The following is a 113,395-nucleotide window of genomic DNA, read 5'->3' as shown; positions in this document are numbered from 1 at the left end:
GCCAGCAGGGAGGAGAAGCCGATGACTTCGACATTGGGCAGGTGCTTGGTGACCTCGCGGGCCAGTTCGACCCGCTGTTCCAGGGGGAACAGCGGGTTTTTCTTCGGGCTGGCCGCCACGGCGATGATCACATGGTCGAACAGGCGCGAGGCGCGCTCGACCAGGTCTCCATGGCCTTTGGTAATGGGGTCGAAAGTACCCGGGTACAACACTCGGTTCATCGCGTCATCCTGGCTGGAGTGCGTTGGGGAGTCGGATGGTAGCGCAGCGATTGCGCCCGGCCAAGTCGTGAGGCCGGCTGATGGCACTATAGACAGCGTGGCTATTGGCTGTCATGCGCCACGTGCCAGGCGGCCGATCAGCGCATCGCTGAGCAGGGCCGTCAGGGCGTACACCGACAGCTGCGGGTTGGCGCCAATGCTGGTGGGGAACAGCGAACCGTCGTGGATCGACAGGTTTTCCAGCTGGTGATGCCGGCCCAGGCTGTCGCACACGGCCTGGCGCGGATCCTCGCCCAGGGCGCAGCCGCCCATGACGTGGGCGCTGCCCAGGCGCATGCGCAGCAGTTCCAGGGGCAGGCCGTCGATCAGCGCCTGGGCTTGTGCCGGGTCGCTGACATAGCGAGCATCGCCATGCACCGGCATCACCTGGCGGGCACCGGCGGCGAACTGGATCTGCGCCATGCTGTGCCAGGCCCGGCGCAGGCCGTCGCGCAGATAGTCGGTGACGGGGTAGTCCAGCACAGGCGAGCCATCGCCGCGCAGCTCTACCTGGCCGCCGGGGCTGTCGGGGTGGAAGCCGTCGCGCAACAGCGCCAGCATCACATGGGTGTGGGGCAGTTCGGCCATGCGCTGGGCATTGTCCTGGCCATGGCCGCCGAGCAGGGTGCTGGCCAGGGCCGGGTGCAACGGTGGTACTTCGAGTTTGTAGCCCACCGGGCCGGTGACAGCGTCCTGCCACTGGAACTGGTCGCTGTAGATCGATTGCGGCGCCCCGTAGTACGGGTCGATCTTCGCTTCGAACTGTGCGGCGCTGAAGTTGACCAGGTGCAGGAAGGTGCGCTTGCCCAGGCGCTGGTGCGGGTCAGGCGCGTCTGAGCGCAGCAGCAGTGCCGGGCTGTTGATACCGCCGCCGGCAAGTACATAGTGGCGGGCGCGTACGCGAACCTGGCGGCCTGTGGGCTGGATACCCCGGGCGTCCAGGGCCTGGCATTGCAAGTGGTCGATGCGCTGGCCGTCATGATTGAACCGCTCGGCACGGGCCAGGTAGAGCAGCTCGCCGCCGTGCTCCAGGGTAGCCGGGATGCTGGTGACCAGCATCGACTGCTTGGCGTTGACCGGGCAGCCCATGCCGCAGTAACCCAGGTTCCAGCAGCCGCGCACGTTGCGCGGAATCACCGCCCAGCGGTGACCAAGCGCCTCGCAGCCGCGACGCAACACGTCGTTGTTGGCATTGGGCGGCATCGCCCAGGGGCTGATGCCCAGATGCTGCTCCATGCGCTCGAACCACGGCTTCAGGGTGTCGTTGTCCAGGCCCTTGACCCCATGCTCGCGAGCCCAGTGTTCCAGGGTCTGTGGCGGTGTGCGAAAGCTCGATGTCCAATTGACCAGGGTAGTGCCGCCCACCGCCCGGCCCTGCAGAATGGTAATGGCGCCGTCTTTGCTCAGACGGCCCAGGCCCTCCTGGTAGAGGTCGGCGTAGGCTTCGTGCTCGAGCAGGTGGAAGTCGCTGCTGGTCTTCAGCGGCCCTTCCTCGATCAGCAGCACCTTCAAGCCAGCGGCGCTGAGCCCTTCGGCGGTGGTGGCGCCGCCTGCGCCGCTGCCGATGACGGCGACGTCGGCAGTGAGGCTCAGGTCCTGTTCCAGGCGTGAGCCATCGTGGGTGATCCAGCCTCTTTCGAGGCCTAGGCGGAATGGGTCGGGGGCGGGCATTTGGCGGTGCTCTTGTCTGGTGTTCAGATCTTGGGTGGGCCGGGGTAGCCGCACGCCGCCCAGGCTTCGGGGCGTTCGTACCAGGCCATCAGCAGCAGTTGCAGCAACGAGGCGTGACCCTGGCGCAGCAGGTTCAACGAGCTGTCGCGCCAGCGTTCGAGGAAGCGTTCAACCTCGGCACCGGTGGCATCGGCCCAGCCGCCCCAGACCCCGGTCAGTGGTCCGCGAGTGAGGGACAGGGTGAGCACGTCGAACAATTGTCGGGTCAGCTTGAGCATGGCGGGCGACAGCGCCGCCAGCTTGTGGTCGAGGCTTTGCAGCACAGACGCCGTGGGCGCCTGGGTACCGGCCAGCACGACGGGAATCAGTGCCTGCAACAGCGGCAGGTCGTCGTCGCGCAGCGCCTGGTAACCCGCCGACGGCCTCTGCTGGCTGCAGCCGATCAGGCTGGTCGCCCCCAGAAACAGGCTGGCGCCCAGGCCGAAGCGCAGCAGGTCGCGGCGCTGCATCAGCGGATGAACAGCTTGTAGACCAGCCGTTGCAAGGCCTTGCCATAGGGCGGGTAGATCACCTTGGCGGCATTGATGCGTTGCTTGGCCAGCACGGCCTTGGCCTTGCTGAAGGTCAGGAAACCTTCGTGACCGTGGTAGTGGCCCATACCGGACGGGCCGATGCCGCCAAATGGCAGGTCATCCTGGGCCACATGCAGCAGGGTGTCGTTGAGGCAGACACCGCCGGAGTGGGTGTCGCGCAGTACCCGGGCCTGCTCGCCACGGTCATAGCCGAAGTAGTAGAGCGCCAGGGGCCGAGGTCGCTGGTTGATGTAGGCCAGGGCGTCGCCCAGGCGCTCGTAGGGCACCACGGGTAGCAGGGGGCCGAAAATCTCGTCCTGCATCACCTGCATGCTGTCGTTTACGTCCAGCAGCAGGTGAGGGGGCAGCCGGCGACCCTGGCGCGGCTCGTCGGGATAGAGGTCGATCACCTGGGCACCCTGCTCGCGGGCATCGTCCAGCAACCGGTTCAGGCGGCCAAGCTGGCGCTCGTTGATGATCGCGCTGTAGTCGGGGTTGCCGGTCAGGCGCGGATAGAGGCGGCGCACAGCGCGCTGGTAGGCGTCGGCGAAGGCGCCCAGGCGCTCGCGGGGCACCAGCACGTAATCGGGGGCGACGCAGGTCTGGCCGGCGTTGAGGGTCTTGCCGAAGGCGATGCGTTCGGCGGCGGTGTCCAACGGCACGTCGGCCGAGACGATAGCCGGCGACTTGCCGCCCAGCTCAAGGGTCACTGGCGTGAGGTTTTGCGCGGCGGCCAGCATCACATGGCGGCCGACGCTGGTGGCGCCGGTGAACAGCAGGTGGTCGAAGGGCAGGCGGGCAAAAACCTGGCCGACTTCCACCTCGCCCAGCACCACGCTCACCAGATCATTGGGGAACACGCGCTCGAGCAGGTTCTTGAGGGCCTGACCACTGGACGGGGTCGACTCGCTGAGCTTGAGCATCACCCGGTTGCCGGCGGCCAGGGCGCCGGTCAGTGGGCCGATGGCGAGAAACAGCGGGTAGTTCCACGGCACGATGATCCCCACCACGCCCAGTGGCTGGTATTGCACCCGGGCGCTGGCGGGATGGAAGGCCAGGCCGACCTTGCGCCGTGATGGACGCATCCAGCGGCCCAGCTGTTTCTCCGCGTCGCGCAGGCCCATGACCGACGGCATCAGTTCGGCGAGCAGGGTTTCGTCACGGCTGCGGCCACTGAAGTCGGCATCGATAGCTGTAATCAGGCGCTCCTGGTCCGCCAGCAGCGCCTCGCGCAGGCTTTTCAACCACTGCCGGCGTTGCGTGGCCGGGGGCATCGAGTTGCCGGAGAACGCCTGTCGTTGAGCGTCGAACGTCGCTTGCAGGTCGAGGTCGGATTGTACGGGGGGAAGTACGGCAGGCGAGGTCATGGCGGCTCCGGGGCTGACGAGTGAATAGAGCATATACTCTAATTGGTACCATCGTGCACCTTTTTCACTTGATCGGCGGTGCACCCGACGGGCTGGAAGCCGTAAGATGGGCCCGATCCTTACACGCTGGAGACTGGAGCTGAGCATGGCCCCGCGCATGAAGACCCGAGAGCGCATCGTGCAGAGCAGCCTGGAGCTGTTCAACCAGCAGGGCGAGCGTTGCGTCAGCACCAACCACATTGCCGCGCACATGGAAATCTCGCCCGGCAACCTGTACTACCACTTCCCCAACAAGCAGGCGATCATCGCCGTGCTGTTCAATCAGTACGAAGCGCTGGTCGACAGCTTCCTGCGCCCGCCCCAGGGCCGCACCGCCACCGTCGAAGACAAGCGCTTCTACCTCAAGGCGCTGCTGGCGGCGATGTGGAACTACCGCTTCCTGCACCGCGACCTCGAGCACCTGCTCGACAGCGACCCGGAACTGGCGGCCCGCTATCGGCGCTTCTCGCAGCGCTGTCTGCAGCAGGGGCAGGCCATTTACCGCGGCTTTGTCGAGGCCGGCATCCTGAACATGGACGCCGCGCAGGTGGAGTCGCTGACCATCAACGCCTGGATCGTGCTGACTTCCTGGGTGCGTTTTCTCAGCACCACCCGCGAGCATTCCGCGCACCTGGGTGAAGAAGCGTTCAAGCGCGGCGTCTATCAGGTGGTGGTGCTGGAGCTGGGGTATGTCACCCCGACCGCGCGTGCCGCGGTACAGGCGCTGTGTGCTGAGTTCCATGTCCCGTTCAACCAGGCCCTGGAGCATTGATCCGGGGTTTCGAGCCATTCATCAGGAGATTGTCATGCCCCTCGCGCAATTGATCACCCCGCAACAGCTGGCCGAACGCCTGGACGCGCCCGGCCTGGTGATCCTCGACTGCCGCTTTGCCTTGGAAGATGTCGACTATGGCCAACGCAGCTACGCCGAAGGGCATATTGCCGGGGCGCACTGCGCCGACCTCGAACGCGACCTGAGCGGGCCGGTGCTCAAGGGCAGCACAGGCCGCCACCCGCTGCCCGACCCGCAGCGGCTGGTGGAGCGCCTTCGCGAGTGGGGCGTGGACAACGACAGCCAGGTGGTGCTCTACGACGACGGCCCCGGCGCCTTTGCCGCCCGTGCCTGGTGGCTGCTGGCCTGGCTGGGCAAGCGCGACGCGGTGTTCATCCTCGATGGCGGCCTGAAGGCCTGGCACGCCGCCCACCTGCCGCTGAGCCTCGACCCGCCGGTACGGCGCGAAGGCAATTTCAGCGGTGAGCCGGACATGGCGCTGCTGATCGATGCCGCCCACCTGGCCAAGCGCCTGGACGACCCCGCGATGACCTTGATCGACGCGCGCGGCCTGCCGCGCTTCCGTGGCGAGGTCGAGCCGATCGACCCGGTGGCCGGGCATATCCCTGGCGCCCGATGCGCGGCATTCACCGACAACCTTGGCGCGGACGGGCGGTTCCTGCCGGCCGCCCAGCTGAAACAGCGGTTTGCCGAAAAACTGGGCGATCGGTCGCCGGAGGACCTGGTGGCTTATTGCGGCTCTGGCGTGACGGCTTGCCACAACCTGTTTGCCCTGTCGCTGGCGGGTTATCCGCTGGGGCGGTTGTATGCCGGGTCGTGGAGTGAGTGGATCAATGATCCGAGGCGCGGCGTAGCCACTGGCGAGTGAGTCCTGATGTGGGATCGGCGCACCGCCGCGCCCACAAAGCCTTCCTTCACCTGATGATCCTGGATGGGGCCTATCGCCCTTCCATCAGCCACTGCGGAATCCGCCGTTCCAGGTAGTACTCCGGATTGCGCAGGCTGCCCTCGACGAACCCCACATGCCCACCCCGGCTGTGCAGTTCGAACTGCGTCTGCGCCGCCAGCTCACTGGCATCGGGCAAGCTGTGGCCAAACACGAACGGATCATCGTTGGCGTGGATGATCAGCGTCGGTGTGCGGTTCTCGCCCAGGTAGTAGCGGCTGGAGGCGCGCCGGTAGTAGTCATGGGCATCGCTGAAGCCATTGAGGGGCGCGGTCACCTTGCCATCGAAGTCCCAGAACGTGCGCAGGTTGCGCAGCGGGCCCAGGCGTTCGAGGGTGGCCAGCCCTTCATGGTGGCCCTTGTCGCGGAAGTGCTGTTGCTTGTCCTGCACGTAGGCCAGCATCTGGCGCATGAAATGCGCCTGGTAGACCTTCGAGAAACCCAGGCCGATACGGTCGGCGCACTGGTCCAGGCGAAACGGCACCGACACCGCTACCGCTGCCTCCAGCTGGCTGGCCGCGCCGCTTTCACCCAGGTACTTGAGCAGCACATTGCCGCCCAGCGAATAGCCCACGGCATACAGCGGCGCCAGCGGCCGCTGCGCCCGCAGGTGACGGATGGTTTCGGCCAGGTCTTCGCTGGCCCCGGAATGGTAGCTGCGCGCCAATAGGTTGGGTTCGCCCGAGCAGCCGCGCCAGTTCACCGCGACACTGGCCCAGCTGCGTGCCTGCAGGGCCAGTTGCAGGCCTTTGACATACGGCGAATTGGACGACCCGGTCAGGCCGTGGAGTACCAGCACCAAGGGCGCATCGGCCTGGTGCGGGCCGTGCCAGTCGAGGTCGAGAAAATCGCCGTCCGCCAGCCATAGACGCTCGCGATTGCGCGGCAGGTCCGGGAGCTTGCGCCAGAGTGGCCCCCACAATGTCTGCAAGTGGGGGTTGGACAGGCCGGCGGCCGGGCGGAAGGTGGCGGTGAGGCTGGGCATGCTGAGCGGCTCGTGATGTGCCTGCCTAGAGTGCCATGAAACACCGCCCTCGCGCCTGTGCTATTGGTCGCCAGCCGCGCGCCGCCACAGGGCGTAATGCACCTGGCCGGTCTTCTTCTCGCGGTGCAGGCGCCAGTTGCCTGGCATTGGCAGCGAAGAGGGCACGGCTTCGCTTTCGGTATAGATCCACGCCTGCTCGCGCAGCCACTGGCCCTGCTCCAGCAGGTGGCAGGTATTGGCCAGCAGGTCCTGGTGGAACGGCGGATCGAGAAACACCACGTCGAACTGCTGCTTGGCCGAGCCTTGCAGGTAGCGCAGGGCGTCGGTCTGCAGGATCTGCCCGCGTGGGCAGCGCAACACTTCGAGGTTGTCCTTGAGGTTGGTGGTGGCCGCAGGGTTGCTGTCCAGCGCCACGGCATCCTTCGCGCCACGGGACAGCGCTTCGAGCACCAGGGCGCCGCTGCCGGTGAAGGCATCGAGCACCAGGGCGCCCTCGATGTAGGGCGCCAGCCAGTTGAACAGGGTTTCGCGCACGCGGTCTGGGGTCGGGCGCAGGCCTTCGCCTTCCGGCACGGCCAGGCGACGGCTGCGCCATTCGCCGGCGATGATGCGCAACTGGCCGGGGCCCTTGCTGGCGCCCGGGGCCGGGCGCGCGGGAGTGTTGGGTCTTGCCATTAGTGCTCCGGTACGCCGAGCGGCTGCTCGGCGGGTTTGTCAGTGGGGGCCGGCAGCGGTTGCTGCGCCACCTTCGGGCCGACGGTGACGATCACCAGCTTGTCCGCCGCGAGATGCTTGTTCATGGCGGCCTTGACCTGCTCGACGCTCAGCGCCTGGGACTGTTGCATGAAGTCCTCCAGCCAGCTCAGCGGCAGGTTGTAGAAGCCGATCGCGCCCAGCTGCCCGACAATGCTGGCGTTGCTGGCATTGGACAGCGGGAAGCTGCCGGCCAGCTCGCGCTTGGCATCGTCCAGTTCCTGCTGGGTCGGACCGTTCTTCAGGTAGTCGGCCAGGATATCCTGGACCAGCTTGAGCGTGCCCTCGCTGAGTTCGGCGCGGGTTTGCAGGTTGATCATGAACGGGCCGCGCACCTGCATCGGGCTGAAGACCGAGTACACGCCGTAGGTCAGGCCGCGCTTTTCACGCACTTCGCTCATCAGGCGGGTGCCGAAGGCACCGCCGCCGAGGATCTGGTTACCCAGCGACAGCGCCGGCCAGTCCGCATCGTTACGGTCGATGCCCAGCTCGGCAAGCATCAGGTGGGTCTGCTTGGACGGGAAGTCGATATGCGTGGCCCCTGGCTTGGGCTCGACAGGTTGCTCCGGCTTGGCCAGTGCAGCGCCCTTGGGCAGGCCGGCGGAGACCTGCGCGGCGATGGCCTCGGCTTCGCCGCGGCTGAGGTCGCCGACCAGGGCGATCACCGCGTTGCCGGCGGCGTAAGCCTTGCCGTGGAAAGTGCGCAGCTGGGCCAGGGTGATGCCTGGAATGGACTCGGCGGTACCGTCGCTGGGGCTGGCATAGGGGTGCTGGCCATAGAGATTGGCGAACAGCGTCTTGCCGGCAATCTTGCCCGGGTTCTGCTTCTCGTACTCGAAGCCCGCCAGCAACTGGTTCTTGATGCGCTTGAGGGCGTCCTCGGGGAAGGTCGGCTGGCCCACCACCTCGGTGAACAGTTTCAACGCCGGCTCGCGTTTTTCCGTGGCGCTGAGGCTGCGCAGCGAGGCCACGGCCATGTCGCGGTAGGAACCGTTGCCGAAGTCGGCGCCCAGGCCTTCGAAGCCTTCGGCAATGGCGGTGACGTCCTTGCCGGCCACGCCCTCGTTGAGCATGGCGTTGGTCAGAGTGGCCAGGCCTGGGGTGCCGCCGTCCTGGCTGCTGCCGGCGGCGAAGGTCACGCGCAGGTCGAACATCGGCAACTCGCGGGCCTCGACGAACAGCACCCGGGCGCCTTCGGCAGTGGTCCAGTGCTGGATGTTCAACTGGCGTCGGCTGGGGGCCTTGCCGTCCAGTTCGGCCAGCGATTGCAGGGTGTTGGCCGGGCGGGCCGCGGCGTCGGCCTGGCTTTGGCTGTCGGACTGGGCAGGGCGCGCCAGCAGCGCGGCGATGGCCACCACCAGCACGATGATCGCCAGGCCGAACAGGGTGTAACGGGGTGCGCTGCGATCACTCATGAGCGGACTCCTCGGGCAGTACATGGGCAACGCTCAGGCGTTCGCGGGTGAAATAGGTGCGGGCGGCGGCCTGGATGTCCTCCGGGGTCACGCGCTTGAGGTCGTCGAGTTCGCTGTCGATCAGCTTCCAGGACAGGCCGACCGTTTCCAGTTGCCCGATGGTGGTGGCCTGGCTGCTGATCGAGTCGCGGTCGTAGACCAGGCCGGCGATCACCTGGGCGCGTACGCGCTCGAGCTCTTCGGCGGTCGGTGGCGTGGTCTTGAGCTCGTCGAGCAACTGCCAGATGCCTTTCTCTACTTCGGCCAGGGTCTTGTGTTTCTGCACGTTGGGCGTGGCCGAGATCATGAACAGGCTGTCGCCGCGGGTGAAGGCGTTGTAGCTGGAGGAGGCACCGGCCACCAATTCCTGGCCGCGCTCCAGGCGTGCCGGCATGCGGGCGCTGTAGCCGCCGTCGAGCAGGGCCGAGATCAGCCGCAGGGCGTTGACGCTGCGCGGGTCCTTGGCGGTGGCCAGGGCCGGGACATTGAAGCCGTAGATCAGGCTGGGCAGTTGCGTGCGCAGGTGCAGGGTGAGCAGGCGCTGGCCCGGCTCGGCCAGTTCCAGCGGCAGTTTGCTCGGCGGCACGGCGCGTTTGGGGATGGGGCCGAAGTACTTCTGCGCCAAGGCCCTGACCTCGTCCGGCTTGACGTCGCCGACCACCACCAGGGTGGCGTTGTTCGGGGCGTACCAGGACTCGTACCAGTGACGCAGTTCCTCGACCTTCATGCGCTCGAGGTCGGCCATCCAGCCGATGGTCGGCGTGTGGTAGCCGCTGGCCGGGTAGGCCATGGCGCGGAACAGCTCGAAGGCCTTGGCATTGGGCTGGTCGTCGGTGCGCAGGCGGCGCTCTTCCTTGATCACCTCGATCTCGCGGCTGAATTCGTCGGCTGGCAGGCGCAGGCTGGCCAGGCGGTCGGCTTCGAGCTCCAGGGCCACCGGCAGGCGATCGCGGGCCAGCACCTGGTAGTAAGCGGTGTAGTCGTCGCTGGTGAAGGCGTTTTCCTCGGCGCCGAGATCGCGCAGGATGCGCGAGGCCTCGCCGGGGCCGATCTTGGCGCTGCCCTTGAACATCATGTGTTCCAGGGCATGGGACAGGCCGGTCTGGCCCGGTGTCTCGTAGCTGGAACCGACCTTGTACCAGATCTGCGAAACCACCACCGGCGCCCGGTGGTCCTCGCGCACGACCACTTTCAGGCCGTTATCTAGGATGAATTCGTGGGTGGGTTGCACATCGGCGGCGAAAGCCGCCAGCGGCAGGCACAGCGTGCCGAGCAACAGGCCAGCGGCGCGGCGGGCTAGAGCATTCATACGGTGTTCAACCTGTTCGGCGGCCCGCTTGGGTTTAGCGTCGGCGGGCCAGGAGGTGCTAGGATACTGATCCGGTTGCCTGGCGACCATGCCTGTCGCCGTTCTGGCCTGCAGGCCCTTACGACAAAACGTTGCGCATGAACCCGCTGGCTTCACAGTAGTCTGTTCTGCGTGAGTTAAGAATTCCCGATGCGCCGCTGCTGGCCCATCGCTACCCTGAGATAGCCGTCTTCCATGTTTGGTTCCAACGACGACAAAAAAGCGCCGGCCGCGGCTGGCGAGAAGAAAGGCCTGTTCAGCTGGTTCCGCAAGAAGCCGGAACAAACTGCCGCCGAACAGCCGCAAGCCCCTGCACCGCAAGCGCCCGTCGAGCAGACCGCACCGGCTGCCGAGCCGTCGCAGGCACCTGTTCCTGAACCAGTGGTTGCCACGCCGCAGCCGGAGCCCGTGCCAGAGCCGGTGGTTGTAGCGCCGCAGCCGGAGCCTGTGCCAGAGCCGGTGGTTGTAGCGCCGCAGCCGGAGCCCGTGCCAGAGCCGGTGGTTGTAGCGCCGCAGCCGGAGCCCGTGCCAGAGCCGGTGGTTGCTGCACCGCAGCCGGAGCTCGCGCCAGAGCCGGTGGTTGCAATGCTGCAACCGGTCGAGGTCGAAGTGACCGCGGCCCCGGTCAGCAACCTGGTCTTGCCTGTCGCTGAAGAGCCGGTGGCATTGGTCGAGGACCTGGAACCCAAGGCGCCGCCCGTCATCCCCGCCCGGCCGTCCGTCGAAACGGTAGCCGCTGCCATTGTCGCTCCAGCACCGGTTGTCGAAACCGCGCCGGTCGTTGCGTCGGCTCCAGTCGACCCAGAGCCTGTCGTCGTGGCGGCCGCCGAGCCGGCCAAACCTGGTTTCTTCGCCCGCCTCAAGCAGGGCCTGTCGAAGACCAGCGCCAGCATCGGCGAAGGCATGGCCAGCCTGTTCCTCGGCAAGAAGGTCATCGACGACGACCTGCTCGATGAAATCGAGACCCGGTTGCTGACCGCCGACGTCGGCGTCGAGGCCACCTCGACCATCGTCCAGAACCTGACCCAGAAAGTTGCCCGCAAGCAGTTGGCAGACGCCGATGCGCTTTACAAGTCGCTGCAGGAAGAACTGGCCGCGCTGCTGCGCCCGGTCGAGCAGCCGCTGAAGATCGAGGCGCAGAAAAAGCCCTACGTGATCCTTGTGGTTGGCGTGAACGGGGCTGGCAAGACCACCACCATCGGCAAGCTGGCGAAGAAGCTGCAGCTTGAGGGCAAGAAAGTCATGCTCGCGGCCGGCGACACCTTCCGCGCCGCCGCGGTAGAGCAGTTGCAGGTGTGGGGCGAGCGTAACCAGATCCCGGTGATTGCCCAGCACACCGGTGCCGACTCGGCTTCGGTGATCTTCGATGCGGTGCAGGCCGCCAAGGCCCGTAACGTCGATGTGCTGATCGCCGATACCGCTGGTCGTCTGCACACCAAGGACAACCTGATGGAAGAGCTGAAGAAGGTCCGTCGGGTCATGGGCAAGCTTGATGTCGAGGCGCCGCACGAGGTGCTGCTGGTGCTCGATGCCGGTACCGGGCAGAACGCCATCAGCCAGGCCAAGTACTTCAACCAGAGCGTCGAGCTGACGGGCCTGGCCCTGACCAAGCTGGATGGTACCGCCAAGGGCGGCGTGATCTTCGCCCTGGCCAAGCAGTTCAACATCCCGATCCGCTTCATCGGTGTGGGCGAGGGTATCGACGACCTGCGCACCTTCGAAGCCGAACCTTTCGTCAAGGCGCTGTTCGCCGAGCGTGAACCTTCATGATCCGATTCGAACAGGTAGCCAAGCGCTATCCCAACGGCCATGTCGGCCTGCACGAACTGAGCTTCCGGGCGCGTCGTGGCGAGTTCCTGTTCGTCACCGGCCACTCCGGCGCCGGCAAGAGCACCCTGTTGCGGCTGCTGCTGGCCATGGAGCGTCCGACCAGCGGCAAGCTGCTGCTGGCCGGGCAGGACCTGGGCCAGATCAGCAACGCGCAGATTCCGTTCCTGCGCCGGCAGATCGGCGTGGTGTTCCAGAACCACCAGTTGCTGTTTGACCGCACGGTGTTCAACAACATCGCCCTGCCGTTGCAGATTCTCGGGCTGTCCAAGGCCGAGATCGCCAAACGCGTCGACTCGGCGCTGGAGCGTGTGTCGCTGAGCGACAAGGGCGAACTGTTCCCGGCCGACCTGTCCACCGGCCAGCAACAGCGGGTCGGCATTGCCCGGGCCATCGTGCATCAGCCGGCCCTGCTGCTGGCGGATGAACCCACCGGTAACCTCGACCCGCGCCTGGCCGCCGAGATCATGGGCGTGTTCGAGGACATCAACCGCCTGGGCACTACGGTACTGATCGCCAGTCACGACCTGGCGCTGATCGCGCGCATGCGCCACCGCATGCTGACGCTGCAACGCGGCCGCTTGATCGGCGATGGGGAGGCCGGGCAATGAGCACCACACGTACACCAAAGGTTTCCGAGCGGGTCGCGCCGAAAGCCGCTGATCCGCAGCCATCGAAGAAAAAGCGTGGCGATCATGATGACGATGGTCCGGATTTGCGCAGCCTCCTGCACGCCTGGCTGGAAAGCCACCGTGCCAGCCTGGCCGACAGTTTGCGCCGCCTGGGCAAGCAGCCGATTGGCAGTTTCTTCACCTGCCTGGTGATGGCCGTGGCGCTGAGCATGCCCATGGGCCTGTCGTTGTTGCTCAAGAATGTCGAGAAACTCGGCGGCTCCTGGCAGCGCGCGGCGCAGATCTCGCTGTACCTCAAGCTCGATGCCAGCAGCCGCGATGGCGAGGCCCTGCGTGACGAGATCAAGGGCATGCCCGGCGTCGCCGAGGCGCAGTACGTCAGCCGCGAGCAGGCGCTGGAAGAGTTCCAGCAACAGTCGGGCCTGGGCGAGGCGCTGCGTGAACTGCCGGACAACCCACTGCCCGGCGTGGTGGTGGTGACCCCGACCGAGGTCGACAAGCCAGCCCTGGAAGCCTTGCGTCAGCGCCTCTCCGAGCTACCTCGCGTGGAAACGGCGCAGCTGGACCTGGTATGGGTCGAGCGCCTGGCGGCGATTCTCAAGCTGGGTGACCGGTTCGTCTTCGGCCTGGCGGTGATGCTGATTTCCGCGCTGCTGTTAGTAATCGGTAACACAATTCGTCTACATATCGAAAACCGCCGGGTCGAGATCGAAGTGATCAAGCTCGTCGGTGGCACCGACAGCTACGTACGGCGCCCTTTCCTGTACATGGGTGCCCTGTATGGACTGGGTGCGGGCGTGCTGGCCTGGGGCATCCTGGCGTTCGGCCTGAACTGGCTGAACGACGCGGTGGTCGGGCTTTCCGGCCTGTATGGCAGTGATTTCGCCCTGGGTGGCGTACCAGCCTCGGATGGACTTTCACTCTTGATCGGGGCGGTACTGTTGGGGTATATCGGTGCATGGATCGCAGTCGCTCGTCACCTGAACGAGCTTGCACCGCGATAAATGTTTCATGGCCAGTATTGACAAATTTTTCATTCTGGAACTTGTACAACGGTTCCTTGTCTATGCTGGCAGTGCCCAAAAGGCATGAGTCTGTAAGCCGGAGGTACTTGAATGACCAATTCGTTGCAACCTGCCTATGCCCTGGTTCCCGGTGCAAACCTGGAAGCCTATGTGCACACGGTCAACAGCATCCCCTTGCTGACGCCGGAGCAGGAGCGTGAACTGGCCGAGCGTCTCTATTACGAGCAGGATCTCGAGGCCGCTCGGCAAATGGTGATGGCCCACCTGCGTTTCGTCGTACACATCGCGCGTAGCTATGCGGGCTACGGGCTGGCCCAGGCCGACCTGATCCAAGAAGGCAACGTTGGCCTGATGAAGGCGGTAAAGCGCTTCAACCCGGAAATGGGCGTGCGTCTGGTGTCCTTCGCCGTGCACTGGATCAAGGCCGAGATCCACGAGTTCATCCTGCGCAACTGGCGCATCGTCAAGGTGGCCACCACCAAGGCCCAGCGCAAGCTGTTCTTCAACCTGCGCAGCCAGAAGAAACGCCTGGCCTGGTTGAACAATGACGAAGTCCATCGCGTGGCCGAGAGCCTGGGTGTCGAGCCGCGTGAAGTGCGTGAGATGGAAAGCCGTTTGAGCGGCCAGGACATGGCCTTCGACCCGGCGGCGGAAGCCGACGATGACAGCGCCTTCCAGTCGCCTGCGCATTACCTGGAAGACCACCGCTACAACCCCGCCGTGCAACTAGAGGACGCTGACTGGAGCGACAACTCCACCAGCAACCTGCATGAAGCGCTGCAGGGCCTGGATGATCGCAGCCGCGACATCCTCTACCAGCGTTGGCTGGCCGAAGAGAAGGCCACGCTGCATGAGCTGGCAGAAAAGTACAGCGTGTCGGCCGAGCGTATTCGCCAGCTGGAGAAGAACGCGATGAACAAGGTCAAGGCATTGATCACGATCTGATCGGCGCCCTGGCTGGATTGAAAAGCCGCTGCTCTCGGAAGAGGCAGCGGCTTTTTTGTGTGTTGAAGCTGACTGGGGCGTGGGAGCGGGCTTTAACGCCTGCGCGAAGCATCCAGCTGCATCAGGTAGCTCGGCCCGCCCAACTGGCTCATCTGCCGGCGGATCCACCCCGCACGGCTTGCCACATAGGCGCTGGGGCGGCTGGCACTCCACTTGATCGGGCTTGGCAGCACGGCCGCGAGCTGTGCGGCCTGTTGTCGCGTCAGGCGGCTGGCATCCACGCCGAAGTGATAACGCGCCGCCGCCTGGGCACCGAACACGCCCTTGCCCCATTCGGCACTGTTCAGATACACCTCGAGTATCCGTTCCTTCGACCAGAACAACTCGATAAGGGCGGTGAACCAGGCTTCCAGCCCCTTGCGCAGCCAACTGCGCCCGGACCACAGGAACAGGTTCTTGGCCACCTGCTGGGTCAGCGTGCTGGCGCCACGCACTTTGCCGCCACGCTCGTTGTAAGCCAGCGCCGCCTGGATCGCAGGGATATCGAAGCCCCAGTGGCTGGCGAACTTCTGGTCTTCGCCGGCGATGACCGCCACCTTGAGCTCGTCGGAGATTTCCTCCCACGGCGTCCAGTCACGTTGCAGGTCGATCGGCTCGCCGCTGGCCCATGACTGCACCTTGCGCTCGACCATCAGCGCGGTGCCGGGCGGCGGCACCCAGCGCAACACCAGGACCACGGCGATGCTGCCAGCAGCGAACCAGAGCAGGACGCGGGAAAGGCGGCGAAGAAGGGATGACAGCATGGTGATGGCTTGGCCGGACCGTTGGAACGGGCCATTATACAGACCCCTCCCGAGGAGTCGTCCCATGCTTCGCAGCTTCCTGATGCTCGCCGCGTTCTTCGGCTTTACCGGCGTCGCCCTCGGCGCTTTCGCCGCCCATGGCTTGAAAAACCGTCTCAGCGCCGACTACCTGGCGATCTTCCATACCGGTGTCACCTACCAACTGGTGCATGCCCTGGCGATACTGGGCGTGGCGGTGCTGTCGGCGCACTTGCCCGGGCGCCTGGTTGGCTGGGCAGGTGGCTTGTTCGCCGTGGGTATCCTGCTGTTCTCCGGTAGCCTCTACGCCCTCACGCTCAGCGGCCTGGGCAAGCTCGGCATGATCACCCCGCTGGGCGGCCTGTGCTTCCTTGCTGGCTGGCTTTGCCTGGGGTTGGCCGCCTGGCGGCTGGGCTGACCGGTCGGTCCACAATCGCGACTAATGGCGTGTGTCGCCCTTGGGTTGCAGGGCGGATCGGGGCTAGAATGCGGGCCCCAAAGAACAATGGTGGCCGTGCGCATGCGCATTCAATTGAACGGTGAACCTTACGAACTGCCCGCGGGCGAGAGCGTCGCGGCGCTGCTGGGCCGGCTGGAGCTGGCCGGCCGCCGGGTGGCGGTGGAACTGAACCTGGACATCGTGCCGCGTAGCCAGCATGAGAGCACGCAGCTCAAGGACGGCGACCAGGTCGAGGTGGTCCACGCCATCGGTGGCGGCTAACCGCCCCTGAAACCTCGCCAGCAAAGTCCCGCAATCTTTCCTGAGGAACAACGATGAGCAACGTTCGCAGCGACAAGCCCTTCATCCTGGCCGGGCGCACTTTCCAGTCGCGCCTGCTGGTCGGCACCGGCAAGTACCGTGACATGGAAGAAACCCGCCTGGCCACCGAGGCCTCGGGTGCCGAGATCGTCACCGTCGCCGTGCGCCGTACCAACCTGGGCCAGAACGCGGGTGAGCCGAACCTGCTCGACGTGCTGTCGCCAGACAAGTACACCATCCTGCCGAACACCGCCGGTTGCTTCGATGCGACGGAAGCGGTGCGCACCTGCCGCCTGGCCCGTGAACTGCTCGATGGCCGCAAGTCCCATGAGTCCAGGACGCTGGTGAAGCTGGAAGTGCTGGCCGACCAGAAAACCCTGTTCCCCAATGTGATCGAAACCCTCAAGGCCGCCGAAGTGCTGGTCAAGGAAGGTTTCGATGTGATGGTCTACACCAGCGATGACCCGATCATCGCCCGTCAGCTGGCCGAAGCCGGCTGTATCGCCGTCATGCCGCTGGCCGGCCTGATCGGCACCGGCCTTGGCATCTGCAACCCGTACAACCTGCAGATCATCCTGGAGGAATCCAAGGTGCCGGTGCTGGTCGATGCCGGCGTGGGTACAGCCTCCGATGCGACCATCGCCATGGAAATGGGTTGCGAAGCGGTGCTGATGAACTCGGCCATCGCCCATGCCCAGCAGCCGGTACTGATGGCCGAAGCCATGAAACACGCCATCGTTGCCGGTCGCATGGCCTATCTGGCCGGTCGCATGCCGAAAAAACTCTATGCCAGCGCCTCTTCGCCGCTGGATGGTCTGATCAAGTAAGAGCTCCTGATGACTGAATCGCAAGAAACGCCGATCTCCGAAGACGGCGAAACCCGCCCGCACCGCCGTATCAAGAGCTTCGTGATGCGCGCTGGGCGCATGACCGAAGGCCAGCAGCGCGGCCTGGACCAGGGCGGCCCGCAGTTCATCCTGCCGCTGGCCGACAGCCCGGTGGACTATGACCAGGTGTTCGGCCGTTCGGCGCCGCGCACCCTGGAGATCGGCTTCGGCATGGGTCACTCGCTGCTGGAAATGGCTGCCGCATCGCCTGAGCTGGACTTCATTGGTGTCGAAGTGCACCGCCCGGGTGTCGGCGCGCTGCTCAATGGCGTGCTGACACAGGGGCTGAAGAACCTGCGGGTGTACGACTGCGATGCCATCGAAGTGCTCAACCGCTGCGTGGCGGACAACAGCCTTGACCGTCTGATGCTGTTCTTCCCCGATCCTTGGCACAAGGCGCGTCACCACAAGCGCCGGATCGTTCAGCCGGAGTTCGCCGAGCTGGTGCGCAGCAAGCTGAAAGTCGGCGGTGTGTTCCATATGGCCACCGACTGGGAGCCCTATGCCGAGCACATGCTTGAAGTAATGAAAGTGGCGCCAGGCTATCGCAACCAGGCGGCTGATGGCGCCTACGTGCCGCGTCCGGAAGAGCGGCCGATCACCAAGTTCGAGCGTCGCGGTGAGCGCCTTGGGCATGGGGTGTGGGATCTGAAGTTCGAGAAGGTGAGCTGAGCCGGGTTCGTTCGGTGCTGCCCTTCAAACCTGCGAAATTGCAGGTACAAAAAAACCGCCTTGGCAAGGGCGGTTTTTTTATGCGGGCTTTGGGTTACGAATCCTTGGCCTGCGTACTTTGGTTTCACTGGAGACAACCCACGGGTGAAATATTAGGGCAGCCTCAAAACAGCGTCAATCATGGAAATATTCGGCATTATCTGTGACTGAGCTGGTAACAGTCTTGAACTTTCGATTGTCGTAAGATCGCTGCGCTCTCATGTGAGGATATCCAGTGGCGGGCCGGGAAACCAATGACTTTGCTGTCTCGGCCCCTTCGACGCGGCCTACGAACCGCGCCGGTGTGATTTTCGAAGGGCCATCCACCTGGCCACTTCACTGGCGATAACCCACATGATCACCGAAGGCGTCGAAGTGCCGGTCAGACGCTGGAAGATTGGCCCAGCCAGCACGGAGGCCAAGGCATATGAAGCGTTTGCTGAATACGCTGAGCCGCGTCTGGAAGCTCATTCGGATCCTGATCATTTTCAGGACCGTCAGGGACTTCCTGCGTGATCACTTCGACGATGCCCGTTAAGGGGTTGGTCGGGTGAGAAGCCGCCCTGGCCTGCCAGGGCGGCTTTTAGCGGACGCTCACCCCCGCCGATCAGCGACCACGCCGATCAAAACCAGTACCACCAGTAGCACCGGCGCCAGCGCATAGTTGTTGAACTGACCCAGCCCCTTGACGATCCACGGCGTCGCATAGATCAGCGCGGCACCGCTGCCGATCATCACCAGCAGTGCCATGAATGGCACGCGCAGGGCGCCGGCCAGGCCGCCCAGGCGCCCCTCGACCCAGCCTTTGATATCGGTGCCGAACAGCACCAGCAGGCAGCCCACCAGGGCCAGCGAAATCTCTGAGAGGTTGCTGCGGCTCCAGCGGGAAACGGTCGAGAGCAGGTCAAGTACCAGGTCCATGGGTCATCCTTAATTCAAGAAGTACTGCAGCAGGTCGTTGAGGAACAGTTGGCCACGCGGCGTGGCGGCCAGACGATCCGGTTCGACCCGCAAAAGGCCTTTTTGTTCGGCTTCACGGCGGGCTTCGGCCAGTTGTGCAAGAGGCAGGCCGGTACGCAGGTTGAACAGCTCGGCCTCAACTCCGTCGGTGAGGCGCAGCGCGTTCATCAGGAACTCGAAGGGTAGCTCATCGGCCGGCAACAGCTTCTCGCCGGCCTTGAACGGCTTGGACGGGTTCAGGTAGTCCTTGGGCAGGCGGGTCTTCCAGGTGCGTAGGATGCGCCCGTCCGGGAACGACAGCTTGCCGTGGGCGCCGGCACCGATGCCGATGAAGTCGCCGAAGCGCCAGTAGTTCAGGTTGTGCCGCGCAGCACTACCGGCTTGGGCGTAGGCCGAGACTTCATACTGGCGGTAACCGTGGTCCGCCATCAGCGCCTGGCCGGCTTCCTGGATATCCCAGAGGATGTCGTCCTCGGGCAGCTCAGGCGGCTGGTTCCAGAACACCGTGTTGGGTTCCACCGTCAGCTGGTACCAGGACAGGTGCGTCGGCGCCAGCTCGATGGCCTGGCGCAGGTCGCCCAAGGCGTCGTCGAGCGACTGGTCTGGCAAGCCGTGCATCAGGTCCATGTTGAAGTTGTCGAAGCCCGCGGCGCGGGCCATATCGGCGGCTCGCACCGCTTCGGCGCCATTGTGGATGCGCCCGAGTCGTTCGAGCTTGGCGGGCTGGAAACTCTGCACGCCGATGGACAGCCGATTGATGCCGGTCTGGCGGTAGGCCTTGAACTTCTCCTGCTCGAAGGTACCCGGGTTGGCCTCGAGGGTGATCTCGATGTCCGGGGCGAACGGGATGCGTTGCTCGATACCGCGCAGCAGGCGCCCAAGCGCGTCGGCGCTGAACAGGCTCGGGGTGCCGCCGCCGAAGAAGATCGTGCTGATCGGACGGCTCTGCACGGCATGCATTTCCTGGTCGAGGTCGGCGAGCAGGGCGTCGATGTACTCAGCTTCCGGCAGGGTCGGGCCGGCCTGGTGCGAGTTGAAGTCGCAGTACGGGCATTTGCGCACGCACCAGGGAATATGGATATAGAGCGACAGCGGCGGGAGTTCGGGAAGGATCAGGCCCGCCGGCTGTACCAACAGCTTTTCGCTCATGCCAGGCCCAGACGCTGACGCAGCAGGGCCATGGCGCGGGCGCGGTGGCTGAGTTGGTTCTTGTCGACAGGGGCCAGGTCGGCGCTGGAGCATTTGCGTTCCGGCACCCAGAACAGCGGGTCGTAGCCGAAGCCATGTTCGCCGCTGGCTTCGAACAGGATGCTGCCGTGCCACAGACCTTCGCAGAGGATCGGCAGCGGGTCGTCGGCGTGCCGCACCAGGGCCAGAACGCAGACGAATTGAGCGCCGCGCTGGTCTTCAGGCACATCCTTGAGCGCATCGAGCAGCTTGGCGTTGTTCGCCGCGTCGCCCTTGCCGTCGGCATAGCGTGCCGAGTAGATACCCGGCGCGCCGCCGAGGAAGTCCACCGCCAGGCCCGAGTCGTCGGCCAGTGCCGGCAGGCCGGAAATGCGCGCGGCGTTGCGCGCCTTGAGGATGGCGTTCTCGACGAACGACAGGCCGGTCTCCTCCGGCTCAACCTGGCTGAATTCACCAATCGAGCGCAGGTTCACGGACTCGCCGAGCATGGCCTGCAGTTCCTTGAGTTTGCCGGCGTTATGGCTGGCCAATACGAGTTGCTGGAAATTCATCATTCGCCTGGGAACACTTCCTGGTTGAAGCTGAGTTTATTGCTGACGCCGCCGCTCTCGACGTTGAGGTCGAAGGTGACGGTCTCGGCCTGGTCGATCTTGAACTGTGCGATGTAGTACACCGCACCCTGATCGGTAATCTGTTTGAAAGACAACGGACTGCTGCGCCCGGTGAGATCTTTCACTGTGCCGCTGACTACCGCCATCGCGGGCTTGCCGGCCTTGAGCACGGCGATGTTGAGCACGCCCTGGTTCTTGCTGCGGGTCAGGCCCGTGGCGGCAGCGATGTCGGGTTGCAGCATGCTTGAGGTGAAGGCGCTGTAGTGGACCGTCACATCACCGAACACTTCCTTGCGCTCGGGCCTGGCGGCATCGGCAGCCAGTACCGGCAAGGCCAGGCACAGGCTGATCAGAAACAGTGCTAGTCGACGCATGATGCCATTCCTCCGTTGAGGGTCAGACCGCGAGCTGATGCTCCTGCAGGCCCGGGCTGCTGACCCGATAGATACCGATCTCACCTAGAAGATTAGGCCAAAGCCGGCCGCCCAACCCGTTACGGTGCAGGTGGTCGACGGCAAGGCGGTCGAGGACCTTGGCCTTGCGCTCATGGCACAGGTTCTCGAAGTCCTCGAAGGTGCAGAAGTGGATGTTCGGCGTGTTGTACCAGGTATACGGCATGAAGTCCGAGACTGGCATGCGACCCTTGGTCGCCAGGTACCAGCGGCAGCGCCAGTGACCAAAGTTGGGGAAGGTGATGATGCACTGGCGGCCCACCCGCAGCATTTCGTCGAGGATCCGGTCGGGGTACTCCACGGCCTGCAGGGCCTGGGTCATGACCACCACGTCGAAGCTGTTGCTGGCGAAGTTGCCCAGGCCCTTGTCCAGGTCCTGCTCGATCACGTTGACGCCCTTGGCCACGCAGGCGGCGATGTTGTCGGCGTCGATCTCCAGGCCGTAGCCGGTGACGTTCTTGCGTTCACGCAGCGAGGCCAGCAGTTCGCCGTTGCCGCAGCCCAGGTCGAGTACCCGGCTGCCGGCGGGGATCCAGTCTTGGATGATTTCCAGGTCGGCTCTCATGGGGTCCTCAAACGGCGATGCGGTTCATGTAGTTGGCGAAACCCTGCATGTAGCGGGGGGTCGGGATGAGGAAGGCGTCGTGGCCGTAAGGCGAGTCGATGTCCAGGTAGCAGACGTTCTTGCGCGCGGCCATCAGGGCGTCGACGATCTCCCGCGAACGGGCCGGCGAGAAGCGCCAGTCGGTGGTGAACGACATGATGCAGTAGTCCGCCGTGACGTGGGCCAGGGTTGCCGCCAGGTCGCCGCCATGGGCGGCGGCCGGGTCGTAGTAGTCCAGGGCCTTGGTCATCAACAGGTAGGTGTTGGCGTCGAAGCGGCCGGAGAATTCCTCACCCTGGTAGCGCAGGTAGCTTTCGACCTGGAATTCGACGCTGTGGAAGTCGTAGTTGAGCTTGTCGCTCTTGAGCTCTCGGCCGAACTTCTCGCCCATCGAGTCGTCGGACAGGTAGGTGATGTGGCCGACCATGCGCGCCAGCATCAGGCCGCGCTTGGGGATCACGCCCTGGTCCTGGAACGAGCCGCCGTGGAACTCGGGGTCGGTGAGGATGGCCTGGCGCGCCACTTCGTTGAAGGCGATGTTCTGCGCCGACAGCTTGGGCGCCGAGGCGATGTCCACGCAATGGCGCACCCGATCCGGGTAGGTGATGGTCCATTGCAGCGCCTGCATGCCACCCAGGCTGCCGCCGACGATGGCGGCCCAGGTATGGATCCCCAGGCGATCGGCCAGGCGCGCCTGGCTGTGCACCCAGTCTTCCACGGTCAGCACCGGGAAATCGGCACCGTAGGGCTTGCCGGTGGCCGGGTTGAGGCTGCTGGGGCCGGTGCTGCCATTGCAACCGCCGAGGTTGTTCAGGCTGACCACGAAGAAGCGGTTGGTGTCGATCGGCTTGCCGGGGCCGATGCAGCTGTCCCACCAGCCCGGCTTGCGGTCGGTGGCGGCATGGTAGCCAGCGGCATGATGGTGGCCGGACAGCGCATGGCAGATCAGCACGGCATTGCTGGCGCTGCTGTTGAGGGTGCCATAGGTTTCGTAGATCAGCTCGTACGAGGCCAGGGCGCGGCCACAGGCCAGGGCCAGCGGTTCATCGAACCGGGCGATCTGCGGTGTTACCAGACCGACGGAATCTTCGGGAAGGACAGTGGACATCGACCCTGCTCACGCTTGACGGAGGCGTAAGTCTAAAGAGCGCTACCCCCAGCGGCAAGCAAAGGCTTGCCGCTGGATGCAGGGTGGGTCAGATCATCCGCCACAGCTCTTGCGGCATGCCGGCGTAGGCTGCCAGCTGGGGCATGAGGAACGACTGGATCACCTGGATGGCGATGAAGGCGAAGATCGGCGAAATGTCCATGCCGCCGAGGTTCGGCACCAGGCGGCGGAACGGCGCCAGCACCGGTTCGCTGATCTGGTAGGCCAGTTCTGCAGCAGGGTTATGGCTGTTCGGGGCTACCCAGGAGACGATCACCATGACGATCATCGCCACCCAGAAGATCTTCAGGAACAGCGAGGTGATGCCCAGGATCGACCACATCAGCAGGTGCAGGACGTCGCCGAAGGTGCCGTAGGTGACCATCAGCACGAAGGCCATCAGCAGCGCCTGGATGATGATCGACAGCAGCAGCGAGGAGGTATCCAGGCCAGCGATGCTGGGGACCACGCGGCGCAGCGGCTTGAGCAGTGGCTGGGTGGCGCGCACGGCGAACTGGCTCAGCGGGTTGTAGAAGTCGGCCTTGACCAGCTGCAGCACGAAGCGCAGCAGGACGATCACCAGGTACAGGCTGACCAGGGTTTGCACCACGAAGATCGCGGCGCCGGACAGTGCATTCATCAAAAGCTCCTTATTTGCCCAGTTTCTCGGCCAGCTCGGCCGAGCGTTTCGCCGCGGCTTGCAGGGCCTGTTCGACGATGCCCTCGAAGCCGTTGGCCTGGAACGATTTGATCGCCGCTTCCGTGGTGCCGGCCGGCGAGGTCACGCGGCGACGCAGCTCGGCGGCGTCGACGTCGCTGGAAACTGCCATGCGGGCGGCGCCCAGTGCGGTCTGCAGGGTCAGTTGCGAGGCGGTCTCGCGCGGCAGGCCGAGTTTTTCGCCGGCAGTGGTCATGGCTTCGATCAGCAGGAAGAAATACGCCGGGCCACTACCGGAGACGGCTGTGACGGCGTCCAGTTGCTGTTCGTGCTCCAGCCACAGGGCGGTGCCCACGGCTGACAGCAGCTGTTCGGCCTGGCGGCGTTGTTCCATGGAAACTTCCCGGGTTGCGTACAAGCCGCTGACACCCTGACGCAGCAGCGCCGGGGTGTTCGGCATGCAGCGTACCAGGGGGATCGCGCCCAGCCAGGCCTGCAGGCTGGCGCAGGTGATGCCGGCGGCAATGGAAACCACCAGCTGGCCCGGTTTCAGGTTCGGCTTCAGTGTTTCGCAGACCGCTTTCATGACTTGCGGTTTGACTGCCAGGACGATCACGTCCACGCCATCGATAGCCTTGGCGTTGTCTTCGAAGGCTTCGATGCCGTGCTCGGCAGTGATGCGTGCGCGGGTTTCGGCACCTGGGTCGCTGGCGCGAATCAGTGCGGTGTCCAGGCCCTGGGCGCGCAGGCCGCCGATCAGGCTGGCGGCCATGTTGCCGGCGCCGATAAAGGCAATACGAGTCTTGCTCATGTCGGGTCCTTGTAGGGGAAGAGTGAGTTAAGCATGGAATCAGGCCTGGCCGTAGTCGCGGGCGCCGAACAAGGCGGTACCGATGCGGACCCAGGTCGCGCCTTGGGCGATGGCGGCTTCCAGGTCATGGCTCATGCCCATGGACAGGGTGTCCAGGCCGAGGCCGAGCTGGGCCTGCAGTTCACGCAGCGTGGCGAAAGCGGCCTCTTGCTCGGCGCGGTCCTCGGTAGGTTCCGGGATCGCCATCAACCCGCGCAGGCGAAGGCCGGGCAGGACGTTCACGGCCTGGGCCAGGGCTGGCAGTTCGGCGGGCGAGCAACCGGACTTGCTGGCCTCGCCGCTGACATTCACCTGCAGGCAGATGTTCAGCGGTGGCAGCTCGGCGGGGCGCTGCTCCGAGAGGCGTTGGGCAATCTTCAGGCGGTCCACGGAATGTACCCAGTCGAAGTGCTCGGCGATGGCCTTGGTCTTGTTCGACTGAATGGGGCCGATGAAGTGCCAGATCAAGGGCAGGTCGGAAAGCGCCTGTTGTTTTGTCAGGGCTTCCTGAAGGTAGTTCTCACCCATGTGGCACAGGCCAGCGGCATGAGCCTCGCGGATGGCGCTGGCGGGCTTGGTCTTGCTCACCGCCAGCAGCTGCACGCTGGCCGGGTCACGCCCGGCGGCCCGGGCCGCGCTGTCGATGCGGCGGGCAATGACGGAAATATTGTCTGCTAGGGTGGACATGGTTCGTCGCCGACGGCTTTGGGGTCTGCGGCATTCTACCTGCTTGATCGCCGTTGGGGAGTCTCATGGATGTGACCGACCTGCTGGGCCGGGCCGTGGCCGCGGGCGCCAGCGATCTGCACCTGGCCGTGGGCGAGCCGCCGTTGCTGCGCCTGGATGGCGAGCTGCAGCGCCTGGCGGTGCCGGTGCTGACCTGCGCAGCTCTGGAGCAGGGAATGGCCGGCCTGCTCGATGACCGGCAGCGGCGGCAATGGCTAAGCGGTGATGAACTGGACCTGGCGCTGAGCTTGCCCGGCGTGGGGCGGCTGCGCTTGAACCTGTTCCGCCAGCGCAATGGGCTGGGCGCAAGCGTGCGGCTGATCCCGGCGCGGGTCCCGAGCCTCGATGAACTTGATCTGAACGATGTGTATCAAGCCGTTGCGCAGTGCCGGGATGGCCTGGTGCTGGTGGGCGGGCCGACGGGTAGCGGCAAGTCCAGCACCCTGGCGGCGCTGCTCGATCAGATCAATCGCGAACGCGCGTTACAGGTCATCACCCTTGAAGACCCTATCGAATTTATCCACAGCGGCCAGGCTTGCCTGGTCAATCAGCGGGAGATCGGCGTGCACAGCCGTGACTTCGCCCAAGGGCTGCGCAGTGCCCTGCGCCAGGACCCGGATGTGATCATGGTGGGTGAGTTGCGTGATCTGGAGAGTATCCGTCTGGCGTTGCGCGCGGCAGAAACCGGGCACCTGGTGCTGGCAACGGTGCACACCCGCTCGGCGGTGAGCAGCATCGACCGGCTGGTGGAGGTGTTCGCGGCCGAGGAGAAGCCGCTGGTGCGCATGATGCTGGCCGAATCACTGCGCCTGGTGGTGGCTCAGGTGCTGGTCAGACGGGTGGGCGGCGGCAGGGTCGCGGCACGGGAGGTGCTGATAGCGACGCCGGCGGTGCGCAACCTGATTCGCGAGGGGGGCATGGCACAGCTGCAGTCGGTGATGCAGGCGGGTGCGGCGCTGGGAATGCGGACGATGGAAGGGGCGATGCAGGCGCTCAGGCAGAAAGGGCTGGTTGATTAGCACTGCTGCATGCTGGGGCGCAATCGCGGAGCAAGTCCGCGATTGACGGTCTAGCGCTTGGCCAGGGCCAGCGTCTGCTGGTTTTTGGGCAGGACGCGCTTGGCGACCACGTAGTGCTTTTGCCAATAGGGTTTTTCCAGGCTGTCGATACTCACCCGCTTGCCAGTGCGTGGCGCGTGGATGAAGCGATCGTTGCCCAGGTAGATGGCTACGTGATTGACCCGGCGACTCTTGATGTTGAAGAAGATCAGGTCGCCCGGCTTGAGATCGCTCTTGGCCACCTTGACGCCCTGGCCCTGAGCCATCGCGTTGGAGGTGCGCGGCAGGTCGACATCGGCCACATCGTTGAACGCGTACTTGACCAGGCCGCTGCAATCGAAGCCCTTCTTCGGGCTGCTGCCGCCCCAGCGATAGGGCGTACCCAGTACGTTCACGGCGCGGCTGAGCACTTCGCTGCTCTGTTTGGGTGACATGGCCACGGCCTGCATGCCCACAGCTTGTTGCTGCTTGGCGGCGTTGGCCGGGCGAGCGCGCACGGAACTGCTGCGATACTGGATCGGGGTGCGTTTCACCGTGGCATCGGCGTTGGTCGTATAGCCGGTGAATCCGCTGGGAAGTCGTTGCTCACGGTTGGTGGCGTGGGCGGCCAGGGGTAACAAAAGGCAGAGGGTCAGCCATGTCTTGATAAAAGGTGGCATAGATGAAGCTCTTATAAGTGTTGGCGCGCAACTTTATAACAGCTTTTTGATCAGATTCTGATCCGTTGGTCGCTCAAGCACGTACCATATGTCGGGTCAAAACGAAAAAGTCACATTTTTCCTTAGAAAATTTTCGGCTATCCCACGAGGGCTTCGAATGAATGGTTATCAACAGGGTACCCCCTCGCACGACACCCATAGCAAAGTTCTCGGCTACCTGCTGTGGATCTTCGGCTTCACCGGCTCGCACCGCTTCTACTACGGCAAGCCGATCACCGGAACCCTCTGGTTCTTCACCCTGGGCCTGCTGGGCATCGGCTGGCTGATCGACCTGTTCCTGATCCCGTCGATGGACCGTGAGGCCGACATGCGTTTCGAGTCGGGCGGCGTGGACTACAACCTGGCGTGGATACTCCTGACCTTCCTCGGCATCTTCGGCGTGCATCGGCTGTATCAGGGTAAGTGGATCAGCGCGCTGATCTACCTGTTCACCGGCGGGTTGTTCCTGTTGGGCGTGCTGTATGACTTCTGGACGCTCAACAGCCAGATTTCCCAGGTCAACGCCGAGCGTCGCCGGGTATGAAAAAAGGCCTTGTCGCTACGAGCGGCAAGGCCTTTTTCATTACTGACGCCGCTGTTGCAGCAGCAGGTTGCTGAAACCTGCCCCGGCCAGTTGTTTCTGCGCCACGGTCAACTGTTCGCGGTTGCTGAACGGGCCGACCATCACGCGGTACCAGGTCTCTTCCTTCACCGTGCCTGACTCAACCTTGACCGCCTGGCCAAGCAGGATGATCTGCGCACGGACCTTGTCGGCATCGGCCTGCTTGCGGAACGATCCGGCCTGCAGGAAGAACTGGGTCGTGGCCGCTGGCTTGATCACCGGTGGTGCCGGTGGCGGTGTCTGGCCCAGCAGGGCGGCCTGGGCGCGGGCGGTATCGATCTTCGCCGCTTCCGCAGGGGTGACCGGCGTGCTTGGCACGGGCGGTTGTGCCGGCACCGGCGGGGTTTTCTCCGGCACGGCCTCGGGCGGCACGATCACTTCCGACTCCGGCAGCAGGGTGTAGAAGTCATACTTCGGCTTCACTGGTTGCTGGGGCGTCGGTGTGGTGGTCTTGCTCGCTTCGGCGACCTTCTCCTGCTTATGTTGCTCGGGCTTGGTGCGCTTGATATCAGCGCCACCGGGCTCGAGTTTCATCAGGAAGACGATGAACGCCCCCACGGTCAGGCCGACCGCCAGCCACACCCAGCCGGGGATCGGCTGCTTGGCGGGTGGCTGGTGGCGGCTGGCGCCGCGCTTGGGCGCGGGCTTTTTCTTTGCAGCCAACTTACATGCGCTCCAGGGTTTCCAGGCCAAGCAGCTCCAGGCCCTGTTTGAGGGTGCGACCGGTCAGGGCAGCCAGGCGCAGGCGGCTTTGCTGTTGTTCGGCGGTTTCGGCAGAAAGGATCGGGCAGTTCTCGTAGAAGCTGGAGAACAGGCCGGCGAGGTCGTACAGGTAGGTACACAGCACGTGAGGCGTGCCTTTTTCGGCGACGTTATTGAGGATTTCGCCGAACTGCGCCAGGCGCGCGGCCAGGTCCTGCTCGTGCGCTGCCTGCAGGACGATGCTGCCATCGACTTCGTCGAAGCCCTTGCCGAGCTTGCGGAACACGCCGGCCACGCGGGTGTAGGCGTACAGCAGGTACGGCGCGGTGTTGCCCTCGAAGTTCAACATCAGTTCGAAGTTGAAGCTGTAGTCGCTGGTGCGGTGCTTCGACAGGTCGGCGTACTTGACCGCGCCGATGCCGACCACTTCACCGATGTGGCGCAGCTCGTCCTCGGCCAGCGACGGGTTCTTCTCCTTGACCAGCGCATAGGCGCGGTCCTTGGCCTCGGTGAGCAGGTCGATCAGCTTGACGGTACCGCCATCGCGGGTCTTGAACGGGCGGCCATCGGCGCCGTTCATGGTGCCGAAGCCCATGTGTTCCATCTTCATCGGGTGGCCGACAAAGCCTGCGCGGCGGGCCACTTCGAACACCTGGTTGAAGTGCAGGGCCTGGCGCTGGTCGACGAAGTACAGGGCGCGGTCGGCCTGCAGCTTGTTGCTGCGGTAGCGCACGGCGGCCAGGTCGGTGGTGGCGTACAGATAGCCGCCATCGGCCTTCTGCACGATCACCGGCAGTGGCTCGCCTTCGGCATTCTTGAACTCTTCGAGGAACACGCATTGGGCGCCTTGGTCCTCGACCAGCAGACCCTTGGCCTTGAGGTCGGCGACCACGTTGGCCAGGTCGTCGTTGTAGGCGCTCTCACCCATCACGTCGGCCATGGTCAGCTTGACGTTGAGCAATTCGTAGGTCTTCTGGCAGTGCGACAGGGAGATGTCCTTGAAGCGCGTCCACAGCGCCAGGCACTCGGGATCACCGGCCTGCAGCTTGACCACCAGCCCGCGGGCGCGGGTGGCGAACTCCTCGGACTCGTCGAAGCGTTTCTTCGCCGCGCGGTAGAAGTTCTCCAGATCCGACAGCTCGTCACTGGTGATCGGGTTTTCCTGGAGGTAGGCCATGAGCATGCCGAACTGGGTACCCCAGTCACCCACGTGGTTCTGGCGGATGACGTCGTCACCGAGGAACTCCAGTACCCGTGCAACGCTGTCGCCGATGATGGTCGAACGCAGGTGGCCGACGTGCATCTCCTTCGCCAGGTTCGGTGCCGACATGTCGATCACCACCTTTTCCGCCGGGCCGGCCTTGCGCACGCCCAGATGGCCATCGGCCAGGGCAGCGTCGAGGCGCCCTGCCAGCGCTTCGGTGTTCTGGAAGAAATTGAGGAAGCCGGGGCCGGCGATCTCGACCTTGCTTATGTCGGCGCTGGCCGGCAGGGCGGCGATGATCTTCTCGGCCAGGTCGCGCGGCTTCATGCCGGCCGGCTTGGCCAGCATCATGGCGATGTTGCTGGCGAAATCGCCGTGGGTCTTGTCCCGGGCGTTTTCCACCTGGATCGCCGGCGTCAGCCCTTCAGGCAGCACACCGTCGGCGACGAGTTGGGTGAGGGCTTGCTGGATCAGCTGGCGAATGGTGTCTTTCATGGGGTTCTCTTTTCGACCGCAAGCGCGGTGGAGCGCTTCGATGCGCAGGTGGAAAAACTGGGCATTATCCGTTGCCGGGGGCGGGTTGCCAACCTTTTGGGGCGAGCCCGCTCCTACGCCAAACCTCAAACAGTCAGTAAAGGTCGACCGGATCGACGTCCAGCGACCAGCGCACTTGCCGCCCCGATGGCATCTGCTCCAACACTAGCAACCAGGCACTGATCAGTCGATGCAGGGGGGCACGGGCATTGGCTTGGAGCAATAGTTGCGCACGGAATCTGCCCGCCCGTCGCTCCATGGGGGCCGGCACCGGGCCGAGCAACTCGATGCCGTGCAGGCCCTGCTCGGCAAGTATGCGCTCGGCAGCGGCGCAGGCTTCGTCAAGGAAGCCTTCCGCCTGGCCCGGCTTGTGCGCGTCGGCGCGCAGCAGTGCCAGGTGGGCGAACGGCGGCAGTCCGGCCGCACGGCGCTCGCTCAAGGCCTGTTCGGCAAAGGCGAAGTAGCCCTGTTCGGTCAACTGCACCAGTAACGGGTGGTCTGCCAGGTGGGTCTGCACGATGACTTTGCCCGGTTCCTCGGCGCGCCCGGCCCTGCCGGCCACCTGGACGATCAGCTGGGCCATGTGTTCGCCGGCGCGAAAGTCGCCGGAGAACAGCCCGCCGTCGGCATCGAGGATCGCGACCAGGGTGACGCGAGGGAAATGATGCCCCTTGGCCAACATCTGGGTGCCGACCAGGATGCTCGGCTGCCCACGCTGGATAGTGGCGAACAGGTTGTGCATGGCGTCCTTGCGCGAGGTGCTGTCGCGGTCCACGCGCAGGATCGGGTAGTCCGGGAACAGCACTTTCAGGCGCTCCTCGGCACGCTCGGTACCGGCGCCCACGGGACGCAGGTCGACGTGGGCGCATTGCGGGCACTGCAGCGGCAGGCGCTCGTCGTAGCCGCAATGGTGGCAGCGCAGCACGGCGGAGCGCTGGTGCACGGTCATGCGCGCATCGCAACGTGGGCATTCGGAGAGCCAGCCGCAGTCGTGGCACAGCAATGTGGGGGCGAAGCCGCGGCGGTTGAGGAACACCAGCACCTGCTGGCCGGCCTCGAGTGTCTGGCGGATGGCCTGCTGCAACGGGCCGCTGATGCCGCTGTCCAGTGGCAGGCTGCGTACGTCCAGGCGCAGGAAGCGGGGCGCCTTGGCGCCGCCGGCGCGCTGGTTCATGCGCAGCAGGCCGTAGCGGCCACTGTGGGCGTTGTGCAGGCTTTCCAGCGACGGTGTGGCCGAGCCCAACAGGATCGGGATGTTCTCCTGGTGCGCACGCACCACGGCCAGGTCGCGGGCGTGGTAGCGCAGGCCTTCCTGCTGTTTATAGGAGCCGTCGTGCTCTTCGTCGATGATGATCAGGCCCGGGTTCTTCATCGGGGTGAACAGCGCCGAACGGGTGCCGATGATGATGTCCGCATCGCCATCACGTGCCGCCAGCCAGGCGTCCAGGCGCTCGCGATCGCCCACCGCAGAATGCAGCAGGGCGATGCGCGCGTTGAAGCGCTGCTCGAAGCGTTGCAGGGTCTGCGGGCCGAGATTGATCTCGGGGATCAGGATCAGGGCCTGCTTGCCGGCCTCGAGCGTTTCGCGGATCAGCTGCAGGTAGACCTCGGTCTTGCCGCTACCGGTGACGCCGGCCAACAGGTAGGCATGGAAGGCACCGAAGCCCGAGCGCACAGCCTCGAAAGCAGCGCGCTGTTCTTCGTTGAGCGGTAGTTCCGGTTGGGCCAGCCAGTGCTCGTGGCGCGCGGCCGGCAGGTGGCGGCGTACTTCGACTTCCACCATCTCCTTGGCCAGCAGCAGGTCGAGGCTGTCTTTGTTCAGGCCAAGCTTGCTCAACAGGCTGTGGGCCACGCCGTGGGGGTGCTGCGACAGGGTCTTGAGGGCGTCGCGCTGGCGCGGGGCACGGGCGATGCGGGGGTCTTCCAGGCGCGCACCGGGCGCGACATGCCAGAAGCGTTCCTGGCGTGCCTCGGCCGGTTCGCCCTGGCGCAGCAGAGTGGGTAGGGCCCAGTTGAGGGTGTCGCCCAGGCTGTGCTGGTAGTACTGGGCCGTCCACAGGCACAGCTTGAACAATGCCGGCGGCAGGGGTGAGACAGGGTCGAGCAGGGCGCTGGCTGGCTTGAGCTTGTCGGCAGGCACTTCGCTGTGCTCGGCGACTTCTACCAGCACCCCGATCATCTCGCGGCGGCCGAACGGCACGCGGATGCGCATGCCGGGCGTCAGTGCCTGGCGCGCCATGCTCGCGGGCGCCCGGTAGTCGAACAGGCGACGCAGGGGCGAGGGCAGGGCAAGGCGCAGAATGACGTCGGACACGCGGAAGGTCTCTGGAGGGCGTTTCACAAATCAGGCGAGCCTAGCAGACGACGGTCGGTGCAAGCGACAACTTGCGCTACGGCCGCTCTCTGGTATTATTCGCCGCCTAATTACGTGCGGTATTCAACAATAGGTGTTGGGTGGCGGCACGCAGCTCGAGGAAGTGACCATGAAAGCAGATATTCATCCGAACTACGAAGTAGTTGCAGTCACCTGCAGCTGCGGCAACAAGTTTGAAACTCGTTCGACCATGGGCAGCGTCCTGGCGATCGACGTTTGCAACCTGTGCCACCCGTTCTACACCGGTAAGCAGAAAGTCCTGGACACCGGCGGCCGCGTACAGAAGTTCGCCGATCGCTTCGGCATGTTCGGTGCCAAGAAGTAATCATGCACATGGCGAAGCCTTCGGGGTTCGCGCTGTTGCAAAAGAAGGCGCCCCTTGTGGGCGCCTTTTTTGTGGCCGCGATCTGGCATTTCCCGGCCCTGGCCTTCTGCCCGAGGCCCGACAGGGTGCAAGCGGTGGCGGTACGTCACGTGGTCGATGGCGACACCTTGCGCCTGAGCGATGGGCGCAGCGTGCGGTTGATTGGTATCAACGCCCCCGAAATCGGCCGCAAGGGGCGCTCCAGCGAACCTTATGCCGAGGCTGCCAAAAAGCGCCTGCAGGCGCTGGTGAAGGCCAGCGATGGCCGTGTCGGGCTGGTGCCGGGCGTCGAACCCAAGGACAAGTACGGCCGCATCCTGGCGCATATCTATGGCCGCACTGGCAACAATCTGGAAGCACAACTGCTCAGCGAGGGCCTGGGCTACCAGGTGGCCATTGCACCCAACGTGCAACTGTCGGGTTGTCAGCAGCAGGCCGAGCAGCAGGCGCGCAAGGCCAGGGCAGGGCTGTGGCGACAGTCACCGGTCACGCGTGGGCGCGATGTGCGGCAATCCGGATTCGCAGTAGTCGGCGGCAGGATCAACGGGATCGAGCGTAATCGCAGCGGCATCTGGCTGGAGCTTGACGAGAACGTGGTCCTGCAGGTTCCCGCTCGTCTGCAGCGCCACTTCCCCGCCAGCTTCTTCGCTAACCTCAAGGGACGCCAGGTCGAGGCGCGTGGCTGGGTGCTGGATCGTTCCCGCAAGGGCGGGCTCAAGCCTGGGCAGCGACGCTGGCTGTTGCCATTGACCGATCCGAGCATGTTGGCGCTTGTTTCTGGCTAAATAGTTGTAGACATTTTGCTATTGGATTGTACACACTGGCTCCCGTAAGCCCCGTGGGTTATAGCGTAAAGTCGTAGGCCAAAGGCCTTGACACATAGTGACCGGGCAGTCTTGTCGCCCCCCGGCTCTTTGCGTATCCTCGGCGGTCCGTCAGAACAGTAAATAGCGGAATGCCCATCATGTCAGACCTGAAAACCGCCGCTCTCGAATACCACGCTCAGCCTCGTCCGGGGAAACTGAGCGTCGAGCTCTCCAAGCCAACCGCCACCGCCCGTGACCTCGCCCTGGCCTACAGCCCGGGTGTCGCCGAGCCTGTGCGCGAGATCGGCCGTGATCCGGAGCTGGCCTACAAGTACACCGGCAAGGGCAACCTGGTTGCGGTGATCTCCGATGGCACCGCCATCCTCGGTCTGGGTGATCTCGGCCCGCTGGCCTCCAAGCCGGTCATGGAAGGCAAGGGTGTTCTGTTCAAGCGTTTCGCCGGTATCGACGTGTTCGATATCGAAGTCGAGTCGGAGAGCCCGCAAGCCTTCATCGACACCGTTCGCCGCATCTCCATCACCTTCGGCGGCATCAACCTGGAAGACATCAAGGCACCTGAGTGCTTCGAGATCGAGCGCACGCTGATCGAGCAGTGCGACATTCCGGTCTTCCACGATGACCAGCACGGCACCGCGATCGTTACCGCGGCCGGCATGATCAACGCCCTGGAAATCGCCGGCAAGAAGCTCGAAGACGCCAAGATCGTCTGCCTGGGCGCCGGTGCCGCGGCCATCTCCTGCATGAAACTGCTGGTGAGCATGGGTGCCAAGGTCGAGAACATCTTCATGATCGACCGCAGCGGCGTGATCCACGCTGGCCGCGACGACCTGAACCAGTACAAGGCCCAGTTCGCCCACGCCACCGACAAGCGCACTCTGGCTGATGCCCTGGACGGCGCAGACGTGTTCGTCGGCTTGTCCGGCCCGAACCTGCTGAGCGCCGAAGGCCTGAAGTCGATGGCCGCCAACCCGATCGTGTTCGCCTGCTCGAACCCGGACCCGGAAATCGCCCCGGAGCTGGCTCACGCCACCCGCAGCGACGTGATCATGGCCACCGGTCGTTCCGACTATCCGAACCAGGTCAACAACGTACTGGGCTTCCCGTTCATCTTCCGTGGTGCCCTGGACGTTCGCGCCAAGCGCATCAACGAAGAGATGAAGATCGCTGCCGCCATCGCCCTGAAGGACCTGGCCAAGCTGCCGGTGCCGAAGGAAGTCTGCGAAGCCTATGGCGTGCAAGCCCTGGAGTTCGGCCGTGAGTACATCATTCCGAAGCCGCTGGACGCTCGCCTGATCACCGTGGTTTCCGATGCCGTGGCCAAGGCCGCCATCGAGTCCGGTGTGGCTACCCTGCCGTATCCGAAGCACTACCCGCTCAAGAGCGTGGATGACGTGTTCAACGGCTAAAGCAGAACGCAAAAAAGAACCGGCTCATATGAGCCGGTTTTTTTTGCTTCGAGTTTTAAGCTTCAAGCGACAGGGCGGCGCCCATCAGCTTGCAGCTTAAAAGAGATCCATCGGCGCTGCTTCATCTGCCGGCAGCGGGCTGCCCGGTGCTGCGCCGTTGCCCAATTCGTCCGCCGACGGTGGCGAGTCCTCGGCCTTGAACAGTTCGAAGTAGGCGTTCGGCGTGCTCGGTGTAGCGGCGCGGCCGCTGATTGGGTCGACGCGCAGGCTGAGGATGCCTTCGGGTTCGGCAGGTGGGTGCTCGGGCATGCCCTTGAGCGCGGCGCCCATGAAGCTCATCCAGATCGGCAGGGCCACGGTGCCGCCGTATTCGCGGCGCCCCAGGGTTTCCGGCTGGTCAAAGCCAACCCACACGGTGGTGACGTAGTCGGCGTTGTAGCCGGAGAACCAGGCATCCTTGGATTCGTTGGTGGTGCCGGTCTTGCCCGCAAGGTCCGAACGGCCGAGGGCCAGGGCGCGACGGCCGGTACCACGCTTGATCACGTCCTGCAGCATGGTGGTGAGAATGTACGAGGTGCGCCCGTCGATGATCTGCTCGGCCACGGCGGGCACTTGGGGCACTTGAGGTGCCGGGGTAATCTGGCCTGCGGCCAACGGCGCCTCGCCTGGCATCGGAGCGGCGCTGATGGGTGCCTCAGGTGCGGCGAGGCCGGCCTGGTCCTGGCTGCCCTGCGGCACGCGTGGCGGGTTGGCGGTGAACAGGGTTTCGCCGTTGCGGCTCTCTACACGCTCGATCAGATACGGGCTGATCTTGTAGCCGCCGTTGGCGAAGGTGCTCCAGCCGGTGGCGATCTCCATCGGCGTGAGTGTCGCGGTGCCCAGTGCCAGCGACAGGTTGCGCGGCAGGTCCTGTTTGTTGAAGCCGAACTTGGCGATGTAGTCGATGGTGCGATCCACGCCCATCGCCTGCAACAGGCGGATCGATACGAGGTTGCGCGACTTGTACAGCGCTTCGCGCATGCGGATCGGGCCGAGGAAGGTATTGGTGTCGTTCTTCGGGCGCCAGACTTTGTCCAGGTACTCGTCGACGAACACGATCGGAGCATCGTTGACCAGGCTGGCGGCGGTGTAGCCGTTGTCCAGGGCGGCGCTATAGACGAAAGGCTTGAAGCTCGAGCCTGGCTGGCGCTTGGCCTGCATGGCGCGGTTGTAGTTGCTCTGCTCGAAGGAGAAACCGCCGACCAGCGCACGGATGGCGCCGTTGTAAGGGTCGAGGGTGACCAGCGCGCTCTGGGCGGCAGGAACCTGGCTGAACTTGAGCTTGCCATCCTCCTGGCGTTGCAGGCGCACCAGGTCGCCGACCTGGGCCACGTCGGCTGCTGATTGCGGCGAGCGCCCCTGCGAGTTGCTGTTGAGGTAAGGGCGGGCCCATTTCATGGTGTCCCAGGCGACGTTTTCCTCCAGGCCGCCACGGGTCATCACCTTCAACCCGGTCTTCTCGACCTGGGTGACGATGGCGGGCTCCAGGCCGCCCAGGGTACGTTGCTTGCTCAGCTCCTGCAGCCAGGCCGCACGCGTCTTGCCAGGGAAGCGCGCCTCGGGGCCGCGGTAGCCGTGGCGTTCGTCGTACTCGCTGAGGCCGTTGAGGACCGCGCTGTTGGCCATCTGCTGCATGTCGCTTGGCACCGTGGTGGTGACCCGGAAGCCTTCGGTATAGGCGTCGCTGCCGTAGCGACCGACCATCTCGGCGCGGGCCATCTCGGCGACGTACGGCGCATTCACTTCCGGGGTCGGTACGTGGTAGCTGGCATTCAGCGGTTCAGCCAGGGCGGCCTGGTAGCTGGCTTCGTCGATCTTGCCGAGTTTGTACATGCGCCCGAGGATCCAGTCGCGGCGCTCCTTGGCGCGTACCGGGTTGGCCAGCGGGTTGAAGCGCGAAGGAGCCTTGGGCAGGCCGGCGATCATGGCCATCTGCGCCAGGCTGACGTCGCGAATCGACTTGCCGTAGTACACCTGTGCCGCGGCGTCGATGCCGTAGGCACGGTTGCCCAGGTAGATCTTGTTGACGTACAGCTCGAGAATTTCGTCCTTGGTCAATTCCCGCTCGATCTGCAGGGCCAGGAGAATCTCGTTGGTCTTGCGCGAGAAGCTGCGCTCGCTGGTGAGGAAGAAGTTCTTCGCCACCTGCATGGTGATGGTGCTGCCGCCGCTCTGGATATGCCCGGACTTGACCAGCTGCGAGGCCGCGCGCATCAGGCTGCTAGGGTCGACGCCATAGTGGTTGAGGAAATTGTCGTCCTCAGCGGACAGAAGCGCCTGGATGAACTGTGGGGGAATTTCCTGGAACTTGATCGGCGAGCGCCGCATCTCGCCGAACTCGGCGATCAGCTTGCCGTCGCTGCTGTAGACCCTCAGGGGGATTTGCAACTGGACGCTTCTGAGCGCGTCGACCGAGGGCAGGCTGGGACTAAGATACAGAAACGCACCGCTCACACCGAGTACGAGCGCGCAGATGACGGCGACGAGAGACCACCAGAAGAACTTCAGCAGGCGTATCAAGGCTTTTGGGTGTCCAGGTTGAGAGTGGATTGCGCACAGGGCCGGCGGGCAGGAAAAACGCTGGCCATTATAAGCATTTTTCGCCCCGCCGGGTGACCGCCCGGGGCGAGCGACGACCGCCTGCGCCGCAAGGGGGCGGGCAGCCAATGACCAGGAAGGAACAGCGATGCTTGGACGCTTTGGCAGGGACGCCGGTTCACTGCTGGGGGTGGAAATCGCCTCCGACGCCATACGAATGCTGCACCTGCGCCGCCAGCGTGGCGGTTGTCGGGTGATGGGTTGGGCGCAAGAGCGCCTTGGTGACGCGCCAGGCAGTTCATTGGGGCGTGACGAGGTGGAGTGCCTGGTCGCGGGACTGCGACAGGCACATGCCAGGTGTCGGACTTCGCAGTCCCGGGTCGCCCTGGCGTTGCCGGCATCGCAGGTCATCTGCAAGGTTTGCCGCCTGCCTGCAGGGTTGCCCGGCCATGGCGTCGAAGCCGCCTTGCTTGCACAGGCCGAGCAGCTGTTTCCCTTTCCTGTGGAAGACCTTGCCCTGGATTTCCAGGTGTATGGCCCATGCGCGGAGGATGCCGGGCAGGTCGAGGTGTTGGTGGTGGCCTGTAGGCAAAGTCAGCTCGACCCACTGGAGCGCGTGTTCGCGCAAGCCAGCCTGCAGTTGGTAGCCGTGGAGGTGGACAGCTTTGCGTTGCGCCGGGCATTGGTGGCCGAGGCGCAGGCAAGCGTCACGGCGCTGCTGCAGTTGGAGCGGGACGAGGTAGTCCTGCATCGTTGGCAGGGAGGCCACATACCGCATCGGCAGCGCTGTGTCGTGCCCTCTGTGGCGCGTTGGGCCGAGGCTGTCGAGGGGCTCTGGCAATCGGGTGCCCAGGGCGCGTTGGAGCAAGTTGTGTTGTTCGGGGCCGCCGCCGATGAGGTTCGGGCAGCAGAGCTGTCCGAGCGTCTGGGCGTGAAATGCCATGTCGGCCGCCCGGGGCCTCTGGCCGGCGAATTCGATGAAGCCAGCGTGCCCGCTGCCGCCATGGCCTTGGTCTGTGGCTTGGCAATGGGAGGCCTGGCATGAAAGGACGACTGAATCTGATGCCCTGGCGCGAACAGCGCCGGGCAAGCGTTGTGCGGCGATTCCAGATCACCCTGGTCGCCACGCTGGTGGTGGCGCTGTGCGGGGTCATGTTGCTCGATCGAACGGCGCGGTCGCGTCTGGCCAGACAGGCGCAAGTTGTCGCCACGCAGCAGGCGGCCGTTGAGCGGTTGGACGCTTCGCTGCGGCAGATCGACCAGTTGCGTGAAACACGGGATGCGTTGTCGGCCGAGCAAGCGGCGGTGTCTGCGCTGGACGCAGCGCGAGCGCAGTTGCCTGGGCTGTTTCTCGCATTGGAGCAGGCAATGCCAGAAGGCGCGCGCTTGACCGAGGTGGGTGTGGAGGACGGGCATCTGCGCCTTGCCGGATTGGCAGCCTCTGCTTCAGTGGTGGCCCGGCTTATGCGCGGCTTGGAGCAGGTAGCGATGGTACGGGACCTGCAGCTTGTTCACTTGCGGCGTCATGGCCAGGGCGATGAATTCCTGCTGGCGGCGCGCTTGTTGGCGGGTGAGTCATGAACCGCCTGTGGGCCCAGGATTGGCAGGGCCTGGCGGCCCGGTCCCGGTTGTTCCGGTGGATGGTGGCAGCAGGGTTGCTGTTTCTGGTGGCTTTTGTGGGTTATTTCGCCCGCCTGCGTGAGCCGCTCAATAGGCATGCCGAGGCAGTCCAGAGACAGTTGCAGCTACAGGGCGTCCTGGAGGATGGGGCGGGAAAACTTGTCGAGCTGGAGCGAGCGCAGCAGGCTCTGGAACAAGCCAGGATGGGTCTGCAAGCGTTGCGATGGCGACTGGCTGCGGGCGAGGGCATGAGTGAACTGCTTGACCAGTTGGCCTTGTCGGGCCATGAGCATGGCCTGTCGTTCGAACGCATCGAGGTAAACGAAGCGCTGCAGGCAGCAGGGTACCGTCTGCAGCCTCTGGATATCAGCGTGCACGGGCGCTACCCGGCGTTGCGCTTATGGCTTGAGCAGTGGCTACAGCAGTTGCGTTTGCTGAACGTGCCCCATCTCAGGTTGGCCTTGCAGGAAGAGGGCACAGGGGTGGTTGGCGCACGATTGCTGATACATGCCTATCACCCAGGGGAAGAGCTTCCCGTGCCGGCTGCCTTGGCGGATGAACCTGCCCAGGCTGCTCAGTCGAAGGCCACGTTCGACCCATTTCAGGCCTGGTTGCCCGCCACACAGGGTAAAGAGCTGCGGCATATTCCCTTGGCGCGACTGGAAATGGTCGGAAGCCTGTCCCAGTCAGGGCGCCGGCAGGCATTGTTGCGTTCGGCGGGGCACGTGTATCGGGTCGGTCAAGGTGACCGGCTCGGGTTGGATGAAGGGGTCGTGGTGGCAATCGATGCCGATCGGCTGGAGGTCCGCGAGCAGATCTACCTTGGCGGGCGTTGGCAGGCGCGTTCCAGGTATCTGGTGCTTGTAGAACGTGAGCAGGGAGAGGTCAGGGATGAGGCCGAGACGATGGTTGAGCGGCGTGGGGTTGATGTTGAGCATCCTGGCGGTGCAGGCAGCGGAGCTTCAGGGTGAGCCGATGTCGCTCAACTTCCAGGATGTCGAGCTGCGCTCGGTGCTTAAGGTCATGGCCGAGCACGCCGGCGTCAACCTGGTTGCCAGTGATTCGGTGCAGGGACGGATAACCCTGCGCCTGGAGGACGTGCCCTGGGGGCAGGCGCTCGACCTGGTGCTGCGCAGCAAGGGGCTGGGTAGGCGCCAGGAGGGCAATGTGCTGCTGATCGCCCCCGTTGCGGAACTGGCCGGGCAGGCCCGGGGCATGGGCGAGGAGGTGTTGCTGGAGCCCTTGCGGCGTGAATTGATCCCGGTCTTTCATGCCAAGGCCACCGAGCTGGCGGAGCTGTTGCTGGCGAGCCTGGCCGATGACGGCATTCTGACGGGGCGCGGCAGCCTCAGTGTGGATGCGCGGACCAACACGCTGGTGGTCACCCAGCCTGGCGAACGGCTTGCCGAGCTGCGCAGGCTGGTGACGCAACTGGATGTGCCGGTGCGCCAGGTCATGATCGAGGCGCGTATCGTCGAGGCCAGCGTCGATTACGAGAAGGTGCTGGGCGTGCGATGGGGTGGCCCGTTGTATGGGGTGGACAGTCGCCTGGGTAGCGACCTGTTCGTCGACCTTGGGGTCGAGCGGGCCAATGCCGGGCTCGGCGTGGGGTTGCTGCGCAGCGACATTCTGCTGGACCTGGAGCTCAGCGCCATGGAGAAGAGCGGCAATGGCGAGGTCATCTCCCAGCCCAAGGTGGTCACGGCCGACAAGGAGACTGCGCGCATACTCAAGGGCACCGAAGTGCCGTATCAGGAGACCACCCGCAGTGGCGCCACCTCGATTTCCTTTCGCGAGGCCTCCCTGTCGCTGGAGGTGACGCCGCAGATCACCCCGGATGGCAAGGTAGTGATGGATGTGCGTGTGACCAAGGACGAGCCCGACTTCATCAATGCGCTGAACGATGTGCCGCCGATCCGCAAGAATGAGGTCACGGCGAAGGTCCGGGTGGCCGATGGGCAGACCATTGTGATTGGTGGCGTGTACTCGACGTCGCAGAACAAAGTGGTCGACAAGGTGCCATTTTTCGGTGATCTGCCGTATGTTGGGCGGCTGTTTCGACGCGATGCATTACAAGAGAAGAAATCCGAGCTGCTGGTCTTCCTGACTCCGCGTATCATGAGTGACCAGGCGATTGCTGTGAGTCGTTGATTCTGTGCGAAATTTGATACTTGTAGGGCCCATGGGCGCTGGAAAAAGCACCATCGGGCGCCTGTTGGCCAAAGAGCTGCGCCTGCTGTTCAAGGATTCCGACAAGGAAATCGAGCTGCGAACCGGCGCCAACATACCGTGGATCTTCGACAAGGAAGGCGAGCCGGGCTTTCGCGACCGCGAGCAGGCGATGATCGCCGAACTCTGCGCGCTTGATGGTGTGGTTCTGGCGACCGGTGGCGGCGCAGTGATGCGCGACGCCAACCGTGCCGCGCTGCATGCCGGTGGCCGGGTGATCTACCTGCATGCCTCGGTGGAGCAGCAAGTGGGGCGCACCTCCCGTGACCGCAACCGACCGCTGTTGCGCACCGCCAATCCGGAAGCCACCTTGCGTGCCCTGCTTGAAACACGCGACCCGCTCTATCGCGAGATTGCCGACCTGGTGGTGGAAACCGACGAACGGCCACCGCGCATGGTCGTGCTCGACATTCTCGAGCGTCTGCAGAAGTTGCCGCCCCGCTGAGCGGGGTCTATCCTCGGCGACCAACGCCGAGACGGGGTTGAACGTCACCGCGTGGGGCCACAGCGCCACCGCGCCCAAGTACATTGTGGGGATACATGCAGACACTTAAGGTCGACCTGGGCGAGCGTAGCTACCCGATCTACATTGGCGAAGGCCTGCTTGACCAGCCCGAGCTGCTGGCGCCGCATATTGCCGGCCGGCAGGTCGCCATCGTCTCCAACGCGACCGTCGCGCCCCTGTACCTCGAACGCCTGAGCAAGACCCTGGGTGCCTACTCGGTGCTGCCAGTGGTGTTGCCCGACGGCGAGGCCCACAAGAACTGGGAAACCCTGCAACTGATCTTCGATGCCCTGCTGACCGCGCGTCATGACCGGCGCACCACCGTGGTCGCCCTCGGTGGCGGGGTGATCGGTGACATGGCCGGCTTTGCCGCGGCCTGCTACCAGCGTGGGGTCGACTTCATCCAGGTGCCCACCACGCTGCTGTCCCAGGTGGACTCCTCGGTGGGCGGCAAGACCGGCATCAACCACCCGCTGGGCAAGAACATGGTCGGTGCCTTCTACCAGCCCAACGCAGTGCTGATCGACACTACCAGCCTGAAAACCTTGCCTGCGCGTGAGTTGTCCGCCGGTCTCGCCGAAGTCATCAAGTACGGCCTGATCTGCGACAAGCCATTCCTCGCCTGGCTCGAGGACAATATGCAGGCGCTACGTGCCCTGGACTCCGTCGCCCTGACCGAGGCCATCCGTCGCTCCTGCGCGGCCAAGGCCGCCGTGGTTGGTGCTGATGAGCGCGAATCGGGCGTGCGTGCCACGCTCAACCTTGGCCACACCTTCGGCCATGCCATCGAAACACACATGGGTTATGGCGTCTGGCTGCACGGCGAAGCCGTGGCGGCCGGCACGGTCATGGCCCTGGAAATGTCCATGCGCCTGGGCTGGATCGACCAGCCGGCGCGTGATCGCGGAATTCGCCTGCTGCAGGACGCAGGATTGCCGGTGGTGCCACCACAGGAAATGACCCCGGCGCATTTCATGGAGCACATGGCGGTCGACAAGAAAGTGCTCGACGGGCGCCTGCGCCTGGTGCTGCTGCGCCAGCTGGGCGAGGCCGTCGTCACCGACGACTATTCGACAGAGATTCTTCAGGCCACGCTGGCGGCGGATTACCGCGCGATCGTGGCCCAGCTTTGAGGTTGTGACAACGCAATGACCAGTCTGCATGCCGATGAGGCGTTTCTCGATCATTACCAGCTGAGCCACGATCCGTTCGCACCACGGGTGCCCGGTTTCAAGTTCTTTCCCGCCCAGCGCAAGCCAGTGCTTGGCCAGCTGCACCACCTGGCGCGTTACAGCCAGTTGATGCTGGCGGTCACCGGCCCTGTGGGCAGCGGCAAGACTTTGCTGCGCCAGGCGCTGGTGGCCAGCACCAACAAGCAGTCGGTGCAAAGCGTGGTGGTATCCGCCCGTGGCGCCAGCGACGCGGCCAGCGTGCTCGGCCAGGTGGCGCAGTCGCTGGGCGTGGCGCAGCCGGAAGTGCAGGCGATCCTGTCGCAGGTGGTGCAACTGGCGCTGACCGGCCAGGAAGTCTATCTGCTGGTGGACGATGCGGAACAACTTGACGAGTCGGCACTCCAAGCGTTGCTGGAGTTGGCGGCAGGCGTAGCTGAAGGGCGCCCGCACGTGTTCCTGTTCGGCGAGCCTTCGCTGATCGCCGGGTTGGATGAGCTCAATGCCGATGGCGAGCGATTCCACGTCATTGAACTGGCCCCGTACAGCGAGGAAGAAACCCGCGAGTACCTGGAGCAGCGCCTGGAGGGTGCTGGCCGGGGCATCGAGGTGTTCACCGCCGAGCAGATCGTCGACATCCACGAAAACTCCGACGGTTGGCCTGGGAACATCAACCAGGTCGCCCGCGATACCTTGATCGAAGCCATGATCGCCAGCCGTACCACGGTCAAGCGACCATCCATGGGGTTCAAAATGCCTAAGAAACACGTGCTCGCGTTGTCCGCAGTGGTCGTGGTCGCCGTTGGCGCTGCGGTCCTGATGCCCAAGAAAGGCGACAAGGCCCCAGCCGACGCGCCCCCCGCTGCCCAGGCCCAATTGCCCCTGGGCCAGGGCGGCAACGGCGGCGCGCCCGCCATCGAGTTCTCCGGCTCCTCGCAGCCGATGCCGTTGCCGCTGGTCGGTCAGTCGCAGCCGGTGATGCGCGAACCGCTGGCCCAGGCCGCTGGCATGGGTGAAGGTGAAGACGGCGGGCCGGCCGACAACACTGCGCTGCAGCCAGCCACGCCATCGGCTGCCGTGCCGCCGACCGTGACCACCATCGCGCCGCCGCAAGGTGCCACCGCCAGTCCTGCGCCGGCCCCGGCCCAGCCGGTGACCAGCGCCCCGGTACAGCCGGTTGCGCCTGCGACAAAACCTGTAGCAACCCAACCGGCAAAACCGGTTGCACCTGCCAAGCCAGCCCCGGCCCCGACCCAGGTCGCGAGCGCCAAGCCTGCAGCCAAACCCGTCGAGAAACCGGCTGCCGGCGGCGCCGGCAACAGCAGCTGGTACGCGGGCCAGAAGCCCGGCAATTATGTGGTACAGATCTTCGGCACCAGTTCCGAGGCGTCGGCGCAGTCGTTCGTCAAGGCGCAGGGTGGCGACTATCGCTACTTCAGGAAAAACCTGCAGGGCAAGCCGCTGTACGTGGTGACCTACGGCAACTTCGCCAGCCGCGACGCCGCCGCTGCGGCAATCAAGAACTTGCCAGCCAAGGTCCAGGCTGGTAAACCTTGGCCACGTACCGTGGGCAGCGTCCAACAAGAGCTGGCCACGGCCCGCTGATACCTTCCGGGCGGCATCACCCCGCCGCCCAGTTGCTGAGCGACTTTCTAGCTTTCAACTAGCCTGCTGCGCCTGAGCGCGGCAGGCTTTTCTGTCCCAGACTGCCGGCCACAAGCCCTTTCTTGCAGTCATGGCTGAAACGCTTCAGACTCCAGTCAAGCCGCTATCACGGTGTACGACTTAAAAACATTCAAAATTGCGACATAAATTTTCAATTGTGAGACATGAAAATTTGTGGGCGTCGCTGTCGCTGTGCAACAATGGTTTTCCATGGCCACCGCAAAAAAGCTGGCATTTGATCGGCGTGGATGGTAAGTGGTTGTTAAAAAAGAGATTTGCCTCCGGTTGAGAGGTGAACCTGGTGAGAAAGTGTCTATGAAAACAGGTCTGTACCATCCCGAAGAATTCAAGGACAACTGTGGTTTCGGCCTGATCGCCCATATGACGGGCGAGCCGAGTCACCACCTTCTGCAAACCGCCATGCAGGCGCTGACCTGCATGACCCACCGCGGCGGCATCAACGCCGACGGCAAGACCGGCGACGGTTGCGGTCTGCTCATGCAGAAGCCCGATCAATTCCTGCGCGCCGTGGCCCAGGAGCACTTCGCCGTCGAGCTGCCCAGGCAGTACGCCGTCGGCATGGTGTTCTTCAACCAGGACCCGGTCAAAGCCGAAGCCGCCCGCGCCAACATGGATCGCGAGATCGTTAACGCCGGCCTCAAGCTGGTGGGTTGGCGCAAGGTGCCGATCGATACGAGCGTCCTTGGCCGCCTGGCCCTGGAGCGCCTGCCGCAGATCGAACAGGTGTTCATCGGCGGCGAAGGCCTGAGCGATCAGGAATTCGCCATCAAGCTGTTCAGTGCCCGTCGCCGTTCGTCCGTGGCCAACGCCCATGACGCCGACCACTACATCTGCAGCTTCTCGCACAAGACCATCATCTACAAAGGCCTGATGATGCCGCGCGATCTCGCGGCGTTTTATCCGGACCTCGGTGACGAGCGCCTGCAGACCGCAATCTGCGTGTTCCACCAGCGCTTCTCCACCAACACCTTGCCGAAGTGGCCGCTGGCGCAGCCTTTCCGCTTCCTCGCCCACAACGGCGAGATCAACACCATCACCGGCAACCGCAACTGGGCCATGGCCCGGCGCACCAAGTTCGCCAACGACCTGATCCCTGACCTCGAAGAGCTCGGCCCGCTGGTCAACCGCGTCGGTTCCGACTCATCCAGCATGGACAACATGCTCGAGCTGATGGTCACTGGTGGCATCGACCTGTTCCGCGGGGTGCGCATGCTGGTACCGCCAGCCTGGCAGAACGTAGAGACCATGGACGCCGACCTGCGCGCCTTCTACGAATACAACTCCATGCACATGGAGCCGTGGGATGGCCCGGCCGGTATCGTCATGACCGAAGGCCGCCACGCGGTGTGCCTGCTCGACCGCAACGGCCTGCGCCCGGCGCGTTGGGTGACCACCACCAACGGCTACATCACCATCGCCTCGGAAATCGGCGTATGGGGTTATCAGCCTGAGGAAGTCCTGGCCAAGGGCCGTGTCGGCCCAGGCCAGATCCTGGCTGTCGATACCGAGACCGGTCAGATCCTCGACACCGACGCCATCGACAACCGCCTGAAGTCGCGCCATCCGTACAAGCGCTGGTTGCGCCAGCACGCCACGCGCATCCAGGCGACGCTGAGCGACGACCAGGGCGTGGCCAGCTACGACGCTGACCAGCTCAAGCAGTACATGAAAATGTTCCAGGTCACCTTCGAGGAGCGTGACCAGGTGCTGCGCCCTCTGGGTGAGCAGGGCCAGGAAGCGGTCGGCTCGATGGGTGACGACACACCGATGGCCGTGCTGTCCCAGCGTGTGCGTTCGCCGTACGATTTCTTCCGTCAGCAGTTCGCCCAGGTGACCAACCCACCGATCGACCCGCTGCGCGAAGCGATCGTGATGTCCCTGGAAATCTGCCTGGGCGCCGAGCGCAACATCTTCCAGGAGTCCCCCGAGCATGCCTCGCGGGTGATCCTCAGCTCGCCGGTCATCTCGCCCGCCAAGTGGCGTTCGCTGATGAACCTGGAGCGCGAAGGTTTCGACCGCCAGCTGATCGACCTCAACTATGAGCAAAGCCTCGGCCTTGAAGCGGCCATCCGCAATATCGCCGACCAGGCCGAAGAAGCGGTGCGCGGCGGCAAGACCCAGCTGGTGCTCAGCGACCGCTACATTGCCCCGGGCAAACTGCCGGTACACGCCTCGCTGGCCGTCGGTGCGGTGCACCACCGCCTGACCGAACAGGGCTTGCGCTGCGACAGCAATATCCTGGTCGAGACCGCCACTGCCCGCGACCCGCACCACTTCGCTGTGCTGCTGGGCTTCGGTGCCTCGGCCGTCTACCCGTACCTGGCCTACGAAGTGCTGGCCGACCTGATCCGCACCGGCGAAGTGCTGGGTGATCTGGACGAGGTATTCAAGTACTACCGCAAGGGCATCTCCAAGGGCCTGCTGAAGATCCTGTCGAAGATGGGTATCTCCACCATCACCTCGTACCGTGGCGCGCAGCTGTTCGAAGCCATCGGCCTGTCCGAGGAAGTGGTTGGCCTGAGCTTCAAGGGCGTGTCGAGCCGCATCAAGGGTGCGCGTTTCGAAGACCTGGAGAGCGACCAGAAGCTGCTCGCCGCCGAAGCCTGGAGCGCGCGCAAGCCGATCCAGCAGGGTGGGCTGCTCAAGTTCGTCCATGGTGGCGAATACCATGCCTACAACCCGGACGTGGTCAACACCCTGCAGGCCGCCGTGCAACAGGGCGACTACGCCAAGTTCAAGGAATACACCACGTTGGTCGACCAGCGTCCGGTGTCGATGATCCGCGACCTGCTGAAAGTGAAAGTGGCCGACCAGGCCCTGCCATTGGATGAAATCGAGCCGCTGGACGCGATCCTCAAGCGCTTCGACTCCGCCGGCATCTCGCTGGGTGCGCTGTCGCCAGAGGCGCACGAAGCCTTGGCTGAGGCGATGAACCGCCTGGGCGCGCGTTCCAACTCCGGCGAGGGTGGTGAAGACCCGGCCCGCTACGGCACCATCAAAAGCTCGAAGATCAAGCAGGTGGCCACCGGCCGCTTTGGTGTGACCCCGGAATACCTGGTCAATGCCGAAGTGCTGCAGATCAAGGTCGCCCAGGGCGCCAAACCCGGCGAGGGCGGCCAACTGCCAGGTGGCAAGGTCAACGGCCTGATCGCCAGGCTGCGCTACGCCGTACCGGGCGTGACCCTGATTTCGCCACCGCCGCACCACGACATCTACTCGATCGAAGACTTGGCCCAGCTGATCTACGACCTCAAGCAGGTCAACCCTAAGGCGCTGGTCTCGGTCAAGCTGGTTGCCGAAGCCGGTGTGGGCACCATCGCCGCCGGCGTGGCCAAGGCCTATGCCGACCTGATCACCATTTCCGGCTACGACGGCGGCACCGGCGCTTCGCCGCTGACCTCGATCAAGTACGCCGGCGCCCCGTGGGAACTGGGCCTGGCTGAAACCCACCAGACCCTGCGCGGCAACGACCTGCGCGGCAAGGTGCGGGTGCAGACAGACGGCGGCCTGAAAACCGGCCTCGACGTGATCAAGGCTGCGATCCTCGGCGCCGAGAGCTTCGGCTTCGGCACCGCGCCGATGATCGCCCTGGGCTGCAAGTACCTGCGCATCTGCCACCTGAACAACTGCGCCACCGGCGTGGCCACCCAGAACGACAAACTGCGCAAGGACCACTACATCGGCACTGTCGACATGGTGATCAACTTCTTCACCTTCGTCGCCGAAGAGACCCGTGAGTGGCTGGCCAAGCTGGGCGTGCGCAGCCTGGGCGAGCTGATCGGCCGTACCGACCTGCTCGATGTGCTGCCGGGCGACACCGAGCGCCAGGGCCACCTCGACCTGTCGCCGCTGCTGGGCAGCTCGCACATCCCGGCCGACAAGCCGCAGTTCTGCCAAGTGGACAAGAACCCGCCGTTCGACCAGGGCGAACTGGCCGAGAAGATGGTCGCCATGGCCCTGCCGGCGATCCGCGACATGGCTGGTGGCGAATTCGCCATGGACATCTGCAACTGCGACCGTTCCATCGGTGCGCGCATCTCTGGCGAAATCGCCAGGCTGCACGGCAACCAGGGCATGGCCGCGGCGCCGATCACCTTCCGCTTCAAGGGCACCGCGGGCCAGAGCTTCGGCGTGTGGAACGCTGGTGGTTTGAACCTGCACCTGGAAGGCGACGCCAACGACTACGTCGGCAAGGGCATGACCGGGGGCAAAGTGACCATCGTCCCACCGGCCGGCAGCCCGTTCGAAACCCAGCACAGCGCCATCGTCGGCAACACCTGCCTGTATGGCGCCACCGGCGGCAAGCTGTTCGCCGCAGGCACCGCGGGCGAGCGCTTCGCTGTACGTAACTCCGGCGCCCACGCTGTGGTCGAGGGCACCGGCGATCACTGCTGTGAATACATGACCGGCGGCTTTGTCTGCGTCCTGGGCAAGACCGGTTACAACTTCGGTTCTGGCATGACTGGCGGCTTCGCCTACGTGCTCGACATGGACAACAGCTTCTTCGACAAACTCAACCACGAGCTGGTGGAAATCCAGCGTATCAGTGGTGAGGCGATGGAAGCCTACCGCAGCCACCTGGCGCGGGTCCTGGGCGAGTATGTGGAGGAGACCGGCAGCGAGTGGGGGCGTGAGCTCTCGGAGAACCTGGACGACTACGTGCGGCGCTTCTGGCTGGTCAAGCCGAAGGCGGCCAACCTCAAGCACCTGTTGTCCAGCACCCGTGCCAACCCGCAGTAAGAACAGCTGCAAGTGGCAAGCCTCAAGCTGCAAGTAAATGCGCTTCGAGGTTTGCCCGGCTTAAGTGATCGTCTTGCGGCTTGCAGCTTGTAGCTTGCAGCTGCTGTTAAGAGGTTTTGAAAAATGGCTGAACGTCTGAGCAACGACTTCCAGTTCATCGAAGTGGGGCGCAAAGACCCCAAGAAGAAGCTGCTGCGCCAGCGCAAGAAGGAGTTCGTCGAGATCTACGAACCCTTCAAGCCGCAGCAGTCCGTGGAGCAGGCGCACCGCTGCCTGGGCTGCGGCAACCCGTATTGCGAGTGGAAATGCCCGGTGCACAACTTCATCCCCAACTGGTTGAAGCTGGTTTCCGAGGGCAACATCCTGGCGGCAGCCGAGCTGTCGCACCAGACCAACACCCTGCCGGAAGTCTGTGGCCGTGTGTGCCCGCAGGACCGCCTGTGCGAGGGTGCCTGCACCTTGAACGACGGCTTCGGCGCGGTCACCATCGGTTCGGTGGAGAAGTACATCACCGACACCGCGTTCGCCATGGGCTGGCGCCCGGACATGTCCAAGGTCAAGCCGACCGGCAAGCGTGTCGCCATCATCGGCGCCGGCCCGGCCGGCCTGGGCTGTGCCGACGTGCTGGTACGTGCCGGCGTAACCCCGGTGGTATTCGACCGCAACCCCGAGATTGGTGGCCTGCTGACTTTCGGCATCCCCGAGTTCAAGCTGGAAAAGACCGTGCTGAGCAATCGCCGCGAAGTCTTCACCGGCATGGGCATCGAGTTCCGCCTGAACACCGAGGTGGGCCGCGACATCACCATGGAGCAACTGCTCGCCGAGTACGACGCGGTGTTCATGGGCATGGGCACCTACACCTACATGAAGGGCGGCTTCCCCGGCGAGGACTTGCCGGGCGTGCACGACGCGCTGGATTTCCTGATCGCCAACGTCAACCGCAACCTCGGTTTCGAGAAGTCGCCGGAAGACTTCGTCGACATGCAGGGCAAGAAGGTCGTGGTGCTTGGCGGTGGTGACACCGCTATGGACTGCAACCGTACCTCAATCCGCCAGGGCGCCAAGTCGGTGACCTGTGCCTATCGCCGTGACGAGGCCAACATGCCGGGTTCGCGCAAAGAGGTGAAGAACGCCAAGGAAGAGGGCGTGAAGTTCCTCTACAACCGCCAGCCCATCGCCATCGTCGGCGAGGACAAGGTCGAGGGCGTGAAGGTGGTCGAGACCCGTCTCGGCGAGCCGGATGCCCGTGGTCGCCGCAGCCCCGAGCCGATCCCGGGCTCCGAGGAGATCCTGCCGGCCGACGCCGTGGTGATCGCCTTCGGCTTCCGCCCTAGCCCGGCGCCGTGGTTCGAGCAGTTCGGTATCCAGATGGACAGCCAGGGCCGCGTGGTGGCTCCGGAGAAGGGCAAGTTCAAGCACCAGACCAGCAACCCGAAAGTGTTTGCCGGTGGTGACATGGTGCGGGGTTCGGATCTGGTGGTGACGGCGATCTTCGAAGGGCGTACCGCAGCCGAAGGCATTCTGGATTACCTCGAAGTCTGATGTTGCCTGAACCGGCCTCATCGCCGGCAAGCCGGCTCCCACAAAGGCAGTGCCTTACCCTGTGGGAGCCGGCTTGCCGGCGATGAGGCCATCAGATGCAACCCCAGGACCTCGTTTTGTATACAAAAATGCTTGATCCATGGCACCTGATAGACAAAACGCATGGCCATGGCCGTGCCTTTTGCGTCCGCGTCTGAGAAAATGCCCGCACTTTTTTTCCGGATGCCGACATGACTGCCCTGAAGAACGATCGTTTCCTGCGTGCACTGCTCAAGCAACCCGTAGACGTCACCCCGGTATGGATGATGCGCCAGGCCGGCCGCTACCTCCCGGAGTATCGCGCCAGCCGCGCCAAGGCCGGTGACTTCATGAGCCTGTGCATGAACCCGCAGTTCGCCTGCGAGGTCACCCTGCAGCCGCTGGACCGCTACCCGCTGGACGCGGCGATCCTGTTCTCGGACATCCTCACCATCCCCGACGCCATGGGCCAGGGCCTGTACTTCGAGACCGGCGAAGGCCCGCGCTTCAAGAAAGTCATCAGCAGCCTGGCCGACATCGAAGCGTTGCCGATCCCCGACCCGCAGCAGGACCTGGGCTACGTGATGGACGCGGTCAGCACCATCCGCCGCGAGCTCAACGGCCGCGTCCCGCTGATCGGCTTCTCCGGCAGCCCGTGGACCCTCGCCACCTACATGGTGGAAGGTGGTTCGTCCAAGGACTTCCGCAAGATCAAGGCCATGGCCTATGACAACCCGCAGGCCCTGCACCTGCTGCTGGACAAGCTGGCGCAGTCGGTCACCAGCTACCTCAACGGGCAGATCCAGGCGGGCGCCCAGGCGGTGCAGATCTTCGATACCTGGGGTGGCAACCTGTCGGCGGCGGCCTACCAGGAATTCTCCCTGGCCTACATGCGCAAGATCGTCAGCGGCCTGATCCGCGAGCACGAAGGGCGCAAGGTGCCCGTGATCCTGTTCACCAAGAACGGCGGCCTGTGGCTGGAAAGCATCGCCGATGCAGGTGCTGACGCGCTGGGCCTGGACTGGACCTGCGAGATCGGCGATGCCCGCCGCCGCGTCGGGGACAAGGTCGCGTTGCAGGGCAACATGGACCCGACCGTGCTGTACGCCAACCCCGAGGCGATTCGCAAGGAAGTGGCGCGCATCCTGGCCAGCTACGGCAAGGGCAGCGGCCACGTGTTCAACCTGGGTCATGGCATCACCCCGGAAGTCGACCCGGAGCACGCCGGCGTATTCATCAACGCCGTGCACGAGCTTTCGGCGCAGTACCACCAGTAACCGGTGTGCAACGCAAAAAGCCCGGCCAAGTGCCGGGCTTTTTGTTGTATTAAGTTTCAATTCAGCGATCGTCGGTAATCTGGTGCCATCAAAACGCAAACAGGACCCGATCACCATGAAAGCCCATTACCTGCCCCTGATTCTCGCCCCACTGTTCAGCACCGCCGCCCTGGCCGCCGGCTACACAGGCCCCGGTGCCCAGTCCGTGACCACGGTGGCTGCCGCCAACGATGCCGCCGACGACACCCCGGTGGTACTGCAAGGCTACGTGACCAAGAAGATCAACAACGACGACAAGTACGAGTTCAAGGACAACACCGGCACCATCACCGTCGAGATCGACGACGAAGACCTGCCAGCGACCCCGTTCAACGACAAGACCAAGGTCAAGCTGACCGGCGAGGTGGAAAAGCACCTGATGAGCCGTGAGGTGGATGTGGATATCGTCGAGATCATCAACTGATCCAAGGACCTCATCGCCGGCAAGCCGGCTCCCAAAAGGTTGTGGGAGCCGGCTTGTCGTGGCGACGAACCGCGGCGATTGGGCTGCAAAGCAGCCCCACTCAGGCAGTCTTCGGTGCCAACCTGCTCAAATGCAACGCCACCAGCAACGCCACCGCCAACAGGCTGCCGATGAACAGCCCGATACCGTTCCAGCCCCACTGGTGCCAGAACACCCCGCCCGCCGTCCCGGCGACACTCGACCCCGCGTAATAGCTGAACAGGTACAGCGAAGAAGCTTGCCCCTTGGCCCTCAGCGCTCGGCGGCCGATCCAGCTGCTGGCCACCGAATGCGCGCCAAAGAAGCCGAAGGTGAACACCAGCATGCCGAGAATGATCATGGCCAGCGGGTTGGCCAATGTCATGAGCAGGCCGCCGGCCATGACCACGATACTGGCCCAGAACACCTTGCGCCGCCCGAGCTTGTCGGCCAGCGCGCCGACCTGCGCAGAGCTGTAGATCCCCGACAGGTACACCACCGACAGCAGGCCGACCAGCGCCTGGTTCATATGGTAGGGGCCGGCGAGCAAGCGATAGCCAATGTAGTTGAACAAGGTGACGAAGGCGCCCATCAGCAGGAAGGCCTCGAGGAACAGCCAGGGCAGCCCGGCATCCTTGAAGTGCATGACGAAACCGTCCAGCAGGCTGCGGGGTTTCAATGATTGAGCCCGGAAGTTGCGCGATTCGGGCAGCACCTTCCAGAACACCACGGCCGCCACAAGGGCCAGGCCGCCGATCACCAGCATCGCCGTGTGCCAGCTGACGAAGTCGATCAGTACGCCGGTGATCAGCCGCCCGCTCATGCCGCCGATGGCATTGCCGCCGATATACAGCCCCATGGCCAGGCCAATGTGCTGCGGGTGGATCTCTTCGCTCAGGTAGGTCATCGCCACCGCGGCCAGGCCGCTCAGCGACAAGCCCACCAGTGCCCGCGTGGCCAGCACTAGCTCCCAGCTCGGCATCACCGCGCTGGCCAGGGTCGCCAAAGCCGCGCACAGCAAGGCGAAGACCATCACCGGCTTGCGCCCGATACGGTCGGAAATGGGGCCGGTGATCAGCAGGCCGATGGCGAGCATGGCGGTGGACACCGACAGCACCAGGCTGCTCTGCGCGGCGTTGATGGCGAACTCCTGCGACAGCAGCGGCATCATGGGCTGCACGCAGTACAGCAGGGCGAAGGTGGCAAAGCCGCCGCTGAACAGCGCCAGCACGGTCTTCATGAAGGCGGGTGTGCCTTTCTCGATCCAGATGTCGTTGACGACAGGGTCGGGCTCGATGGGCAGGGGGGCGACGGCGGATCTCACAGGAGCGGTACCTCGGGGCGTTGCGATGGAAAAATCATATAGCTGGCTAATGATTAGATCCAATATATTGTTCGACCTGTTTAAGACGTTTAACGACCTGTTCGGAGCCGACCATGGAGCTGCGTCACCTGCGTTATTTCATCGCTGTGGCCGAAGAGCTGCACTTCGGCCGCGCGGCCCAGCAACTGGGCATCTCGCAACCGCCGCTGAGCCAGCAGATCCAGGCCCTGGAACAGGAGCTGGGCGCACGACTGTTCGAGCGCACCAACCGTCGGGTCGAGCTCAGCGAGGCCGGGCGGTTGTTCCTCGAAGAGGCCCGGCAAGTCCTGGCCCAGGTGGAAAAGGCCGCCGACGTGGCCCGGCGTGCGCAATTGGGCGAGTTGGGCGAGATGAAGATCGGCTTCACCTCGTCGGCGCCTTTCACCTCGCGGATTCCCCAGGCTATTCACGCCTTTCGCCAGCGTTTCCCCTCGGTGCATCTGAATCTGGAAGAAATGAGCAGCCGTGAAGTGGTGGAGGCGGTGTTCGACGAGTCCATCGAAGTAGGCCTGATGCGGCCGATGCCTCTGCCGGACGGGATCGTTTGTACCGAACTGTTCCGCGAACCCCTGGTGGCCGTGCTCAACGCATCGCACCCGCTGGCCAGCGGCAGCGAGCAGGGGCTGTACATGCAGGCCCTGGCCCACGAGCCCTTCGTGTTCTTTCCGCGCAGCTATGGCAGCGGCTTGCATGCCCAATTGCTGAGCCTGGCGCGCCAGGCGGGTTTCAGCCCACATTTTGCCCAGGAGGCCGGGGAGGCGATGACTATCATCGGCCTGGTCTCGGCGGGGCTGGGTGTGTCAGTGCTGCCAGCGTCGTTCCAGCGCATGCGCATCGAGGGTGTGGTGTATCGCACACTGCTCGACGAGCAGGCCATGACCGCCGTGTGGCTGGTGCGCCGCGAAGCGTCTGGCTCGGCCATGGCCAATGCCTTCGTCGCGTTGCTGGCCGGGCTTGAGCAGCCCGAAGGTGCTGGCTAAACCGCCGCGCTGGCCACATACTCGGGCATTCGTTGATACACGGAGGTCTGACATGCGGCGCGTGGTGTTCAATCAGAAAGGTGGCGTGGGCAAGTCGAGCATTGCCTGCAATCTAGCGGCGGTCAGTGCCAGTGAAGGCTACCGGACCTTGCTGATCGACCTTGATGCCCAGGCCAACTCGACCCAGTACCTCACCGGCCTGACCGGCGACGACATTCCCATGGGTATCGCCGACTTTTTCAAGCAGTCGCTGTCCAGCGGGCCGTTCGCCAAGAAGAACAAGGTCGATATCTACGAAACCCCTTTCGACAACCTCCACGTGGTGACTGCCACCCCCGAGCTGGCCGACCTGCAGCCCAAGCTCGAGGCCAAGCACAAGATCAACAAGCTGCGCAAACTGCTCGATGAGCTGGACGAGGATTACGAGCGGATCTATATCGATACCCCTCCAGCACTCAACTTTTACGCGGTTTCCGCATTGATCGCGGCCGATCGCGTGCTGATCCCCTTCGACTGCGACAGCTTCTCGCGCCAGGCCCTGTATGGCCTGCTGGCCGAGATCGATGAGCTCAAGGAAGACCACAACGACGACCTGATGGTCGAGGGTATCGTGGTCAACCAATTCCAGTCCCGCGCCAGCCTGCCCCAGCAGATGCTCGACGAACTGCTGGCCGAGGGCCTGCCGGTGCTACCGGTTTACCTCGGCAGTTCGGTGAAGATGCGTGAGTCGCACCACGCCAGCCTGCCGCTGATCCACCTGGAGCCACGGCACAAGCTGACCCAGCAGTTCGTCGAGCTGCATGATCTGCTGGAGCGTAGCGCCTAGATACCTTGGCTGCGCAGCCACTCCAGCAATGACTGGAGTGGAAACGCGCCGGCCTGGCGGGTCACTTCGCGGCCGTTCCTGAACAGGATCAGGCTGGGGATCGAGCGGATACCCAACTGGCCAGCCAGGTTGCGGTTTGCCTCGCTGTCGAGCTTGGCCAGGCGGCAGCGGCCCGACAGCTGGCGCGCGGCTTGTTCGAAGGTCGGGGCGAAGCTCTTGCACGGGCCGCACCAGTCGGCCCAGACATCCAGCAGCAGCGGCAGGTCGCCTTTGATCTGGGCGGCGTAGTTGCCTTCGGTCAGCTCGAACGAGGTGCTCAGCAGCACGTTTTGTTTGCAGCGGCCGCATTTCGGGGTGTCGCCCAGGCGCTCGGCGGGGATGCGGTTGAGGCCGTTGCAGTGGGGGCAGGGGATTACCAGCGGATTGGACATTGGGGTCTCCAGTCGAAAGATGCGTCGGCGAACCGCAGCTCCCACAGGGTTGGCGCGCTCATTGTGGGAGCCGGCTTGCCGGCGATTGAGGGGGAAGCCGTCGCAGAGTTTCACGCGCAGGAATGGAAATCAGGACGAACAGCTGATCTCCAGGTGCTTGCCCCACTCCGGCGGTCGCCCGGCATACGCTTGCATCCCGGGCTGTTCCTCGAACGGTTTGCTCAGCACCTGATGCAGCCGACGCACTTCACTGTAGTCAGCGGCCTCTGCCGCTTCGATAGCCTTCTGCGCCAGATAATTGCGCAGTATGTACAGCGGGTTGACCGCATGCATCCGCTCACGGCGACCTTCGGCATTACCCGGCTCACGCTCGCAGCGTGCCAGGTAGTCCGCACCCCAGGCATCGAAACCGGCCAGGTCGACGAAATCGTCGCGCACCATTTGCAGGGCCTCGGCCACCGGTTGCTCGCCCAGGCGGCGGAAGAACAGCGTGTAGTCCACACCGCCGCTCTGCATGCGTTGCAGCAGGCGTTCGACCAGGGCCATGTCGTCGTCCTCGGCGGTGGTCAGGCCCAGGCGGCGGCGCATCAGGTCCAGATAGTGGGCCTGGTACAGCGGCAGGAACAGCGCCAGCGTCTCCTTCAGCGGCTCGACCTCGATCACTGTGGTCAGGGCCTGGGCCAGGGCGCTGAGGTTCCAATGGGCGATTGGCACTTGGTTGGCGTAGCTGTAGCGGCCGCGGTCGTCGGAGTGGTTGCAGATGAAGTTGGCGTCGAAGTCGTCGAGGAAGGCGTAGGGGCCGAAGTCGAAGGTGATGCCGAGGATCGACATGTTGTCGGTGTTCATCACCCCGTGACAGAAGCCGTAGGCCTGCCAGCGAGCGATCAGCTCGGCATTGCGCTCGACAATGGTGCGGAACATGGCCAGGTAGGGCTGCTCGGCGCTGCGGCATTCGGGATAGTGCTGCTCCAGCACATGGTCGATGAGCACACGCTGCTGCTCGGGCTGTTTCGTGTAGTAGAAATACTCGAAATGGCCGAAGCGCACATGGCTCTGTGCCAGGCGCAGCAGCATCGCGGCGCTTTCGCGGGTTTCCCGCCACACTGCGGTGCTCGAGCCGATCACGCACAGCGCCCGGCTGCTGGGGATGCCCAGGGCGCTCAGGGCTTCGGAGGCAAGGAACTCGCGAATCGACGAGCGCAGTACGGCACGGCCATCACCCATGCGTGAGTAGGGCGTCTGGCCGGCGCCCTTGAGGTGCAGGTCCCAGTGTTCGCCGGCCTCGTTGAGGATCTCGCCCAGCAGCAGGCCACGGCCATCCCCCAGGCGCGGGTTGTAGGAGCCGAACTGGTGGCCGGAATAGACCATCGCGCGCGGGTCTGCTTCTTCCCAGAGCTTGTGGCCGCTGAACAGCTCGGCGAACACCGGCAGTTCGGCCTGGGCGGGGTCTAGGTCGAGCAGGGCCATCGCCGATTTGCTGGCAACGACAAGGCGTGGGTCGGCGATCGGGTCGGGCAGGACCTGGGTGGAGAAGGCATCGCCGAGTTGGGCGAAGCGGTTGTCGAAGGTGAGTTGGTCGAGGGACTTCACGGGGCCTGCTCCTGAATTCGGTACCATTGGGGCCGCTGTGCGGCCCTTTCGCCGGCGAGCCGGCTCCCACAGGGCAAGGCATGCCATCTTGTGGGAGCCGGCTTGCCGGCGATCGAGGGCAAAGCCCTCGCCTGCATTCTGGAGGGCATGCCTGTCGCAGTCCACTCAGCTCGGCGGCGTGCTGTCCGGTTTGCTGTCCATCGGGATCAACTGCTGCTTGCCGTTCTTTGCGTCCATGAGGAACACCTCCACCTGGCGCACCGAGATCTTGATGTTGTGCGCCTTGAACTCACGGTTGATATAGCGGTTGAGCTCGTCCAGCGTCGGGTTGCGGTCGCCGAGGTCGCGCACGTGCATGCGCAGCTCGTGGTCCAGCGAGCTTTCGCCGAAGTTGAGGAAGTACACCAGCGGCTCCGGGTCCTTGAGCACCCGCGGGTTTTCGTGGGCGCCCTTGAGCAGCAGGTCGCGCACCAGGTCCAGGTCCGAGCCGTAGTCGATGCCCAGCTTCAGCGTCACCCGAGTGACGGTGTCGGTCAGCGACCAGTTGATCAGCTGGCCGGTGATGAAGGTCTTGTTGGGGACGATGATGTCCTTGCGGTCGAAGTCGGTAATGGTGGTGGCGCGGATGCGGATCTTGCTCACCGTGCCGGACAGGTTGCCGATGGTGATGGTGTCGCCGATGCGCACCGGGCGTTCGAACAGGATCATGATGCCGGAGATGAAGTTGGCGAAGATCTCCTGCATGCCGAAGCCCAGGCCCAGTGACAATGCCGCCACCAGCCACTGCAGCTTGTCCCAACTGACTCCGAGGGTGGCCAGGGTGCTGACGATACCTACCCCGGCGATTACATAGGACAACAGCGTGGTAATAGCGTATGCGCTGCCCTGGGCCAGGTTCAGTCGTGACAGCACCAGCACTTCGAGCAGGCCTGGCAGGTTGCTGGCCAGGGCCACGGCGATACCGGCGATGACCATGGCGCCGAGCAGGTCGCCGAGGCTGATCGGTACCATGCTGGCAGCTGCGCCGGTGCCGCTGCTGTACTCGTACAGGGTGATGTTGTTGAGGTAGGCGAACACGGTGATCAGGTCCGCCCAGACCCAGTACAACCCGCCGATGAAACCGCCCAGCAGGGCCAGGCGAATCAGGCGCAGCGACTGCTGGTTGACCTGCTCGATGTCCAGGGTCGGCTCCTCGACCACCACCTCGCCATCCAGCCCTTCCTTGGCGGCCTGGCGTTTGCTCAGGGCGCGCTGGTAGGCCAGGCGCCGCGCCGCCACCGACAGGCCACGCACGAACGCGGCCTCGATCACCAGCCAGAACAGCAGCAGGTAGAGCGTGTAGATCAGCCGGTCGGTGAGCTTGAGGGCGGTGTAGTAGTAGCCGAAGCACACCGCCACGAACAGGGCGATGGGCAGGGCGGTGAAGGCCACCCCGACCGCTTTGCGGAACAGCGAGGTGTTCTGGTGCGCGGGGCTGCTCAGCAGCAGTCGGCTGAGCAGCCAGGCCATCAGCGCATAGCAAGTCAGCACCACGCCGATGCCCAGCACGTCGTCGGCCAATGCCGAGGGCTGGTGTTCGGCCACCGCCACCACGCCCACCAGTGCCAGTACCACGGTACCGAGGCGACGTACCCAACCCCGCAGGAACTCGACCTGGGGCTTGTGCCAGCGGAAGTGAATTTCGGCGACGCCGCCCGGGGCAAGGATGCGGTAGGCGGTGTAGAACACCAGCCAGGCCTGGGCGATCTGCCACAACGCGGCGCCAAGGTTGGCGTTCTGTCCGCGGGCATCAAGCTGCAGGGCGTAGCTACCGAGAGTAAGCGCCAGGGCCACCGGCAGTGCCAGCAGGATGTTGATCAGGATCGCCTGGGGCGTGTGCCACTGGCTGTCGCGCTTGAAGTGGCCGATGTCCTGGTGGACCTTGCCCAGGCGCCGGTACAGGGCCTTGCGCCGCCACAGCAGGGCGCCGATCACCAGGATCAGCGGCAGGAACAGCAGTGGCTGCTGCACCAGGCCGTCGCCCAGCTCCTTGATACCCGCGCCCCAGGGCAGGCTGGCCACCTGGTAGGCCAGGCCCTCGGGCACTTGGCGCAGCCACTGCCAGTCCAGCGGCTTGTTGCTGGGGATCCAGAACATCTGCTCTTCCAGCGTGGTGCGCAGGTTCTGGGCAGTGCTCAGCAGTTGTTTCTGGTTCAGTTGCAGGGTGATGCATTCGTTGAGCAGCGCCGACAGCTCGCGGTTCAACCGCTCGAGCAGGTCGCCGCGGGTGATCGCCACTTCCAGCAGGGCCTTGCGCAGCTGCGGGGTGACGTCTTCCTCGGGCTGGCTGGCCAGCAGCTTGTCCACGTAAGCGGACGGGCTGCTCATCTGTTCGCGTTCCTGGTTGATCTCGAACTGGTACAGGCGGATATCGGCGATCTGGTCGGCCAGGTTGCGGTCGAGCTTCAGGTGCGGCAGGGCCTGCTTCTGCTTGTACAGGATCTTCGACAGCAGCAAGCTGCCCTTGAGTACGTTGATCTGCTCGTCGAGGGCCTGGTCGGCCTGGGTGAGGCTGTCGAGCTGCTGCTTGGTGCGCAGGTTCTGCTGGGTCACCTCGTTGAGGCGGTCGGTGCTGCGCAGCAGGTAATCGGACAACTGCAGGTTGGCGGTGCTCTCGGTGGCCAGCAGGTTGCTGCCGCCGGCCTTCTGCGCCTCGATCGACTGGCGGGTGACGGCCTGTTGCGACTGCGCCAGGCGCTTTTCGTTGATCAACGTCTGCAGGTCCTGGATTTCCTGTTCCAGCCTTGTGGCGCGTTCGATCAGCAGGTCGTGGCGGGCGTTGCCCAGGTCCTGCAGCACGCTGTTGCCGGCCAGTTCCTGGCGGCGCAGCAGGGTCAGGGCGTTGAGCGAGGCCAGCTCGGCGTTGAGCTGGTTGCGCTGGTCGGCATTGATCGACTTGCCGTTGTCCTTGCCGCTCTTGAGGCTGTTGTTGATCTGCTGGGCACGCATCTGGTTGCCGCTGATCTCGGCCTGGGCGCGCTCCGGGCGGGTCTGGGAGTTGATGATCAGGCTGTTGGCTTCGGACAGCGCCTTCTGCAGGTCGCCCTGCTGAGTGCTGCGCTCGCTGAGCATTTGTTCGAGCTGCGGCACCGTCAGGCTGGCGTAGCGCTGCGCCACCGGCACGACGCTGGAGGCTTTGAGCTTGATCAGTTCGCGCTGGCTGTCGCGGATCTCCTGGGGGGCATTGGCCAACTGCTGCTTGAGGGCTTCGAGCTTCTTTTCGCTGTCGTCGCGGGCGTTGAGCAGCGCCAGTGTCTGCTCCAGCACCTGCTGCACGGCTTTCTGCTCGGTTTCCGGCAGTTTGCGCTCGGCGATCTTGCTCAGGCTGCTCTGGATGCCCGGAGTGGTCGGGATTTCCACCGCGCCAGCGGCGAACGAGAGGGTCAGGCACAGCCCCAGCAGGGCTGCGCGGCAATGGTCACGCAGGGACATAGGCAGAGTTCTTGTGTTACGCGGCAAATCGGAGTTTAGAGGAACAGCCCGGGGCCGGGGCGGGTACCTTCGGGGAATCTGACGCCCACTTTCTGGATCTTGTTCCCGTCCATGACCGCGACGGTCCAGATCGTGCCGTGCCATTCGATCTGGTCGCCTACTACTGGAGCGCCTCCGACCTTCTGTCGGATGAACTGCGCCAGCGGCATCTTCGCGTCCAGGCCATCGAGTTTCAGGCCGTAAAGCGCCGCCACCGCACCCAGCTCGGCATCGCCTTCGAGCACGAAATCGCCGAAGAAGCGCAGGTCGAGGCCGCGTTGCGGCGCCTGGCTGAACAGCTTGCCCAGCGCCGGCAGGTTATGTTCGTGGCCGATCACGCAGAGCATGTCGCCGACCTCCAGCACGGTGCTGCCCGACGGGTGCAGCAGCTGCTCGCCGCGGAACAAGGCGGCGATCCGCGTGCCTTCGGGCATCTTCAGCTCGCGCAGGGCGGCGCCGATGCACCATTTTTCGGCGCCCAGGCGGTAGACGAACAGCTCCCATTCGCTGGTGACGTGTACCTCGAGCGCGGAGCGCGAAATCGGCGCCGGGTCCGGCGGTACCGTGACCTTCAGCAGCTTGGCCATCCACGGCAGGCTGGTGCCTTGCACCAGCAGCGACACCAGCACGATGAAAAACGCCAGGTTGAAGAACAGCTGGGCCTGGGGCAGGCCGGCCATCAACGGGAACACCGCCAGAATGATCGGCACCGCGCCGCGCAGGCCGACCCAGCTGATGAAGCCTTTCTCGCGGCCATGGAAGGCCTTGAACGGTAGCAGTGCGGCGACCACCGACAGTGGCCGGGCGACCAGGATCATCCACAATGCCAGGCCCAGGGCGGGCAGGGCGATGGGCAGCAGGTCGTGGGGCGTGACCAGCAGGCCCAGTACCAGGAACATGCCGATCTGGGCCAGCCAGGCCATGCCGTCGAGCATGTGCAGGATGCCGTGGCGACTGCGGATCGGCTTGTTGCCCAGCACCAGCCCGCACAGGTAAACCGCGAGGAAACCGCTGCCGTGCAGGGCGTTGGTCAGGGAGAACACCACCAGGCCGCCGGCCACTACCAGGATCGGGTACAGGCCGCTGGCCAGGTTGATGCGGTTGACCAATTGCAGCATCAGCCAGCCGCCGCCCAGGCCTATCAGACCGCCGATGCCGAACTCGCGCAGCAGGTGGGTGAGCAGGCTCCAGTGCAGGCCGGTCTGGCCGCTGGCGATCATGTCGATCAGGGTCACGGTGAGGAACACCGCCATCGGGTCGTTGCTGCCCGACTCGATCTCCAGGGTGGCGGTGACTCGTTCGTTGAGGCCCTTGCCGCCGAGCAGCGAGAACACCGCCGCCGCGTCCGTGGAGCCGACGATGGCGCCAATCAGCAGGCCCTGGATGAGGCTCAGGTCGAACAGCCAGGCGGCGACCATGCCGGTCAGTCCAGTGGTGATCAACACGCCCACCGTGGCCAGCGACAGCGCCGGCCACAGCGCCACGCGGAAGCTCGCCACCCGGGTGCGCAGGCCGCCGTCGAGCAGGATGACCGCGAGCGCCAGGTTGCCCACCAGGTAGGCGGTCGGGTAGTTGTTGAAAATGATGCCGCCACCGTCCACGCCAGCGACCATGCCGACCGCGAGGATGATGACCAGGATGGGGATGCCCAGGCGCGATGACAGCGAGCTGACCAGGATACTTGCACCCACCAGCAATGCGCCGATCAGGAACAGGCTGTTGATGGTGCTTGCATCCAAAGGCAGGTACTCCGGGACAGCGGGGGAAAAGGGACGTGCAACTATGAACTAGCAGGTCGCGTGCCAATCGATTCTAACCTGATGAATTGGCAGCCTGTAAAGCGTTTCTGCAGATGTAGAAAAGGCACCTCGAAAGGTGCCTTTTCTTGTGTTGCCTGTTACGGCCTCATCGCTGGCAAGCCAGCTCCCACAGGGTCGTCACAGCCCTTGAGTACGGGGTGCTAGCTGTGGGAGCCGGCTTGCCGGCGATGAAGCCAAGCAGGTCAGGCCTGCTTCACTTCACGCATCGGCTTGCCCTTCACCGGTGCATCGCCCGCCACGTAGTACTTGGCGGTGCTGCGCGGCAGCGGCTTGCGGCCACGGATCTTGTCCGAGATCTTCTCGGCGATCATGATCGTGGTGGCGTTGAGGTTGCCGGTGATGATCAGCGGCATGATCGACGCATCGACGACGCGCAGGCCCTGCATGCCGTGCACGCGACCCTCGCCATCGACTACGGCCATGTCGTCGGTGCCCATCTTGCACGAGCAGGACGGGTGGAAGGCGGTTTCGGCGTGCTCGCGGATGAATTTGTCCAGCTCTTCATCGGTCTGCACGTGGGCGCCCGGGCTGATCTCACGGCCGCGGTACGGGTCCAGCGCCGGCTGGGCCATGATTTCGCGGGTAAGGCGGATGCCGTCGCGGAATTCCTGCCAGTCCTGCTCGGTGGACATGTAGTTGAACAGGATGCTCGGGTGCTGGCGCGGGTCTTTCGACTTGGCCTGGATGCGACCACGGGCTGGCGAGCGCATGGAGCCCATGTGTGCCTGGAAGCCGTGCTCTTTCACACCGTTCGAGCCGTTGTAGTTAATCGCTACCGGCAGGAAGTGGTACTGGATGTTCGGCCACTTGAATTCAGGGCGGGTGCGGATGAAACCACCGGCCTCGAACTGGTTGCTGGCGCCGATGCCGGTGCCGTTGAACAGCCACTCGGCACCGATGGCCGGCTGGTTCCACCACAGCAGCGACGGGTACAGCGACACTGGCTGGGTGCAGGCGTACTGCAGGTACAGCTCGAGGTGGTCCTGCAGGTTCTCGCCGACGCCCGGCAGGTCGTGGACCACTGGAATGTCGAGGCTTTCCAGCAGGGCGCGCGGGCCGACGCCGGAGCGCTGCAGCAGTTGCGGCGAGGCGATGGCGCCGGAAGAAACGATGACTTCCTTGCGGGCGCGCGCTTCGACGCGCTCTTCGCTGTCACCGACCAGGTAAGTCACGCCAACAGCGCGCTTGTTGTCGAACAGCACGCGGTCGCTCAGGGCGTGGGTGACGATGGTCAGGTTCGGACGCTTCTTGGCCTGGTCCAGGTAGCCACGGGCGGTGCTGGAACGACGACCATTCTTGGTGACCGAACGGTCCATCGGGCCGAAGCCTTCCTGCTGGTAGCCGTTGAGGTCTTCGGTGCGCGGGTAGCCGGCTTGCACGCCGGCCTCGACCATGGCGTGGAACAGCGGGTTGTTGCCGGCTTTCGGCGTGGCCACGCTGACCGGGCCTTCGCCGCCGTGGTAGTCGTTCGGGCCGATGTCGCGGGTTTCGGCCTTACGGAAGTACGGCAGGCAGTCCAGGTAGGTCCAGTCCTCGAGGCCTGGCAGTTCAGCCCAGCCGTCGAAGTCCATGGCGTTGCCGCGGATGTAGCACATGCCGTTGATCAGCGACGAACCGCCCAGGCCCTTGCCGCGGCCACATTCCATGCGGCGACCGTCCATGTGCGGCTCCGGGTCGGTCTCGTAGGCCCAGTTGTAGCGGCGACCTTGCAGCGGGAAGGCCAGGGCGGCCGGCATCTGGGTGCGGAAGTCGAAGCGGTAGTCGGGGCCACCGGCTTCCAGCAGCAGCACGGTGACGCTGGCGTCTTCGGTCAGGCGGGTGGCCAGGGTGTTACCGGCGGAGCCGGCACCGACGATGATGTAATCGAATTCTTGGGACATTGAAGTACCCTCGTTGGCAGTTGTCAGGGAGCGGAAACGCCCGCGCTCAAGGGCGCGGGCGTGGCGGAACCAGGTTTAGAAAACCGAGTTGTAGCCGCCCAGCTCGACCTGAACCGACTTGATGCGAGTGTATTGAGCCAGCGAGCTGACACCGTTTTCACGGCCGACGCCCGACTGCTTGTAACCGCCAACCGGCATTTCGGCCGGCGACTCGCCCCAGGCGTTGATCCAGCAGATACCGGCTTCGAGCTTGTGGATGATGCGGTGGGCGCGGCTGATGTCGTTGGTGCAGACACCTGCGGCCAGGCCGTATTCGGTGTCGTTGGCGCGACGGATGACTTCTTCCTCGGTCTCGTAGCTGAGGATGCTCATCACCGGGCCGAAGATCTCTTCCTTGACGATGGTCATGTCGTCGGTGCAGTCGGTGAACACGGTCGGGGCGACGAACGCGCCCTTGGCGAAGTCGCCGTCCAGCAGACGCTCACCGCCGCACAGGACGCGGGCGCCTTCTTCTTTACCCTTGGCGATGTAGGACAGCACGCTTTCCATGTGCTGGAAGCTGACCAGCGGGCCGAAGTTGGTGTTCTCGTCTTCCGGGTTGCCGGCACGGATGCGGGCGACGCGCTCGGCGATCTTGGCTTCGAAGGCGGCTTTCATCGCGGCAGGGATGAACACGCGGGTGCCGTTGGTGCAGACCTGACCGGAGCTGTAGAAGTTGGCCATCATGGCGATGTCGGCGGCCTTGTCCAGGTCGGCGTCGTCGCAGATGATCAGCGGCGACTTGCCGCCCAGTTCCATGGTGACTTCCTTGAGCGACGAGCTCGAGGCGCTGGCCATGACTTTCTTGCCGGTGGTGGTGCCGCCGGTGAAGGAGACCTTCTCGATGCGCGGGTGCTCGGTCAGCCAGGTGCCGACTTCGCGACCGCTGCCGGTCAGCACGTTGAACACGCCGTTCGGCAGGCCGGCTTCGGTGAAGATCTCGGCCAGTTTCAGGGTGGTCAGCGAGGTGACTTCCGACGGCTTGAAGATCATCGCGTTGCCGGCGGCCAGGGCCGGGGCGGATTTCCACAGGGCGATCTGGATCGGGTAGTTCCAGGCGCCGATACCAACGGTCACGCCCAGCGGCTCGCGGCGGGTGTAGACGAAGGACGATTCGCGCAGCGGAATCTGCTCGCCTTCGATGGCCGGCACCAGGCCTGCGTAGTATTCCAGCACGTCGGCGCCGGTGACGATGTCGACGTAGCGAGTCTCGGAGTACGACTTGCCGGTGTCCAGGGTTTCCAGCATGGCCAGCTCGTCGTTGCGCTCGCGCAGGATGTCGACGGCGCGGCGCAGGATGCGCGAACGCTGCATGGCGGTCATGGCGGCCCAGACTTTCTGGCCACGCTCGGCGCTTTCGACGGCCTTCTCGACGTCAGCTTGAGTTGCGCGCTGCACGTGGGCGAGGACTTCGCCGGTAGCCGGGTTGATGGCTTCGAAGGTGGCATCGCTGCCAGCGTCTACGTAAGCGCCATCGATGTAGAGTTTTTGCGTTCCGAAACGGGCCATAGTGTCCTCGCAAGTGCAGTGTGTGGTTGGCTGCCGCGTCACGCTCCTGCCGGTTGGCTGGTCGCTGCGCGCGGCTGTTCAGAGGCCTGGTTGTTTGTATCCAGGGACTGCTGTTTAGCCAGTTGTAGATCCATGTATTCGTAAGCGATGCGTATTGCCTGCTCGGTGTCGAATGCGTCACCCGAGAGGGCGCCACGCAACCACAGGCCGTCGATCAGGGCCGCCAGCCCGCGGGCGGCCTTGCGCGCATGGTAGAGCGGCAGGACACGGCGGAACTGGCAGCACAGGTTGGAGTACAGGCGGTGGTCGTTGATCCGCTGCAACCTGTGCAAAGACGGCTGGTGCATGCTGGAGGCCCAGAAGGCCAGCCAGGTTTTCATTGCCGGGCCATTCACCTGGCTCGCATCGAAGTTGCCTTCGATGATCACCTTCAGGTGGGCACGCGGGCTGTCGTCCGTGAGGGCCTGACGACGCGCGATCACACCCTCGTTGAGCATGCTCATGATGTAGCGCATCGTCGCTGCGATCAGGCCGTTCTTGTCCTGAAAGTAGTGACTGATGATGCCGTTCGACACGCCGGCCAAACGGGCAATCAGCGCAATGCTGGCATCTCCCAGTCCGACCTGATCGACCGCCTGCAAGGTGGCTTCGATCAACTGCTGGCGGCGGATGGGTTGCATACCGACCTTGGGCATCTTGCTATCTCCTCAGGCCTGCGGGCAGACGACAAGCGGCTACCTCGGCGAAGGCCAGTCTATTTTGTTTTGATTGAACGTTCAATCAATAAAGAATAAGCTCTGCGACAATTTGTGCCATTGACAGTTTTTGGGACGGTCACAGGGGCACGAATCGACACCCCAGGAAATCGCGTAACCCCCGGAATACAAGGCGTTGACGGGCATGAGCGATGCGAAAGACAGATTCTGCCGAGTGGCCACAGGCCGCGCGGCCGGCCCTTTGGAGCGGGCCAGGTGTCTGTGGCTAATGCGCGCACCCAGCGATGGCGTGCGCAAGAAGCGACAGGCGACCGGTCTGGTTTTTTGCAACGTTTCGATTCGGGATCACGGTTTCCAGGGTGCCTTTTATAACACCTTGCGCAGTAGGGCTATTGCACCAATTGCGTGGGACATAACTGTTTAGCCTCCACTGCCGCACTGCCCGGAGCATTCGTGCAATGAGTTCTGCTTCCCTGACAAAGCCCCCCGCCGAGCGGGTACGGGTCAACCACGTGGTGTTTTTCACCTCGGCGCTGATGATCCTTGTTCTGACTGCCTTGCTGATCGCTGTACCCGATATCGCCGGCCAGGTGCTTGGCGTCGCCCAGAAGTGGCTGACGCGCACCTTTGGCTGGTACTACATGCTGGTAATCTGCGGTTACCTGCTGTTCGTCGTCTACCTGGCATTTTCCGACTTCGGCAAGCTCAAGCTGGGCGGCAAGGACGACACCCCGGACTTCAGCTACGGCGCCTGGGCCGGCATGCTGTTCTCCTCCGGTATCGGTATCTCGCTGCTGTACTTCGGCGCTTCCGAGCCACTGGACCACTACTTCAACCCACCGGAAGGTACGCCTGCCAGCCTCGAGGCCGCGCGCCAGGGCCTGCAACTGACCTTCCTGCACTGGGGCCTGCACGGCTGGGCGATCTACGCCCTGGTCGGCCTGGCCGTGGGTTACTTCGCCTACCGTCACAACCAGCCGCTGGCACTGCGCTCGGCGCTCTACCCGCTGGTCGGTGAGCGTTGGGTCAAGGGTGGCGCGGGCCATGCCGTGGACATCTTCGGCATGTTCGTCACCCTGTTGGGCCTGGTGACCAACCTGGGCATCGGCTCGATGCAGGTGGCCTCGGGCCTGGAATACCTGTTTGGCATGGACCACAGCAAGACCAACCTGCTGGTGGTGATCCTGGTCATGGCCGGCGTGGCCACCGTGGCCGCGGTGTCGGGCGTGGAGAACGGCATCCGCCGCCTGTCCAACCTGAACATCCTGCTGTTCAGCGGCCTGTTGATCTTCGTGCTGCTGGCCGGCAATACCCTGCACCTGCTAAACGGCTTCGTGCAGAACGTCGGCGACTACCTCAACGGTGTCGTGCTGAAGACCTTCGACCTCTATGTCTATGAAGGCGACAACGACAAGTCCGAGCGCTGGCTGGGCCTGTGGACCGTGTTCTACTGGGCCTGGTGGATCTCCTGGGGCCCGTTCGTCGGCATGTTCATCGCCCGTATCTCCAAAGGCAGGACCGTGCGCCAGCTGGTCAGCGGCGTGCTGCTGATCCCGCTGGGCTTCACCCTGGCGTGGCTGTCGATCTTCGGCAACACAGCGCTGGACCTGGTGATCAACCAGGGCGCCGTGGAGCTGGGCAAGACCGCGCTGGAACAGCCGTCGATGTCGATCTACCAGCTGCTCGAGTACTTCCCGGCGGCGAAGATCGTCATCGGTGTGGCGGTGTTCGTCGGCTTCGTGCTGTTCCTCACTCCAGCTGACTCCGGCGCGGTGATGATGGCCAACCTGTCGTGCAAAGGCGGCAAGGTCGACGAAGACGCCCCGCACTGGATGGTGGTGTTCTGGTCGGTGGTGATCACCCTGGTGACCATCGGCCTGCTGTTCGCCGGTAACTTCGAAGCCATGCAGACCATGGTGGTACTGGCCGGCCTGCCGTTCTCGGTGGTCCTGGTGCTGTTCATGTTCGGCCTGATGAAGGCCATGAAGCAGGACGTCGCGGTCGAGAGCGAGCGCGCCGAACTGGCCGCCCGTGGCCGTCGCGGTTTCAGCGAGCGCCTCAGTCAGCTGGACCTGCAGCCGACTCAGGCCGTGGTGCAGCGGTTCATGGACAAGCAGGTCAGTCCAGCGCTGAAAGAGGCCGCCGAGCAGCTGCGTACCCTGGGCTTCGAGGTCGAGACCCGGGTAGGTCAGTCGCGCAACATGATGGGCCTGCGAGTGATGATGGAAGAGGGTAATCCCTTCGTCTACGAAGCCAGCCTGGATGGCTACCTGGCCGCGCCGAGCGAGGCGCCGGTCGAAGGGGAGCCGGAAGTGCAGCAGCGCTTCTACCGCGCCGAGGTCTACCTGCACGACGGCAGCCAGGAGTACGACCTGATGGGCTTCACCCGTGAGCAGATCGTGCGTGACGTGCTGGATCAGTTCGAAAGCCACCGCCAGCTGCTGGGGCGTGTGTACAGCTAATCCGGACCGCGCATGAACGAGGGCCCCGATCGAAAGACCGGGGCCCTCGTCGTTTCAGTCGTCGAGTGCGTTCAGGATGTCGCTGCGTGGTGTCGATTTCTTGCCGTCCACATCAACGGCAATGCCGCACAACTTGAGGGGCAGTTGTGATTTCAGAATGATGTGGCTGTCAAACATCAGTGGTCGATAACGCATTGGCAGATTGCAGTCCAATTTCTCGATTGGGCCGAACTTGATCAGGTAGCGTTTGAGATTGGGCTGGTCGTGCTGCCATTGGATCCTGACATGCCCGTCAGTCGTGCGTTCGCTTGAGTAACTCACCTGCGACACCTGCGCTGGAAGCACTTCGATCGGCAGGCTCCAGGCGTTGTTCATCAATGCGTGTGAAGGCCTTTGCTGTTGCGACCCGACGCCAATCACGCATAGGAAGTACCTGCCTGGTGCGGTGCCGATCGGGTCATCGATCCGATTGCTTCCTGATAGGACTGCGCCACTATAATTCACAGGATCTTCACAGGCCCGCGCATCCTGCGTCGGCTTGTAGCGGTAGTAGCGAGTGTCGATGGTGAAGCCCACGCCCCATGTGGGGGAAAGCGTAGTCCCGTCATCGTTCGTCGCTAGCCTGCGCCAACGGCTCCCGGGCTTGTCCTGCTTGAGTTCGAACCCGGGCAGCAGGTCGCAGTTTTGCTGTTCCAGATCGACCTGTCCTGCGCGAAAGCATGCCTTTACTCGCTCCACCGGCATGGCGAAATTGACGGGCCCATTACCCAGCTGATCGTCCTGATGGTCAGCGCAGGGGTTGTGCAGGCTGCACGGTAGGCTGTCTGATCTATTCTGGCGGCCACTGTTCACTACGCTGACAACCTGGCCATTGCTGCTGTCGATCACTGGGCTGCCCGAGGCACCCTCGTGCATGCCTGGGCAGTCATTGCTCCGGGCATTGCGCCATACCCAGGGATACTCGATGACAACCTCGACAGCCTGTTCCGTGCAGCTACTCAGGCGTAGCCCTTGGTCGGGACGACTGGGTTCGCCGATCACCTGCACGTGGCTGCCTGTTGCCGGGCTTGGGCCGAGACGTAGAGGCTGGATGCCCTCGGCCATGACCTGCTGCAGGCGGGCGTCGAGTTCGATCAGGGCCAGGTCGCTACCTTGCATGCTGCTCCAGACAATGCGCTTGAATGGAAAGGTCTTGCGCTTTGCAGCGGTGTCCACGAAGTAGTTGAAGCTGATCGAGCCGTCCAGTGCCTTGTCCTGGACGATAGTGCCGTTACGTTGGTCGACACAGTGTCCGCTGGTGATGACATATGCCGGACCGCTCGACGGCGTCGAAGGATCACGGCTGTCGACAAGCGTACCGATGCACTGCGTGCTATCGGGCAAGGACAGCCGCCCGATTCCGCTCCAGCGCGCATTCTCGCCTTGGGCGTTATTGAGCGTCTCGGGTGTGGTCGATGGGATAACGGGCTGGCTGGCGAGCGCCTGGAGGGAAAGACCGGCCATGAGCACGGCAGGCCAATGGAGGGGGAGTATGGGCATTGAATTCTCCTTGTCGAATTGCCGGCTCTAATTTGGCCGGTCGCGAACAGGAGAAAGCGGTACTTAAGTTAGCCTGGCGCGAACTGCCTTTCGCTCCAGTTACCCAGGAAGTTGAGCGCATGCTTGCCAGCACAAGCACGCCCAGGACCTGACGGTTTCAGCGATTACTGTAGCGGCCCTGCCGGCCATGGGCGGGCATGGCCTGGTTGCCACGTTCGCCAATCATCTGGTGCAAACCGATCAGCTCTATGCCCTGTCGCGTCAGCTGGGGTATTTCCCTTTGCAGTACCTCCAGGGTCTGCGGGTAGGGATGGCCGATCAGTACCGCCGAGCCCTGTCGGCGGGCCAGGGCAATACCTTGCTGCAGCTGCGTGTTGATTGCCTCGACGGTGCGCACGTCATCAAGGAACACATCCCGGGAGACATGGGCCAGGCCGGTAGCCTGCGCCTCTGCCGCCGCCACCGTCGCCGCACTGGTGCGGCTGTCGACGAAGAACAGATGGCGGCGTTGCAGCTCACCCATCAACCAGGTCATGGGCTCGCGCTGGGCGGTCATGCGGCTACCCATGTGGTTGTTGATGCCGGCGGCGTAGGGCACTTTGGCCAGGGCGGCATCCAGGCGCCGGGCCAGCTCTTCGATGGCGATGCCCGGGTGCCAGGCGTAAGGCCCGGCAGCCGGGTCCATGGGCATGTGCAGGATCACCGTGCGTCCGGCCTTGTGGGCCTGGCGGGCGAAGTCGGTGGCATGCGGGGTGTCGGGCATGATCGCCATGGTCACAGGGCCGGGCAGGGCGAGCGTGCGGCTGTCGCGCTCGCTGCTTTGGCCGAGGTCGTCGATGATGATGCTCATGTAGGCCTTGCCGGCGGGCGCCGCGTGCGCGACGACTGCCAGCAGGCAGAACAGCAGGGACAGCAGATAACGCATGGGGGGCTTCAGTCACCCTTGGTGATGTTCAGACCTTTGAGCAGGCTGAGTGCCTGGCTGAGCTGGAAGTCGTTGTCCTGCGGGCGATCCTTGCGCTTGGCGCTGCCGGTCGGTCGGTCGGCGCCGCCGTTGCCGTTGCCCAGGTGGCCTTGCAGGTCGGCTTCCTTGAAGTTGTCGTTGTCGGCTTCGGCGGTGAGCTTGGCCGGGCGCACTTCGATGTCCGGGACGATGCCCTGGGCCTGGATCGACCGGCCATTGGGGGTGAAGTACAGCGCGGTGGTGAGCTTCAGCGCACGGTCGTTGGCCAATGGCAGCACGGTCTGTACCGAGCCCTTGCCGAAGCTGTCGGTGCCCATCAGCACGGCACGCTTCTGGTCCTGCAGGGCGCCGGCGACGATCTCCGAGGCCGAGGCGCTGCCGCCGTTGATCAACACCACCAGTGGCACGCCTTCGCTGGCATCGGCCGGGTCGGCGGAGTAGCGCAGCTCGGAGTTGGCGATGCGGCCCTTGGTGTAGACGATCAGGCCTTTGGTGAGGAAGTGGTCGGCCACTTCCACCGCCGACTGCAGCACGCCGCCGGGGTTGTTGCGCAGGTCGAGAACCACGCCGCGCAGCTTCTTGCCGTTGTCCTTGCGCAGCTTGGCCAGGGCCTTGCCCACCTCGTCGCCAGTCTTGACCTGGAACTGGGTGATGCGGATGTAGCCGTAGTCGTTCTCCAGCAGCTGGCTCTTGACGCTCTTGACCTGGATCACCGCGCGGGCCAGCGTCACGTCGAACGGCGTGCCGCCGTCGCGCACCAGTGTGAGGGTGATTTTCTCGCCAATCTTGCCGCGCATCTTGTCCACGGCCTCGGTCATGGTCTGACCGCGGGTTGGCGCGCCATTGATCTTGACGATCAGGTCACCGGCCTCGATGCCGGCGCGGGAGGCCGGAGTGTCGTCGATGGGGGAGACCACCTTGACGAAGCCGTCCTCCATGCCGACCTCTATCCCCAGGCCGCCGAACTCGCCGCTGGTGCTTTCCTGCAGCTCCTGGAAGTCTTCGGGGCCAAGGTAGGCCGAGTGCGGGTCGAGGTTGCTGAGCATGCCTTTGATGGCGTTTTCCAGCAGGGTCTTGTCGTCGACCGGTTCGACATAGGCCGCCTTGATGCGGTCCATGACCTCTGCGAAGGTGCGCAGCTCCTCCAGCGGCAGCGGCGCCTTGGCGGTCACCTCGGTGGCCGGCACCGCGGCCTGCCTGGCCACTGGCTTGGCCGGTTCGGCGGCAATGGCCAAGGGCGCGCCGATGACCAGGGCGATGGTCAGGGCCAGCTGGGTGAGGCGAGGCGAGTGCAGCATGTCGAACGAACTCCTGATCCTGTTGGTGCTCCTGCTGGGAGCATCGGCGCCGCCGTTTCGTGGGCGGCGCCGTAAAAGTAGCATTATCTAGCCTCGGCACCATTGCGCGGGGTCGGTGGGCTGGCCCTGCTGGCGAATCGCGAAGTACAGGCCGGCGCTGTCCTGGCCGCCACTGTCGCCGACAGTGGAGATGGCTTCGCCGGCCTTGACGATGTCGCCGGCGTTCTTGAGCAGGCTCTGGTTGTGGCCGTACAAGCTCAGGTAGCCATTGCCATGGTCGAGAATGACCAGAAGTCCAGCACCGCGCAACCAGTCGGCGAACACCACCCGCCCGCCGTGCACGGCGCGCACCTGGGTCCCGGCACTGGCGCTTATTATTACCCCGTCCCACTTGGCCCGCGCGTCACCGCCGCGGGTATCACCGAAGCGTGCCAGCAATCGACCGTTGACCGGCCATGGAAGTTTTCCCCGAGCGGAAGAAAATGCGCCGCCGTAGCTGGCTGTGTCGCTGGACACCACCGGGCCAAGGGTTGTCCGGGCCTTCTTCGGGATTTCCTCGGGTTCCCGGCTGCGGGCCTCGGCGGCCAAGGCCTGCGCCTTCCGGCGCTGCTCTTCTTCCTGCTTGGCCAGCAGGGCGCGCTGGCGGGCCTCCTCGGCCTCGCGCGCCTGGCGGGCGAGGGTTTCCTCGATGGTCTTGAGCACCTTGCCCAGGTCGGCCTGGTCCTGCTCGCGGCTCTGCAGTTTCTGGTCGCGCTCCTTCATGTCGCTGCTGAGCTTGGCCAGCACCTGCTGGCGCTTGTCGCGTTCGGCGACGAGGGCCTGGCGCTGAGTGTCGAGCTCGGCACGTTGTGCCAGCAACTGTTGCTGGTGGCCGGCGATGTCCTGCTCGACGTTGGCCAACTGGCGCAAGGTCTCGTTGAAGGTGCGCAACTGGTCCATGCGCGCTTTGCTGAGATAGTCGTAATAGGTGAGGGTACGGGCGAATTTCTCGGGATTCTGCTGGTTCAGCAGCAGCTTGAGGTATTCCTCGCGACCATTGTTCTGGTACGCGGAACGGGCCTGGATGGCAATCAGGCGTTGTTGTTCAACGCGGGCGCTCTGGAGTTTTTTTTTCTCGTGGTCAAGGCGCTCCAGCTCGCCCTCGGTCTTTTTTAGTTCTTGCTGCAGTGCCTCCACCTGTTTTTCGAGGTTGCCGATATCGGTCTCGGTGGCCTTGAGGTCTTTCTGCACGCCGGACTTTTCCTCCTGGAGCTTGCCCAGCATCTTTTTCAGCTCGGCGATGTCCTGGCGGGTGGCGTCCAGCTGTTGTTGGGTCTGCGCGCGCTCATCGGCAGCGAAGGCCGGGGCAAGCAGACATGACAGGGCGAGTAGGAACAGGGCGCGGAGCATGGGGTTGGGCGTACCAGGGATGGAGACTGGCCTAGTATGCCCGCGCAGGCGTGCAAAAAAAACGCCCAGCGGCGTGTGCGGCGGGGCGTTGGTCTGGAATTCATGTGTATTGGGGCTGCTGTGCAGCCCTTTTCGCCGGCAAGCCGGCTCCCACAGGAGTAAGTGCCTGACTCAAACGTGTGGGAGCTGGCTTGCCAGCGAAAGGGCCACAAAGCGGCCCCAGTACACCGATCAAGCGTCGATCAGGATCGAGGTACCGGTCATCTCCGCCGGTTTTTCCAGCCCCAGCAGCTCGAGCATGGTCGGCGCCACGTCCGCCAGCACACCGCCGTCACGGACTTTCACGTGGCGCTTGCCGACGTAGATGAACGGCACCGGCTCGGTGGTGTGGGCGGTGTGCGCCTGGCCTGTGCATTCGTCTTCCATCTGCTCGACGTTGCCGTGGTCGGCGGTGATCAGGGCTTCGCCGCCGACCTTGTCCAGCGCCTCGACGATGCGGCCGACGCAGCCGTCCAGCGCCTCCACGGCCTTGACCGCGGCATCGAACACACCGGTGTGGCCGACCATGTCGCCGTTGGCGTAGTTGACCACGATCACGTCATAACGTTGCTGCTCGATGGCCTCGACGATACGGTCGGTGACCTCAGGGGCGCTCATTTCCGGCTGCAGGTCGTAGGTGGCGACCTTCGGCGACGGGATCAGGATGCGCTCTTCGCCTTCGAACGGCTCTTCGCGCCCGCCCGAGAAGAAGAACGTGACGTGGGCGTACTTCTCGGTTTCGGCGATGCGCAGCTGGGTCTTGCCGTTCTTCGCCAGGTACTCGCCGAGCACGTTGTGCAGGCTGGCCGGGGCGAAAGCCGCGGGGGCCGGGATCTTCGCCGAGTACTGGGTCAGGCCGATGTAGGCCGCCAGCTTGGGCAGGCGCGCGCGCGGGAATTCGTTGAAATCGGGCTCGACGAACACGCGGGACAGCTCGCGGGCGCGGTCGGCTCGGAAGTTCATGAAGATCACCGCGTCGCCGTCTTCGACCTTGACCGCCTCGCCAATGCGCGTGGCCTTGACGAACTCGTCGCTCTCGTCGCGGGCATAGGCGGCTTCAAGGCCGGCCACGGCGGTCGCTGCGGTGTATTCGGCGGCGCTGTCGACGATCAGGTTGTAGGCGGCGCTGACGCGGTCCCAGCGGTTGTCGCGATCCATCGCGTAGTAGCGGCCGATCAGGCTGGCGATGCGGCCCTTGCCGAGTTTGGCGAAGGTGGCGTCGAGCAGCTCGATGGACGACTGCGCGCTGCGCGGCGGTGTGTCGCGGCCATCGAGGAAGGCATGCAGGTAGATCTTCTCGGCACCACGCTGCGCGGCCAGTTCGGCCATGGCGATCAGGTGGTCCTGGTGGCTGTGTACGCCGCCGTCGGAGAGCAGGCCGAGGATATGCACGGCCTTGCCGGCGCTGGCGGCTTTTTCCACGGCACCGACGAGCACCGGGTTTTCGAAGAACTCGCCGTCACGGATGGCCTTGGTCACCCGGGTGAAGTCCTGGTACACCACGCGGCCGGCGCCGAGGTTCATGTGACCGACTTCCGAGTTGCCCATCTGCCCGTCGGGCAGCCCCACGTCCATGCCGGAGCCGGAGATCAGACCGTGCGGCTGGGTGGCGCGCAGGCGGTCGTAGACCGGCGTGTTGGCAGCAAAGATGGCGTTGTATTCGGGGCTTTCGCTGTGACCGAAGCCATCCAGGATGATCAGGACCAGAGGTTTAGGCGTACTCGTCATCAATCAAACTCACGGTTGTTCAAAGATGATAAAGACACGCATTTTAGGGCAAATCCGCCAGCGACGGCGAATATTCCTCCCATTGCCCGACCAGCGCGGTCAGGCATGCAACATGAAGGCGCGTTTGCCGCCAGCCCGGTGGGCTTTGGCGGTCATGGGGGGCTGTGTATACTGGCCGCCATTTTCAATCGCCTGGAACACCCCTGATGGTTGCTCACCTGATTCAATTCGCGACAGATCACTTCATCCTGGTGGCCATTTTCGTCGTCCTGCTGGTCCTGCTGCTGGTCAATGAAGTCCGCCGTGGCGGCCAGAGCCTGAGCAACGGCCAGCTGACTGCCCTGGTCAACGCCGACAAGGCCGTGGTGATCGATATCCGCACTGCCAAGGAATACTCGGCCGGGCATATCGTCGGCGCGCTGAGCATGCCGCAGGACAAAGTGGCCGGCCGCATGACCGAGCTGGAAAAGCACAAAGACAAGACCCTGATCGTCGTCGACGCGATGGGCCAGCAGTCCGGTACCCTGTGCCGCGAACTGCTCAAGGCTGGTTACACCGCCGCCAAGCTCAGCGGTGGCGTTTCCAGCTGGAAAGCCGATAACCTGCCCCTGGTGAAGTGATATGAAGCCCGTCATCGTCTATTCCAGCGACTACTGCCCCTACTGCATGCGCGCCAAGTACCTGCTCGAGAGCAAGGGCGTGGCGTTCGAGGAGATCAAGGTCGACGGCAAACCCCAGGTTCGCGCCGAAATGAGCCAGAAGGCCGGCCGTACCTCGGTGCCGCAGATCTGGATCGGCAGCACGCATGTCGGTGGATGCGATGACCTCTATGCCCTGGAGCGCGCGGGCAAGCTCGACGCGCTGCTGGCGGCCTGATTCGCACTGCATTCAAGAACATTAGGAAAAGGATCTGCCATGACTGACCAACAGAACAACGGCGCTGGTGCTGAAGAAACCGCACCACAATTCTCCCTGCAGCGCATCTACGTGCGCGATCTGTCGTTCGAGGCTCCGAAAAGCCCGCAGATCTTCCGCCAGCAGTGGGAGCCGAGCGTATCGCTGGACCTGAACACCCGTCAGAAAGCCCTGGAAGGCGACTTCCACGAAGTGGTGCTGACCCTGTCGGTGACCGTCAAGAACGGTGACGAAGTGGCGTTCATCGCCGAAGTGCAACAGGCTGGTATCTTCCTGATCGCCAACCTGGACGCGTCCTCGATGAGCCACACCCTCGGCGCGTTCTGCCCGAACATCCTGTTCCCGTACGCCCGCGAGACCCTGGACAGCCTGGTGACCCGTGGCTCGTTCCCGGCGCTGATGCTGTCGCCGGTCAACTTCGACGCCCTGTACGCGCAAGAGATGCAGCGCATGCAGGAAGCCGGTGAAGTGCCGACCGTGCAGTAATTTCTGCCGGTAAAGAAAAAGGCGACCTTCGAGGTCGCCTTTTTCATGTCTCTTGCTGGGGATAGGGCCCGAGCGGCGAGCACATCAGCTTCCGGCAAACCCCTGCTGGCGCCACGCCTCGTACACCGTTACGGCCACGGTATTGGACAGGTTCAAGCTCCGGCACCCCGGCCGCATCGGCAGGCGCAGGCGTTGTTCGGCAGGCAGGCTGTCCAGCACCTCGGCCGGCAGGCCACGGCTTTCGGGGCCGAACAGGAAGGCGTCACCGGGCTGGTACTCGACCTCATGGAACGGGTGCGAGCCTTTGGTGGTGAACGCGAACAGCCGAGGCTGATTCAGGCTTTCCAGGCATTCGGCCAGGCTTTGGTGGCGCTGTAGCGTGGCATACTCGTGGTAATCCAGCCCCGCGCGGCGCAGGCGTTTGTCGTCCAGTTCGAAGCTGATGGGCTCGATCAGGTGCAGGGCGCAGCCGCTGTTGGCGCACAGGCGGATGATGTTGCCGGTATTCGGCGGAATTTCTGGTTGAAAAAGGATGACGTGAAACATGCACGGCTCCAAGCGTGAAGATGACGAGCATTCTACCCCCGAACCCGACCCGCGTTCGAAGGCCTGGCCGCGGGTGCTGCTGTCGCTGGCGATCTTCGGCATGCTCGTGGGCCTGATGATCGGCCGGCTGACCGCGCCCGAGGAGCGGGTGCTGGAGCAGGTCGAGGTGGTGCAGGGCGGGCTGGACCTGTGGTTCAACGAAGAGCCGCAACTGCATGGCGAGACTGTCGAGGGTACCGTGGCCGTGGTGTTCCAGGCCGAGGGCAAGGCCGCGCGGGGCCAGTTGATGTTGCAGGGCAAGCCGGTGGGCTGGCGTTTGCAGAAGAGCGAGGAAGGCTTGCTGTTGACGCTGGTCGCTGCGCGCCCCCTTCGCGGCGAATGGGCCGGAGCGCAGGAGGCGGGACGTTGGCGGGTGCAGGTGAGGCTGCATGAATAAAAGAGGGGATATCCCGGCCTGCCTGTACCGAGGTCCCCAAAACTGGAGGTACTGGATACAAAGCAGGGAGCGTGCCAGGTCTTGCAGGCCCTGAAATGCGGTGTTCCGGCCATTTTTCGAGGGTTTTGAAGGCTAATCTGCCTTGTGCTGGTGCATGCGGCACAGCAACGGTGCAGCTGGGGCCTGATAGTTTTGCCAGTTTCGGCCACTGCCAGCATTGGTTAACGTTCTGCTCATGAATCATGCTCCTGTGGAGGGATTGTTCATGAGCCTGCACTTGCCGATGCTCGATCACCAGCGATCATCTTTCGGGGGGAGTTCCTACTCCAGGGCGTATACGCCATACGGTGCCGCTGCATTTGCAGAAGGCCCGACTCTCGGCTTCTGCGGGCAGCTCTGCGAAAGACCTATGGGCACCTATCAGCTGGGCAACGGCTACCGCTGCTATTCGCCAACCGCATTGCGCTTCCTGTCACCGGATCGCCACAGCCCATTCGGCAGAGGGGGGCTCAACGCATATGGCTATTGTGCTGGTGATCCAGTCAATCGGAGTGATCCTGGTGGGCGGTGGTGGGGGTTGGTGAGGGATGCCGTCTTCTCGGGCCTCGTCTTCCAGGATGGAGCAAGGGATCTGCACAAAAGTCTCCTGAATAGGGGGGAGGTGCAGGCGAAAAAGGCGCATTCTACCGATCATCGTGTACTGAATGAGGTGGCCCCTAGCCTGACACGGCTCACCGTCGATAGTGGTCAGGTCGCTTTGGGAGGGCTTTCGTTTGCCACTAATGCGCTTCAGTTGGCGGGTGTGGCGGTGAACCCTGTTGTGGGCAGTGTGGCGGCATGGGCGGGTTTTGCGCTCTGGGGAGCGAAGAAAGCTGCCCAGTATCGTGAGGCAAGGCAGGCGCAGGATCCCTTGCACTATCTGACGCTGAGTAGCGTGAAACAGGAACAGAAAATTCCTGCGTTGTTCGGGCAAGTGAGGGAGTCAATCAACGCCGGCACGGCCTCGGATCTGTCCGAGGTAGTGATACAGCAGGCACACAATGACGTTCTTACGGCCGCTGGTGAATTAAGGGACATGAAGTAAGTCGATCTATTCCTGCTTCATGTCTGTTGCGCTCTATTGGCAGTTGAGCCGCCAATTGGTCTGAATCATGTGTTGCCTACGAGAGGGCCATGTTTGGCCCTCCCAGGTTTGCAGCAGGTCGATGCTCAGTGGTCTTCGCCCTCGTCCTCATCGGAGCCATCCACCTTCATCCCCAGCTCCTTGATCTTGCGCGTCAAGGTGTTGCGCCCCCACCCCAGCAACAACGCCGCATCACGACGACGCCCGGCCGTATGCTTGAGCGCCGTCTCGATCATGATCCGCTCGAAACTGGGCACGGCGCTGTCGAGCAGGCTCGACTGGCCACGGGCAAGGGCCTGGTCGGCCCACTGGCGCAGGGCCTGTTCCCAGTTGGTCACCGGCGCGGCGTCCTGGGGCAGGTTGAGCAGTTCCGGCGGCAGGTCGCCGATCAGCACTTCGCGGCTGGAGGCCATCACGGTGATCCAGCGGCAGGTGTTCTCCAGCTGGCGCACGTTGCCCGGCCAGGGCAGGTTGCGGATGAATTCCTCGGTCTCGGGCTTGAGCAGCTTGGGTTCCACCGCCAGCTCCTGGGCGGCGCGGCCGAGGAAGTGGCGGGCCAGGGCCGGGATGTCCTCACGTCGGTCCGCCAGGCGCGGGATATGGATGCGGATCACGTTGAGGCGGTGGAACAGGTCTTCACGGAACTTGCCGGCCTGCACCAGCGACTCGAGGTTCTGGTGGGTGGCGGCGATGATGCGCACGTCCACCTTCACCGGCACATGGCCGCCGACCCGGTAGAACTCGCCGTCGGCCAGCACGCGCAGCAGGCGGGTCTGGGTGTCGGCGGGCATGTCGCCGATCTCGTCGAGGAACAGCGTGCCGCCGTCGGCCTGCTCGAAACGCCCACGACGCAGGTTGGCAGCGCCGGTAAAGGCGCCCTTTTCATGGCCGAACAGTTCGGACTCCATCAGGTCCTTGGGGATCGCCGCCATGTTCAGGGCGATGAACGGCGATGCCGCCCGTGGGCTATGGCGGTGCAGGGCATGGGCCACCAGCTCTTTGCCGGTGCCAGACTCACCATTGATCAGCACAGTGATGTTGGAGTGGCTGAGGCGGCCGATGGCGCGGAACACCTCTTGCATCGCCGGCGCCTCGCCGATGATCTCGGGGGTGCGGGCCAGCGCCTGGGGCACCTCCAGCGCCTGCTGCTCCTGGGCGTGCTGGTTGGCGCGCTTGACCAGCGACACCGCTTCGTCGACATCGAACGGCTTGGGCAGGTACTCGAAGGCGCCGCCCTGGTACGACGCCACGGCGCTGTCCAGGTCGGAATGGGCGGTCATGATGATCACCGGCAGCCCAGGGTGCTGGTCGCGGATCTGGGCGAGCAGGTCGAGGCCGCTGGCGCCGGGCATGCGGATATCCGAGATGATCACGTCCGGTTGCTGGCGGGCCAGGCGGCCCATCACGCCGTCGGCGCTGTCGAAGCTCTGGGTGGTCATGCCTTCCTGCTGCAGGGCCTTTTCCAGGACCCAGCGGATGGAGCGATCATCATCGACGATCCAGACGGTTTCACTTCGGCTCATGGGGCGGTGGCTCCTTGTTCCAGGGGCAGGTAGATCGAGAAGGTGGTGTGGCCGGCGTGGCTTTCACATTCGATCAGGCCCTGGTGCTGGCTGATGATGTTCTGGGTGATGGCCAGGCCCAGCCCGGTGCCGTCCGGGCGGCCGCTGACCATGGGGTAGAAGAGGGTGTCCTGCAGTTCCGCGGGGATGCCGGGGCCGTTGTCGATGATCTCGATCCGCGCCACCAGGCGGTGGCGGACGTGGCCGATGGTGAACTGGCGCACGGCCCGACTGCGCAGGGTGATGCGGCCCAGGCGCAGTTCGTTCTGCGCGCCGATGGCCTGCATGGCGTTGCGCACGATGTTGAGCACGGCCTGGATCATCTGCTCGCGGTCAATCAGCACGTCCGGCAGGCTCGGGTCGTAATCGCGCACCAGGGTGATGCCGCCCTGGCTCTCCGCCTCGACCAGGCTGCATACCCGCTCGAGCACTTCGTGGATATTGGTCATGGACAACGACGGCAGCTTGTTCGAGCCAAGCATGCGGTCGACCAGGTTACGCAGGCGGTCGGCCTCTTCGATGATCACATTGGTGTAGTCACGCAGGCCGTCCTCGGGCAGCTCGCGGGCCAGCAGTTGCGCCGCGCCGCGAATGCCGCCGAGGGGGTTCTTGATCTCGTGGGCGAGGCCACGCACCAGCATCTTGGTGGTTTCCTGCTTGCTTAGCTGGGCCTCCTCCTTGGTGATGCGCAGCAGGCGGTCACGCGGGTGCACCTCCAGCAGCAGCAGGGTCTGGCCCTGATGCAGGATGGGCGTGACGGCGTAGTCGACGGTGATGCTCTGGCCGGTCAGCGAGGTCAGCTGGGCTTCGCGCTTGGTGAACGGGTGCGCCTGCTCCACCGCCTGGCGCAGCGAGTTGAGTGCCTCGGCCGATTCGGTGAACAGCTCGCTGATGAACTGGCCATGGCTGCGCTGGCCACTGACAGCCAGGAGCATTTCCGCGGCTGGATTCATGTACTCCAGGCGCAGTTCGGCATTGAGCAGGAGCGTGGCCGTGGTCAGGTTGTCCAGAAGCAGACGGTGCTGTGCATCGCTGATGGTCATAAGGTGTCGTTGACCTCTTTTGGCACAGTGGCGCCCAACGGCTCGGGCCCGGGGGCGCGCACGGAAAAGTGCTGGATGCAGTGAAAATGCAAGAACCAAACCAAGGCTCCGAAAAGAAGCGGAAATTCCGGATAAACACCTGGAACTGCGCGAATTCGAGCCATAAAGCCCTGGTTTATCGATTCTTGTGACCCAAATTGGGTTGCATGATGGGGCGTACCGCCAAGTCATGCACCAATATGGAGCATAGGGCGGTCAGCGCAATTTGCACAGCTGGGCGCTGGCACGAACCAGGGCGAGGTGGCGCGTTGTGTCCTGGGTGCGTTGTTGCAGGGCGTCGGCCAGGTGGTTGGCGCATTGGCTCGGCGGGGTCTGGTCAAAACGGGCGAGGGCGCTCAGCAGCTGTTCCTGCAGCAGGTCCAGTTCAGGGCGCACTTCGTTGGCCAGGTCGCGGCGTGGAAGGGCTGGCGCCTGTCGGGCGCGATGCCAGGTGTCGAGCAGGTGGTACTGCAGGAGCTTGTTGGCTTCGATCTGGTCGGCAAAAAAGGCCTCGACGCGTGCCGGATCCAAGTGGTGGGCGACGGCGGCCTGGCGTGCGCTGACCAATACCTGGTGCTCGCGGGCGCTGGCCTGCACGGGTTGCTGGTGATCCCACTTGTGCAGGGCGACAGCTTCGGCCAGGTCCAGGCGCCGATCGATGGTGGCAAGCAACTGATCCAGGGTAGGCGTGATGCTCGGTGAGGTGGCACAACCAGATAGGGCGATGCAGCAGGTCAGGGCGAGGGTGGTGGCACGCATGGCGATCTCCTTGGGAATGAAGCCTCGAGTGTCGCCTGTGGCGTTGCGGCGGCTAATAGGTGTTGTCCGATGATGAGGGTATGAAAAAGAAACGGCCTCCCGAGGGAGGCCGTAATGATGTCACCGACGCGAGGCGCCGATCAGATCAGCAGCTGTAGTACAGCTCGTACTCCAGCGGGTGCACGAAGGTGCGGACCTTGATCTCTTCTTCGCTCTTCAGCTCGATGAAGGCATCGATGAAGTCGTCGGAGAACACGCCGCCCTTGGTCAGGAACGCACGGCCTTTGTCCAGCTCTTCCAGGGCTTCCTTCAGGCTGCCACAGACTTGCGGGATTTCCTTGGCCTCTTCAGGCGGCAGGTCGTACAGGTTCTTGTCGGCGGCATCGCCTGGGTGGATCTTGTTCTGGATACCGTCCAGGCCTGCCATCAGCAGGGCCGCGAAGGCCAGGTACGGGTTGGCCGACGGGTCCGGGAAGCGTGCTTCGATACGGCGGGCTTTCGGGCTGCCGACGTAAGGAATACGGATCGAGGCGGAACGGTTGCGCGCCGAGTAGGCCAGCATTACCGGGGCTTCGAAACCTGGGACCAGACGCTTGTAGGAGTTGGTCGACGGGTTGGTGAAGCCGTTCAGGGCCTTGCCGTGCTTGATGATGCCGCCGATGAAGTACAGGGCGGTATCGGACAGGCCGGCATAGCCTTCGCCGGAGAAGGTGTTCTTGCCGTCTTTCCAGATCGACATGTGCACGTGCATGCCCGAGCCGTTGTCGCCGTACAGAGGCTTGGGCATGAAGGTGGCGGTACGGCCATAGGCGTCGGCAACGTTGTGCACGACGTATTTCAGGGCCTGTACTTCGTCAGCTTTCTTCACCAGGGTGTTGAACTTGACGCCGATTTCGTTCTGGCCGGCAGTCGCCACTTCGTGGTGGTGAACTTCGACGGTCTGGCCCATTTCTTCCAGGGCGTTGCACATGGCGGTGCGGATTTCGTGGTCGTGGTCGAACGGCGGAACCGGGAAGTAGCCGCCTTTCACGCCCGGACGGTGGCCTTTGTTGCCGCCTTCCACGTCAGCGCCGGTCATCCATGAGCCTTGCTCGGAGAAGATCTTGAACATCGAGCCGGAGATGTCCGAGTGGAACTTCACTTCGTCGAAGATGAAGAACTCAGGCTCTGGGCCTGCGAACACGGTGTCACCGATGCCGGTGCTCTTCAGGTACTCTTCGGCGCGCTTGGCGATGCCGCGCGGGTCACGATCGTAGCCCTGCATGCTCGACGGGTCGACGATGTCGCAGGTGATGATCAGGGTCGGTTCTTCGGTGAACGGGTCCAGCACGGCGGTTTCGTCAACCGGCATCAGGATCATGTCGGAGGCTTCGATGCCTTTCCAGCCAGCGATGGAGGAGCCGTCGAACATCTTGCCGACTTCGAAGAAGTCTTCGTCCAGGCCATCGCGCGCCGGCATGGTCACGTGATGCTGAATGCCCTTGGTGTCCGTGAAACGCAGATCAATCCACTTGACGTCATGATCTTTGATGAGTTGAACCGACTTCGACATGTTGTCCTCCGGATGGTCTAGGGCGCAGTTGGCCGCTGCCCTGGAAATAAGGGTGTCGCTGGGCGCGGATAGTCGGCCAAGCTTACCTGCCTCACAAGGGAGCAAATTGCATGCCAGTGCCCGAAAATGGCCTGCACGCGATAAAAGGAGGCGTTGCTGGGCATTTGCTGATGATCTGGATGGCTGCTGTGCACTCATGTGATGCGTTTTTTAACTTTGCTGCACTGTTATGGTGCGCTCTGTGCGTGCAGGGCTACATCGCGGGGCAGCCAACATAAATCCAACCTTCTGGACAAAAGTTGGTCAAAAGCTGAGCAATTTCCGCTATAATTCGCGCCCCTCATTTTCGGTAGGCCCTGGGCGCGCTGTTAAACCAATGAAACTTATCGTCAAAGTCTTCCCAGAAATCACCATCAAGAGCCGGCCGGTGCGCAAGCGCTTCATCCGCCAGCTCGCCAAGAACATCCGCAACGTGCTCAAGGACCTTGATCCCGAGCTCGCGGTTGATGGTGTCTGGGATAATCTCGAGGTGGTCACCCGCGTCGAGGACGAAAAGCTCCAGCGCGAAATGATCGAGCGCCTCACCTGCACGCCGGGTATCACCCACTTCCTGCAGGTCGAGGAGTATGCACTGGGCGATTTCGACGACATCGTCGCCAAGTGCAAGCACCACTTTGGCCACCTGCTGGCCGGCAAGCGCTTCTCGGTACGCTGCAAGCGCGGCGGCCACCACGATTTCACCTCGATGGACGTCGACCGCTACGTCGGCAGCCAGCTGCGCCAGCAGTGCGGCGCCGCCGGCATCGACCTGAAGACCCCAGAAGTCGTGGTGCGCATGGAGATCCGCGACCAGCGCCTGTACGTGATTCACAATCAGCACAACGGCATTGGCGGCTACCCGCTGGGCGCACTGGAACAGACCCTGGTGCTGATGTCCGGTGGCTTCGACTCCACCGTCGCGGCCTACCAGATGATGCGCCGCGGACTGATGACCCATTTCTGCTTCTTCAACCTCGGTGGCCGTGCCCACGAGCTGGGCGTGATGGAAGTGGCCCACTACCTGTGGAAGAAGTACGGCAGCAGCCAGCGTGTACTGTTCATCAGCGTGCCGTTCGAGGAAGTGGTCGGCGAGATCCTCAACAAGGTCGACAACAGCTACATGGGCGTCACCCTCAAGCGCATGATGCTGCGCGGCGCCGCGCACATGGCCGACCGTCTGCAGATCGACGCGCTGGTCACCGGCGAGGCGATCTCCCAGGTGTCGAGCCAGACCTTGCCGAACCTGTCGATCATCGACTCGGCCACCGACAAGCTGGTGCTGCGCCCGCTGCTGGCCAGCCACAAGCAGGACATCATCGACCAGGCCACCGAGATCGGCACCGCCGACTTCGCCAAGCATATGCCCGAGTATTGCGGCGTGATCTCGGTGAACCCGACTACCCATGCCAAGCGTCACCGCATGGAGCACGAAGAAAAGCAGTTCGACATGGCCGTGCTGGAGCGCGCCCTGGAGCGCGCCAAGTTCATCTCCATCGACCATGTGATCGACGAGCTGGGCAAGGACATCGAAATCGAGGAAGTGGCCGAGGCACTGCCAGGCCAGATCGTCATCGACATTCGTCACCCCGACGCCCAGGAAGACGAACCTCTGGTGCTGGAAGGCATCGAAGTCCAGGCCATGCCGTTCTACGCCATCAACAGCAAGTTCAAGCAGCTGGACCCCACGCGCCAGTACTTGCTGTATTGCGACAAGGGTGTGATGAGCCGTCTGCACGCACACCACCTGCTCAGTGAGGGACATGCCAATGTGCGTGTTTATCGTCCGACATAAGACGCCAGGGCTGTATGGCGGCAGCATCCGCCATCGCCCTCCCGACCATCGGGCCCGCTGAGCCGTAAACCGTACATATTGGCCGCCTACACTGGCGGCAACCGAATCCTCTGATCGAGATACAGTTGTGATCGAAAATCTGCGTAACATCGCCATCATCGCCCACGTTGACCATGGTAAAACCACCCTGGTCGACAAACTCCTGCGCCAGTCCGGCACCCTGGAGCGTAACGAGCTCAACGACGAGCGCGTCATGGACTCCAACGACCAGGAAAAAGAGCGCGGCATTACCATTCTGGCGAAAAACACCGCCATCAACTGGAACGGCTACCACATCAACATCGTCGACACCCCCGGCCACGCCGACTTCGGTGGCGAGGTTGAGCGTGTAATGTCGATGGTCGACTCGGTGCTGCTGCTGGTCGACGCCCAGGACGGCCCGATGCCGCAAACCCGCTTCGTGACCAAGAAGGCCTTCGAAGCTGGCCTGAAGCCAATCGTCGTGATCAACAAGGTCGACCGTCCAGGCGCGCGTCCTGACTGGGTTCTGGACCAGATCTTCGACCTGTTCGACAACCTCGGTGCCACCGACGAACAGCTGGACTTCAAAGTCGTCTACGCCTCGGCCCTGAACGGCATCGCAGGTCTCGACCACACCGCCATGGGCGAAGACATGACCGCCCTGTACCAGTCGATCGTCGACAACGTACCGGCGCCGGACGTTGACCGTGAAGGTTCGTTCCAGATGCAGATCTCGGCACTGGACTACAACAGCTTCCTGGGTGTTATCGGTGTTGGCCGTATCGCCCGTGGCCGCATCAAGCCGAACACCCCGGTTGTTGCCATCGATGTCGACGGCAAGAAGCGTAACGGCCGTATTCTGAAGCTGATGGGCCACCACGGCCTGCACCGCGTCGACGTCGAAGAAGCCCAGGCTGGCGACATCGTCTGCATCAGCGGTTTCGACGAGCTGTTCATCTCCGACACCCTGTGCGCCCCGGACGCGGTAGAAGCGATGAAGCCGCTGACCGTCGACGAGCCAACCGTTTCGATGACCTTCCAGGTCAACGACTCGCCGTTCTGCGGCAAGGAAGGCAAGTTCGTCACCAGCCGTAACATCAAGGACCGTCTGGACAAGGAGCTGCTGTACAACGTTGCCCTGCGCGTCCAGGAAACCGATTCCCCTGACAAGTTCAAGGTATCGGGCCGTGGCGAGCTGCACCTGTCCGTTCTGATCGAAACCATGCGCCGTGAAGGCTTCGAGATGGCCGTAGGCCGTCCTGAAGTGATCATCCGCGAAGTCGACGGCGTCAAGCAGGAGCCGTTCGAGAACGTCACCATCGACATCCCTGAAGAATCCCAGGGCAAGGTCATGGAAGAAATGGGTCTGCGTAAAGGCGACCTGACCAACATGGTGCCGGATGGCAAGGGCCGTGTTCGCCTGGAATACAACATTCCAGCCCGTGGTCTGATCGGTTTCCGCAACCAGTTCCTGACCCTGACCAACGGTGCAGGCATCCTGACCTCGATCTTCGATCGCTACGACACCATGAAGTCGGGCCAGATGTCCGGCCGTCTGAACGGCGTACTGGTTTCGGTCGAGACCGGCAAGGCACTGACCTACTCGCTGGAAACCCTGCAGGCGCGCGGCAAGCTGTTCGTCGAGCACGGCCAGGAGATCTACAACGGTCAGATCATCGGCCTGAACAGCCGCGACAACGACCTGGGCGTGAACCCGACCAAAGGCAAGAAGCTCGACAACATGCGTGCTTCGGGCAAGGACGAAGTCATCGCTCTGGTACCGCCGGTTCGCCACACCCTGGAACAGGCCCTGGAGTTCATCCAGGACGACGAGCTGTGCGAAGTCACGCCGAAGTCGATCCGTCTGCGCAAGAAGATCCTGGACGAAGGCGAGCGTACCCGCGCTGCCAAGAAAGCCAAGAACTGAGTTAGCTCAGGCTGAATGAAAACGCCCCCGGTCGAAAGGCCGGGGGCGTTTTTGTTTGCCTTCAGAAATACAGGCCGCTTTGCAGCCCCAGCATTTCAGGCGTGGCGCAGTCTCAGCGCCCGACCACCTTGGGCTTGTACGCGCAATACCCCGGCCGCGGCCCGACCTTGGGGTGGTTGCGGCAGGTATCCGGGCGTTTGTCGTAGATGGTGCACAGGCGGCTCTTGCGATCCAGGTACATGCAGTCATCGTTGCTCATCCGGGTCAGGGTGAAGATCCCCGACTTCTGGTTGAAGCGCTCGATGATGCCTTCCTTCTGCAGGCGTTTGGCCACGTTCTTTGGCGGTTCGTCTTTCTCGAATTCGTCCACCACGCCGATGCGGATCAGATCCTTGATCTTCACCTCCACCGGCAGGGTGCAACAGGTCGAGTGGCAGCCACCGCACATATGGCTGGCATAGCGCTGCCAGGTCTCCAGGCGGTCGACTTCGGCGGCGGCGATCAGGGTCGTTTTCATGGTTATGGGGTGAATCACGGTCTTGGGGCGCGCGATCATACCGGAGTTGTTCAATTTGTGAACAACCTTTTGCCCGATTCCCCTGGCAGTTGATGAAAACCGCGAACGCTCGCTGTCGCTGTGTGTCAGAGCGTCTAGGCTGAACACTCTCCCTGCGCTTTCGCCTACTTGCCCGAGGATGCCGCATGTCCCAGGAAAACAAGGCCCGTGAGGCCAAAGCTCATACCGACGAGGTGGCCGCGTTCCGCGCCGCCGTGCTGGCCAAGCTGACCTACGCCGTTGGCAAGGACCCGGAACACGCCTTCGACCACGACTGGTTCGAGGCCATTGCCCTGGCTGCCCGCGACCATATGGTCGACCACTGGATGGATCACACTCGCCAGGCCTACCGCCGTAGCCAGAAGCGGGTGTACTACCTCTCCCTCGAGTTTCTCATCGGCCGCCTGCTGTACGACAGCCTGAGCAACCTCGGTTACCTGGAGATCGCCCGCGAGGCGCTCGAAGGCCTGGATGTCGACCTGGAGCGTATCCGCCTGCTCGAGCCTGACGCGGCGCTGGGCAACGGTGGCCTCGGTCGCCTGGCGGCGTGCTTCATGGAGAGCATGTCGACCCTGGGTATTGCCGCCCATGGCTATGGCATTCGCTACGAACATGGGTTGTTCCGCCAGGCGGTGGTCGATGGCTGGCAGCAGGAGCAGACCGAGAACTGGCTGGACTTTGGTAACCCCTGGGAGTTCGAGCGGGCCGAGGTGATCTACCCGATCAGTTTCGGCGGCAGCGTCGAGACCGTGCAGGAAGGCAATGGCCAGCAACGTCAGGTCTGGTGGCCGGGCGAGACGGTGCGGGCGGTGGCCTACGACACGCCGGTGGTCGGCTGGCGCGGCTCCAGCGTCAATACCCTGCGTCTGTGGCGTGCCCGGGCTCTGGAGGAACTGCACCTGGAACGCTTCAACGCCGGTGACCACCTGGGCGCGGTGGCCGAGGTGGCCCGCGCCGAAAGCATCTCGCGGGTGCTGTACCCGGCCGACAGCACCGAGGCCGGCCAGGAGTTGCGCCTGCGCCAGGAGTACTTCTTCGTTTCGGCCTCGCTGCAGGACCTGCTGCGGCGCCACCTGAACATGCACAAGGACCTGCTCAACCTGCCGGATGCCGCGGCCATCCAGCTCAACGACACCCACCCGTCGATTGCCGTGGCCGAGCTGATGCGCCTGCTGGTCGACCAGCACGAAATCCCCTGGGACAAAGCGTGGGCGCTGACCGTCGGCACCCTGGCCTACACCAACCACACCTTGTTGCCCGAAGCCCTGGAAACCTGGCCGGTGGCATTGATGGAGCGCATGCTGCCGCGGCACATGCAGATCATCTACCTGATCAACGCCTACCATATCGACGCACTGCGGGCCAAAGGCCTGCACGACTTCGACGTGCTGCGCGCGGTGTCGCTGATCGAGGAGGACAATGGCCGCCGGGTGCGCATGGGCAACCTGGCGTTCCTTGGCTCGCACAGCGTCAACGGCGTGTCGGCGCTGCACAGCAAGCTGATGAAAAGCACGGTGTTCGCCGAGCTGCACAAGCTCTATCCGCAGCGAATCAACAACAAGACCAATGGCATCACCTTCCGCCGTTGGCTGTACCAGGCCAACCCGCCGCTCACGGCGATGCTGATCGAGGCGCTGGGGCCGGAGGTGCTGGATGACCCGGAAGGCAAGCTCAAGGCACTGGTGCCCTTCGCCGACAAGGCCACCTTCCGCAAGCAGTTCGCCGCCCAGCGCCTGCACAGCAAGCGCGCCCTGGCCAGCATCATCCAGGACCGGATCGGCGTGACGGTCAACCCGGAGGCGCTGTTCGATGTGCAGGTCAAGCGCATCCACGAGTACAAGCGCCAGTTGCTCAATCTGCTGCACACGGTGGCGCTGTACCAGGCCATCCGCAACGACCCCGGCACCGACTGGGTGCCGCGGGTGAAGATTTTCGCCGGCAAGGCGGCGGCCAGCTACCACCAGGCCAAGCTGATCATCAAGCTGGCTAACGACATCGCCCGGGTGGTCAACAACGACCCCACGGTGCGCGGCCTGCTCAAGGTGGTGTTCCTGCCCAACTACAACGTCAGCCTGGCCGAGAGCATCATCCCGGCGGCTGACCTGTCCGAGCAGATTTCCACGGCCGGCTACGAGGCCTCCGGCACCAGCAACATGAAGTTCGGCCTCAATGGCGCGCTGACCATCGGCACCCTCGATGGCGCCAACGTCGAGATGTGCGAGCAGGTGGGGGCGGAGAACATGTTCATCTTCGGCCTGACCGCGCAGCAGGTGGAGGCACGCAAGCGCAGCGGCGACTTTGGCGCCGCGTCGGCGATCGCTGCCTCCCATCGTCTGGGCGACGTGCTGCAGGCGATTCGCAGCGGGGTGTTCTCGCCTGATGATCCGGCGCGCTATGCCGGATTGGTGGACGGGCTGATCGCCTACGACCGCTTCCTGGTGTGCGCCGACTTCGATGCCTACTGGGACGCCCAGCGGCGAGTCGAGGAGTTGTGGCACGCGCCGCAGGACTGGTGGCGCGTGGCAGTGCTGAACACGGCGCGGATGGGCTGGTTCTCGTCGGACCGGACCATTCGCGAGTATGCGACCGAGATCTGGAAGGCCTTGGATTAGCACACCGGGGCCGCTTTGCGGCCCATCGCCGGCAAGCCGGCTCCCATAAAGATCCACAGCACCGCCAAACTCTGTGGGAGCCGGCTTGCCGGCGATGGGCTGCGCAGCAGCCCTAATCGACAAGCTGCGTGAACTCAAAGCCCAATGAGCCCTCTGATCTGCCACACGAGTCTCTTTGCTCGCTAGCCCGTCACTCTCCCTGTAAACTGCGGGGGTTTTTCTCCCCCTTTCCTTTTCGGAGCCATACATGTCCCGCGTTACCCTGAGTCGCTATCTGATTGAGCAGACCCGCAGCAACAACACCCCTGCCGATCTGCGCTTCCTGATCGAAGTGGTGGCGCGTGCGTGCAAGGAGATCAGTCACCACGTGTCCAAGGGCGCCCTGGGCGGCGTGCTGGGCAGCATGGGCACCGAGAACGTGCAGGGAGAGGTGCAGAAGAAGCTCGACGTGATTTCCAACGACATCCTGCTCGAAGCCAACGAGTGGGGCGGTCACCTGGCCGGCATGGCCTCCGAAGAGATGGACAATGCCTACCAGATCCCGGGCAAGTACCCCAAAGGCGCCTACCTGCTGGTCTTTGACCCGCTGGACGGCTCGTCGAACATCGACGTCAACGTCTCGGTCGGCACCATCTTCTCGGTGCTGCGTTGCCCGAACGAATACCTGAGCCAGAACGAAACCCTGAACGAGAATGCATTCCTGCAGCCAGGCACCCAGCAGGTCGCCGCCGGTTACGCCATCTACGGCCCGCAGACCATGCTGATCCTGACCCTGGGCAACGGCGTCAAGGGCTTCACCCTGGACCGCGAGCTGGGCAGCTTCGTCCTGACCCACGAAAACATCCAGGTACCGGCCACCACCGCCGAGTTCGCCATCAACATGTCCAACCAGCGCCACTGGGAAGCCCCGGTGCAACGCTACGTGGGCGAGCTGCTGGCCGGCGAGACCGGGCCGCTGAAAAAGAACTACAACATGCGCTGGATCGCCTCCATGGTGGCCGACGTGCATCGCATCCTGACCCGTGGCGGCCTGTTCATGTACCCACGCGATGCCCGCGAGCCGAGCAAGCCGGGCAAGCTGCGCCTGATGTACGAAGCCAACCCGATGTCGTTCATCATCGAACAGGCAGGCGGCGCCTCCACCAACGGTTACGAGCGTATCCTCGACATCAAGCCGGAGAGCCTGCACCAGCGCGTGTCGGTGATCCTCGGCTCGAAGGAAGAGGTCGAGCGCGTCACCGCCTACCACAAGGAGTAAGTCATGCTCGCACCTTGGCAGCCGTTGCTGGAGTGGTGGTTCGGTTGGGGCACAAGTGCCCAGGCCGTGGCTGACGAGAAGAACACGCTGTGGTTCGGCAAGCATCACGACGTCGATGCCCAGGCGCTGTTCGGCGACCTGGTCGAGCAAGCCCTGGCGGGCGGGCTCGACGAGTGGCAGCAGAGCCCCCAGGGCTGGCTCGGTCTGCTGCTGCTGCTGGATCAGCTGCCGCGCATGATCTATCGCGACACGCCGCGTGCCTTCGAGGGTGACCGGCGTGCCCAGGTAGTGGCGATGCAGGGGTTGCAGAAGGGCTGGGACTACCAGCTGCTGCCGATCCAGCGGGTGTTCGTGCTATTGGTGCTGGAGCATGCCGAGGTGCTGGACTGGCAAAACCTGTGCGTCGAGCGTTACCAGACCTTGCTGGACGAGCAGCCCGAGGCCAGCCGTCGGTTGTTTGAAGGCTTCCTCGACTATGCCGAGCAGCACCAGCGGGTGATCGCCCGCTTCGGGCGCTTCCCGCACCGCAACCTGGTGCTGAACCGCCCGAGCACCAGTGAAGAGATGGACTTCTTGCTGGAGCCTGGGTCCAGGTTCTAGTGCCAGTGGGGCTGCTTTGCAGCCCTATCGCTGGCAAGCCAGCTCCCACAGGATAAGCGCTGCATTCGGGTCTGGCGCTATCCCTGTGGGAGCTGGCTTGCCAGCGATGGGCCGCGAAGCGGCCCCAGCCATCTCAGATCCTGAAACTCCCCACCAGATGCTTCAACCGCTCGACCTGATGCTCCAGGTCGGTGCAGGCACGCAAGGTGCTCTGCAGGTTCTGCACCCCTTCCTGATTCAGCGTATTGATCTCGGTGATGTCGACATTGATCGACTCGACCACGGCCGTTTGCTCTTCCGTGGCGGTGGCCACCGACTGGTTCATGCCGTCGATCTCGCCGATGCGCTGGGTGACACTGCCCAGGCGTTCGCCGGCCTGGTTGGCGATGCCGACACTGCGGTCGCTGTGTTGCTGGCTCTGGTTCATGGTGCTCACGGCCACCTGGGCCCCGGCCTGCAGCTCCTCGATCAGGCGCTGCACCTGCTGTGCCGAGTCCTGGGTGCGGTGTGCCAGGTTGCGCACCTCGTCGGCCACCACCGCGAAACCACGCCCGGCTTCGCCGGCACGGGCCGCCTCGATGGCCGCGTTGAGCGCCAACAGGTTGGTCTGCTGCGAAATGCCGCTGATCACATCGAGGATCTGGCCGATGTTGGCCGTGTGGTTGTTCAGCGTTTCGATGTTGCCGCTGGCATCACTTATGCGCGCCGACAACTGATTCATCACGTCGATGGTTTCGCCCACCACCTGTTGGCCCTCTTCAGCCAGGCCGCGGGCGGCGCTGGAGTGCTGCGAAGCGAGGGCGGCGTTCTGGGCGATCTCCTGGGCGGCGGCGCCGAGCTGGTTGATCGCCGCGGCGACACTGCTGGTGCGGCTGGACTGCTGGTCGGCGTTGTGGATCGAGGCATTCGAGGCGCTGACCACCTGACCGGCCACGGCATTCACCTGGCCGGTGGCCGAGGCCACTTCGCGGATCGATTCGTGGATCCGCTCGACGAAGCGGTTGAACGACTGCGCCAGACTGCCGAACTCGTCCTGGGCGTGGATGGCCAGGCGCCGGGTCAGGTCGCCTTCGCCCTCGGCGATGTCGCGCATGGCGCGGCCCATGACGTGCAGCGGTTCCATCAGCACGCGGATCAGCAAGCCGAGCAGGGCGATGATCACCACCACCGCGATCAGTGTCGCCACCACGGCCGAAGTGCGCAGCTCGCCGAGCATGGCGAAGGCCGCGTCCTGGTCCAGCACCAGCGCCACGTACCAGTCCGCCGAGGGCACGCCATCGACGTGGGTGAAGCTGATGAACTGTTTGCGACCCTCGACCTCCACTTCCTTCAGCCCGCTGCCGATGCGCAGGTTACTGCCAGGGTAGACTTCCGCCAGGGGCTTGAGCGCCAGTTCGCCCTTGGGATGGATGAGCACCTTGCCCTCGCCGTTGACGATGAAGGCGTGCCCGTGGCCGCCGAAGTCCAGGGTGTTGATCAGGTTGCTGATGGTCTGCAGATCGGTGTCGACACCGCTGACGCCGATCATGCGCCCGCCCTGTTGCACCGGAGTGGCCAGGGTAATGACCAGCTTGCCGGCCGATACCGAGATGTACGGTTCGGTGACGATGGTCTGGCCCGCGGTGCTGGCCGCCTTGTACCAGCCGCGCACGCGCGGGTCGTAGTCGGCGGCGCGGTTGCCCACCGGCACCGACTGCATGCTGCCGTCCTGGCCGCCGAAGTAGGTGAGGATGAAGTTGCTGCCGTACACCGGCAGCGCCAGGATGCGCTCGAGGCTGCTCTTGGCGGGACCGTCGACGGCAATCTGCTGTGCCACCGAGTTCACCAGCTGGATGCGGCTTTCCAGCCAGGTGCGGATGTTGCCGGCGGTGAGGTTGCCCAGCGATTGCAGCGTCGACTCGGTGTCGCTACGCAGCGACTGACGCTGTCGGTAGTCGTTGAACAGGACGAAGCAAGTGAAGGCGACGGCCACCACCAGGGCGGCGGCCAGCAGGATCTTGTGGCTGAACTTGAGGTTCTTGGTCATTTTTCTTGGAATCTGCGCACGGGCACGAAGGGGAGGGGTGCGGCAAAAAGCCACACCACCGCTTTATGTCGACGCACAGGGATAAAACATTAATCGTTTGCGCGCCAGGCGACCAACGGTGCACAACGAAACCTCGTCGGCCAGGGAACCGAGGAGCCTTTTTCCCTTCTAAGCTCCCTGCAGGCCCTCGCGCCTGTGTATCCATCTCCAGGAGTGTCCCTTCATGTCGTTGCGTTCCCTCGCCCTGTTGTCCTTGTGCGTCGTCCTGACCGCTTGCAGCAAGATCAACCAGGAAAACTATTCCAAGCTCAAGGCCGGCATGAACAAGGCCGAAGTCGAGCAGTTGCTCGGCACGCCCAAGGAGTGTTCCGGCGCGCTGGGCATGAGCAGCTGCACCTGGGGTGACGAGAAGAGCTTCATCAGCGTGCAGTACGCGGCGGACAAGGTCCTGATGTATTCCGGGCAGGGCCTCAAATGAGGCACCTGCACCTGCTGCTGGGCGTGTGCCTGGTGATGCTGCTCGGTGGCTGCGCCACCTCGGCCACCGACCCGCTGGCGCCGAAGACCGCAGGTGCGGTCGACCTCAAGCGTTACCAAGGCAAATGGTTCGAGCTGGCACGCCTGCCAATGAAGTACCAGGACGGTTGCGCCCAGTCCGAGGCCCATTACAACCTCAAGCCCGATGGCACGGTCGGCGTGCTGAACCGTTGCCGTACCCTGGGTGATGAATGGCTGCGTGCCGAGGGCCATGCGACGCCGCAGCAGTCGGGGCATACCGACAAGCTGTGGGTGGAGTTCGACAATTGGTTCACCCGCCTGGTGCCTGGGGTGGCCAAGGGGGACTACTGGATCCTGTTCGTCGACGAGCGCTATCGCACGGCGATTGTCGGCAGCCCGGACCGCAAGTACCTGTGGATTCTTTCGCGTACGCCTTCGTTGCCGGCGTGGGAGCGTGAAAACCTGCTGGCCAAGGCGCGGCAGCAGGGCTTTGATACCAGCCGCCTGATCTGGCGCACGTCCGACAAGAGCATCGTCGCCCGGCATTGAGGACGCCATCGCGGGGCAAACCCACTCCCCACACTACCTGTGGGGGCGGGCCCCGCGATGTTTCGACTGTCAGTCCAGCAACTGACGCAGCACTTGTACAAACGCCGCCGCGCTTTGCTCCTCCTGTGCATGCCGCCCTTGGCGCACAACCCACTGCCCGTTGACCATCACATCGCGCACCTGGCGATCAGAACCCGCGAACAACCAGCGGTTGAGAATGGCATCGCCGTCGGCCACTGCCAGATACGGATTCTGCCCGTCCAGTACCAGCCAGTCCGCCCGCTTGCCCACGGCCAGTTCGCCGATCGGCTGCCCCAGCGCCTGGGCACCGCCCAGCAGCGCGGCGTCGTACAAGGTTCGACCAACCATCGGCTGATCGGCGCGGTACAGGCGATTGCGCCGCTGGTCACGCAGGCGCTGGCCATACTCCAGCCAGCGCAGTTCCTCGACCACGCTCAAAGACACATGGCTGTCCGAGCCGATACCCATCCGCCCGCCCTGGGCCAAATAGTCCACCGCCGGGAAGATGCCGTCACCCAGGTTCGCCTCGGTGGTCAGGCACAATCCGGCCACCGCGCCACTGCGGGCCATGGCGGCAACTTCGCCGGCTTCGGCGTGGGTGGCATGGACCAGGCACCAGCGCTGATCGACATCGACCTGCTCGTACAGCCATTGCAGTGGACGGCGGCCGCTCCAGGCCAGGCAGTCATCGACTTCCTTCTGTTGCTCGGCAATGTGGATATGGATCGGGCAGGTCCTGTCGCCCGCACCGAGCACATCGGTGATCTGCCCTGGTGTCACGGCGCGTAGCGAGTGGAAGCACAACCCCAGTGTCTGCGCCGGCTGTTGTGCCAGCAATGGCGCTAGTTGCTGTTGCAGGCGCAGGTACTGTTCGGTTGAATTGATGAAGCGCCGTTGGCCGTCATTGGGCGCCTGGCCGCCAAACCCGGCGTGGCTGTACAGGACCGGCAGCAAGGTCAGGCCGATGCCGCTGGCGGCTGCGGCGGCGCTGATGCGTCGCGACAGTTCGGCGGGGTCCGCGTAGGCCTGGCCGTGCTGGTCATGGTGCACATAGTGGAATTCGGCCACCGAGGTGTAGCCGGCCTTGAGCATCTCGATATACAACTGGCGCGCGATGACCTGCAGTTGCTCCGGCGTGATCCGGCCGACCAGGCGGTACATCAGTTCGCGCCAGGTCCAGAAGCTGTCATTGGGATTGCCGGCCACTTCCGCCAGCCCTGCCATGGCCCGCTGGAACGCATGCGAGTGCAGGTTGGGCATGCCTGGCAACAGCGGGCCGCCCAGGCGCTCGGCGCCTTTGGCGTCGGCATCGGTCATTATCGCGGCCAGCCGACCGTCGGCAGCGACCTCCAGGCGGACATTGCGGGCCCAGCCCGAAGGGAGCAGGGCGCGTTCGGCGAAGTAGGCGGGCATCGGTGAAATCCTGTTATTGTTAACTTGTATATACATATACAGCCGTTTGCCTGCCGGGTAAACTCCGGCAAGCTACCGTTCACTCCAACCGCACAAGGATTCAACGCCGTGCCGACACTTCCTGTCTCCGCGCTGGTTGCCCAGATGGGCGAAGGGCCGGCGCCGCTCTACGCCCGGGTGAAACAGATGATCATCCAGCAGATCGAGAGCGGCAGCTGGCCGCCTCATCACCGGGTGCCATCGGAAAGCGAACTGGTCAGCGAGCTGGGCTTCAGCCGCATGACCATCAACCGCGCACTGCGCGAACTCACCGCCGAAGGCCTGCTGGTGCGCATGCAGGGCGTCGGCACTTTCGTCGCCGAGCCCAAGAGCCGCTCGGCGCTGTTCGAGGTCAACAACATCGCCGACGAGATCGCCGGCCGTGGCCACCAGCATAGCTGCCAGGTGATAAAGCTTGCCGAAGAGGCCGCCGGCTCCGAGCGCGCCCTGGCCCTGGACATGCGCGAAGGGCAGCGGGTGTTCCACTCGCTGATCGTGCATTACGAAAATGGCGTGCCGGTGCAGATCGAGGACCGCTACGTCAACGCCGCCATCGCTCCGGATTACCTCAAGCAGGATTTCACCCGGCAGACGCCCTACGCCTACCTGTCGCAGGTGGCGCCGCTCACTGAAGGCGAGCACGTGGTCGAGGCGATCCTTGCCGAACCTGAAGAATGCAAGCTGCTGCAGATCGAGCGGGGCGAGCCGTGCCTGTTGATCCGCCGTCGCACCTGGTCGGGGCGCCAGCCGGTCACCGCTGCGCGCCTGATCCACCCCGGTTCCCGTCACCGTCTGGAAGGACGATTCAGCAAATGACCCAGTTGCAGCTGTTGCGTGCCCAGGACTACCCGCGCATGCCCTGGAAGAACGGTGGCGGTTTCACCGAAGAGATCACCCGCGACGCAGGCGACAGCCTGGAGGGTTTCGGCTGGCGCCTGTCGATCGCCGATATCGAGGAGTCCGGTGGTTTTTCCAGCTTCACCGGGTACCAGCGGATCATCACCGTATTGCAGGGCGATGGCATGCGCCTGCTGGTCGATGGCCAGGCCAGCCGGCCGTTGCTGCCGTTCGATGCGTTCGCCTTCAGTGGCGAAAGCCAGGTGAGCTGCAAGCTGTTGGGCGGGGCGATTCGCGATTTCAACCTGATTTATGCGCCGCAGCGGTATCGGGCACGGTTGCAGTGGTTCGATGGCAGTAGCCGGCTCTTCAGCTCGGCGTCGACGCTGTTGCTGTTTGCCGCCAGCACTCATGTCGAGGTGGGGTTGGCTGGGGAGGAGACGCAGCAGCTTGGGCGCTATGACTGTCTGCGGATCGATGGCAATGAAGGGTTGCTGGAAATGGATGTACAGGGGCGGTTCTGCCTGATCGAGCTGATTTCACACTGATCTGTCATCGCTGAAAGGGGGCTGCTATGCAGCCCATCGCTGGCAAGCCAGCTCCCACATGGGCCAAGTGAACCCTGTGGGAGCTGGCTTGCCAGCGATGGGGCGCGTAGCGGCCCCTTTTTTGTTTTTCATCCGAGGAATGGTCACTCTTTTTTGGTTGCCTATGCTTGTACATACAAGTAAAGGTGTGTTTGTATAGTCACCACGACACACACATGCCGTCGGACGACCGCAGAGGACATCCCCGTGACTGACAACAACAAGTACCGTGACGTAGAAATCCGTGCCCCGCGTGGCAACAAGCTGACCGCCAAGAGCTGGCTGACCGAAGCTCCGCTGCGCATGCTGATGAACAACCTCGACCCACAGGTCGCCGAAAACCCGAAGGAGCTGGTGGTATACGGTGGCATCGGCCGCGCCGCGCGCAACTGGGAGTGCTACGACAAGATCGTCGAGACCCTGACCCGCCTGGAAGACGACGAAACCCTGCTGGTGCAGTCGGGCAAGCCGGTCGGCGTGTTCAAGACCCACAGCAACGCCCCGCGCGTGCTGATCGCCAACTCCAACCTGGTGCCGCACTGGGCCAACTGGGAACACTTCAACGAACTGGATGCCAAGGGCCTGGCCATGTACGGTCAGATGACCGCCGGCAGCTGGATCTACATCGGCAGCCAGGGCATCGTCCAGGGCACCTACGAAACCTTCGTCGAAGCCGGCCGCCAGCACTACAACGGCAGCCTCAAGGGCAAGTGGGTACTGACCGCGGGCCTGGGCGGCATGGGCGGCGCCCAGCCTCTGGCGGCAACACTTGCCGGCGCCTGCTCGCTGAACATCGAGTGCCAGCAGAGCCGCATCGACTTCCGCCTCGAGACCCGCTACGTCGACGAGCAGGCCACTGACCTGGACGACGCCCTGGCGCGCATCGCCAAGTACACCGCCGAAGGCAAGGCCATCTCCATCGCCCTGCACGGCAACGCCGCCGAAATCCTGCCAGAGCTGGTCAAGCGTGGCGTGCGCCCGGACATGGTCACCGACCAGACCAGCGCCCACGACCCGCTCAACGGCTACCTGCCGGCTGGCTGGACCTGGGAACAGTATCGCGACCGCGCGGTGACCGACCCGGCAGGCGTGGTCAAGGCCGCGAAACAGTCGATGGCCGTACATGTACAAGCCATGCTCGACTTCCAGAAGCAGGGCATCCCGACCTTCGACTACGGCAACAACATCCGCCAGATGGCCAAGGAAGAGGGCGTGGCCAACGCCTTCGACTTCCCGGGCTTCGTCCCGGCGTACATCCGCCCGCTGTTCTGCCGCGGTGTCGGCCCGTTCCGCTGGGCTGCGCTGTCCGGTGACGCCGAGGACATCTACAAGACCGACGCCAAGGTCAAGGAACTGATCCCCGACGACGCCCACCTGCACCGCTGGCTGGACATGGCCCGCGAGCGCATCAGCTTCCAGGGCCTGCCGGCGCGTATCTGCTGGGTTGGCCTGGGCCTGCGCGCCAAGCTGGGCCTGGCCTTCAACGAAATGGTCCGCAGCGGCGAACTGTCGGCGCCGGTCGTCATCGGCCGCGACCACCTGGACTCGGGCTCGGTATCCAGCCCCAACCGTGAAACCGAAGCCATGCGCGACGGCTCCGACGCGGTCTCCGACTGGCCGCTGCTCAACGCCCTGCTCAATACCGCAGGCGGCGCCACCTGGGTCTCGCTGCACCACGGCGGCGGCGTGGGCATGGGCTTCTCCCAGCATTCGGGCATGGTCATCGTCTGCGACGGTACCGATGAAGCCGCCGAGCGTATCGCCCGCGTACTGACCAACGACCCGGGCACCGGCGTGATGCGCCACGCCGACGCGGGCTACCAGATCGCCATCGACTGCGCCAAGGAGCAGGGCCTGGACCTGCCGATGATCACCGGCTGATCGCCGCGCTTTGGATCGCACCCTTCACGGGTGATACTGAACAACAAGAAGGGGGCCATGGCCCCCGCGATTGGAGTAGCGAAGTGACCGAATTGACCCTCAAGCCCGGCACCCTGACCCTGGCCCAACTGCGCGCCATCCACGCCGCGCCCGTGCGCCTGCAGCTCGATGCCAGCGCCGCGCCTGCCATCGACGCCAGCGTCGCCTGCGTCGAGCAGATCATCGCCGAAGACCGTACCGCCTATGGCATCAACACCGGTTTCGGCCTGCTGGCCTCGACCCGCATCGCCAGCCACGATCTGGAAAACCTGCAGCGCTCGCTGGTGCTGTCGCATGCCGCCGGTATCGGCGCGCCACTGGACGACGACCTGGTACGCCTGATCATGGTGCTCAAGATCAACAGCCTGAGCCGTGGTTTCTCCGGTATCCGCCGCAAAGTCATCGATGCGCTGATCGGCCTGGTCAACGCCGAAGTCTACCCACACATCCCGCTGAAAGGTTCGGTCGGCGCCTCCGGCGACCTGGCGCCGCTGGCGCACATGTCGCTGGTGCTGCTGGGCGAGGGCAAGGCCCGCTACAAGGGCCAGTGGTTGCCGGCCTCTGAAGCCCTGGCCGTCGCTGGCCTGGAGCCGCTGACGCTGGCCGCGAAAGAAGGCCTGGCCTTGCTCAACGGTACCCAGGCGTCCACCGCCTACGCCCTGCGTGGCCTGTTCCAGGCCGAAGACCTGTACGCCGCGGCCATCGCCTGTGGCGGCCTGAGCGTCGAGGCGGCGCTGGGTTCGCGCTCGCCGTTCGATGCGCGCATCCATGAAGTGCGCGGTCAGCGTGGCCAGATCGATACCGCCGCCTGCTTCCGCGACCTGCTGGGCGATTCCAGCGAAGTCTCGCTGTCGCACAAAAACTGCGACAAGGTCCAGGACCCGTACTCGCTGCGCTGCCAGCCGCAAGTCATGGGTGCCTGCCTGACCCAGATCCGCCAGGCTGCCGAAGTGCTGGGCATCGAAGCCAACGCTGTGTCGGACAACCCGCTGGTGTTCGCCGCCGAGGGTGACGTGATCTCCGGTGGTAACTTCCACGCCGAGCCGGTGGCCATGGCCGCCGACAACCTGGCCCTGGCCATTGCCGAGATCGGCTCGCTGAGCGAGCGCCGCATCTCGCTGATGATGGACAAACACATGTCCCAGCTGCCGCCGTTCCTGGTGGAAAACGGTGGTGTGAACTCCGGCTTCATGATCGCCCAGGTCACCGCAGCCGCCCTGGCCAGCGAGAACAAGGCACTGTCGCACCCGCACAGCGTCGACAGCCTGCCGACCTCCGCCAACCAGGAAGACCATGTCTCGATGGCCCCGGCCGCCGGCAAGCGCCTGTGGGAGATGGCCGAGAACACCCGTGGCGTGCTGGCCATCGAATGGTTGGGCGCCTGCCAGGGTCTGGACCTGCGCAAGGGGCTGAAGACCTCCGCCAAGCTGGAACAGGCGCGCCAGGCGCTGCGTCGCGAAGTGCCGCACTATGACCGCGACCGCTTCTTCTCGCCGGATATCGAGGCGGCTGCCGCGTTGCTGGCCAAAGGCACGCTGACCGGGCTGCTGCCGGTTGGCGTCCTGCCAAGCCTGTAACGCCCTCGGGGCCGCTTTGCGGCCCATCGCCGGCAAGCCGGCTCCCACAACTGCTTGTGTGGGAGCCGGCTTGCCGGCGATTGGGCTGCGCAGCAGACCCCATCCCGATATCACGACCAGAACAACAATAAGGACGTGACATGCAACAAGCTCAAGGTCTCAAGCGCGGGCTATCGGCCCGGCACATCCGTTTCATGGCGCTCGGTTCGGCAATCGGTACCGGGCTTTTCTACGGTTCGGCCTCGGCCATCCAGATGGCCGGCCCGGCCGTGCTGCTGGCCTACCTGATCGGCGGCGCCGCAGTATTCATGGTCATGCGCGCCCTCGGCGAAATGGCCGTGCACAATCCGGTGTCCGGCTCCTTCGGCCACTACGCCAGCACCTACCTCGGCCCCATGGCCGGCTTCATCCTCGGCTGGACCTACGCCTTCGAGATGGTCATCGTCGCCATCGCCGACGTCACGGCCTTCGGGATCTACATGGGCTTCTGGTTCCCCGAAGTGGCACGCTGGATCTGGGTACTCGGTATCGTCTTCCTGATCGGCGGCCTGAACCTGTGCAACGTACGGGTGTTCGGCGAGATGGAGTTCTGGCTGTCGCTGCTCAAGGTCGGCGCCATCGTCGCGATGATCCTCGCAGGTCTCGGCATCATGGCCTTCGGTTTCAGCCAGGTGGGCACCGGGCAGGCTGTCGGGGTGAGCAACCTGTTCGAACATGGCGGCTTCATGCCCAATGGCGTCAGCGGCCTGATCGCTTCGTTCGCGGTGGTGATGTTCGCCTTTGGCGGCATCGAGATCATCGGCGTCACCGCAGGTGAAGCGAAAGACCCGCAACGCGTGATCCCGAAAGCGATCAACGCCGTGCCGCTGCGCATCCTGCTGTTCTACGTGCTGACCCTGTTCGTGCTGATGTGCCTGTACCCCTGGCCGCAGATCGGCAGCCAGGGTAGCCCGTTCGTGCAGATCTTCAGCAACCTGGGGATTGGCTCGGCAGCGGCGGTGCTGAACATCGTGGTGATTTCGGCAGCCATCTCTGCGATCAACAGCGACATCTTCGGCGCTGGCCGGATGATGTACGGCCTGTCCCAGCACGGCCAGGCGCCGCGTGGCTTTGGCAAGCTATCCAGGCACGGTGTGCCGTGGATGACCGTGGTGGTGATGGGGGCGGCGCTGCTGGTCGGCGTTCTGCTCAACTACCTGATCCCGGAGAACGTGTTCCTGCTGATCGCTTCGATCGCCACCTTCGCCACTGTGTGGGTGTGGCTGATGATCCTGGTCACCCAGGTTGCCATGCGCCGCAGCATGAGCCGCGAGGAAGTCGCCCAGCTCAAGTTCCCAGTACCCTTCTGGCCCTATGGCCCGGCCCTGGCCATTGCCTTCATGGTGTTCATCTTCGGTGTGCTCGGCTACTTCCCCGACACCCAGGCGGCATTGATCGTCGGGGTGATCTGGGTGGTGTTCCTGGTGGCCTCCTACCTGCTGTGGTGCAAACCACGCGCCGGTGGTGGCGAGCCGGTCCGGGAATCTGCCGAGCTGCAACGCTGAATTAGAAAGGAGATCCTGATGAGAACCCTCTGGCAGCACTGCCACGCCGCGACCATGACCGAAGGCCGTTACTCGGTCATCGAGGACGCGGCGATCATCACTAGCGCGGGCCTGATCGAGTGGATCGGGGCCCGCGATGAGGTGCCGCCGGTCGCGGCCGACCGCGTCGTCGACCTGGGCGGCGCCTGGGTCACCCCCGGGCTGATCGACTGCCACACCCACGCCGTGTTCGGTGGCAATCGCAGCGGCGAGTTCGAGCAGCGCCTGGAGGGCGTCAGCTATGCCGAGATCGCCGCCCAGGGCGGCGGTATCGCCAGCACCGTGCGGGCTACCCGTGCCGCCAGCGAGGACGAACTGCTGGTGAGTGCCCGTCAGCGCGTCCAGGCGCTGATGCGCGACGGCGTGACCACGATCGAGATCAAGTCCGGCTACGGCCTGGACCTCGAGAGCGAGCGCAAGATGCTGCGTGTTGCCCGGCGCCTGGGCGAGGAGCTGCCCGTGACCGTGCGCAGCACCTGCCTGGCGGCCCATGCCCTGCCGCCGGAATACGCGGGGCGGGCCGACGATTACATCGCACACATCTGCGATGTCATGCTCCCGGCATTGGCTGCCGAGGGCCTGGTGGACGCGGTGGATGCGTTCTGTGAGCACCTGGCGTTCTCCCCTGCCCAGGTCGAGCGGGTATTCATCAAGGCTCGTGAGTTGGGGTTGCCGGTGAAACTGCACGCCGAGCAACTGTCGTCGTTGCACGGTTCGAGCCTGGCGGCGCGTTATCACGCGCTGTCGGCCGATCACCTGGAGTTCATGACCGAGGAAGATGCCATCGCCATGGCCGAGGCTGGTACGGTGGCAGTGCTGCTGCCGGGGGCGTTCTACTTCCTGCGCGAAACCCAGTTGCCGCCAATGGATGCTTTGCGCCGGCACGGCGTGAAGATCGCCCTGGCCAGCGACCTCAACCCCGGCACCTCGCCGGGGCTGTCACTGCGCCTGATGCTGAACATGGGCTGCACCTGTTTTCGCATGACCCCCGAGGAAGCCCTGGCGGGTGTCACCGTGCACGCCGCCACCGCCCTGGGCCTGGGCGACAGCCATGGTTCGCTGGAAGAGGGCAAGGTCGCGGACTTCATCGCCTGGCAGATCGAACGCCCCGCCGACCTCAGCTACTGGCTCGGCGGTGACTTGCCCAAGCGCGTGGTGCGCCTGGGTCATGAGATAACCCACTGAGCGAGGCGACATGGACAAAGTATTGAGTTTCCACCAGGGCCGCCTGCCGCTGTTGATCAGCATGCCCCATGCCGGGCTTGGCCTGACCGACGCCGTGCGCGACGGGCTGGTCGAGCCGGCGCGCAGCCTGCCCGACACCGATTGGCACATCCCGCGGTTGTACGACTTTGCCCGCGAGCTGGGTGCCAGCGTGGTAGCGGCGGAGTACTCGCGGTTCGTCATCGACCTGAACCGGCCGGATGACGACAAGCCGCTGTATGCCGGCGCTACCACCGGGTTGTATCCGGCGACGCTGTTCGAGGGGGAACCGTTGTTCAAGGAAGGCAAGGCGCCCAGCCCTGAGCAGCGGGCCGTGTACCTGGAGCAGATCTGGCGGCCGTACCACGACACGATTCGTCGCGAGCTGGCGCGGATGCGTGAAGAGTTTGGCTATGCGTTGCTGTGGGATGCCCACTCGATCCGGTCGGTGATTCCGCATCTGTTTGATGGGAAGTTGCCGGATTTCAATCTCGGCACGTTCAATGGCGCCAGTTGCGATCCGGTATTGGCTGAGCGGCTGCAGGGTGTTTGCGCCGAGTTCCCCGCTTACAGCCATGTGCTCAACGGGCGTTTCAAGGGTGGGCATATCACCCGCCATTATGGGGATCCGGCCGAGCATATCCATGCGGTGCAGCTGGAACTGGGGCAGTGCACCTACATGAATGAAGTGGAGCCGTTCGGTTATCGCGATGATCTGGCGCGGCCGACGCAGGTGGTGTTGCGGCGGTTGCTGGAGACGGTGCTGACGTGGGGCGAGGAGCGCTATCAGGGTGGTTCGCGGGGGTAGAGCGTTCGACCGTGTCACGGCCGGCAGGTGTTCGCCACGACCCTTTTGGCGCTCGATCTTGAGGGCGCTGAAGAGCCCGTGTCGGGCACCTGTCAGCCCTGATGCAATCTCGAACCATGCCCTCCCGGGCATCACGCTTCACCCTTGCCCCCATCGCCAGCAACTCCAAAACCCCGACGATTCACACGGACACATGCTCTGCGCGCAATTCAGGTTTATGATGCCCAACGGCAGATTAAATCCTCACACGGAGTGCGCGATGCAGACCCTCTACCCGCAGATCAAACCCTACGCCCGGCACGATCTGGCCGTGGAAGCGCCGCATGTGCTGTACGTCGATGAAAGCGGCTCGCCCGAAGGTCTGCCCGTGGTGTTCATCCACGGCGGCCCAGGCGCTGGTTGCGACGCCCAGAGCCGTTGCTACTTCGACCCCAATCTCTACCGCATCATCACCTTCGACCAGCGCGGCTGTGGTCGCTCCACGCCCCACGCGAGCCTGGAGAACAACACCACCTGGCATCTGGTCGAGGATCTGGAGCGCATCCGTGAGCACCTCGGCATCGACAAATGGGTACTGTTCGGCGGCTCCTGGGGCTCCACCCTGGCCCTGGCCTATGCCCAGACTCACCCCGAGCGCGTGCATGGGCTGATCCTGCGCGGGATCTTCCTGTGCCGCCCGCAGGAAATCAGCTGGTTCTACCAGGAGGGCGCAAGCCGCCTGTTCCCCGATTACTGGCAGGACTACATCGCACCGATTCCACCGGAAGAGCGTGGCGACCTGGTCAAGGCTTTCCACAAGCGCCTGACCGGCAACGACCAGATCGCCCAGATGCATGCGGCCAAGGCCTGGTCCACCTGGGAAGGCCGTACCGCCACCTTGCGGCCGAACCCGTTGGTGGTCGACCGCTTCTCCGAACCCCAGCGCGCCCTGTCCATCGCCCGCATCGAATGCCATTACTTCACCAACAACGCGTTCCTCGAGCAGGATCAGCTGATCCGCGACATGCCGAAGATCGCCCATCTGCCGGCGGTGATCGTGCATGGCCGCTACGATGTGATCTGCCCGCTGGACAACGCCTGGGAACTGCACCAGGCCTGGCCGAACAGTGAGTTGAAGGTGATCCGCGACGCCGGCCACGCCGCCTCCGAGCCGGGTATCACCGACGCTCTGGTACGCGCGGCCGACCAGATGGCGCGACGCCTGCTCGACCTGCCCCTGGAAGAGGCATGAAAGGGCTGATCCAGCGTGTGCGTGGCGCACGGGTGGAGGTGGCGGGGGAGACCGTCGGGGCCATCGACCAAGGGCTGCTGGCGCTGGTGGCGGTCGAGCCTGGCGATTCGCCCGAGCATGCCGACAAACTGCTGCATAAACTGCTGAACTACCGAGTGTTCAGCGACGAGCAGGGCAAGATGAACCGCTCGCTCAAGGATGTCGGTGGCGGCCTGTTGCTGGTGTCGCAGTTCACCCTGGCCGCCGACACCCGCAACGGCATGCGCCCGAGCTTCTCGACGGCTGCGCCACCGGCCCTTGGCGCTGCGCTTTTCGACTATCTTTTGAATCAGGCACAAGGTCAGCACCGGCAGGTGGCCAGTGGTCGCTTCGGCGCTGACATGCAGGTGCATCTGGTCAATGATGGCCCGGTAACATTTATGTTACAAATATGAGGTCAAAAAACCCTTTGTTTGGCGAAAACAAGGGGTTTTGTACGATAAATAGTTTGTTCAGCCTGATGCGTTGTAACGCGACCTGCTGGATAATCGCGCGCTGCATGAACCTGCGTTCGCAGGTTCGTTTCACTTTGACTCGAGCATTGTCAGGATCCGTTTGGGGAATCATTACGCCCTCACGGGGTCCGAACAGTGCTCGCCAACCCGGCATTTGTCGCTGGCCGTTGGTTTCATGATCTGTTTTCGGCGAGGATTGCTCGTGATTGTAAGCCCCTGTATTGCACCTAGAATCCCCGGTATCCGGCTGCGCAAGGCCCTGTTGGCCGGCGTGGCGCTGGTCGGCCTGATGAGCGCGGGCCAGCTGTGGGCATTCAATCTGGACGATGTTGCAGCCAAGGCAAAGGATCTGGCCGGTCAGAAGTTCGAGGCACCGAAGAGCAACCTGCCACCGGTGTTCCGCGACATGAAGTACGCCGACTACCAGAAGATCCGCTTCCTGCAGGAAAAGGCCGAGTGGGCCAAGGACAAGACGCCGTTCAAGCTGTCCTTCTATCACCAGGGCATGCACTTCGACACGCCGGTGACCATCAACGAGATCACCGCCAACAAGGTCAAGGAAATCAAGTACGACCCGAGCCGCTTCGAGTTCGGTGACGTGCCCCATGACGCGGATGCCACCAAGAACCTCGGCTATGCCGGCTTCCGTGTGCTCTACCCGATCAACAAGGCCGACAAGCAGGACGAGATCATGACCCTGCTTGGCGCCAGCTACTTCCGCGTGGTCGGCAAAGGCCACCGCTATGGCCTGTCGGCCCGCGGCCTGGCAATCGATACCGCACTGCCGTCGGGCGAGGAATTCCCGCGTTTCCGCGAATTCTGGATCGAGAAGCCCAAGCCGAAAGACAAGCACCTGGTGATCTACGCACTGCTTGACTCGCCGCGCTCCACCGGTGCCTACAAGCTGACCCTGCGCCCTGGCGAGGACACCCTGGTCGACGTCAAGTCGCGCGTCTACCTGCGTGAAAACGTCAGCCGTCTGGGCATCGCCCCGCTGACCAGCATGTACCTGTTCGGCCCCAACCAGCCGTCGAAGGTCATGAACTACCGCCCGGCCCTGCATGATTCCGAAGGCCTGGCTATCCATGCCGCCAACGGCGAGTGGCTGTGGCGCCCGCTGAACAACCCGAAACACCTGGCCGTGAGCAACTTCAGCGTCGAGAACCCGCGTGGTTTCGGCCTGCTGCAGCGCCAGCGCGCCTTCAGCGACTATGAGGACCTCGACGACGAGTACGAAAAGCGTCCGAGCGCCTGGATCGAGCCGAAGGGTGATTGGGGCAAGGGCACTGTCGACCTGGTCGAGATTCCGACCGCCGACGAAACCAACGACAACATCGTGGCCTTCTGGAGCCCGGAAAAACTGCCTGAGCCAGGCAAGCCGTTCGAATACGACTACCGCCTGCGCTGGACCATCAAGGAAGACCAGCTGCACTCGCAGGAACTGGGCTGGGTCAAGCAGACCCTGCGCTCCGCCGGTGACGTCAAGCAGTCCAACCTGATCCGTCAGACCGACGGCAGTGTTGCCCTGCTGGTCGATTTCATCGGCCCGAACCTTGCGACGTTGCCGGCGGACACCGCCGTGCGCAGCCAGGTCAGCGTCGGCGACAACGCCGAAGTGGTCGAGAACAATCTGCGTTACAACCCGGAAACCAAAGGCTGGCGCCTGACCCTGCGCCTGAAGGTGCAGGATCCGAAGAAATCCACCGAGATGCGTGCCGCGCTGCTGCGTGACGTGCCGGTCGAGCAACCGAAGCCCGCCAAGGAAACCAAGCAGGACAAGGCCGCGGCCAAGCACGCCCACGCCAAGGCTGAGAAAGCCAAGGCCGAGCAGGCTGCCGAGCAACCCGCCGCCGACGCGGCATCCACCAACGGGGCCCCGGCCACCACCGAGAAGGTGCTGACCGAGACCTGGAGCTATCAGTTGCCTGCCGATGAGTAACTCAAGCGCAAGGCCGGAATCGCTTGGCGAATACCTGGCCCACCTCCCCCTGAGCGACGAGCAACGCGCGGAACTCGCCCGTTGCACCTCGTTCAGCGAGCTGCACCAACGCCTGGCGGCCAACCCGGCCGCCGCCACCGCCGAGGCCGTCCAGGCTTCGGTGGGGGCCCGTCTTACCGTAGGCAGCGCCGCCGAACTGGAAGAGGCCGAGATGCTCGGCGTCGATGGCAGCGGCCGCCTGTGCCTGAAGATCGCCCCACCGATCAAACGCACCAAGGTCGTGCCCGAGCCGTGGCGCACCAACGTGCTGATCCGCATGTGGCGGCGCATGACCGGTCGCACCAACGCCCCGCAGCCGCCCAAGCGCGAGCTGCCCCCGGCACGCTGGCGCACGGTCGGCTCGATCCGCCGCTACATCCTGCTGACCTTGATGATTGGCCAGACCATTGTCGCCGGCTGGTACATGAAGGGCATCCTGCCGTACCAGGGCTGGTCGTTCGTCGACCTCGACGAAGTCATCCACCAGCCACTGTGGGACACCGTGGTGCAGGTGTGGCCGTATGCGCTGCAGACGTCCATCCTGATCCTCTTCGGCATCCTGTTCTGCTGGGTATCGGCGGGCTTCTGGACCGCGCTGATGGGCTTCCTCGAGCTGCTCACCGGGCGTGACAAGTACAAGATTTCCGGCAGCAGCGCCGGCAACGAGCCGATTCCCGCCGAGGCGCGTACCGCGCTGGTGATGCCGATCTGCAACGAAGACGTGCCACGGGTGTTCGCGGGCCTGCGCGCCACCTTCGAGTCGGTGGCTGCCAGCGGCAACCTCGACCGCTTCGACTTCTTCGTGCTCAGCGATACCAACGACACCGATATCGCCGTGGCCGAACAACAGGCCTGGCTCGACGTGTGTCGCGAGACCAAGGGCTTCGGCCGCATCTTCTACCGTCGTCGCCGGCGCCGGGTGAAGCGCAAGAGCGGCAACCTCGACGACTTTTGCCGCCGCTGGGGCGGCGATTACAAGTACATGGTCGTGCTCGACGCCGACAGCGTCATGAGCGGCGAGTGCCTGAGCAGCCTGGTGCGTCTGATGGAGGCCAACCCGGACGCCGGCATTATCCAGACCGGGCCAAAAGCTTCGGGCATGGATACCCTTTATGCGCGCATGCAGCAGTTCGCTACCCGCGTATACGGCCCGCTGTTCACCGCCGGCCTGCACTTCTGGCAGTTGGGGGAGTCGCACTACTGGGGCCACAACGCGATCATCCGCATGAAGCCATTCATCGAGCACTGCGCCCTGGCGCCGTTGCCGGGCAAGGGCGCGTTTGCGGGTGCGATCCTTTCCCACGACTTCGTCGAAGCCGCACTGATGCGCCGGGCCGGTTGGGGCGTGTGGATCGCCTACGACCTGCCGGGCAGCTACGAAGAACTGCCGCCGAACCTGCTCGACGAGCTCAAGCGCGATCGTCGCTGGTGCCACGGCAACCTGATGAACTTCCGCCTGTTTTTGGTCAAGGGCATGCACCCGGTGCACCGCGCTGTGTTCCTCACCGGCGTGATGTCGTACCTGTCGGCGCCGTTGTGGTTCCTGTTCCTGGTGCTGTCGACCGCGCTTCTGGCGACCAACACGCTGATGGAGCCGCAATACTTCATCGAACCGTTCCAGCTCTACCCGCTGTGGCCGCAATGGCACCCGGAAAAAGCCATCGCGCTGTTCTCCACCACCATCGTGCTGCTGTTCCTGCCCAAGCTGCTCAGCGTCATCCTGATCTGGGCCAAGGGCGCCACCGAGTTTGGCGGGCGCATCAAGGTCACCTTGTCGATGCTGATGGAGATGCTGTTCTCCATGCTGCTGGCGCCGGTGCGGATGATCTTCCACACCCGCTTCGTGCTGGCCGCGTTCCTCGGCTGGGCCGCGACCTGGAACTCGCCGCAGCGTGACGACGACTCGACTCCGTGGAGCGAGGCGGTACGTCGCCATGGTCCGCAGACCCTGCTGGGCATCGCCTGGGCCGGCCTGGTGGCCTGGTTGAACCCGAGCTTCCTGTGGTGGCTGGCGCCGATCGTCGGCTCGCTGGTGCTGTCGATCCCGGTTTCGGTGATCTCCAGCCGCACCCGCCTGGGCCTGGCGGCCAAGGACGAGAAGCTGTTCCTCATCCCCGAGGAGTACGCTACGCCGCAGGAGCTGCTGGCCACCGACCAGTACACCCACGAGAACCGCTGGCATGCCCTGCACGACGGCTTCGTGCGGGCCGTGGTCGACCCACGCCAGAACGCCCTGGCCTGCGCCATGGCCACGGCGCGTCACGGCCAGGCGGCGCCGATCGAGGCGCTGCGCGTTGAGCGTGTGGCCAAGGCGCTGGAAGTGGGGCCACAGGGCCTGGACCTGAACACCCGCCTGGCGCTGCTCAGCGACCCGGTGGCGCTGTCGCGCCTGCACGAGCAGGTATGGGCTGGGCACAACACGGCGTGGATCGATGTATGGCGCGCGTCCATCGCCAACGACCCGCACTCGCCGCTGCTGCCGCTGCATCCGGAGCACGTGGTCCAGCCAGCACTGGCTTGACTCCGTCGCACCGATAATCGCGGGGCAAGTCGGGTCGCCGCCAAGCCCCGCCCCCCCCCGGTGAAACGGGGGGGGGGGGGGGGGGGGGGCGGGCCGCCATGGCCCCCCCGTGTTTTTTGCCCCACGCGTGTTGGGC

General features: G+C 64.1%; 97 protein-coding genes and 1 pseudogene (1 of these 98 cut by a window edge). 53 read left to right on the top strand and 45 right to left on the bottom strand.

Features of this window, described 5'->3' with window-relative positions; translation table 11 throughout:
- The 4 genes from coaD to ACVWY1_RS15310 all read right to left on the bottom strand — a co-directional run.
- A protein-coding gene (gene coaD / locus ACVWY1_RS15325) for a pantetheine-phosphate adenylyltransferase (protein ID WP_023631729.1) crosses the window boundary here: on the bottom strand, positions 1-221 show its 5' end (the start). 259 nt of this gene lie to the left of the window's left edge; the window shows 221 of its 480 coding nt (coding positions 1-221); it begins with the start codon at positions 219-221; its stop codon lies off the left edge, out of view.
- 111 nt (positions 222-332) lie between these two features.
- A complete protein-coding gene (locus ACVWY1_RS15320; protein ID WP_457378469.1) occupies positions 333-1,931 on the bottom strand; it encodes a GMC family oxidoreductase N-terminal domain-containing protein in 1,599 nt (532 codons plus the stop codon).
- A gap of 23 nt (positions 1,932-1,954) precedes the next feature.
- A complete protein-coding gene (locus tag ACVWY1_RS15315) occupies positions 1,955-2,440 on the bottom strand; it encodes a twin-arginine translocation pathway signal protein (RefSeq protein ID WP_102681796.1) in 486 nt (161 codons plus the stop codon).
- Positions 2,440-3,870, bottom strand: a complete 1,431-nt coding sequence (locus tag ACVWY1_RS15310) for a coniferyl aldehyde dehydrogenase (RefSeq protein WP_457378468.1) — start codon at positions 3,868-3,870, stop codon at positions 2,440-2,442. Before ACVWY1_RS15310 ends, ACVWY1_RS15315 begins: the two co-directional genes overlap by 1 nt.
- A gap of 145 nt (positions 3,871-4,015) precedes the next feature.
- Between ACVWY1_RS15310 and ACVWY1_RS15305 the strand changes: the two genes are divergently transcribed.
- Both ACVWY1_RS15305 and ACVWY1_RS15300 read left to right on the top strand, forming a co-directional pair.
- The gene (locus ACVWY1_RS15305; protein ID WP_102681794.1) at positions 4,016-4,681 is read left to right on the top strand and encodes a TetR/AcrR family transcriptional regulator; all 666 of its coding nucleotides are present in this window, start codon (positions 4,016-4,018) and stop codon (positions 4,679-4,681) included.
- Positions 4,682-4,715: 34 nt separating this feature from the next.
- Positions 4,716-5,570, top strand: a complete 855-nt coding sequence (locus ACVWY1_RS15300; RefSeq protein ID WP_457378467.1) for a sulfurtransferase — start codon at positions 4,716-4,718, stop codon at positions 5,568-5,570.
- A 70-nt stretch (positions 5,571-5,640) separates the two neighbouring features.
- On the opposite strand, the gene ACVWY1_RS15295 is transcribed toward ACVWY1_RS15300, so the two are convergent.
- Genes ACVWY1_RS15295 through ACVWY1_RS15280 form a run of 4 tightly spaced genes read right to left on the bottom strand, consistent with a single transcriptional unit; the run spans position 5,641 to position 10,149 of the window.
- Entirely contained in the window at positions 5,641-6,633 is a 993-nt protein-coding gene (locus ACVWY1_RS15295) for a hydrolase (RefSeq protein WP_102681792.1), read from the bottom strand.
- 60 nt (positions 6,634-6,693) lie between these two features.
- Complete coding sequence (gene rsmD, locus ACVWY1_RS15290) at positions 6,694-7,308, bottom strand: 16S rRNA (guanine(966)-N(2))-methyltransferase RsmD (protein ID WP_457378466.1); 615 nt, start codon at positions 7,306-7,308, stop codon at positions 6,694-6,696.
- Positions 7,308-8,801 (bottom strand): M16 family metallopeptidase, encoded by a 1,494-nt coding sequence (locus tag ACVWY1_RS15285; RefSeq protein WP_277502249.1) that lies wholly within the window; start codon positions 8,799-8,801, stop codon positions 7,308-7,310. The genes rsmD and ACVWY1_RS15285 overlap by 1 nt, the downstream gene beginning before the upstream one ends.
- Positions 8,794-10,149 carry a M16 family metallopeptidase gene (locus ACVWY1_RS15280; RefSeq protein ID WP_102681789.1) on the bottom strand — a complete coding sequence of 452 codons (1,356 nt, stop codon included), beginning with the start codon at positions 10,147-10,149 and terminating at the stop codon, positions 8,794-8,796. Before ACVWY1_RS15280 ends, ACVWY1_RS15285 begins: the two co-directional genes overlap by 8 nt.
- Positions 10,150-10,383: 234 nt before the next feature.
- On the opposite strand from ACVWY1_RS15280, the gene ftsY reads away from it, so the two are divergent.
- From ftsY to rpoH, 4 genes are all read left to right on the top strand, one after another.
- Positions 10,384-11,958, top strand: a complete 1,575-nt coding sequence (gene ftsY / locus ACVWY1_RS15275) for a signal recognition particle-docking protein FtsY (RefSeq protein ID WP_457378465.1) — start codon at positions 10,384-10,386, stop codon at positions 11,956-11,958.
- Complete coding sequence (gene ftsE, locus ACVWY1_RS15270) at positions 11,955-12,626, top strand: cell division ATP-binding protein FtsE (protein WP_011531723.1); 672 nt, start codon at positions 11,955-11,957, stop codon at positions 12,624-12,626. The genes ftsY and ftsE overlap by 4 nt, the downstream gene beginning before the upstream one ends.
- A complete protein-coding gene (ftsX, locus tag ACVWY1_RS15265; protein ID WP_102681787.1) occupies positions 12,623-13,651 on the top strand; it encodes a permease-like cell division protein FtsX in 1,029 nt (342 codons plus the stop codon). Before ftsE ends, ftsX begins: the two co-directional genes overlap by 4 nt.
- A gap of 111 nt (positions 13,652-13,762) precedes the next feature.
- Complete coding sequence (gene rpoH / locus ACVWY1_RS15260; protein WP_023630664.1) at positions 13,763-14,617, top strand: RNA polymerase sigma factor RpoH; 855 nt, start codon at positions 13,763-13,765, stop codon at positions 14,615-14,617.
- A gap of 92 nt (positions 14,618-14,709) precedes the next feature.
- Here rpoH and mtgA read toward each other — a convergent pair whose 3' ends face one another.
- Positions 14,710-15,420, bottom strand: coding sequence for a monofunctional biosynthetic peptidoglycan transglycosylase (gene mtgA, locus ACVWY1_RS15255; protein ID WP_102681786.1), 711 nt, complete (start codon positions 15,418-15,420; stop codon positions 14,710-14,712).
- A 64-nt stretch (positions 15,421-15,484) separates the two neighbouring features.
- Between mtgA and ACVWY1_RS15250 the strand changes: the two genes are divergently transcribed.
- The 5 genes from ACVWY1_RS15250 to ACVWY1_RS15230 all read left to right on the top strand — a co-directional run bounded on the left by ACVWY1_RS15250 (position 15,485) and on the right by ACVWY1_RS15230 (position 18,312).
- Positions 15,485-15,856: a DUF423 domain-containing protein gene (locus tag ACVWY1_RS15250; RefSeq protein WP_094011016.1), complete on the top strand. Its 372-nt coding sequence runs from the start codon at positions 15,485-15,487 to the stop codon at positions 15,854-15,856.
- 102 nt (positions 15,857-15,958) lie between these two features.
- On the top strand, positions 15,959-16,159 hold the full coding sequence (thiS, locus tag ACVWY1_RS15245) for a sulfur carrier protein ThiS (protein ID WP_038707614.1): 201 nt from the start codon (positions 15,959-15,961) through the stop codon (positions 16,157-16,159).
- Between the two features lie 53 nt (positions 16,160-16,212).
- Positions 16,213-17,025: a thiazole synthase gene (locus ACVWY1_RS15240; protein WP_046853827.1), complete on the top strand. Its 813-nt coding sequence runs from the start codon at positions 16,213-16,215 to the stop codon at positions 17,023-17,025.
- 9 nt (positions 17,026-17,034) lie between these two features.
- Entirely contained in the window at positions 17,035-17,757 is a 723-nt protein-coding gene (gene trmB, locus ACVWY1_RS15235) for a tRNA (guanosine(46)-N7)-methyltransferase TrmB (protein WP_139674188.1), read from the top strand.
- A 393-nt stretch (positions 17,758-18,150) separates the two neighbouring features.
- Complete coding sequence (locus ACVWY1_RS15230; RefSeq protein ID WP_158539545.1) at positions 18,151-18,312, top strand: hypothetical protein; 162 nt, start codon at positions 18,151-18,153, stop codon at positions 18,310-18,312.
- Between the two features lie 78 nt (positions 18,313-18,390).
- On the opposite strand, the gene ACVWY1_RS15225 is transcribed toward ACVWY1_RS15230, so the two are convergent.
- The 9 genes from ACVWY1_RS15225 to ACVWY1_RS15185 form a co-directional block, all read right to left on the bottom strand.
- Positions 18,391-18,717, bottom strand: a complete 327-nt coding sequence (locus ACVWY1_RS15225; protein WP_011531731.1) for a DUF3392 family protein — start codon at positions 18,715-18,717, stop codon at positions 18,391-18,393.
- 9 nt (positions 18,718-18,726) lie between these two features.
- A complete protein-coding gene (hemW, locus tag ACVWY1_RS15220) occupies positions 18,727-19,905 on the bottom strand; it encodes a radical SAM family heme chaperone HemW (protein ID WP_457378464.1) in 1,179 nt (392 codons plus the stop codon).
- Positions 19,902-20,498 carry an RdgB/HAM1 family non-canonical purine NTP pyrophosphatase gene (gene rdgB / locus ACVWY1_RS15215; RefSeq protein WP_367857693.1) on the bottom strand — a complete coding sequence of 199 codons (597 nt, stop codon included), beginning with the start codon at positions 20,496-20,498 and terminating at the stop codon, positions 19,902-19,904. The genes hemW and rdgB overlap by 4 nt, the downstream gene beginning before the upstream one ends.
- Entirely contained in the window at positions 20,495-20,929 is a 435-nt protein-coding gene (locus ACVWY1_RS15210) for a DUF4426 domain-containing protein (RefSeq protein ID WP_110697351.1), read from the bottom strand. The genes rdgB and ACVWY1_RS15210 overlap by 4 nt, the downstream gene beginning before the upstream one ends.
- A gap of 22 nt (positions 20,930-20,951) precedes the next feature.
- On the bottom strand, positions 20,952-21,572 hold the full coding sequence (gene metW / locus ACVWY1_RS15205) for a methionine biosynthesis protein MetW (protein WP_110697353.1): 621 nt from the start codon (positions 21,570-21,572) through the stop codon (positions 20,952-20,954).
- 7 nt (positions 21,573-21,579) lie between these two features.
- Entirely contained in the window at positions 21,580-22,719 is a 1,140-nt protein-coding gene (metX, locus tag ACVWY1_RS15200; protein WP_094011022.1) for a homoserine O-succinyltransferase MetX, read from the bottom strand.
- Positions 22,720-22,807: 88 nt separating this feature from the next.
- A complete protein-coding gene (locus tag ACVWY1_RS15195; RefSeq protein ID WP_023630880.1) occupies positions 22,808-23,398 on the bottom strand; it encodes a YggT family protein in 591 nt (196 codons plus the stop codon).
- A 10-nt stretch (positions 23,399-23,408) separates the two neighbouring features.
- Positions 23,409-24,227, bottom strand: coding sequence for a pyrroline-5-carboxylate reductase (gene proC / locus ACVWY1_RS15190; RefSeq protein WP_457378463.1), 819 nt, complete (start codon positions 24,225-24,227; stop codon positions 23,409-23,411).
- A 39-nt stretch (positions 24,228-24,266) separates the two neighbouring features.
- A complete protein-coding gene (locus tag ACVWY1_RS15185) occupies positions 24,267-24,953 on the bottom strand; it encodes a YggS family pyridoxal phosphate-dependent enzyme (RefSeq protein WP_110697357.1) in 687 nt (228 codons plus the stop codon).
- A 65-nt stretch (positions 24,954-25,018) separates the two neighbouring features.
- Here ACVWY1_RS15185 and ACVWY1_RS15180 point away from each other — a divergent pair, with 65 nt between their 5' ends.
- Complete coding sequence (locus tag ACVWY1_RS15180; protein ID WP_457378462.1) at positions 25,019-26,011, top strand: type IV pilus twitching motility protein PilT; 993 nt, start codon at positions 25,019-25,021, stop codon at positions 26,009-26,011.
- A gap of 50 nt (positions 26,012-26,061) precedes the next feature.
- Here ACVWY1_RS15180 and ACVWY1_RS15175 read toward each other — a convergent pair whose 3' ends face one another.
- Entirely contained in the window at positions 26,062-26,709 is a 648-nt protein-coding gene (locus ACVWY1_RS15175) for a C40 family peptidase (RefSeq protein ID WP_102681781.1), read from the bottom strand.
- A 157-nt stretch (positions 26,710-26,866) separates the two neighbouring features.
- Between ACVWY1_RS15175 and ACVWY1_RS15170 the strand changes: the two genes are divergently transcribed.
- The gene (locus ACVWY1_RS15170; protein ID WP_457378461.1) at positions 26,867-27,292 is read left to right on the top strand and encodes an NINE protein; all 426 of its coding nucleotides are present in this window, start codon (positions 26,867-26,869) and stop codon (positions 27,290-27,292) included.
- 39 nt (positions 27,293-27,331) lie between these two features.
- Here the strand turns inward: ACVWY1_RS15170 and ACVWY1_RS15165 are convergent, their stop codons facing one another.
- The 3 genes from ACVWY1_RS15165 to ACVWY1_RS15155 form a co-directional block, all read right to left on the bottom strand.
- Positions 27,332-28,033 (bottom strand): SPOR domain-containing protein, encoded by a 702-nt coding sequence (locus ACVWY1_RS15165; RefSeq protein ID WP_102681779.1) that lies wholly within the window; start codon positions 28,031-28,033, stop codon positions 27,332-27,334.
- Between the two features lies 1 nt (position 28,034).
- Positions 28,035-29,771 carry an arginine--tRNA ligase gene (argS, locus tag ACVWY1_RS15160; protein ID WP_277502241.1) on the bottom strand — a complete coding sequence of 579 codons (1,737 nt, stop codon included), beginning with the start codon at positions 29,769-29,771 and terminating at the stop codon, positions 28,035-28,037.
- A 133-nt stretch (positions 29,772-29,904) separates the two neighbouring features.
- On the bottom strand, positions 29,905-32,124 hold the full coding sequence (locus ACVWY1_RS15155) for a primosomal protein N' (protein ID WP_111532006.1): 2,220 nt from the start codon (positions 32,122-32,124) through the stop codon (positions 29,905-29,907).
- 169 nt (positions 32,125-32,293) lie between these two features.
- On the opposite strand from ACVWY1_RS15155, the gene rpmE reads away from it, so the two are divergent.
- The 3 genes from rpmE (at position 32,294) to ACVWY1_RS15140 (ending at position 34,781) form a co-directional block, all read left to right on the top strand.
- Positions 32,294-32,509, top strand: a complete 216-nt coding sequence (gene rpmE, locus ACVWY1_RS15150; RefSeq protein WP_031315083.1) for a 50S ribosomal protein L31 — start codon at positions 32,294-32,296, stop codon at positions 32,507-32,509.
- A 2-nt stretch (positions 32,510-32,511) separates the two neighbouring features.
- Entirely contained in the window at positions 32,512-33,333 is an 822-nt protein-coding gene (locus ACVWY1_RS15145; protein ID WP_457378460.1) for a thermonuclease family protein, read from the top strand.
- A gap of 179 nt (positions 33,334-33,512) precedes the next feature.
- Positions 33,513-34,781 (top strand): malic enzyme-like NAD(P)-binding protein, encoded by a 1,269-nt coding sequence (locus ACVWY1_RS15140; protein ID WP_046853841.1) that lies wholly within the window; start codon positions 33,513-33,515, stop codon positions 34,779-34,781.
- 96 nt (positions 34,782-34,877) lie between these two features.
- Here the strand turns inward: ACVWY1_RS15140 and ACVWY1_RS15135 are convergent, their stop codons facing one another.
- Complete coding sequence (locus ACVWY1_RS15135) at positions 34,878-37,337, bottom strand: penicillin-binding protein 1A (protein ID WP_457378487.1); 2,460 nt, start codon at positions 37,335-37,337, stop codon at positions 34,878-34,880.
- A gap of 169 nt (positions 37,338-37,506) precedes the next feature.
- Here ACVWY1_RS15135 and pilM point away from each other — a divergent pair, with 169 nt between their 5' ends.
- The 11 genes from pilM (at position 37,507) to ACVWY1_RS15080 (ending at position 52,607) form a co-directional block, all read left to right on the top strand.
- Positions 37,507-38,403 (top strand): type IV pilus biogenesis protein PilM, encoded by an 897-nt coding sequence (gene pilM / locus ACVWY1_RS15130; protein WP_457378459.1) that lies wholly within the window; start codon positions 37,507-37,509, stop codon positions 38,401-38,403.
- A complete protein-coding gene (locus tag ACVWY1_RS15125) occupies positions 38,400-38,939 on the top strand; it encodes a PilN domain-containing protein (protein ID WP_277502238.1) in 540 nt (179 codons plus the stop codon). The genes pilM and ACVWY1_RS15125 overlap by 4 nt, the downstream gene beginning before the upstream one ends.
- The gene (locus ACVWY1_RS15120) at positions 38,936-39,949 is read left to right on the top strand and encodes a pilus assembly protein PilP (protein ID WP_457378458.1); all 1,014 of its coding nucleotides are present in this window, start codon (positions 38,936-38,938) and stop codon (positions 39,947-39,949) included. Before ACVWY1_RS15125 ends, ACVWY1_RS15120 begins: the two co-directional genes overlap by 4 nt.
- Positions 39,906-41,129 carry a type IV pilus secretin PilQ gene (locus tag ACVWY1_RS15115; protein ID WP_277502236.1) on the top strand — a complete coding sequence of 408 codons (1,224 nt, stop codon included), beginning with the start codon at positions 39,906-39,908 and terminating at the stop codon, positions 41,127-41,129. Before ACVWY1_RS15120 ends, ACVWY1_RS15115 begins: the two co-directional genes overlap by 44 nt.
- A 4-nt stretch (positions 41,130-41,133) precedes the next feature.
- Positions 41,134-41,652, top strand: coding sequence for a shikimate kinase AroK (aroK, locus tag ACVWY1_RS15110; RefSeq protein WP_038706967.1), 519 nt, complete (start codon positions 41,134-41,136; stop codon positions 41,650-41,652).
- Between the two features lie 95 nt (positions 41,653-41,747).
- A complete protein-coding gene (gene aroB, locus ACVWY1_RS15105) occupies positions 41,748-42,845 on the top strand; it encodes a 3-dehydroquinate synthase (protein ID WP_457378457.1) in 1,098 nt (365 codons plus the stop codon).
- Between the two features lie 15 nt (positions 42,846-42,860).
- Positions 42,861-44,486 (top strand): AAA family ATPase, encoded by a 1,626-nt coding sequence (locus ACVWY1_RS15100; protein WP_457378456.1) that lies wholly within the window; start codon positions 42,861-42,863, stop codon positions 44,484-44,486.
- A gap of 375 nt (positions 44,487-44,861) precedes the next feature.
- Positions 44,862-49,307, top strand: coding sequence for a glutamate synthase large subunit (gltB, locus tag ACVWY1_RS15095; protein WP_277502234.1), 4,446 nt, complete (start codon positions 44,862-44,864; stop codon positions 49,305-49,307).
- 123 nt (positions 49,308-49,430) lie between these two features.
- Positions 49,431-50,849, top strand: coding sequence for an FAD-dependent oxidoreductase (locus tag ACVWY1_RS15090; protein ID WP_046853848.1), 1,419 nt, complete (start codon positions 49,431-49,433; stop codon positions 50,847-50,849).
- Between the two features lie 230 nt (positions 50,850-51,079).
- On the top strand, positions 51,080-52,144 hold the full coding sequence (hemE, locus tag ACVWY1_RS15085; protein WP_139674130.1) for a uroporphyrinogen decarboxylase: 1,065 nt from the start codon (positions 51,080-51,082) through the stop codon (positions 52,142-52,144).
- Positions 52,145-52,259: 115 nt separating this feature from the next.
- Positions 52,260-52,607 carry a YgiW/YdeI family stress tolerance OB fold protein gene (locus tag ACVWY1_RS15080; protein ID WP_457378455.1) on the top strand — a complete coding sequence of 116 codons (348 nt, stop codon included), beginning with the start codon at positions 52,260-52,262 and terminating at the stop codon, positions 52,605-52,607.
- A gap of 100 nt (positions 52,608-52,707) precedes the next feature.
- Here the strand turns inward: ACVWY1_RS15080 and ACVWY1_RS15075 are convergent, their stop codons facing one another.
- Positions 52,708-53,949 (bottom strand): MFS transporter, encoded by a 1,242-nt coding sequence (locus ACVWY1_RS15075; protein WP_431196982.1) that lies wholly within the window; start codon positions 53,947-53,949, stop codon positions 52,708-52,710.
- 113 nt (positions 53,950-54,062) lie between these two features.
- Between ACVWY1_RS15075 and ACVWY1_RS15070 the strand changes: the two genes are divergently transcribed.
- A complete protein-coding gene (locus ACVWY1_RS15070; protein WP_277502233.1) occupies positions 54,063-54,968 on the top strand; it encodes a LysR family transcriptional regulator in 906 nt (301 codons plus the stop codon).
- 52 nt (positions 54,969-55,020) lie between these two features.
- The gene (locus tag ACVWY1_RS15065) at positions 55,021-55,794 is read left to right on the top strand and encodes a ParA family protein (protein WP_094011035.1); all 774 of its coding nucleotides are present in this window, start codon (positions 55,021-55,023) and stop codon (positions 55,792-55,794) included.
- Here the strand turns inward: ACVWY1_RS15065 and trxC are convergent.
- The 7 genes from trxC to betI all read right to left on the bottom strand — a co-directional run bounded on the left by trxC (position 55,791) and on the right by betI (position 67,268).
- Complete coding sequence (trxC, locus tag ACVWY1_RS15060; RefSeq protein WP_102681765.1) at positions 55,791-56,225, bottom strand: thioredoxin TrxC; 435 nt, start codon at positions 56,223-56,225, stop codon at positions 55,791-55,793. The two genes, ACVWY1_RS15065 and trxC, sit on opposite strands and share 4 nt — an antisense overlap.
- Before the next feature lie 129 nt (positions 56,226-56,354).
- On the bottom strand, positions 56,355-57,815 hold the full coding sequence (gene selO / locus ACVWY1_RS15055; RefSeq protein ID WP_277502232.1) for a protein adenylyltransferase SelO: 1,461 nt from the start codon (positions 57,813-57,815) through the stop codon (positions 56,355-56,357).
- Positions 57,816-57,980: 165 nt separating this feature from the next.
- Complete coding sequence (gene mscK / locus ACVWY1_RS15050; protein ID WP_139674116.1) at positions 57,981-61,286, bottom strand: mechanosensitive channel MscK; 3,306 nt, start codon at positions 61,284-61,286, stop codon at positions 57,981-57,983.
- Positions 61,287-61,321: 35 nt separating this feature from the next.
- Entirely contained in the window at positions 61,322-63,064 is a 1,743-nt protein-coding gene (locus tag ACVWY1_RS15045; protein ID WP_198754696.1) for a potassium/proton antiporter, read from the bottom strand.
- A gap of 263 nt (positions 63,065-63,327) precedes the next feature.
- Entirely contained in the window at positions 63,328-65,025 is a 1,698-nt protein-coding gene (betA, locus tag ACVWY1_RS15040) for a choline dehydrogenase (RefSeq protein WP_102681761.1), read from the bottom strand.
- 75 nt (positions 65,026-65,100) lie between these two features.
- Positions 65,101-66,573 (bottom strand): betaine-aldehyde dehydrogenase, encoded by a 1,473-nt coding sequence (gene betB, locus ACVWY1_RS15035; protein ID WP_046853877.1) that lies wholly within the window; start codon positions 66,571-66,573, stop codon positions 65,101-65,103.
- A gap of 38 nt (positions 66,574-66,611) precedes the next feature.
- A complete protein-coding gene (gene betI / locus ACVWY1_RS15030; RefSeq protein ID WP_277502230.1) occupies positions 66,612-67,268 on the bottom strand; it encodes a transcriptional regulator BetI in 657 nt (218 codons plus the stop codon).
- 479 nt (positions 67,269-67,747) lie between these two features.
- Between betI and ACVWY1_RS15025 the strand changes: the two genes are divergently transcribed.
- Positions 67,748-69,751, top strand: coding sequence for a BCCT family transporter (locus ACVWY1_RS15025; protein WP_102681758.1), 2,004 nt, complete (start codon positions 67,748-67,750; stop codon positions 69,749-69,751).
- 54 nt (positions 69,752-69,805) lie between these two features.
- On the opposite strand, the gene ACVWY1_RS15020 is transcribed toward ACVWY1_RS15025, so the two are convergent.
- The 5 genes from ACVWY1_RS15020 to gpmI all read right to left on the bottom strand — a co-directional run bounded on the left by ACVWY1_RS15020 (position 69,806) and on the right by gpmI (position 76,708).
- Positions 69,806-71,290, bottom strand: coding sequence for a trypsin-like serine peptidase (locus tag ACVWY1_RS15020; protein WP_277502229.1), 1,485 nt, complete (start codon positions 71,288-71,290; stop codon positions 69,806-69,808).
- 157 nt (positions 71,291-71,447) lie between these two features.
- Entirely contained in the window at positions 71,448-72,215 is a 768-nt protein-coding gene (locus ACVWY1_RS15015; protein ID WP_139674108.1) for a divergent polysaccharide deacetylase family protein, read from the bottom strand.
- Between the two features lie 8 nt (positions 72,216-72,223).
- Positions 72,224-73,552, bottom strand: a complete 1,329-nt coding sequence (locus ACVWY1_RS15010; protein ID WP_102681755.1) for a S41 family peptidase — start codon at positions 73,550-73,552, stop codon at positions 72,224-72,226.
- A gap of 87 nt (positions 73,553-73,639) precedes the next feature.
- Positions 73,640-74,941: a murein hydrolase activator EnvC family protein gene (locus ACVWY1_RS15005; protein WP_457378454.1), complete on the bottom strand. Its 1,302-nt coding sequence runs from the start codon at positions 74,939-74,941 to the stop codon at positions 73,640-73,642.
- A gap of 231 nt (positions 74,942-75,172) precedes the next feature.
- Complete coding sequence (gpmI, locus tag ACVWY1_RS15000) at positions 75,173-76,708, bottom strand: 2,3-bisphosphoglycerate-independent phosphoglycerate mutase (protein WP_277502228.1); 1,536 nt, start codon at positions 76,706-76,708, stop codon at positions 75,173-75,175.
- A 206-nt stretch (positions 76,709-76,914) separates the two neighbouring features.
- Here gpmI and ACVWY1_RS14995 point away from each other — a divergent pair, with 206 nt between their 5' ends.
- The 3 genes from ACVWY1_RS14995 to secB are packed head-to-tail and all read left to right on the top strand — an operon-like array spanning position 76,915 to position 78,109.
- A complete protein-coding gene (locus tag ACVWY1_RS14995) occupies positions 76,915-77,328 on the top strand; it encodes a rhodanese-like domain-containing protein (protein ID WP_023628822.1) in 414 nt (137 codons plus the stop codon).
- A gap of 1 nt (position 77,329) precedes the next feature.
- On the top strand, positions 77,330-77,584 hold the full coding sequence (gene grxC / locus ACVWY1_RS14990; RefSeq protein WP_003249204.1) for a glutaredoxin 3: 255 nt from the start codon (positions 77,330-77,332) through the stop codon (positions 77,582-77,584).
- A 39-nt stretch (positions 77,585-77,623) separates the two neighbouring features.
- Positions 77,624-78,109 carry a protein-export chaperone SecB gene (secB, locus tag ACVWY1_RS14985; RefSeq protein ID WP_102681752.1) on the top strand — a complete coding sequence of 162 codons (486 nt, stop codon included), beginning with the start codon at positions 77,624-77,626 and terminating at the stop codon, positions 78,107-78,109.
- Between the two features lie 84 nt (positions 78,110-78,193).
- On the opposite strand, the gene trmL is transcribed toward secB, so the two are convergent.
- Entirely contained in the window at positions 78,194-78,655 is a 462-nt protein-coding gene (gene trmL, locus ACVWY1_RS14980; protein ID WP_031314454.1) for a tRNA (uridine(34)/cytosine(34)/5-carboxymethylaminomethyluridine(34)-2'-O)-methyltransferase TrmL, read from the bottom strand.
- Between trmL and ACVWY1_RS14975 the strand changes: the two genes are divergently transcribed.
- A complete protein-coding gene (locus ACVWY1_RS14975) occupies positions 78,654-79,091 on the top strand; it encodes a hypothetical protein (protein ID WP_102681751.1) in 438 nt (145 codons plus the stop codon). The genes trmL and ACVWY1_RS14975 overlap by 2 nt on opposite strands.
- A gap of 265 nt (positions 79,092-79,356) precedes the next feature.
- A complete protein-coding gene (locus ACVWY1_RS14970; protein ID WP_277502227.1) occupies positions 79,357-80,175 on the top strand; it encodes an RHS repeat-associated core domain-containing protein in 819 nt (272 codons plus the stop codon).
- 125 nt (positions 80,176-80,300) lie between these two features.
- Here the strand turns inward: ACVWY1_RS14970 and ntrC are convergent, their stop codons facing one another.
- From ntrC to glnA, 4 genes are all read right to left on the bottom strand, one after another.
- Positions 80,301-81,737, bottom strand: a complete 1,437-nt coding sequence (ntrC, locus tag ACVWY1_RS14965; protein ID WP_457378453.1) for a nitrogen regulation protein NR(I) — start codon at positions 81,735-81,737, stop codon at positions 80,301-80,303.
- Positions 81,734-82,819: a nitrogen regulation protein NR(II) gene (gene glnL, locus ACVWY1_RS14960; RefSeq protein ID WP_457378452.1), complete on the bottom strand. Its 1,086-nt coding sequence runs from the start codon at positions 82,817-82,819 to the stop codon at positions 81,734-81,736. The genes ntrC and glnL overlap by 4 nt, the downstream gene beginning before the upstream one ends.
- Before the next feature lie 255 nt (positions 82,820-83,074).
- The gene (gene aroQ, locus ACVWY1_RS14955) at positions 83,075-83,617 is read right to left on the bottom strand and encodes a gamma subclass chorismate mutase AroQ (RefSeq protein ID WP_102681747.1); all 543 of its coding nucleotides are present in this window, start codon (positions 83,615-83,617) and stop codon (positions 83,075-83,077) included.
- Between the two features lie 145 nt (positions 83,618-83,762).
- Complete coding sequence (gene glnA / locus ACVWY1_RS14950) at positions 83,763-85,169, bottom strand: type I glutamate--ammonia ligase (RefSeq protein WP_023628815.1); 1,407 nt, start codon at positions 85,167-85,169, stop codon at positions 83,763-83,765.
- A gap of 376 nt (positions 85,170-85,545) precedes the next feature.
- Here glnA and thiI point away from each other — a divergent pair, with 376 nt between their 5' ends.
- Together thiI and typA are read left to right on the top strand one after the other, a co-directional pair.
- A complete protein-coding gene (thiI, locus tag ACVWY1_RS14945) occupies positions 85,546-87,000 on the top strand; it encodes a tRNA uracil 4-sulfurtransferase ThiI (RefSeq protein ID WP_110700348.1) in 1,455 nt (484 codons plus the stop codon).
- A gap of 127 nt (positions 87,001-87,127) precedes the next feature.
- Entirely contained in the window at positions 87,128-88,948 is a 1,821-nt protein-coding gene (gene typA / locus ACVWY1_RS14940; protein WP_046853888.1) for a translational GTPase TypA, read from the top strand.
- A 112-nt stretch (positions 88,949-89,060) separates the two neighbouring features.
- Here the strand turns inward: typA and ACVWY1_RS14935 are convergent, their stop codons facing one another.
- Positions 89,061-89,465 (bottom strand): YkgJ family cysteine cluster protein, encoded by a 405-nt coding sequence (locus ACVWY1_RS14935; RefSeq protein WP_016712459.1) that lies wholly within the window; start codon positions 89,463-89,465, stop codon positions 89,061-89,063.
- Between the two features lie 185 nt (positions 89,466-89,650).
- On the opposite strand from ACVWY1_RS14935, the gene ACVWY1_RS14930 reads away from it, so the two are divergent.
- The 3 genes from ACVWY1_RS14930 (at position 89,651) to ACVWY1_RS14920 (ending at position 93,974) form a co-directional block, all read left to right on the top strand.
- Complete coding sequence (locus ACVWY1_RS14930; protein ID WP_277502225.1) at positions 89,651-92,116, top strand: glycogen/starch/alpha-glucan phosphorylase; 2,466 nt, start codon at positions 89,651-89,653, stop codon at positions 92,114-92,116.
- A gap of 247 nt (positions 92,117-92,363) precedes the next feature.
- A complete protein-coding gene (locus ACVWY1_RS14925) occupies positions 92,364-93,374 on the top strand; it encodes a class 1 fructose-bisphosphatase (protein WP_038706942.1) in 1,011 nt (336 codons plus the stop codon).
- Between the two features lie 3 nt (positions 93,375-93,377).
- Entirely contained in the window at positions 93,378-93,974 is a 597-nt protein-coding gene (locus tag ACVWY1_RS14920; protein ID WP_102681744.1) for a DUF924 family protein, read from the top strand.
- Between the two features lie 133 nt (positions 93,975-94,107).
- Here the strand turns inward: ACVWY1_RS14920 and ACVWY1_RS14915 are convergent, their stop codons facing one another.
- Together ACVWY1_RS14915 and ACVWY1_RS14910 are read right to left on the bottom strand one after the other, a co-directional pair.
- Entirely contained in the window at positions 94,108-94,896 is a 789-nt protein-coding gene (locus ACVWY1_RS14915) for a methyl-accepting chemotaxis protein (RefSeq protein ID WP_372241261.1), read from the bottom strand.
- A gap of 66 nt (positions 94,897-94,962) precedes the next feature.
- Positions 94,963-96,000: pseudogene (locus tag ACVWY1_RS14910) on the bottom strand (cache domain-containing protein); the annotation flags it as partial.
- A 223-nt stretch (positions 96,001-96,223) separates the two neighbouring features.
- Here ACVWY1_RS14910 and bamE point away from each other — a divergent pair.
- Positions 96,224-96,478: an outer membrane protein assembly factor BamE domain-containing protein gene (gene bamE, locus ACVWY1_RS14905; protein WP_011536093.1), complete on the top strand. Its 255-nt coding sequence runs from the start codon at positions 96,224-96,226 to the stop codon at positions 96,476-96,478.
- On the top strand, positions 96,475-97,047 hold the full coding sequence (locus ACVWY1_RS14900) for a lipocalin family protein (protein WP_457378451.1): 573 nt from the start codon (positions 96,475-96,477) through the stop codon (positions 97,045-97,047). Before bamE ends, ACVWY1_RS14900 begins: the two co-directional genes overlap by 4 nt.
- A 69-nt stretch (positions 97,048-97,116) precedes the next feature.
- Here ACVWY1_RS14900 and ACVWY1_RS14895 read toward each other — a convergent pair whose 3' ends face one another.
- Positions 97,117-98,481 carry a formimidoylglutamate deiminase gene (locus tag ACVWY1_RS14895; RefSeq protein ID WP_457378450.1) on the bottom strand — a complete coding sequence of 455 codons (1,365 nt, stop codon included), beginning with the start codon at positions 98,479-98,481 and terminating at the stop codon, positions 97,117-97,119.
- Positions 98,482-98,625: 144 nt separating this feature from the next.
- Here ACVWY1_RS14895 and hutC point away from each other — a divergent pair, with 144 nt between their 5' ends.
- The 11 genes from hutC (at position 98,626) to mdoH (ending at position 113,259) form a co-directional block, all read left to right on the top strand.
- The gene (hutC, locus tag ACVWY1_RS14890) at positions 98,626-99,336 is read left to right on the top strand and encodes a histidine utilization repressor (protein ID WP_167659468.1); all 711 of its coding nucleotides are present in this window, start codon (positions 98,626-98,628) and stop codon (positions 99,334-99,336) included.
- Positions 99,333-99,905, top strand: coding sequence for a HutD/Ves family protein (locus ACVWY1_RS14885; protein WP_457378449.1), 573 nt, complete (start codon positions 99,333-99,335; stop codon positions 99,903-99,905). Before hutC ends, ACVWY1_RS14885 begins: the two co-directional genes overlap by 4 nt.
- Before the next feature lie 246 nt (positions 99,906-100,151).
- Complete coding sequence (gene hutU, locus ACVWY1_RS14880) at positions 100,152-101,825, top strand: urocanate hydratase (RefSeq protein WP_038706939.1); 1,674 nt, start codon at positions 100,152-100,154, stop codon at positions 101,823-101,825.
- Positions 101,826-101,908: 83 nt separating this feature from the next.
- Entirely contained in the window at positions 101,909-103,441 is a 1,533-nt protein-coding gene (gene hutH / locus ACVWY1_RS14875) for a histidine ammonia-lyase (RefSeq protein WP_139674064.1), read from the top strand.
- A 140-nt stretch (positions 103,442-103,581) separates the two neighbouring features.
- The gene (locus ACVWY1_RS14870) at positions 103,582-104,985 is read left to right on the top strand and encodes an amino acid permease (RefSeq protein WP_139674062.1); all 1,404 of its coding nucleotides are present in this window, start codon (positions 103,582-103,584) and stop codon (positions 104,983-104,985) included.
- An 18-nt stretch (positions 104,986-105,003) separates the two neighbouring features.
- Positions 105,004-106,209 carry an imidazolonepropionase gene (hutI, locus tag ACVWY1_RS14865; RefSeq protein WP_277502220.1) on the top strand — a complete coding sequence of 402 codons (1,206 nt, stop codon included), beginning with the start codon at positions 105,004-105,006 and terminating at the stop codon, positions 106,207-106,209.
- 10 nt (positions 106,210-106,219) lie between these two features.
- Positions 106,220-107,035 (top strand): N-formylglutamate deformylase, encoded by an 816-nt coding sequence (hutG, locus tag ACVWY1_RS14860; protein ID WP_198755750.1) that lies wholly within the window; start codon positions 106,220-106,222, stop codon positions 107,033-107,035.
- A 259-nt stretch (positions 107,036-107,294) separates the two neighbouring features.
- On the top strand, positions 107,295-108,266 hold the full coding sequence (gene pip / locus ACVWY1_RS14855) for a prolyl aminopeptidase (protein ID WP_046853900.1): 972 nt from the start codon (positions 107,295-107,297) through the stop codon (positions 108,264-108,266).
- Positions 108,263-108,700, top strand: coding sequence for a D-aminoacyl-tRNA deacylase (gene dtd / locus ACVWY1_RS14850; RefSeq protein WP_139674053.1), 438 nt, complete (start codon positions 108,263-108,265; stop codon positions 108,698-108,700). The genes pip and dtd overlap by 4 nt, the downstream gene beginning before the upstream one ends.
- Before the next feature lie 262 nt (positions 108,701-108,962).
- Complete coding sequence (locus ACVWY1_RS14845) at positions 108,963-110,699, top strand: glucan biosynthesis protein G (protein ID WP_457378448.1); 1,737 nt, start codon at positions 108,963-108,965, stop codon at positions 110,697-110,699.
- Positions 110,692-113,259 (top strand): glucans biosynthesis glucosyltransferase MdoH, encoded by a 2,568-nt coding sequence (gene mdoH, locus ACVWY1_RS14840; RefSeq protein WP_102690661.1) that lies wholly within the window; start codon positions 110,692-110,694, stop codon positions 113,257-113,259. Before ACVWY1_RS14845 ends, mdoH begins: the two co-directional genes overlap by 8 nt.
- Positions 113,260-113,395: the final 136 nt, after the last annotated feature.

Source organism: Pseudomonas sp. TE6288, assembly GCF_054062095.1.
Note: the sequence above shows the minus strand (reverse complement) of the source record. Positions and strands in the feature narration are given on the sequence as shown.

Bases quoted from the DNA above. Each gene is read 5' to 3' on its own strand.
- ACVWY1_RS14900 (WP_457378451.1), top strand. From the start codon at position 96,475: ATGAGGCACCTGCACCTGCTGCTGGGCGTGTGCCTGGTGATGCTGCTC.
- ftsX (WP_102681787.1), top strand. From the start codon at position 12,623: ATGAGCACCACACGTACACCAAAGGTTTCCGAGCGGGTCGCGCCGAAA.
- ftsE (WP_011531723.1), top strand. From the start codon at position 11,955: ATGATCCGATTCGAACAGGTAGCCAAGCGCTATCCCAACGGCCATGTC.
- rsmD (WP_457378466.1), bottom strand. From the start codon at position 7,308: ATGGCAAGACCCAACACTCCCGCGCGCCCGGCCCCGGGCGCCAGCAAG.
- bamE (WP_011536093.1), top strand. From the start codon at position 96,224: ATGTCGTTGCGTTCCCTCGCCCTGTTGTCCTTGTGCGTCGTCCTGACC.
- argS (WP_277502241.1), bottom strand. From the start codon at position 29,771: ATGAAAGACACCATTCGCCAGCTGATCCAGCAAGCCCTCACCCAACTC.
- betI (WP_277502230.1), bottom strand. From the start codon at position 67,268: ATGCCCAAGGTCGGTATGCAACCCATCCGCCGCCAGCAGTTGATCGAA.
- thiI (WP_110700348.1), top strand. From the start codon at position 85,546: ATGAAACTTATCGTCAAAGTCTTCCCAGAAATCACCATCAAGAGCCGG.
- ACVWY1_RS15025 (WP_102681758.1), top strand. From the start codon at position 67,748: ATGAGTTCTGCTTCCCTGACAAAGCCCCCCGCCGAGCGGGTACGGGTC.
- ACVWY1_RS14935 (WP_016712459.1), bottom strand. From the start codon at position 89,465: ATGAAAACGACCCTGATCGCCGCCGCCGAAGTCGACCGCCTGGAGACC.
- dtd (WP_139674053.1), top strand. From the start codon at position 108,263: ATGAAAGGGCTGATCCAGCGTGTGCGTGGCGCACGGGTGGAGGTGGCG.
- thiS (WP_038707614.1), top strand. From the start codon at position 15,959: ATGCGCATTCAATTGAACGGTGAACCTTACGAACTGCCCGCGGGCGAG.
- proC (WP_457378463.1), bottom strand. From the start codon at position 24,227: ATGAGCAAGACTCGTATTGCCTTTATCGGCGCCGGCAACATGGCCGCC.
- ACVWY1_RS14930 (WP_277502225.1), top strand. From the start codon at position 89,651: ATGTCCCAGGAAAACAAGGCCCGTGAGGCCAAAGCTCATACCGACGAG.
- glnL (WP_457378452.1), bottom strand. From the start codon at position 82,819: ATGACCATCAGCGATGCACAGCACCGTCTGCTTCTGGACAACCTGACC.
- rdgB (WP_367857693.1), bottom strand. From the start codon at position 20,498: ATGATGAATTTCCAGCAACTCGTATTGGCCAGCCATAACGCCGGCAAA.
- trmL (WP_031314454.1), bottom strand. From the start codon at position 78,655: ATGTTTCACGTCATCCTTTTTCAACCAGAAATTCCGCCGAATACCGGC.
- ACVWY1_RS15070 (WP_277502233.1), top strand. From the start codon at position 54,063: ATGGAGCTGCGTCACCTGCGTTATTTCATCGCTGTGGCCGAAGAGCTG.
- aroB (WP_457378457.1), top strand. From the start codon at position 41,748: ATGCAGACACTTAAGGTCGACCTGGGCGAGCGTAGCTACCCGATCTAC.
- trxC (WP_102681765.1), bottom strand. From the start codon at position 56,225: ATGTCCAATCCGCTGGTAATCCCCTGCCCCCACTGCAACGGCCTCAAC.
- ACVWY1_RS15100 (WP_457378456.1), top strand. From the start codon at position 42,861: ATGACCAGTCTGCATGCCGATGAGGCGTTTCTCGATCATTACCAGCTG.
- ACVWY1_RS14870 (WP_139674062.1), top strand. From the start codon at position 103,582: ATGCAACAAGCTCAAGGTCTCAAGCGCGGGCTATCGGCCCGGCACATC.
- pip (WP_046853900.1), top strand. From the start codon at position 107,295: ATGCAGACCCTCTACCCGCAGATCAAACCCTACGCCCGGCACGATCTG.
- ACVWY1_RS15145 (WP_457378460.1), top strand. From the start codon at position 32,512: ATGCACATGGCGAAGCCTTCGGGGTTCGCGCTGTTGCAAAAGAAGGCG.
- aroQ (WP_102681747.1), bottom strand. From the start codon at position 83,617: ATGCGTGCCACCACCCTCGCCCTGACCTGCTGCATCGCCCTATCTGGT.
- ftsY (WP_457378465.1), top strand. From the start codon at position 10,384: ATGTTTGGTTCCAACGACGACAAAAAAGCGCCGGCCGCGGCTGGCGAG.
- ACVWY1_RS15090 (WP_046853848.1), top strand. From the start codon at position 49,431: ATGGCTGAACGTCTGAGCAACGACTTCCAGTTCATCGAAGTGGGGCGC.
- ACVWY1_RS15280 (WP_102681789.1), bottom strand. From the start codon at position 10,149: ATGAATGCTCTAGCCCGCCGCGCCGCTGGCCTGTTGCTCGGCACGCTG.
- ACVWY1_RS15140 (WP_046853841.1), top strand. From the start codon at position 33,513: ATGTCAGACCTGAAAACCGCCGCTCTCGAATACCACGCTCAGCCTCGT.
- grxC (WP_003249204.1), top strand. From the start codon at position 77,330: ATGAAGCCCGTCATCGTCTATTCCAGCGACTACTGCCCCTACTGCATG.
- ACVWY1_RS15305 (WP_102681794.1), top strand. From the start codon at position 4,016: ATGGCCCCGCGCATGAAGACCCGAGAGCGCATCGTGCAGAGCAGCCTG.
- hemW (WP_457378464.1), bottom strand. From the start codon at position 19,905: ATGAGCGAAAAGCTGTTGGTACAGCCGGCGGGCCTGATCCTTCCCGAA.
- ACVWY1_RS15065 (WP_094011035.1), top strand. From the start codon at position 55,021: ATGCGGCGCGTGGTGTTCAATCAGAAAGGTGGCGTGGGCAAGTCGAGC.
- gltB (WP_277502234.1), top strand. From the start codon at position 44,862: ATGAAAACAGGTCTGTACCATCCCGAAGAATTCAAGGACAACTGTGGT.
- ACVWY1_RS14895 (WP_457378450.1), bottom strand. From the start codon at position 98,481: ATGCCCGCCTACTTCGCCGAACGCGCCCTGCTCCCTTCGGGCTGGGCC.
- ACVWY1_RS15080 (WP_457378455.1), top strand. From the start codon at position 52,260: ATGAAAGCCCATTACCTGCCCCTGATTCTCGCCCCACTGTTCAGCACC.
- ntrC (WP_457378453.1), bottom strand. From the start codon at position 81,737: ATGAGCCGAAGTGAAACCGTCTGGATCGTCGATGATGATCGCTCCATC.
- ACVWY1_RS15185 (WP_110697357.1), bottom strand. From the start codon at position 24,953: ATGTCCACCCTAGCAGACAATATTTCCGTCATTGCCCGCCGCATCGAC.
- metX (WP_094011022.1), bottom strand. From the start codon at position 22,719: ATGTCCACTGTCCTTCCCGAAGATTCCGTCGGTCTGGTAACACCGCAG.
- hemE (WP_139674130.1), top strand. From the start codon at position 51,080: ATGACTGCCCTGAAGAACGATCGTTTCCTGCGTGCACTGCTCAAGCAA.
- metW (WP_110697353.1), bottom strand. From the start codon at position 21,572: ATGAGAGCCGACCTGGAAATCATCCAAGACTGGATCCCCGCCGGCAGC.
- ACVWY1_RS14970 (WP_277502227.1), top strand. From the start codon at position 79,357: ATGAGCCTGCACTTGCCGATGCTCGATCACCAGCGATCATCTTTCGGG.
- ACVWY1_RS14920 (WP_102681744.1), top strand. From the start codon at position 93,378: ATGCTCGCACCTTGGCAGCCGTTGCTGGAGTGGTGGTTCGGTTGGGGC.
- ACVWY1_RS15295 (WP_102681792.1), bottom strand. From the start codon at position 6,633: ATGCCCAGCCTCACCGCCACCTTCCGCCCGGCCGCCGGCCTGTCCAAC.
- ACVWY1_RS15285 (WP_277502249.1), bottom strand. From the start codon at position 8,801: ATGAGTGATCGCAGCGCACCCCGTTACACCCTGTTCGGCCTGGCGATC.
- secB (WP_102681752.1), top strand. From the start codon at position 77,624: ATGACTGACCAACAGAACAACGGCGCTGGTGCTGAAGAAACCGCACCA.
- ACVWY1_RS15180 (WP_457378462.1), top strand. From the start codon at position 25,019: ATGGATGTGACCGACCTGCTGGGCCGGGCCGTGGCCGCGGGCGCCAGC.
- ACVWY1_RS15310 (WP_457378468.1), bottom strand. From the start codon at position 3,870: ATGACCTCGCCTGCCGTACTTCCCCCCGTACAATCCGACCTCGACCTG.
- hutC (WP_167659468.1), top strand. From the start codon at position 98,626: ATGGGCGAAGGGCCGGCGCCGCTCTACGCCCGGGTGAAACAGATGATC.
- rpoH (WP_023630664.1), top strand. From the start codon at position 13,763: ATGACCAATTCGTTGCAACCTGCCTATGCCCTGGTTCCCGGTGCAAAC.
- ACVWY1_RS15010 (WP_102681755.1), bottom strand. From the start codon at position 73,552: ATGCTGCACTCGCCTCGCCTCACCCAGCTGGCCCTGACCATCGCCCTG.
- ACVWY1_RS15020 (WP_277502229.1), bottom strand. From the start codon at position 71,290: ATGCCCATACTCCCCCTCCATTGGCCTGCCGTGCTCATGGCCGGTCTT.
- betA (WP_102681761.1), bottom strand. From the start codon at position 65,025: ATGTCCCAAGAATTCGATTACATCATCGTCGGTGCCGGCTCCGCCGGT.
- ACVWY1_RS14995 (WP_023628822.1), top strand. From the start codon at position 76,915: ATGGTTGCTCACCTGATTCAATTCGCGACAGATCACTTCATCCTGGTG.
- betB (WP_046853877.1), bottom strand. From the start codon at position 66,573: ATGGCCCGTTTCGGAACGCAAAAACTCTACATCGATGGCGCTTACGTA.
- ACVWY1_RS14975 (WP_102681751.1), top strand. From the start codon at position 78,654: ATGCACGGCTCCAAGCGTGAAGATGACGAGCATTCTACCCCCGAACCC.
- rpmE (WP_031315083.1), top strand. From the start codon at position 32,294: ATGAAAGCAGATATTCATCCGAACTACGAAGTAGTTGCAGTCACCTGC.
- mscK (WP_139674116.1), bottom strand. From the start codon at position 61,286: ATGTCCCTGCGTGACCATTGCCGCGCAGCCCTGCTGGGGCTGTGCCTG.
- ACVWY1_RS15300 (WP_457378467.1), top strand. From the start codon at position 4,716: ATGCCCCTCGCGCAATTGATCACCCCGCAACAGCTGGCCGAACGCCTG.
- hutI (WP_277502220.1), top strand. From the start codon at position 105,004: ATGAGAACCCTCTGGCAGCACTGCCACGCCGCGACCATGACCGAAGGC.
- ACVWY1_RS15170 (WP_457378461.1), top strand. From the start codon at position 26,867: ATGAATGGTTATCAACAGGGTACCCCCTCGCACGACACCCATAGCAAA.
- pilM (WP_457378459.1), top strand. From the start codon at position 37,507: ATGCTTGGACGCTTTGGCAGGGACGCCGGTTCACTGCTGGGGGTGGAA.
- ACVWY1_RS14885 (WP_457378449.1), top strand. From the start codon at position 99,333: ATGACCCAGTTGCAGCTGTTGCGTGCCCAGGACTACCCGCGCATGCCC.
- ACVWY1_RS14925 (WP_038706942.1), top strand. From the start codon at position 92,364: ATGTCCCGCGTTACCCTGAGTCGCTATCTGATTGAGCAGACCCGCAGC.
- ACVWY1_RS15015 (WP_139674108.1), bottom strand. From the start codon at position 72,215: ATGCGTTATCTGCTGTCCCTGCTGTTCTGCCTGCTGGCAGTCGTCGCG.
- trmB (WP_139674188.1), top strand. From the start codon at position 17,035: ATGACTGAATCGCAAGAAACGCCGATCTCCGAAGACGGCGAAACCCGC.
- hutG (WP_198755750.1), top strand. From the start codon at position 106,220: ATGGACAAAGTATTGAGTTTCCACCAGGGCCGCCTGCCGCTGTTGATC.
- ACVWY1_RS15210 (WP_110697351.1), bottom strand. From the start codon at position 20,929: ATGCGTCGACTAGCACTGTTTCTGATCAGCCTGTGCCTGGCCTTGCCG.
- ACVWY1_RS15120 (WP_457378458.1), top strand. From the start codon at position 38,936: ATGAACCGCCTGTGGGCCCAGGATTGGCAGGGCCTGGCGGCCCGGTCC.
- ACVWY1_RS15125 (WP_277502238.1), top strand. From the start codon at position 38,400: ATGAAAGGACGACTGAATCTGATGCCCTGGCGCGAACAGCGCCGGGCA.
- ACVWY1_RS15250 (WP_094011016.1), top strand. From the start codon at position 15,485: ATGCTTCGCAGCTTCCTGATGCTCGCCGCGTTCTTCGGCTTTACCGGC.
- ACVWY1_RS15195 (WP_023630880.1), bottom strand. From the start codon at position 23,398: ATGAATGCACTGTCCGGCGCCGCGATCTTCGTGGTGCAAACCCTGGTC.
- ACVWY1_RS15175 (WP_102681781.1), bottom strand. From the start codon at position 26,709: ATGCCACCTTTTATCAAGACATGGCTGACCCTCTGCCTTTTGTTACCC.
- ACVWY1_RS15320 (WP_457378469.1), bottom strand. From the start codon at position 1,931: ATGCCCGCCCCCGACCCATTCCGCCTAGGCCTCGAAAGAGGCTGGATC.
- ACVWY1_RS15005 (WP_457378454.1), bottom strand. From the start codon at position 74,941: ATGCTCCGCGCCCTGTTCCTACTCGCCCTGTCATGTCTGCTTGCCCCG.
- ACVWY1_RS15315 (WP_102681796.1), bottom strand. From the start codon at position 2,440: ATGCAGCGCCGCGACCTGCTGCGCTTCGGCCTGGGCGCCAGCCTGTTT.
- ACVWY1_RS15115 (WP_277502236.1), top strand. From the start codon at position 39,906: ATGTTGAGCATCCTGGCGGTGCAGGCAGCGGAGCTTCAGGGTGAGCCG.
- mdoH (WP_102690661.1), top strand. From the start codon at position 110,692: ATGAGTAACTCAAGCGCAAGGCCGGAATCGCTTGGCGAATACCTGGCC.
- mtgA (WP_102681786.1), bottom strand. From the start codon at position 15,420: ATGCTGTCATCCCTTCTTCGCCGCCTTTCCCGCGTCCTGCTCTGGTTC.
- ACVWY1_RS15225 (WP_011531731.1), bottom strand. From the start codon at position 18,717: ATGGACCTGGTACTTGACCTGCTCTCGACCGTTTCCCGCTGGAGCCGC.
- ACVWY1_RS15230 (WP_158539545.1), top strand. From the start codon at position 18,151: ATGATCACCGAAGGCGTCGAAGTGCCGGTCAGACGCTGGAAGATTGGC.
- gpmI (WP_277502228.1), bottom strand. From the start codon at position 76,708: ATGACGAGTACGCCTAAACCTCTGGTCCTGATCATCCTGGATGGCTTC.
- glnA (WP_023628815.1), bottom strand. From the start codon at position 85,169: ATGTCGAAGTCGGTTCAACTCATCAAAGATCATGACGTCAAGTGGATT.
- ACVWY1_RS15240 (WP_046853827.1), top strand. From the start codon at position 16,213: ATGAGCAACGTTCGCAGCGACAAGCCCTTCATCCTGGCCGGGCGCACT.